The 115343-nt window shown below is 62.3% G+C and carries 95 protein-coding genes and 1 tRNA gene (1 of these 96 only partly in view); 39 read left to right on the top strand and 57 right to left on the bottom strand.

Going from position 1 to position 115343, the window contains the following annotated elements:
* Nucleotides 1-12: 12 nt before the first annotated feature.
* A complete protein-coding gene (locus MA07_RS27805) occupies nt 13-504 on the bottom strand; it encodes a transglutaminase-like cysteine peptidase (protein ID WP_160195433.1) in 492 nt (163 codons plus the stop codon).
* 186 nt (nt 505-690) lie between these two features.
* On the opposite strand from MA07_RS27805, the gene MA07_RS11815 reads away from it, so the two are divergent.
* Nucleotides 691-1248: a histidine phosphatase family protein gene (locus MA07_RS11815; RefSeq protein ID WP_036350754.1), complete on the top strand. Its 558-nt coding sequence runs from the start codon at nt 691-693 to the stop codon at nt 1246-1248.
* Between the two features lie 3 nt (nt 1249-1251).
* Here the strand turns inward: MA07_RS11815 and MA07_RS11820 are convergent, their stop codons facing one another.
* Nucleotides 1252-1593: a hypothetical protein gene (locus MA07_RS11820; RefSeq protein WP_244445239.1), complete on the bottom strand. Its 342-nt coding sequence runs from the start codon at nt 1591-1593 to the stop codon at nt 1252-1254.
* Nucleotides 1565-4897 (bottom strand): transcription-repair coupling factor, encoded by a 3333-nt coding sequence (mfd, locus tag MA07_RS11825; RefSeq protein WP_052003101.1) that lies wholly within the window; start codon nt 4895-4897, stop codon nt 1565-1567. Before mfd ends, MA07_RS11820 begins: the two co-directional genes overlap by 29 nt.
* A gap of 360 nt (nt 4898-5257) precedes the next feature.
* Here mfd and MA07_RS11830 point away from each other — a divergent pair, with 360 nt between their 5' ends.
* Entirely contained in the window at nt 5258-6415 is a 1158-nt protein-coding gene (locus MA07_RS11830) for a L,D-transpeptidase family protein (protein WP_348270403.1), read from the top strand.
* A gap of 29 nt (nt 6416-6444) precedes the next feature.
* On the opposite strand, the gene MA07_RS11835 is transcribed toward MA07_RS11830, so the two are convergent.
* Nucleotides 6445-6819 carry a hypothetical protein gene (locus MA07_RS11835; protein ID WP_152568839.1) on the bottom strand — a complete coding sequence of 125 codons (375 nt, stop codon included), beginning with the start codon at nt 6817-6819 and terminating at the stop codon, nt 6445-6447.
* 82 nt (nt 6820-6901) lie between these two features.
* Nucleotides 6902-7102 (bottom strand): hypothetical protein, encoded by a 201-nt coding sequence (locus MA07_RS11840; RefSeq protein ID WP_036350766.1) that lies wholly within the window; start codon nt 7100-7102, stop codon nt 6902-6904.
* Between the two features lie 368 nt (nt 7103-7470).
* On the opposite strand from MA07_RS11840, the gene MA07_RS11845 reads away from it, so the two are divergent.
* A complete protein-coding gene (locus tag MA07_RS11845; protein WP_036350769.1) occupies nt 7471-8892 on the top strand; it encodes a protein adenylyltransferase SelO in 1422 nt (473 codons plus the stop codon).
* 552 nt (nt 8893-9444) lie between these two features.
* Complete coding sequence (locus MA07_RS31190; RefSeq protein WP_052003102.1) at nt 9445-9990, top strand: hypothetical protein; 546 nt, start codon at nt 9445-9447, stop codon at nt 9988-9990.
* 101 nt (nt 9991-10091) lie between these two features.
* Here the strand turns inward: MA07_RS31190 and glgA (MA07_RS11855) are convergent, their stop codons facing one another.
* Nucleotides 10092-11618 (bottom strand): glycogen synthase GlgA, encoded by a 1527-nt coding sequence (gene glgA, locus MA07_RS11855; protein WP_036350772.1) that lies wholly within the window; start codon nt 11616-11618, stop codon nt 10092-10094.
* A 251-nt stretch (nt 11619-11869) separates the two neighbouring features.
* On the opposite strand from glgA (MA07_RS11855), the gene treZ reads away from it, so the two are divergent.
* From treZ to glgX, 3 genes are all read left to right on the top strand, one after another.
* Nucleotides 11870-13690 (top strand): malto-oligosyltrehalose trehalohydrolase, encoded by a 1821-nt coding sequence (gene treZ / locus MA07_RS11860; protein WP_036350774.1) that lies wholly within the window; start codon nt 11870-11872, stop codon nt 13688-13690.
* A complete protein-coding gene (locus MA07_RS11865) occupies nt 13687-18537 on the top strand; it encodes a malto-oligosyltrehalose synthase (RefSeq protein ID WP_036350776.1) in 4851 nt (1616 codons plus the stop codon). The genes treZ and MA07_RS11865 overlap by 4 nt, the downstream gene beginning before the upstream one ends.
* Nucleotides 18538-18661: 124 nt before the next feature.
* On the top strand, nt 18662-20869 hold the full coding sequence (glgX, locus tag MA07_RS11870) for a glycogen debranching protein GlgX (RefSeq protein WP_036350777.1): 2208 nt from the start codon (nt 18662-18664) through the stop codon (nt 20867-20869).
* Nucleotides 20870-20891: 22 nt separating this feature from the next.
* Here the strand turns inward: glgX and glgA (MA07_RS11875) are convergent, their stop codons facing one another.
* The 4 genes from glgA (MA07_RS11875) to MA07_RS11890 all read right to left on the bottom strand — a co-directional run bounded on the left by glgA (MA07_RS11875) (nt 20892) and on the right by MA07_RS11890 (nt 24896).
* On the bottom strand, nt 20892-22340 hold the full coding sequence (glgA, locus tag MA07_RS11875; protein ID WP_036350780.1) for a glycogen synthase GlgA: 1449 nt from the start codon (nt 22338-22340) through the stop codon (nt 20892-20894).
* Nucleotides 22337-23620, bottom strand: a complete 1284-nt coding sequence (gene glgC, locus MA07_RS11880; protein WP_036350781.1) for a glucose-1-phosphate adenylyltransferase — start codon at nt 23618-23620, stop codon at nt 22337-22339. Before glgC ends, glgA (MA07_RS11875) begins: the two co-directional genes overlap by 4 nt.
* A gap of 141 nt (nt 23621-23761) precedes the next feature.
* The gene (locus MA07_RS11885; RefSeq protein ID WP_036350783.1) at nt 23762-24085 is read right to left on the bottom strand and encodes a DUF2934 domain-containing protein; all 324 of its coding nucleotides are present in this window, start codon (nt 24083-24085) and stop codon (nt 23762-23764) included.
* A gap of 196 nt (nt 24086-24281) precedes the next feature.
* Nucleotides 24282-24896, bottom strand: a complete 615-nt coding sequence (locus MA07_RS11890; RefSeq protein WP_036350785.1) for a DedA family protein — start codon at nt 24894-24896, stop codon at nt 24282-24284.
* 160 nt (nt 24897-25056) lie between these two features.
* Between MA07_RS11890 and MA07_RS11895 the strand changes: the two genes are divergently transcribed.
* Nucleotides 25057-26556 (top strand): phospholipase D-like domain-containing protein, encoded by a 1500-nt coding sequence (locus tag MA07_RS11895; protein WP_036350787.1) that lies wholly within the window; start codon nt 25057-25059, stop codon nt 26554-26556.
* A 3-nt stretch (nt 26557-26559) separates the two neighbouring features.
* Here the strand turns inward: MA07_RS11895 and MA07_RS11900 are convergent, their stop codons facing one another.
* Both MA07_RS11900 and MA07_RS11905 read right to left on the bottom strand, forming a co-directional pair.
* Nucleotides 26560-27504 carry a lysylphosphatidylglycerol synthase domain-containing protein gene (locus MA07_RS11900; protein WP_036350789.1) on the bottom strand — a complete coding sequence of 315 codons (945 nt, stop codon included), beginning with the start codon at nt 27502-27504 and terminating at the stop codon, nt 26560-26562.
* A 106-nt stretch (nt 27505-27610) separates the two neighbouring features.
* The gene (locus tag MA07_RS11905; RefSeq protein ID WP_036350791.1) at nt 27611-28384 is read right to left on the bottom strand and encodes an endonuclease/exonuclease/phosphatase family protein; all 774 of its coding nucleotides are present in this window, start codon (nt 28382-28384) and stop codon (nt 27611-27613) included.
* Between the two features lie 465 nt (nt 28385-28849).
* Here MA07_RS11905 and serA point away from each other — a divergent pair, with 465 nt between their 5' ends.
* The 3 genes from serA (at nt 28850) to MA07_RS11920 (ending at nt 31563) form a co-directional block, all read left to right on the top strand.
* Nucleotides 28850-30097, top strand: a complete 1248-nt coding sequence (serA, locus tag MA07_RS11910; RefSeq protein ID WP_036350793.1) for a phosphoglycerate dehydrogenase — start codon at nt 28850-28852, stop codon at nt 30095-30097.
* 403 nt (nt 30098-30500) lie between these two features.
* Nucleotides 30501-30806, top strand: coding sequence for a hypothetical protein (locus tag MA07_RS11915; RefSeq protein WP_152568840.1), 306 nt, complete (start codon nt 30501-30503; stop codon nt 30804-30806).
* A 163-nt stretch (nt 30807-30969) separates the two neighbouring features.
* Entirely contained in the window at nt 30970-31563 is a 594-nt protein-coding gene (locus tag MA07_RS11920; RefSeq protein ID WP_036350797.1) for a hypothetical protein, read from the top strand.
* A 12-nt stretch (nt 31564-31575) separates the two neighbouring features.
* Here MA07_RS11920 and MA07_RS11925 read toward each other — a convergent pair whose 3' ends face one another.
* The 4 genes from MA07_RS11925 to MA07_RS11940 are packed head-to-tail and all read right to left on the bottom strand — an operon-like array spanning nt 31576 to nt 36027.
* Complete coding sequence (locus tag MA07_RS11925) at nt 31576-32535, bottom strand: hypothetical protein (RefSeq protein ID WP_052003104.1); 960 nt, start codon at nt 32533-32535, stop codon at nt 31576-31578.
* Nucleotides 32532-33509: a pyridoxal-phosphate dependent enzyme gene (locus tag MA07_RS11930; RefSeq protein ID WP_052003105.1), complete on the bottom strand. Its 978-nt coding sequence runs from the start codon at nt 33507-33509 to the stop codon at nt 32532-32534. The genes MA07_RS11925 and MA07_RS11930 overlap by 4 nt, the downstream gene beginning before the upstream one ends.
* Nucleotides 33506-34897 carry a M20/M25/M40 family metallo-hydrolase gene (locus MA07_RS11935; protein WP_036350799.1) on the bottom strand — a complete coding sequence of 464 codons (1392 nt, stop codon included), beginning with the start codon at nt 34895-34897 and terminating at the stop codon, nt 33506-33508. Before MA07_RS11935 ends, MA07_RS11930 begins: the two co-directional genes overlap by 4 nt.
* Before the next feature lie 14 nt (nt 34898-34911).
* Nucleotides 34912-36027 carry an aminotransferase class I/II-fold pyridoxal phosphate-dependent enzyme gene (locus MA07_RS11940; protein ID WP_036351308.1) on the bottom strand — a complete coding sequence of 372 codons (1116 nt, stop codon included), beginning with the start codon at nt 36025-36027 and terminating at the stop codon, nt 34912-34914.
* Nucleotides 36028-36183: 156 nt separating this feature from the next.
* Here MA07_RS11940 and MA07_RS11945 point away from each other — a divergent pair, with 156 nt between their 5' ends.
* Both MA07_RS11945 and MA07_RS11950 read left to right on the top strand, forming a co-directional pair.
* Nucleotides 36184-37299, top strand: coding sequence for an aminotransferase class I/II-fold pyridoxal phosphate-dependent enzyme (locus MA07_RS11945; protein ID WP_036350801.1), 1116 nt, complete (start codon nt 36184-36186; stop codon nt 37297-37299).
* On the top strand, nt 37296-37940 hold the full coding sequence (locus tag MA07_RS11950; RefSeq protein ID WP_036350803.1) for a PAS domain-containing protein: 645 nt from the start codon (nt 37296-37298) through the stop codon (nt 37938-37940). Before MA07_RS11945 ends, MA07_RS11950 begins: the two co-directional genes overlap by 4 nt.
* On the opposite strand, the gene MA07_RS11955 is transcribed toward MA07_RS11950, so the two are convergent.
* The 4 genes from MA07_RS11955 to MA07_RS11975 form a co-directional block, all read right to left on the bottom strand.
* A complete protein-coding gene (locus MA07_RS11955) occupies nt 37931-38764 on the bottom strand; it encodes an inositol monophosphatase family protein (protein ID WP_036350805.1) in 834 nt (277 codons plus the stop codon). The genes MA07_RS11950 and MA07_RS11955 overlap by 10 nt on opposite strands.
* 47 nt (nt 38765-38811) lie before the next feature.
* Nucleotides 38812-39648: an aldo/keto reductase gene (locus MA07_RS11960; protein ID WP_036350807.1), complete on the bottom strand. Its 837-nt coding sequence runs from the start codon at nt 39646-39648 to the stop codon at nt 38812-38814.
* 24 nt (nt 39649-39672) lie between these two features.
* Nucleotides 39673-40653 (bottom strand): S1C family serine protease, encoded by a 981-nt coding sequence (locus tag MA07_RS11965; RefSeq protein ID WP_036351309.1) that lies wholly within the window; start codon nt 40651-40653, stop codon nt 39673-39675.
* 572 nt (nt 40654-41225) lie between these two features.
* Complete coding sequence (locus MA07_RS11975) at nt 41226-42560, bottom strand: globin-coupled sensor protein (protein WP_036350811.1); 1335 nt, start codon at nt 42558-42560, stop codon at nt 41226-41228.
* A gap of 93 nt (nt 42561-42653) precedes the next feature.
* Here MA07_RS11975 and MA07_RS29625 point away from each other — a divergent pair, with 93 nt between their 5' ends.
* Complete coding sequence (locus tag MA07_RS29625; protein WP_152568841.1) at nt 42654-43037, top strand: hypothetical protein; 384 nt, start codon at nt 42654-42656, stop codon at nt 43035-43037.
* Nucleotides 43038-43570: 533 nt separating this feature from the next.
* On the opposite strand, the gene denD is transcribed toward MA07_RS29625, so the two are convergent.
* From denD to MA07_RS12005, 4 genes are all read right to left on the bottom strand, one after another.
* Complete coding sequence (gene denD, locus MA07_RS11990) at nt 43571-44554, bottom strand: D-erythronate dehydrogenase (RefSeq protein ID WP_036350815.1); 984 nt, start codon at nt 44552-44554, stop codon at nt 43571-43573.
* 115 nt (nt 44555-44669) lie between these two features.
* Nucleotides 44670-45680 carry a TRAP transporter substrate-binding protein gene (locus MA07_RS11995; RefSeq protein WP_036350818.1) on the bottom strand — a complete coding sequence of 337 codons (1011 nt, stop codon included), beginning with the start codon at nt 45678-45680 and terminating at the stop codon, nt 44670-44672.
* Nucleotides 45681-45716: 36 nt separating this feature from the next.
* Nucleotides 45717-47000: a TRAP transporter large permease subunit gene (locus tag MA07_RS12000; protein WP_036350819.1), complete on the bottom strand. Its 1284-nt coding sequence runs from the start codon at nt 46998-47000 to the stop codon at nt 45717-45719.
* A complete protein-coding gene (locus MA07_RS12005) occupies nt 46997-47539 on the bottom strand; it encodes a TRAP transporter small permease (protein WP_036350821.1) in 543 nt (180 codons plus the stop codon). The genes MA07_RS12000 and MA07_RS12005 overlap by 4 nt, the downstream gene beginning before the upstream one ends.
* Before the next feature lie 331 nt (nt 47540-47870).
* Here MA07_RS12005 and MA07_RS12010 point away from each other — a divergent pair, with 331 nt between their 5' ends.
* From MA07_RS12010 to MA07_RS12025, 4 genes are all read left to right on the top strand, one after another.
* The gene (locus tag MA07_RS12010) at nt 47871-49070 is read left to right on the top strand and encodes a mandelate racemase/muconate lactonizing enzyme family protein (RefSeq protein WP_036350822.1); all 1200 of its coding nucleotides are present in this window, start codon (nt 47871-47873) and stop codon (nt 49068-49070) included.
* A gap of 37 nt (nt 49071-49107) precedes the next feature.
* Nucleotides 49108-50484, top strand: coding sequence for an FAD-binding oxidoreductase (locus MA07_RS12015; protein WP_036350823.1), 1377 nt, complete (start codon nt 49108-49110; stop codon nt 50482-50484).
* A gap of 30 nt (nt 50485-50514) precedes the next feature.
* Nucleotides 50515-51285, top strand: a complete 771-nt coding sequence (locus MA07_RS12020) for an SDR family oxidoreductase (RefSeq protein WP_152568842.1) — start codon at nt 50515-50517, stop codon at nt 51283-51285.
* A 191-nt stretch (nt 51286-51476) separates the two neighbouring features.
* Entirely contained in the window at nt 51477-51707 is a 231-nt protein-coding gene (locus MA07_RS12025; protein WP_036350828.1) for a hypothetical protein, read from the top strand.
* Between the two features lie 65 nt (nt 51708-51772).
* On the opposite strand, the gene MA07_RS12030 is transcribed toward MA07_RS12025, so the two are convergent.
* Nucleotides 51773-53878 (bottom strand): response regulator, encoded by a 2106-nt coding sequence (locus MA07_RS12030; protein WP_152568852.1) that lies wholly within the window; start codon nt 53876-53878, stop codon nt 51773-51775.
* A complete protein-coding gene (locus MA07_RS12035; protein ID WP_036350833.1) occupies nt 53878-59727 on the bottom strand; it encodes a HAMP domain-containing protein in 5850 nt (1949 codons plus the stop codon). Before MA07_RS12035 ends, MA07_RS12030 begins: the two co-directional genes overlap by 1 nt.
* Before the next feature lie 275 nt (nt 59728-60002).
* Here MA07_RS12035 and MA07_RS12040 point away from each other — a divergent pair, with 275 nt between their 5' ends.
* Nucleotides 60003-61004: a tripartite tricarboxylate transporter substrate binding protein gene (locus MA07_RS12040; protein ID WP_036350835.1), complete on the top strand. Its 1002-nt coding sequence runs from the start codon at nt 60003-60005 to the stop codon at nt 61002-61004.
* Between the two features lie 63 nt (nt 61005-61067).
* On the opposite strand, the gene MA07_RS12045 is transcribed toward MA07_RS12040, so the two are convergent.
* The 3 genes from MA07_RS12045 to MA07_RS12055 form a co-directional block, all read right to left on the bottom strand.
* The gene (locus MA07_RS12045) at nt 61068-65366 is read right to left on the bottom strand and encodes a translocation/assembly module TamB domain-containing protein (RefSeq protein ID WP_052003107.1); all 4299 of its coding nucleotides are present in this window, start codon (nt 65364-65366) and stop codon (nt 61068-61070) included.
* Nucleotides 65366-67342, bottom strand: a complete 1977-nt coding sequence (locus tag MA07_RS12050) for an autotransporter assembly complex family protein (protein ID WP_152568843.1) — start codon at nt 67340-67342, stop codon at nt 65366-65368. Before MA07_RS12050 ends, MA07_RS12045 begins: the two co-directional genes overlap by 1 nt.
* A gap of 408 nt (nt 67343-67750) precedes the next feature.
* Nucleotides 67751-68581: a DUF2189 domain-containing protein gene (locus MA07_RS12055; RefSeq protein ID WP_036350840.1), complete on the bottom strand. Its 831-nt coding sequence runs from the start codon at nt 68579-68581 to the stop codon at nt 67751-67753.
* 207 nt (nt 68582-68788) lie between these two features.
* Between MA07_RS12055 and tam the strand changes: the two genes are divergently transcribed.
* The 3 genes from tam to MA07_RS12070 all read left to right on the top strand — a co-directional run bounded on the left by tam (nt 68789) and on the right by MA07_RS12070 (nt 72166).
* Nucleotides 68789-69562: a trans-aconitate 2-methyltransferase gene (gene tam, locus MA07_RS12060; RefSeq protein ID WP_036350842.1), complete on the top strand. Its 774-nt coding sequence runs from the start codon at nt 68789-68791 to the stop codon at nt 69560-69562.
* A 228-nt stretch (nt 69563-69790) separates the two neighbouring features.
* Nucleotides 69791-70249, top strand: coding sequence for a FecR family protein (locus MA07_RS12065; RefSeq protein ID WP_152568853.1), 459 nt, complete (start codon nt 69791-69793; stop codon nt 70247-70249).
* 6 nt (nt 70250-70255) lie between these two features.
* On the top strand, nt 70256-72166 hold the full coding sequence (locus MA07_RS12070) for an adenylate/guanylate cyclase domain-containing protein (RefSeq protein WP_052003109.1): 1911 nt from the start codon (nt 70256-70258) through the stop codon (nt 72164-72166).
* A 19-nt stretch (nt 72167-72185) separates the two neighbouring features.
* Here the strand turns inward: MA07_RS12070 and MA07_RS12075 are convergent, their stop codons facing one another.
* Entirely contained in the window at nt 72186-74066 is a 1881-nt protein-coding gene (locus MA07_RS12075; protein ID WP_052003110.1) for a tetratricopeptide repeat protein, read from the bottom strand.
* A gap of 625 nt (nt 74067-74691) precedes the next feature.
* Nucleotides 74692-76047, bottom strand: a complete 1356-nt coding sequence (hmgA, locus tag MA07_RS12085) for a homogentisate 1,2-dioxygenase (RefSeq protein WP_036350846.1) — start codon at nt 76045-76047, stop codon at nt 74692-74694.
* Nucleotides 76048-76106: 59 nt separating this feature from the next.
* Here hmgA and MA07_RS12090 point away from each other — a divergent pair, with 59 nt between their 5' ends.
* On the top strand, nt 76107-76565 hold the full coding sequence (locus tag MA07_RS12090; RefSeq protein ID WP_036350849.1) for a MarR family winged helix-turn-helix transcriptional regulator: 459 nt from the start codon (nt 76107-76109) through the stop codon (nt 76563-76565).
* Between the two features lie 15 nt (nt 76566-76580).
* Here MA07_RS12090 and hemN read toward each other — a convergent pair whose 3' ends face one another.
* Nucleotides 76581-77933, bottom strand: a complete 1353-nt coding sequence (hemN, locus tag MA07_RS12095) for an oxygen-independent coproporphyrinogen III oxidase (RefSeq protein WP_036350850.1) — start codon at nt 77931-77933, stop codon at nt 76581-76583.
* Nucleotides 77934-78279: 346 nt separating this feature from the next.
* Here hemN and MA07_RS12100 point away from each other — a divergent pair, with 346 nt between their 5' ends.
* Nucleotides 78280-78663: a hypothetical protein gene (locus tag MA07_RS12100; protein WP_036350852.1), complete on the top strand. Its 384-nt coding sequence runs from the start codon at nt 78280-78282 to the stop codon at nt 78661-78663.
* 125 nt (nt 78664-78788) lie between these two features.
* Here the strand turns inward: MA07_RS12100 and MA07_RS12105 are convergent, their stop codons facing one another.
* The 3 genes from MA07_RS12105 to MA07_RS12115 all read right to left on the bottom strand — a co-directional run bounded on the left by MA07_RS12105 (nt 78789) and on the right by MA07_RS12115 (nt 81939).
* Nucleotides 78789-79970 carry an NnrS family protein gene (locus MA07_RS12105; protein WP_036350854.1) on the bottom strand — a complete coding sequence of 394 codons (1182 nt, stop codon included), beginning with the start codon at nt 79968-79970 and terminating at the stop codon, nt 78789-78791.
* Complete coding sequence (gene ccoG / locus MA07_RS12110) at nt 79970-81415, bottom strand: cytochrome c oxidase accessory protein CcoG (protein ID WP_052003111.1); 1446 nt, start codon at nt 81413-81415, stop codon at nt 79970-79972. Before ccoG ends, MA07_RS12105 begins: the two co-directional genes overlap by 1 nt.
* A 71-nt stretch (nt 81416-81486) precedes the next feature.
* On the bottom strand, nt 81487-81939 hold the full coding sequence (locus tag MA07_RS12115; protein ID WP_036350857.1) for a pseudoazurin: 453 nt from the start codon (nt 81937-81939) through the stop codon (nt 81487-81489).
* Nucleotides 81940-82222: 283 nt separating this feature from the next.
* Here MA07_RS12115 and MA07_RS12120 point away from each other — a divergent pair, with 283 nt between their 5' ends.
* On the top strand, nt 82223-82921 hold the full coding sequence (locus MA07_RS12120; protein ID WP_036350859.1) for a Crp/Fnr family transcriptional regulator: 699 nt from the start codon (nt 82223-82225) through the stop codon (nt 82919-82921).
* Between the two features lie 14 nt (nt 82922-82935).
* Here the strand turns inward: MA07_RS12120 and MA07_RS12125 are convergent, their stop codons facing one another.
* Entirely contained in the window at nt 82936-83190 is a 255-nt protein-coding gene (locus MA07_RS12125; RefSeq protein ID WP_036351325.1) for a DUF1858 domain-containing protein, read from the bottom strand.
* 216 nt (nt 83191-83406) lie between these two features.
* On the opposite strand from MA07_RS12125, the gene MA07_RS12130 reads away from it, so the two are divergent.
* A complete protein-coding gene (locus MA07_RS12130; protein WP_036350862.1) occupies nt 83407-83655 on the top strand; it encodes a DUF2249 domain-containing protein in 249 nt (82 codons plus the stop codon).
* 76 nt (nt 83656-83731) lie between these two features.
* Here MA07_RS12130 and MA07_RS30485 read toward each other — a convergent pair whose 3' ends face one another.
* Nucleotides 83732-83887, bottom strand: a complete 156-nt coding sequence (locus MA07_RS30485) for a hypothetical protein (protein WP_200879360.1) — start codon at nt 83885-83887, stop codon at nt 83732-83734.
* Nucleotides 83888-84169: 282 nt separating this feature from the next.
* Between MA07_RS30485 and MA07_RS12135 the strand changes: the two genes are divergently transcribed.
* From MA07_RS12135 to nirK, 5 genes are all read left to right on the top strand, one after another.
* Nucleotides 84170-84622 (top strand): cytochrome c, encoded by a 453-nt coding sequence (locus tag MA07_RS12135; protein ID WP_036350864.1) that lies wholly within the window; start codon nt 84170-84172, stop codon nt 84620-84622.
* Nucleotides 84623-84638: 16 nt separating this feature from the next.
* The gene (locus MA07_RS12140) at nt 84639-85985 is read left to right on the top strand and encodes a nitric-oxide reductase large subunit (protein WP_036350865.1); all 1347 of its coding nucleotides are present in this window, start codon (nt 84639-84641) and stop codon (nt 85983-85985) included.
* Nucleotides 85986-86047: 62 nt separating this feature from the next.
* Nucleotides 86048-86860 (top strand): CbbQ/NirQ/NorQ/GpvN family protein, encoded by an 813-nt coding sequence (locus tag MA07_RS12145; RefSeq protein WP_036350867.1) that lies wholly within the window; start codon nt 86048-86050, stop codon nt 86858-86860.
* A 14-nt stretch (nt 86861-86874) separates the two neighbouring features.
* Nucleotides 86875-88788 carry a VWA domain-containing protein gene (locus MA07_RS12150; RefSeq protein WP_036350869.1) on the top strand — a complete coding sequence of 638 codons (1914 nt, stop codon included), beginning with the start codon at nt 86875-86877 and terminating at the stop codon, nt 88786-88788.
* Between the two features lie 216 nt (nt 88789-89004).
* The gene (gene nirK / locus MA07_RS12155) at nt 89005-90108 is read left to right on the top strand and encodes a copper-containing nitrite reductase (RefSeq protein WP_081928946.1); all 1104 of its coding nucleotides are present in this window, start codon (nt 89005-89007) and stop codon (nt 90106-90108) included.
* 68 nt (nt 90109-90176) lie between these two features.
* Here nirK and glp read toward each other — a convergent pair whose 3' ends face one another.
* The 10 genes from glp to MA07_RS12205 form a co-directional block, all read right to left on the bottom strand.
* Complete coding sequence (gene glp, locus MA07_RS12160) at nt 90177-91442, bottom strand: gephyrin-like molybdotransferase Glp (protein ID WP_052003112.1); 1266 nt, start codon at nt 91440-91442, stop codon at nt 90177-90179.
* Entirely contained in the window at nt 91439-91987 is a 549-nt protein-coding gene (locus MA07_RS12165; RefSeq protein WP_036350871.1) for a DUF4142 domain-containing protein, read from the bottom strand. Before MA07_RS12165 ends, glp begins: the two co-directional genes overlap by 4 nt.
* A 4-nt stretch (nt 91988-91991) precedes the next feature.
* Complete coding sequence (locus tag MA07_RS12170; protein ID WP_036350872.1) at nt 91992-92609, bottom strand: NapC/NirT family cytochrome c; 618 nt, start codon at nt 92607-92609, stop codon at nt 91992-91994.
* The gene (locus MA07_RS12175) at nt 92609-93082 is read right to left on the bottom strand and encodes a nitrate reductase cytochrome c-type subunit (RefSeq protein ID WP_036350875.1); all 474 of its coding nucleotides are present in this window, start codon (nt 93080-93082) and stop codon (nt 92609-92611) included. The genes MA07_RS12170 and MA07_RS12175 overlap by 1 nt, the downstream gene beginning before the upstream one ends.
* Complete coding sequence (gene napA / locus MA07_RS12180; protein ID WP_036350877.1) at nt 93079-95598, bottom strand: periplasmic nitrate reductase subunit alpha; 2520 nt, start codon at nt 95596-95598, stop codon at nt 93079-93081. The genes MA07_RS12175 and napA overlap by 4 nt, the downstream gene beginning before the upstream one ends.
* 4 nt (nt 95599-95602) lie before the next feature.
* Nucleotides 95603-95860 (bottom strand): chaperone NapD, encoded by a 258-nt coding sequence (locus tag MA07_RS12185; RefSeq protein WP_036350879.1) that lies wholly within the window; start codon nt 95858-95860, stop codon nt 95603-95605.
* A complete protein-coding gene (locus MA07_RS12190) occupies nt 95857-96144 on the bottom strand; it encodes a 4Fe-4S binding protein (RefSeq protein ID WP_052003113.1) in 288 nt (95 codons plus the stop codon). The genes MA07_RS12185 and MA07_RS12190 overlap by 4 nt, the downstream gene beginning before the upstream one ends.
* A gap of 13 nt (nt 96145-96157) precedes the next feature.
* Nucleotides 96158-96322 carry a periplasmic nitrate reductase, NapE protein gene (locus tag MA07_RS12195; RefSeq protein ID WP_036350881.1) on the bottom strand — a complete coding sequence of 55 codons (165 nt, stop codon included), beginning with the start codon at nt 96320-96322 and terminating at the stop codon, nt 96158-96160.
* Nucleotides 96323-97105: 783 nt separating this feature from the next.
* A tRNA-Lys gene (locus tag MA07_RS12200) sits at nt 97106-97181 on the bottom strand.
* Nucleotides 97182-97468: 287 nt separating this feature from the next.
* On the bottom strand, nt 97469-99031 hold the full coding sequence (locus MA07_RS12205) for a 2-isopropylmalate synthase (RefSeq protein WP_036350883.1): 1563 nt from the start codon (nt 99029-99031) through the stop codon (nt 97469-97471).
* Nucleotides 99032-99454: 423 nt separating this feature from the next.
* Here MA07_RS12205 and MA07_RS12210 point away from each other — a divergent pair, with 423 nt between their 5' ends.
* Nucleotides 99455-99760 carry a hypothetical protein gene (locus tag MA07_RS12210; RefSeq protein ID WP_036350884.1) on the top strand — a complete coding sequence of 102 codons (306 nt, stop codon included), beginning with the start codon at nt 99455-99457 and terminating at the stop codon, nt 99758-99760.
* Here the strand turns inward: MA07_RS12210 and MA07_RS12215 are convergent.
* Genes MA07_RS12215 through pdxY form a run of 3 tightly spaced genes read right to left on the bottom strand, consistent with a single transcriptional unit; the run spans nt 99751 to nt 102220 of the window.
* Entirely contained in the window at nt 99751-100464 is a 714-nt protein-coding gene (locus MA07_RS12215) for a hypothetical protein (protein WP_036350886.1), read from the bottom strand. The genes MA07_RS12210 and MA07_RS12215 overlap by 10 nt on opposite strands.
* Nucleotides 100461-101366 (bottom strand): PhzF family phenazine biosynthesis protein, encoded by a 906-nt coding sequence (locus tag MA07_RS12220; RefSeq protein WP_036351333.1) that lies wholly within the window; start codon nt 101364-101366, stop codon nt 100461-100463. The genes MA07_RS12215 and MA07_RS12220 overlap by 4 nt, the downstream gene beginning before the upstream one ends.
* A gap of 5 nt (nt 101367-101371) precedes the next feature.
* On the bottom strand, nt 101372-102220 hold the full coding sequence (gene pdxY, locus MA07_RS12225) for a pyridoxal kinase PdxY (protein WP_036350887.1): 849 nt from the start codon (nt 102218-102220) through the stop codon (nt 101372-101374).
* 151 nt (nt 102221-102371) lie between these two features.
* Between pdxY and MA07_RS12230 the strand changes: the two genes are divergently transcribed.
* The 3 genes from MA07_RS12230 to MA07_RS12235 all read left to right on the top strand — a co-directional run bounded on the left by MA07_RS12230 (nt 102372) and on the right by MA07_RS12235 (nt 103566).
* Nucleotides 102372-102893, top strand: a complete 522-nt coding sequence (locus tag MA07_RS12230; protein ID WP_036350890.1) for a DedA family protein — start codon at nt 102372-102374, stop codon at nt 102891-102893.
* A 64-nt stretch (nt 102894-102957) separates the two neighbouring features.
* Entirely contained in the window at nt 102958-103113 is a 156-nt protein-coding gene (locus MA07_RS30135) for a hypothetical protein (RefSeq protein ID WP_160195434.1), read from the top strand.
* A 105-nt stretch (nt 103114-103218) separates the two neighbouring features.
* Nucleotides 103219-103566, top strand: a complete 348-nt coding sequence (locus tag MA07_RS12235; RefSeq protein ID WP_036350892.1) for a hypothetical protein — start codon at nt 103219-103221, stop codon at nt 103564-103566.
* Nucleotides 103567-103587: 21 nt separating this feature from the next.
* Here MA07_RS12235 and MA07_RS12240 read toward each other — a convergent pair whose 3' ends face one another.
* The gene (locus MA07_RS12240; protein ID WP_036350894.1) at nt 103588-105339 is read right to left on the bottom strand and encodes a patatin-like phospholipase family protein; all 1752 of its coding nucleotides are present in this window, start codon (nt 105337-105339) and stop codon (nt 103588-103590) included.
* Between the two features lie 159 nt (nt 105340-105498).
* The gene (gene ilvC, locus MA07_RS12245) at nt 105499-106551 is read right to left on the bottom strand and encodes a ketol-acid reductoisomerase (protein WP_081928935.1); all 1053 of its coding nucleotides are present in this window, start codon (nt 106549-106551) and stop codon (nt 105499-105501) included.
* Between the two features lie 246 nt (nt 106552-106797).
* Between ilvC and MA07_RS12250 the strand changes: the two genes are divergently transcribed.
* Complete coding sequence (locus MA07_RS12250; protein ID WP_036350900.1) at nt 106798-107346, top strand: DUF924 family protein; 549 nt, start codon at nt 106798-106800, stop codon at nt 107344-107346.
* A 108-nt stretch (nt 107347-107454) separates the two neighbouring features.
* Here the strand turns inward: MA07_RS12250 and ilvN are convergent, their stop codons facing one another.
* Genes ilvN through MA07_RS12265 form a run of 3 tightly spaced genes read right to left on the bottom strand, consistent with a single transcriptional unit; the run spans nt 107455 to nt 110497 of the window.
* Complete coding sequence (ilvN, locus tag MA07_RS12255) at nt 107455-107997, bottom strand: acetolactate synthase small subunit (protein WP_036350902.1); 543 nt, start codon at nt 107995-107997, stop codon at nt 107455-107457.
* Between the two features lie 29 nt (nt 107998-108026).
* On the bottom strand, nt 108027-108707 hold the full coding sequence (locus MA07_RS12260) for a glutathione S-transferase family protein (RefSeq protein ID WP_036350904.1): 681 nt from the start codon (nt 108705-108707) through the stop codon (nt 108027-108029).
* Nucleotides 108708-108724: 17 nt separating this feature from the next.
* Nucleotides 108725-110497 carry an acetolactate synthase 3 large subunit gene (locus MA07_RS12265; RefSeq protein WP_036350906.1) on the bottom strand — a complete coding sequence of 591 codons (1773 nt, stop codon included), beginning with the start codon at nt 110495-110497 and terminating at the stop codon, nt 108725-108727.
* A 274-nt stretch (nt 110498-110771) separates the two neighbouring features.
* On the opposite strand from MA07_RS12265, the gene MA07_RS12270 reads away from it, so the two are divergent.
* Nucleotides 110772-111602 carry an RMD1 family protein gene (locus tag MA07_RS12270; RefSeq protein WP_036351335.1) on the top strand — a complete coding sequence of 277 codons (831 nt, stop codon included), beginning with the start codon at nt 110772-110774 and terminating at the stop codon, nt 111600-111602.
* 70 nt (nt 111603-111672) lie between these two features.
* Nucleotides 111673-113118, top strand: coding sequence for an FAD-binding oxidoreductase (locus tag MA07_RS12275; protein WP_036350907.1), 1446 nt, complete (start codon nt 111673-111675; stop codon nt 113116-113118).
* On the opposite strand, the gene miaA is transcribed toward MA07_RS12275, so the two are convergent.
* Nucleotides 113106-114044, bottom strand: coding sequence for a tRNA (adenosine(37)-N6)-dimethylallyltransferase MiaA (miaA, locus tag MA07_RS12280; RefSeq protein WP_036350909.1), 939 nt, complete (start codon nt 114042-114044; stop codon nt 113106-113108). The two genes, MA07_RS12275 and miaA, sit on opposite strands and share 13 nt — an antisense overlap.
* Before the next feature lie 30 nt (nt 114045-114074).
* On the opposite strand from miaA, the gene serB reads away from it, so the two are divergent.
* Nucleotides 114075-114983, top strand: a complete 909-nt coding sequence (gene serB, locus MA07_RS12285) for a phosphoserine phosphatase SerB (protein ID WP_036350912.1) — start codon at nt 114075-114077, stop codon at nt 114981-114983.
* Between the two features lie 78 nt (nt 114984-115061).
* Here the strand turns inward: serB and MA07_RS12290 are convergent, their stop codons facing one another.
* On the bottom strand, nt 115062-115343 hold the final stretch of the coding sequence (locus MA07_RS12290; protein WP_036350914.1) for a DegQ family serine endoprotease. The gene runs 1239 nt beyond the window's last position; 282 of the gene's 1521 nt are visible here — the last part of the coding sequence; its start codon lies beyond the right edge, outside the window — the gene reads right to left on this strand; the stop codon is at nt 115062-115064.

Raw genomic sequence — 115343 nt, forward strand, 5'->3', positions numbered from 1 at the left:
AGCGCAGTGGAATCAGCCTCGCGTGCGGCGGGCGACGACCTGTGCAACCGGCAGATCCGCAACGGGTTCGCTGGTCTTCTCTCCTGAAGCCGAGATCCACGCGCGGCCCGACTGCCGTGCATGGAACACATGGCCCGTCCGCTCAGGGCTGACAATCGACGAGGTGAGATTGTCGAGGACATATTGGCCCTGGGCTGTCGCCACCAGAAGCACCGCATGGGCTTCACCCTGCGCGGTAGCGCCGACCGTGATCGAGAGCGCCGAGGAGGGCCAGCCACGCTCGATCAGCATCTTGCGCTTCAGCAGCGCGAAGTCCTCGCAATCACCTTTGCCGCTGGTCGGAAGCGCCCACACGTCCTCACGGCCATATTGCTCCAGATCCGAAACCTCACGGATCGTGCTGTTCACATGGCTGTTGATCTGCTGCAGCTGAGACATCCGCTCGGCGGTCAGAACGAACGAGCGGCCGGGCTTCGCCTGAGCGGCGGCGACTGGCAAAATCATGAGCGCTGCGCCTAAACCGAGCGCAAACCTTTGTGCAATGGAAATCATCGAATATGCCCCTCAGCCACTTGCTGGCTTTCGCCGGAGCTGTAGATCCGCTCCGGTTCTGCTTTATCTTGATGATCTATAGGCCAGTCTTGTGAGACAACATTGTGGCAGCTTGGCCTTTTGAGGGAGAGGCGTTCCATGCGCTTGGCGATGACTCTCGTCATCCTCGTGATGGCAGGATGGATGCACCCCGTTTACGCCGCCGAGGAAGCTTGGCAGGCTTTGAAGGAGGGAGGTACGGTGGCACTGTTTCGGCATGCCCGCGCACCGGGAACAGGAGACCCGGCCGGTTTCCGGCTGGACGACTGCTCAACGCAACGCAATCTCTCTGAAGAGGGTCGCCGACAGGCGCAACATATCGGGGATGAGTTCAGAGCCCGGCAGGTGCCTGTGGAGCGTGTGCTCTCAAGTCGCTGGTGCCGCGCTCTGGATACGGCGCGCCTAGCCTTCGGCGCCATTGCGCAGCCATCCGCTCCGCTGGACTCTTTCTTCTCGGGGCGCGATCAGGAGCCTGCCCAGACGCAGGCCGTGCGTCGGATCATCGAAGGATGGCGCTCAACAGGCGTTCTGGTCCTCGTGACGCATCAGGTCAACATCACGGCACTGACCGGCATCTTCCCCAGCGAAGGCGAAATGCTCGTGCTCAAGCCACGTGCTGATTCAGGTTTTGACGTCGTCGGACGAGTTGTCCTTTAGGACCTAGTCTTCAGCCCTGAGCTGATCCACCACGCCTTGGCTCATATACGGATGGCCCGCTTCGTTCAGAGCGCGATCCAGAGCCTCGATGGCGACCAGGATCTTGGTGAGTTCCTCGGCCATTTCGACAGAGGGAAGCGGCGCCTCGGACAGCTGCCTGGCCATTTCCCTGCGACGCTTCACGAGGCTCTCTCGTGCTGCATTCAATTCGCTGATCTCTTCCGAGGTCATCGGCTCCTCACGCTGAACGTCATTTCCAAAGATAAGTCCTAAACACGCGATCCGTTCGCGGATGAAAAGATCGGCATTGTCTATGTCACTGTTCGAGCTGCGCCAGAAGAGCAAGGATATGCTTCTCCCGTTCCCTGGCCTGGTCCTCAGCGACTGCGATGATCAGGCGATCCCCACTCCAGCGCAACGCTCCCTGTGAGGCTCCGATCACGTCCTCCAGAGGAATTTTCTCGACGGCTCCCGGCCTGAAGCTCAAGGCTATCGCCTGAGGACCTGCGTCAATGCGAGCAATCCCCAGCCGCTGACAGATCTTCCGCATGCCTGTGAGGCGCAGGAGGTTTTCCAAGGCTTCTGGAAGCGGCCCAAAACGATCCTCGATCTCCTCCTCGAGGTCGTCAATGGACTCAGAGATATCCATGCGTGCGATGCGAGCGTAGAGGTTGATCCGCACCTCGGGCTCGTGCACGTACTCGGCCGGAATGGAGCCCGTCAGTCCGATGTTGAGCTCAGGAGCCCAATCGTCCGCGTAACTCTCTCCGCGCAGGGCACGCTTGAGCAGGTGCTGGTACAGGTCCGCCCCGATAAGCTTGATATGCCCCGCCTGCTCGTCTCCCAGGAGGGTGCCGGCTCCACGTTGATCGAGATCCTGTGCGCTGATGGCAAACCCAGCTCCAAGCCGGTCGAGGGCTTCCAGGGTGCGCAGGCGCTTCTCCGTCGCTGCTGGCAGTTGCTGCCCTGGTTCCGTCAGCAGATAGGTGGTGCCACGGATGCGGCCTCGCCCCACGCGCCCGCGAAGCTGATGAAGCTGCGACAGGCCGAAGCGATCGGCCCGCCACACCAGCATGGTGTTGGCGCGAGGAACATCGAGACCGCTTTCGATGATGTTGGTGGCGAGCAGGACGTCACCTTCACCATCTGCGAAGCGCACCATCACGTCGTCCGTCTCGGCTGGCGGCATCTGGCCATGCGCAACAAGGACCTTCAGTTCAGGCACGATCTTTGCAAGCTGCTCACGCATCGGCCCGATGTCCTCCACACGGGAGCAGACCACGAAGCTTTGCCCGCGGCGGCGGCGTTCGCGCATGAGGGCCTGTCGAGCGGTGACAGGATCAAACTCCGTCAGGAAGGTGCGAATGGGCTGTCGCCGAGCCGGAGGCGTGGCAATGATGCTCAGCTCCTGCAAACCAACCAGGGCCGATTGCAGGGTGCGCGGAATGGGAGTCGCGGTCAGGGTCAGCACGTGTCCGCGTGAGGCCATCGCCCGGAGCTTCGACTTATGGGCAGCACCGAACCTCTGCTCTTCGTCGACAATCACAAGGCCAAGATCCTTAAAGGCTACGCCCTTGGCAGCCAGGGCGTGTGTGCCGATGACGATCCGCACAGAGCCGTCGGCGAGGCCGTTCTTTACCTTGCGTGCCTCGGATGCCGTCACCAGGCGCGACAAATGCGCGACGTCAACGCCGAAGCCGGCGAAGCGCTTTTGGAAGCTGCGCACGTGCTGACGCGCCAGTACCGTCGTGGGTGCTATCACGGCGACCTGCTTGCCCGATAGCGCCACTGCTGCCGCGGCACGGAGAGCAACCTCAGTCTTGCCGAAACCGACATCTCCACAAACCAGCCGGTCCATAGGGTGTCCCGAAGCCAGGTCTTCGAGGACCTCCCCTATGGCACGCAACTGGTCCGGCGTTTCAGAGAATGGAAATCGTGCAACGAAGCGCTCATACTCACGTCCTGGAGGCTTGATCGGCTCCAACTTCACGGCTTCACGATCTTCGACCAGCTTGCTCAAACGTGCGGCCGTATCGCGGATCTCCGCCTCGATGGCTGCAAGTTTCGCGAGCCACCCATCACTCTTCAGCTTGTCGAGCTGCAGCGCCTCGGACATGCGACCATACCGCCATACGCGGCCCAGGTCCGTTGCAGGAATCATGAGGGTTGTATCGCCCGCATAGGTGAGCCGGACGGTATCGCTGGTGCTCTCTTCGCCGGCGCTGATAGATTCGGTTCCCTCCAAAAGTCCAAGCCCATGATCGACGTGAATGACGGCATCGCCGATTTGGAACTGCATGTCGGTGAACTGGTGGGCAGCGGACCTGAGCTCTTGTCCATGTCCGCTCGACGCACGGCTCCCCAGTACATCAGCCGCTGTGACCACCACAATGCCATGGCGGTCGTCGATAAACCCGCTCCTGATGTCAGCTTGAAGGGTGAAGATCCCGTTCGGCGGACCGGCGATGGCGTCGCTCCAGCGCTCGATCATGGTTGGGCTGAGTTGCAGGGACTGAACCCGGCGCCTCAAGCGGTTCAGATCGTCCCTCGTGGCAGCCGCCAGAACGAGCTTGCGACCGCTGTCCTGCTGTGCCTGGATGAAGCTTGAAAGCGCGCGCGCCGGCTTCGCCGCAGCGGCAAAGCGTGGAACAGAGCTCCGCTTGGCCTCTTCCTCTGATGCGGCATGAATGACAGTCAGCCGGCGCTCACATAGCATCTCTTTCCATTCGTTATCTCCGATGAACAGCCGCTCGGGTGCCATGGCAGAACTACTGCCGCCCCCCTCCACCCGCAGCGACTTGCGGCCTTCATAAGAGTCGGCAACCTGTTCCATCACCAGCTGACGCCGCTCCTCCGCTTCGGAGGCAATCACAACGGGAGCATCCGGCCAGTAGTCGAAGATTGTTTCGAGAGATTCATAATGCTCCGGCAGCCGGTGCTCCATTCCGTCGTAGCGTTCCGGCATTGAACCATCGTTCGTTCTTTCGAGCAGAATTTCGGAAACGGGGTCGAGGAGAAGGCTCTCGATCTCCGTTTCGGTCCGCTGCGAAACGGGATCATATGAACGGATGGCAGCAATGAACTGCCCATCGTGCTCGATGCGGTACGGCAAGGGACTGTTCGCTGGAAAGATATCGATGACCTGACCCCGGATCGCAGCCTCTCCAGGCTCGTCCACCCTCTCGTCCAGGATGTACCCGGCGTGGTGGAGGTAGAATTCCAGATCACCCTGCGAGAAGGCCTCACCTGTCGTGAGATGGAAGCAGGCCTGCTTCCAGATGCTCCGCGGAGGCACGCGTTGAACGATTGCGGCGCTGCTCGCGATCAGCAGCCGCTTGTCTTTCGCAGGTTCGCTCATACCCCGCAGAATGGACATGCGCCGCCCCATCGCGTCCCGTGAGGGCGATGCACTGTCATAGGGAAGACAATCCCATGGCGGAAGGAGGTAGACTTCCAAATCCGGGGCTAGTCCCTTCAAGGCTTGAACGATCTGCTCCGCTCGGTTCTCGCCCCCTGACAGATAGATGAGCTCCCTCTGGTCCCCGTTGAGAGCCTGCTCGATCAGGTGAACCGCATGAAGCCCTATGGATGACGGCAAGGTCAGATCGATCCGCCGGATATCCTGGGAGGGGACGGGCTTCACGTGCATGAAGGAACTCGTACGGCGAGAGGGCTGAGGCGGGGACAACGCACGGGACTTAAGACCAGTTGCAGATCGCCGTGCTCCCCCTGGAGCAGCACTTTGTAAACCATCCTCGGCCATAGTTCCCTCATGACCTATCGGAACGCGACTAGCCTCACCGTCAGCCTGAGCCTGATCTTTTTCTCGTGCTCGACATTGAGCAGCCTGAATGACGCGTGGGCGGCCTCGGAGCCGGTATCCACCGCCGTTCCAGCGCGTCAGTCGTCAAGTCCCACTGCGCCCTCGCCCGAACCTGAACTGCGACAGAAAGCTGCAGCTCCGGCTGACGCCAAGCCCAACCCGCCGGCAGCTCCACCAAAGATTCCGGTGGCGGCGATCTCCCAGGATGCTCGCCCGACACTGGACCCCGGCACCTTCATCAATACGATGCGGGCTGCCTGGACGTACAAGCGCATTGCCGAAGCCGGAGGCTGGCCCTCGCTCCCTGACAGAACGATCATGAAACCGGGCGACAAGGGACCGCTGGTTCCGGTTCTCCGGCAGCGTCTGATTGCCGAAGGAGATCTCTCTCGCGACCACGCGAGCGGCACGACCTTCGACACCACTCTCACCAGCGCGGTCAAGCAGTTCCAGGCGCGACACGGCCTTCCGGAATCCGGAGCCGTGCGGGCAAGGACACTAGAGGCCCTCAACGTTTCCGCCGAGACGCGCCATCGTCAGCTCACCGCATCGGCACAACGGCTGGCAAGTTCCACATTCTCCTTCGGCGGCCGATATGTCGTAGTCAACATTCCCTCGGCGGCTGTTGAGACTGTCGAGGAGGGCCAAGTCGTCCGACGCTATGTCGCCGTCGTCGGCAAGGCCGACAGACCCTCGCCCACCGTCGAAACCCGCGTCACGGCCGTCAACCTCAATCCGACTTGGACGGTACCGGTCTCCCTGATCAAGAAGGACATCATTCCCCATGTTCGGAAAGATCCGGATTATCTGCAGAAGATGAAAATCCGCATCCTGGATGCGAAGGGCCAGGAGGTCGATCCTAAGGCGATTGACTGGTCGACGCAGAACGCCGTCAACTACACTCTCCGGCAGGACCCCGGTGCAATCAATTCGCTTGGGCAGATCCGCATCGACATGCCGAACAAGCATGCGGTCTATATGCACGACACGCCCAAGAAGCAGCTTTTCACACAGGACATCCGCTTCCATTCCTCGGGCTGCGTTCGCGTGGCCGATGTGGGTGATTTTGCCGAGTGGCTGCTGCGCGGCACGAACGGACCCTCAGGCGCGTGGACGAAAGCTAGCCTTGACACGGCAATCGTCAGTACGGCGCGTCAGGACATTCGGCTCGACAAGCCTGTTCCCGTCGCATGGGTTTATCTGACAGGGTATGCAACGGCCGATGGCGCGGTCCATTTCCGGAACGATGTGTATGGACTCGATACGCCGAGAAGCGAGCCAGTTCCCGAAGCGGTGGCCATCGATGTACCGGCTACGTCATCCATCAAGCCCAAGCGCCTGTGAGATGTTCAGAGTTCAGGAAACCTGACTTCTCACAAGCTCTTTCGGCGCAACAGACGTCCGGATGATGGCACTGCCATGCGGGCTCTGCGCCATTCGAATACTACGTCCTGAAGCATGTCGACGGCAGCCATGGCTTGGGCGCGCGAGGCCGCAATCGCGGCTGGATCGCGCAACGCGAAGCGATCCGTGTCCTGAGCAAGTCGTCTGCAGCGATCCTCCACGAGACGTCTTGCCTCCTGCAGGCGCGGATGCGGTGTTCCCGCGTCAGTCATCCCGTCGCAGAAGCGCAGGACATCCCGCGTGAGGTTCTCTCCTGGATACAAGCCTGAATAGCCGTCGATCATGCTGCGGATGTAACCCAGCGAATAACGAATTTCCTGCCTTAGTACCGTATCACTGCTCATCGCGCGTCCCCGGATATGGAGCTGCATTCCTGCCTGCGTGGGCGATGAAGTGGGTTATGCCCCACAGATCTCTAAAAACGCGTTAGCCTGGCTTTCCGGCCTGCCGTTCAGAGGAAGTACCGGCTGGAGGCAACTCGGGCTGAGTGCTGCGCTCCGTTACCGTCAGTTGGGAGAACAGAACCTTCTCAAGCACGGGCCCGGCAACGATCCCGGCGACGAACGCAAATGCGGCGACAATCAAGCCTATCCGGCCATAAAGGCTCAGCACATCTCTCAATGCCATAAACCCGTCTCCCGCTTGCTTCGTTGAATGAAAGCTTAAGAGACGATGCCACCGCCGCCAATAGACTAAAGCATAAGATCGCACGAACACAGAGCGCTGACGCTTGAGCAATCTGCCCGAACATCCGGCAACCAAAGCAGTTTCGGAAGCAGGCTCCTTACAGAAAAAATTTTCAATCCGGGCACAAGACGCACGTCTGCTCGCATCAATTGAAACATTGTACTAGGTAAGTTTCCTGCGAGTTCGATACGGCGAATGTGGCGGATCTGCTCACTCGAACAATGCATGCCACGCATCGTCACCTCGGCTGACCGGGTGAACAATTCAGCCTTCTTGGACTTGATCATTGGTTGAACGGGATTGCTCCGATGCCCTACTCGCCTTCCTTTGCTGCCTCAAAACATCACGAGGAACTTGGGCCTTCCTTCTATGATGTCGTCGAGCCCGCAAGCTTCCCGCAGCATATCCTGCGCTACCGCAACCAGCGATGGGCAGAGCGGGTTGGTCTCGACGCTCTGACCGACCAGGAATGGATCGAACATTTCGGCCGGTTCAAGCCATTGCCCGGAAGCTTCGAGCGGCCACTGGCCCTGCGTTACCACGGCCACCAGTTCAGGAGCTACAACCCCCATCTCGGTGACGGGCGCGGCTTTCTCTTCGCGCAGCTTAAGGATGCTGAGGATGGAAGGCTTCTCGACCTTGGAACAAAGGGGAGCGGGCAGACCCCTTGGTCGCGCCATGCAGACGGCAGGCTGACACTCAAGGGGGGCGTGCGGGAGATTCTTGCGACTGAGATGCTGGAGGCGCTCGGCGTCGAGACCTCCAAGTCCTTCAGCCTTGTGGAGACGGGCGAGGAGCTTGAGAGAGGCGACGAACCGTCCCCCACCCGCTCGGCCGTGCTGGTGCGCCTCAGCCATTCCCACGTTCGCATTGGTACGTTTCAGCGTTTTCTCTATCTCAACGAAGCCGACAATCTTCGAAAGCTGCTCGACCACAGCGTTCGAACCTACCTGCCCGAGGCTTGGCGCGACGAGGAACCGGCACGTGCGGCCGCGTTTCTCGAGCAGGTCAGCCGACGCGTCGCCCGCATGGGCGCGCAGTGGATGGCGGCGGGCTTCGTGCATGGGGTGCTCAACACCGACAACATCAATGTCACCGGAGAAAGTTTCGACTACGGACCATGGCGCTTTCTGCCCCACTACGATCCCGGCTTCACGGCAGCCTACTTCGACGAGACCGGCCTCTACGCGTTCGGACGGCAGCCTGACGCGCTGCTCTGGAACCTCTATCGCTTGGCTGAGTGCCTCCTCCCTCTAGCACCCCAGGATCTGCTGGAGCAGGCGCTCGGCTCTTTCGAGCCCGCACTTCACCGGGAGTTCGCACAGGCAGTTCTGCGTCGCCTCGGGCTCCAATCCAGAGGCTACGAGCATGATGGCGCCCTAGCCAAGGCCCTGTGGACTTTCCTTCACGAGACTCGCGCGCCCTTCGAGCAGACGTTCTTTGACTGGTATGGAGGCGTCCTGAGCAGCCAACGCGCAGAGAAGAGCAGTTCGGCAAGCTACTACGCGCATGAATCCTTCCAGGTCTTCAGGACCATCCTCAGCGATTTCTCACCCTCGCCCGGCATCAAGCCCACGCACTCATATTTCGAGCGGCCTGCGCCCTGCACCATGCTGATCGATGAAGTCGAGGCAATATGGTCGCCTATTGCCGCTGAAGATGACTGGTCCCTTCTTGCCGCCAAGCTTGACGATATCAGAGCCATGGCAGAGGCATATCGGACCGCATGATCTTTCAGGAATATCATCTTGCAACTTCGTTATAGTTGGAACGGCCAAGCTATAGCGAAGGCATAACTTATCTATAGTGACATCAAGCAGATCCATTTAAGCCTAGCATAGCGTATGTCTCAGGAAAGTTCCCCTTTCGAGATGATTAGATTTTTCTCATAGGCCAGGAACGTTATTCATATACATGCGTCTATTAGCCAAGCAGGCTGTCCTTAAGGCAGCTACACATCACAATTGGCTAATTATGTAGGTGAACACATGAAGCGCTCACACGCTCTTGCTTTGTCTGGCGCAGCCCTCTTCCTCGCGATCGGCTCTCCGGCCTCTGCTCAGAACCTCAGGCCTGGGCCGCAGTGCATTCCGGCAGTTGCCAATCCATCCATGTATGGCAACTGCCGCCTGCATGTCGTTCAAGGTCAGGAGGTCTGCCGTTGTGCCATCCGTCCTCAGGCTCTTCGCCGAATGGATCCTACGAGTGATCGGAACCAGACAGATGCTGTGACCGGCTCGATCAGCCGCAATCCAACGATGGTTCCAGGTTTTGGAAATCCTGTGGTTGGCTCGCCCGGCGTGGTCAATGACGGACGTGGTCCCGGCCGTGGCGGTGCTGTTGCGGATCGCGGCAACTCGGGCACTGGCGGCACGGGCGGTAACGGTGGCACCGGCGGCACGGGTGGCAATGGCGGAACCGGCAGCAATGGCGGGGCTGGCAGCAATGGCGGCACCGGCAGCAATGGCGGCACCGGCAGCAATGGCGGGACTGGTGACGACGGCGGCACGGGCGACATAGGTGGTAACGGTGGTACCGGCGGCAACGGCGGAACGGGTGGAAACGGTGGCACTGGCGGTAACGGTGGCACTGGCGGCAATGGTGGTACCGGCGGCAACGGCGGAACGGGTGGCAACGGCGGTTCCGGCAATGGGAACGGGAACGGCGGCGGTCATGGCAACAACGGCCATGGCAACGATCCCGACGGTAACGACTCATCGAACCCGGGCAACTCCAACAACGGAGACGGGACCGATGCAGACGGTCCGGCCGGCGGCGGCAACGGCAATGGCGGCGGTAACGGAAACGGCCGCGGCGGTAAGGACTAAAGGCCTCTAGCTAAACCAGAAAGCCCGTGGCTGCGAAGGCAGCCACGGGCTTTCTTTGTTAGAATTGTAGGTAAGCGACGTCCAAGCTTGATCTGCGGGAGCTAGGCCAAAGCCGCCTGGCAGGCACGCTCATATACGTCCTGATAGCGCGAGGCCGAACGGTCCCAACCGTGAGGCCTGTTCATCGCAGCACGACGCATGGCCGTGAGACGAGACCTCGAACGGAAGGTCTCAAGACCCCTCCTGATTGCGTCCTTGAACCGGTTGAGCGAAGGCTCGCCGAACAGGAAGCCGTTGACCCCGTCCTCAATCGTGTCGGCCAGCCCACCGGTCTTGTGCGCGATCGGCAAGGAACCGAAGCGCTGTGCATACATCTGGCTGAGACCGCAGGGCTCGAACCGGGATGGCATGAGCAGAAAATCGCTGCCAGCGTACATGCGACGGGCATCACCTTCGTCATACCCGATCCTGACACCGACGGAACCGGGATGGCGACTCGACAGAGCTTTCAATTCTGCCTCGAACCGAGCCTCGCCCTGACCGATGACCGCGATCTGCCCCCCTTGAGACACGATGGTTTCCGCTGCCGAAATGGCGAGGTCGACGCCCTTCTGATGAACAAGGCGTGACACCACCGCAAAGAGCGGCCCGGAGGACAGATCAAGGCCGAAGCTTTTGCGCACGGTATTGGCGTTCGCGCGCTTGCCCCGGAAGTTCTCGGCAGAAAATCGGCTGACCAGATAAGGATCCGTGCTCGGATCCCAGCTTGCATCGATGCCGTTGATGATGCCGTCGAGACGACCCTCCTCGGCGCGGGTCCTGAGAAGGCCATCGAGGCCACAACCGAATTCCGGTCGTGTGATCTCCTTGGCATAGGTGGAGCTCACGGTCGTGATGTGGGACGAATAGTAGATACCTGCCTTCAGGAAAGAGAGCTTGCCGTAAAACTCGACACCGTTCATCTGAAAGGCAGCATCGGGAATGCCCAGATGAGACAAGCGATTACGATCGAAGTTCCCCTGATAGGCGAGGTTGTGAATCGTCAGAATTGTCGGAATGCGCTGCCCGCGCCAAGCGAGATAGGCCGATGCGAGTCCGGAAGGCCAATCATTGAGGTGCAGAAGATCGGCGCGCCATAAGGAATCGCCGTTGCCTGAGGCGATATCGGCCGCCGCCAGGCCAAGACGCGCGAAGCGGACGTCGTTGTCGCTCCAGTCATTTCCGAAGCTGTCGACATATGGCGATCCATCGCGATCATACAGTTCCGGGCACAGAAGCACGTAAACCGTCAGGCCGTCCTGGGTCGTCCCCCGCCCAAGGCCACAGGCCGGTATGCCGAACGAAGCCGGCAAACGGGCAATCTCCTCAACGTCGCCGATCTGCGACAGAACCTGGCGATAGCCCGGAATGAGAATTCGCACGTCGTAGTGATGGCGGAGCGCACGCGGCAATGCCGCCGATACCTCACCAAGGCCTCCAGCTTTGATATAGTCGGCGATCTCGGATGTAACGAAAAGAATGGATTGACGGCGCTTAATGGAAACTGAAGCTTGGGCGCCGCTCAGAAGTTCGGCATGCGCCATGGTCGAGACACCTGAAACGGTGTCCAGTTGAGATGAATCCAGCATGTTAGCTCAGAGGCGCGATCCCCGACGACTCCCCCGCGCCATAGGTAGTCGGGCTCTTAACTCACTCGCATGGGGGATGGTTCCGCAGAATTTTCGGAAAATTTCTGATTAATCCTTTCAGCCAGCTTGGCTTTATAATGTTGCTCACTGCCGCCCGGCAAAAATCAGCTTAGCTGTTTTTTTCTGCTGCTCCGGAACATTGCCCTGCACTGCTCGTTCGCAAGTGCTTCCCCTGCTTCTCCGGAGTTCCGATGCGGCGCGTTCATTCCATGCCCTTTGGGGCTGAGATAACTCCCGAAGGTATACGCTTTGCCCTGTGGGCGCCGACCGCCCAAGACGTGCGGCTCGTGCTCGATACTGCCGAGCTTCCAATGGCAGCCGACGACAGCGGCTGGTACCGCCTCGTTTCGCAGGAGGCCCATGCGGGCAGCCGCTATGGGTACAAAATCGACGGCAGCCTCGTGGTGCCCGATCCGGCCTCCCGCTTTCAGCCTGATGATGTCCATGGCCTGAGCCTCGTGATCGACCCCGGCGCGTATCAATGGTCCGATACGGGCTGGACGGGGCGCGCATGGGAAGAGACTGTCCTCTATGAGGTTCATGTGGGAACTGCGACGCCGGAGGGCACCTATGCGAGCCTGATGGCCAAGTTGGAAGACCTGCGCGATCTCGGCATCACGGCCATCGAACTCATGCCCATCGCCGAGTTTCCGGGACAGCGCAATTGGGGTTATGACGGTGTCCTGCCCTACGCACCGGATGCAGCCTATGGCAGCCCCGACGACCTGAAGCGTCTCGTCGAGCGCGCGCACGCGCTTGGCATCATGGTCTTCCTCGATGTGGTCTACAATCACTTCGGCCCATCGGGCAATTATCTCCACGCCTATGCGAAAACCTTCTTCACGGAGCGCCACCCGACTCCCTGGGGAGCGGGCATCAACGTGGATGGAGAAGGCAGCCGCAACGTGCGCGACTTCTTCTTTCACAACGCGCTTTACTGGCTGGAGGAATTCCATATCGATGGGCTTCGCTTCGATGCGGTCCATGCCATCGTGGATGACAGCAAGCCGCACTTCATCGAAGAGCTGGCCAACAGAATTCGTGAAGCCATTACCGATCGCCACGTTCACCTGGTGCTCGAAAACGAAGCCAACCAGGCGCGCTGGCTCGGCCGCGAAGCGGATGGACGACCGAAGCTCCACACGGCGCAGTGGGCCGATGACATTCACAACTCCTGGCATGCCCTGGTGACCGGCGAGAATGAAGGCTATTATGAGGACTATGCCAACCGACCGCTCGAGCACCTCGGACGGGCGCTAGCGGAAGGTTTCGCCTATCAGGGAGATCCGTCTCCGCATAAGGACGGCGTCGTTCGCGGCGAGCCCTCGGGCCATCTGACTCCAACGGCCTTCGTGTCCTTCCTTCAGAACCACGACCAGGTGGGAAATCGCGCCTTCGGCGAACGCCTTTCGCATCTGATTTCGCCCGAGCGCCTGGCTCTTGCGCAAGGGGTCTTCCTTCTGTCGCCGCATATCCCGCTGATCTTCATGGGCGAGGAGTGGGCCGCCTCGACGCCGTTCCAGTTCTTCGTCGATTTCGAGAGCGAGCCCGATCTGGCCAAAGCCGTGCGCGAGGGACGACGCGGCGAGTTCAAGCGCTTCAAAGCCTTCACGGATCCCGAGATGTCGCAGCGCATTCCCGATCCGACCGATCGCGCGACATTCGAACGATCCAGGATCGATTGGTCCGAGGTTCCGCAATCGCCCCATCAGGATTTTCTCGCGCAGACCCGTCACCTGCTCGACCTTCGGCAGACGGAGATCGTGCCTGTCTTAAAGAGCCAGTATCGCGGCTCGAGCTACACGATCTCACCCGAAAAAACGCTCGACGTGACCTGGACCTTTTCAGCCGGCACGCTTCGCCTGCTAGCCAATTTCGGCGACGGAGTCGTCAATGGCTCTGTGGATGAGGGCCTTCGCGTTCTCTGGACGAGCGGGGGCGCCGATTCTGCAGATGAGAGCCTTCAACTTCCGCCTTGGTCGGCGGTCGTCATGAAGGGAACACTGGCATGAGCAAGCTGGATGCTCTGCTGGAGCGGATGGCCGCGCTCGTCGGCATTTCCTCGGATTACAGCGATGCCTTTGGAAAACGGGTCGAGACGAGTTCCCACACCCGCAAAGCCCTGCTCACCGCGCTTGGGCTCGACGTCTCGTCTGACAAAGGTGCGCAGGAGAGCCTTAAGCGTATGGAGCAGTTGAAGGCTGGCCCAGTACCCGCAGTCATAACCGTGGAAGCGGGAGCACCCGCGAAGATCAAGCTGCGCGCCGGCGCCGGGGCCTCGGCCTGGACGTTGACCGAGGAAGGCGGAGCGACTCATGAGGGCCGGCTCACCAAGGCCAGCCGCACTCTCGATCTACCACCTCTTCCGATGGGCTATCACCAACTTCAGCTGGGTGACCGAGAGGCAACCATCATCGCTGCTCCTGAATGGTGTTGGGCGCCCGAGGCTCTAAAAGGGGACGCAAGGCTTTGGGGGCTGACTGCGCAGGTCTACTCCCTGCGCTCGCAGCGCGACCTCGGAATCGGCGACTACTCGGACGTGGCTCTCACCGCAGAGGGTGTCGGTCGCTGCGGCGGCGCATTCCTGGGCCTCAGCCCGGTTCATGCGCTCTTCGCGGCGGATCGGTCGAAGATTTCGCCCTACTCCCCATCCTCGCGCCTGTTCCTTGAGTCCCTCTACATCGACCCGACAGTTGTCGAGGGTTTCGCTGAGAGTGGTGCGCAGCAGCTTCTCGAGGCTTCGGACGTGCAGCGGCGTCTCGCCAAGCTGCAAGGCGCCTCACTGATCGATTACGCCGAGGTCTGGGCCATCAAGCGCCCGATCCTCGACGCTCTCTGGTCCTGGTTCCAGGCCTCTGGCGACAAGGCCGCGTTCGAGACGTTCCGCCTCGAAGGTGGCGAGGCCCTGGAGGCCCACGCCACCTTCGAGGCACTCTCCGAGCACTTTCGGGCGCAAGGGCGCTTCTGGACCGGCGAATGGCCCGAAGCCTTCCGATCAGTCCGTTCGGACGAGGTCAGGCAGTTCCGCTCTCAGGAAGCGGAGCGTGTCGCCTTCCATGCTTGGCTGCAATGGCTGGCTGACCGGCAGCTGGGGCAGGCTGCGGAACGGGCCCGCGCCGCTGGACTTCCCATCGGGCTTTATCGCGATCTCGCGGTCGGATCGGATGGCGGCGGATCCGAGATCTGGTCGACGCCGGAGCGCTATGCCCCCGGGCTGTCCATCGGCGCGCCGCCCGATCCGCTCGGGCCCCAGGGGCAGGATTGGGGCCTGCCGCCCTTCAACCCGCTCACCCTGGAGGAGCAGGGCCTTGCCGCCTTCCGCGATCTCGTCTCGGCCAATATGCGTCATGCCGGCGCGATCCGCATCGATCATGCGTTTCAGCTCCAGCGCCTCTTCCTGATCCCGTCCGGTGCTCCCGCTTCGCAAGGGGCCTATGTGGATTATCCGTTCGAGGCCATGCTGGCGGTGCTGCGCATCGAGAGCCATCGCGCCCGGTGCCTCGTGATTGCAGAGGATCTCGGGACGGCACCGGAAGGCTTCTCCGACGCGATCATGGCATCGGGTGTCCTCAGCTACCGGGTGCTCCCCTTCGAGCGCGAAGAAGCCGCCTTCAAGAAGCCCGAACAGTACCCTCGCTCAGCCCTGGCCGTGATCACCACCCACGACCTGCCGACCTTCACCGGATGGTGGCGCGGCCTTGACATCGACCTGCGCCAGACCCTCGGCATCTTCGACCCGAAGACCTCCAACCGGGAGCGCGCCGCGCGCAAGGCGGACAGGAGCCACTTCGCCCAGGCGCTCGCGGCAGAAGGTCTCCTGCCCTCGGCGCAGGTACCGGAAGAACCGCCCCTTGAGGCGACCATCCGTTATCTCGCCCGCACCTCGTCCGTCCTCACGGCGGTGCAGATCGAGGATGCATCCGGCGAACTGAACCAGCCCAACATGCCGGGCATGGACGTCGGCCATCCCAACTGGCGCCGCAGACTGTCGAACACTGTCGAGGATATTGCCTCTCCGGGCAGCCTGCTGGCGAAGCTCGCCGTTGCCCTGACCGAGGAAGGCCGGGACGTGCACGCCCGCAGGAGCACTCTCGCGGCTCCACCGCCTCGCGCCACCTACCGCCTGCAATTTCATAAGGACTTCACGTTCGACGACGCCGTGAAGATTGTGCCTTATTTGGCAAAGCTCGGCATCAGCCATGTCTATTCCTCGCCCATCCAGGCAGCCGCGCCCGGATCCACCCACGGCTACGACATCGTCGATCATTCCGTGATCAATCCGGAGCTCGGCGGAGAGGAGGGATTCCACCGTTTCTCGGAGACTCTCAAAGAGCACGGCCTCAAGCTCGTGCTCGACATTGTGCCGAACCATATGGGCATCGGCGGCCAGTCCAACGGCTGGTGGCTCTCCGTGCTGGAATGGGGACGCCTCTCCCCGGTGGCCGACGCTTTCGACATCGACTGGGAGCGCCCTGGGGCCGATGGCAAGCTGATCATCCCGTCCTTGGGCGGACTTTATGGCGAGGTGCTCGAAAGAGGCGAACTGCAGCTGAAATTCGACCCTGAGGGCGGCTCCTTCAGTGTGTGGCATTGGGAGCATCGCTTCCCAATCTGCCCCACCACTTATCCCGAGATCCTCGATCGCGCTTTGGTCTCCCTGAGCAATCCCGCCAAGGCCGGGAAGCTGCGGAGCATCACACAGCGCCTGCAAGCGATGGAACAGCAGGCTGCTGGCGAGAACCATTCGCTCCCACAGGAGGCGGAGGGGCTGAAGCATGATCTGGCACAGGTGGTTTCCGCTTCTCCGGACCTGCGGAAGGCCATCGACAGGGCCGTTGCAGCCATCAACGGAAGCCCCGATGAGCCGGGAAGCTTCGATGCTTTGCACCGCCTCCTGGAGAGGCAGGCTTACCGCCTTTCCTTCTGGAGGGTGGCATCGAGCGATATCAACTACCGCCGGTTCTTTGACATCAATACCCTGGCGGGCATACGGGTCGAGATCCCGCAGGTCTTCGAGAAAACCCATGAGCTGATCCTCCGCCTCGTGAACGAGGGTCACGTTCATGGCCTCAGGATCGACCACATCGATGGCCTCGCCGATCCGGAGGGCTATGCCCGCGCCCTTCAGGAGAAGGTCGGACCAGGCTTCTACGTGGTGGTCGAAAAGATCCTCGAGCCCGGCGAGGAGTTGCGTTCCTGGCCCGTTGCCGGAACCTCGGGCTACGACACCCTCAATCTGATCGACGGCGTGCTGGTGGACGGACGATCGGCCGACGCATTCGAGCGGATTTACCGCGAGGCATCGGACCTTCAGGGCTCCTACGAGGATCTCCTCAGGCAGGCCAAGGTCGAGATCACGGAGAAGAACTTCGCCAGCGAACTCGGGGTCCTGGTGTCGGACATCAAGGCTGTCGCCGATGCCAGCCGCCGCACACGCGACTACACGACATTTGCCCTACGCCAATCTCTGGTGGAGATCGTTGCCGCGTTCCCTGTCTACCGCAGCTATCTGAAGGACGGTAAACCTGCAGCCGAGGATGTGCGCCTGATCGAGGAGACAGTCGAGGCGGCCAAGACCTCCAGCGCCCTCCCCGACCGCACGGTGCATGACTTCATCGCTTCGGTCCTTCTCGGCCGGATGCCGTCCGGCGTCTCTGACGACGTGCGTCGCTTCCGCCGCCGTTTCCAGCAGCTCACGGGTCCGGTCATGGCCAAGAGCCTGGAGGACACGCTCTTCTACCGCTATGGCCGCCTGATTGCCCTCAACGAAGTGGGCGGCGACCCCGGCCATTTCGGCCTGCCGCCGGAGGGCTTTCACCGGTCAAACGAAGATCGTGCGCAGAACTGGCCTCACGCCATGATCGCCACCGCCACCCACGACACCAAGCGCGGCGAGGATGCACGCGCCCGACTTCTCGCGCTCTCCGAGATGGCGGAGGAATGGACCAAAGCTCTCGATCTCTGGAAGGAGTTGGCATCCCCTCACCTGACAGAGATCGACGGCGTTCCTGCACCGGATGCCAACGATCAGTTCATCCTGCTCCAAGCCCTCGTCGGCGCGTGGCCCCTGGAACTCTTGGAGAAGGCTGATCGCAAGAAATTGGCCTCGTTCCAGGAGCGGATGGAGGGTTATCTCACAAAGGCACTCCGTGAAGCCAAGCGGCATACGAGCTGGGTTGCCCCGAACGAAGCCTATGAGAACGCGGCTCTTGAACTCCTGAGAGCCGTGCTCACCCCGAAGAGCCCATTCCTGGAACGCTTCGGCGATCTGATCCGGCGCCTGTCTACGTTGGGCATGCTGAACGGGTTGGCCCGCACGGTCCTCAAGCTGACGCTGCCGGGGGTGCCCGACATCTACCAGGGGACGGAGTTCTGGGATTTCTCTCTGGTCGATCCCGACAACCGGCGTCCGGTGGATTACACCGCCCGTGCAAAAGCCTTGGAGAAGGGCGACGCGCTCACCTCTCTGATGGAGAGTTGGACCGACGGGCGAATCAAGCAGAGGATCATCGCCGCTCTGCTACGCGACCGAGCCCAATCACCGACACTCTATGCCGAAGGCGACTACCGGCTGCTGGAAGCCGAAGGTGTTCGTGCGGACCAACTTCTGGCCTATGTCAGGCAGCACGGCACCGATGCTCTTGCCGTCGTCGTTCCGCGTCTATGGGCAGGCTTCATGACGAGCGATGATCCATCCTTCGATGCCGCAACTTGGAGCGACACAGGGATTGAGCTTGCTCAGGGCCATTGGCTGAACGTGATAACAGGAGATGAGATCCTCATCGATCAGAGTCGGACGAAAATATCAGACCTGTTGAAGGAGGTCCCCTTCGCTGTCCTCAAGCTTCGATCCTCGTAGACAGGTGCAAGTCGACCGCGAGAACGATAGGTCGGAGTTATAGTTCAGCTTGCCGGGGACTTCCTGCAGGCTTGCGCGTTGATGAACACAGACATTTCGCCCCGCATGGCTTTCGAGATTTCCAATGAATGACAAAGTCGATACCCGTGAGCAGTCGCCCCCTCAGATCGTCGCCCCGAACGTGCGGCGCACCTCCCGCGTCCGGGAGGGACTTCCCTATCCCCTTGGAGCCACGTGGGATGGATTGGGCGTCAACTTTGCGATCTTCTCCGCGAATGCCACGAAGGTTGAGCTGTGCCTGTTCGATGAGGACGGCGAGCGGGAAATCGAGCGGATCGAGCTTCCGGAATATACCGACGAAGTCTGGCATGGTTACCTGCCGGACGCGCGGCCAGGCACGACCTACGGCTACCGGGTTCATGGCCCTTACGAGCCCACAGCCGGCCACCGCTTCAACCCCAACAAGCTCCTTCTCGATCCTTATGCCAAGCAGCTCATCGGCGACCTGAAGTGGAACCCGGCCCTATTCGGGTACACCCTTGGTTCGCCGGATGCCGACCTCTCCTTCGACAAGCGCGACAGCGCGCCGTTCATGCAAAAATGCCGGGTCGTCGAGTCGGCCTTCACCTGGGCACGGGCGCGCCGTCCGCAGATACCGTGGGAGCGCTCCATCATCTATGAGACTCATCTGCGCGGCTTCACCATGCAGCATCCGGCAGTGCCGAAGGAGTTTCGCGGGACGTTCTCAGGTCTCATGCAGCATGAGGTGATCGAATACATCAAGAATCTCGGCGTCACGGCGGTCGAGCTGCTGCCGATCCATGCTTTCGTGGATGACAGCTATCTGGTCGAGAAGAAGCTGAAGAACTACTGGGGCTACAACTCGATAGGCTTCTTCGCACCGCAGCCGCGCTACCTTGCAACACCCTTCATCAACGAGGTGAAGGAGATGGTGAGCCATCTCCACGATGCCGGAATCGAGGTGATCCTGGATGTGGTCTACAACCACACGGCCGAAGGCAACGAGCTGGGGCCGACCCTGTCCTTCAGAGGCATCGACAACGCATCCTATTACCGGCTCGCGCCCGATCCCCGCTACTACATCAACGATACGGGAACCGGGAACACGGTGAACCTCAGCCACTCCCGTGTGCTCCAGATGGTCACGGATTCCTTGCGCTACTGGGCGCAGGAGGTTCAGATCGACGGCTTCCGGTTCGATCTCGCGACGATCCTGGGCCGCGAGCCGCATGGCTTCGAAGAGGATGGCCGTTTCCTCGACGCCTGCCGCCAGGACCCCGCGCTCAGCCAGGTCAAGCTGATCGCCGAACCATGGGATTGCGGCCCTGGAGGTTATCAGGTCGGCCGCTTCTCGCCCGGCTGGGCGGAGTGGAACGACCGCTATCGCGATACGGTGCGCGCCTACTGGAAGGGCGAAGAAGGAAAGCTGCCGGAGCTTGCAGCCCGCCTTACGGCATCGGCGGACATCTTCAACAAGCGCGGGCGCCGACCATGGGCTTCCGTGAACTTCATCACCGCCCATGACGGCTTCACGCTGAACGATCTCGTCTCCTACAACGAGAAGCACAACGAGGCGAACGGAGAGGACAACAAGGACGGCCACGACCACAACCTCTCCTTCAACTATGGCGTAGAGGGACCGACCGACGATCCTGAGATCCGCGCGCTGCGCTTGCGCCAGATCCGCAACATGCTGGCCACCCTGCTCTTCTCGCAGGGAACCCCGATGCTTCTCGCTGGCGATGAATTCGCCCGTACCCAGCAGGGCAATAACAACGCCTATTGTCAGGATAACGAGGTGTCCTGGATCGATTGGGAGGGAATCGACGAGGACGGAGTCGAACTTCTCGAGTTCACCCGCAAGCTGATCCAGCTGCGTCAGAACTTGCCGATCCTGCGACGCGTCCGCTTTCTCTCCGGCGTCTACAACGAGGAGCTCGACGTCAAGGACGTGACGTGGCTCACCCCCGCCGGCGACGAGATGACGCCTGAGAATTGGGAGGATCCCAACGCACGCTGCATCAGCATCCTGCTGGATGGCCGTGCTCAGCCGACCGGCATCCGCAGGCGAGGCACGGACGTGACTCTCCTCATGATCCTGAATGCTCACAACGATGTGGTGAAGTGCACCTTGCCGGAGGTGGTCGGCGGGGAGGCCTGGATGTGTCATATCGATACCAACCAGCCGGATCTGGACGCTCCCGCGGAGTTTGGTTTCGGCAAGGTCTACACGGTCACGGCCCATTCCCTTCTGCTGTTCCAGCTGAAACCAGCCAAGCAGCCGAAGCCCGAGAAAAGGAAGAGCGCCTGATCCGGCGCTCCTACCTTCGATCTCACGTGGACAGGCAGGACCGGTAGAGGTCGGCGTATTGCTTGGCAGGGCGACGCCAGCTCACATCAGAGCGCATGCCGTTGCCCTGCAGGCGCCGCCATGCCTGCCTGTCGCGCCAGAGAATTCTTGCCCGGTCGATGGCATCCGCAAACGGACAGAGCGCGGCGGGCCCGAACTGGAAACCCGTGGCGACACCGGCCGCGATGGCCATCTCATTGGCATCGATCACCGTATCGGCCAGTCCTCCCACCCGAGACACGATGGGCACGCTCCCGTAGCGCATGGCGCATAACTGCGTCAGGCCACAGGGTTCAAACCGTGATGGCACGAGCAGGGCATCGCTGCCGCCCTGGATCAGGTGAGCGAGCCCCTCGTCATAGCCGAAGAAGCACCCGACCTGACCGGGATGGACAGTGCTGGCGGTCTGGAAGCTGCCTTCGAGTGCCCTGTCTCCAGAGCCCAGGAGCGCCAGCTGTGCGCCACCGGCAAGGAGCCTTGAGAGGCCGGCGAGCACGAGATCCAGGCCTTTCTGCTCGGACAGGCGGCTGACGATGCCGAAGAGCATCACGTCAGGATCCTGGCTCAAGCCCAGGCGCTTCTGCAGTGCCGCCTTATTGGCCATGCGAGCATCGAGATTGTCGGGATCGTACGTCTGCGCGAGGTTCGTATCCGAAAAAGGATCCCAGACCTTGTCATCGATGCCGTTGAGAATGCCGGACACAGCGCTCGATCGAAACCGCAGCAACCCATCGAGACCCATTCCGCCTTCACGTGTCTGAATTTCCCTGGCATAGGTCGGTGAAACGGTCGTGATCCGATCCGCGTGCTGCAAGCCGGCTTTCAGGAACCCGATCTGCCCATAATACTCGACGCCGTCGATGGTGAAGGTGCTGGCCGGCAATCCTAGTTCGAGCAACAGGTATGGAGGGAAAACGCCCTGAAAGGCGATGTTGTGGATCGTCATGACCGTTGCAGGACGCGGGCCTTCCGCGAGGCTCAGGTAGAGCGGCGCGAGCCCAGCCTGCCAGTCGTGGGCATGAACCACGTCGGGCACGAATCCCGGCGCCAATCCTTGGCCGATGTCGGCTGCCGCTCGAGAGAGAGCTGCGAAGCGCCGCGCGTTGTCCATCCAGTCCTGGCCATCCGGTGCAAGGTAGGGAGAACCGGGCCTGTCGAACAGATGCGGGGCATCGATGACGAAGAGGTCCAGACCCCCTGCCCTTCCCGACAGCAGGCTTGCCGCTCCACCGAAGAAGCCGGAATAACGATGAACGACCTGCGAGCCCTCCAGAGCCCTCATCACGGCCGGATATCCCGGAACGAGCGTGATGACCGTCACGTCCTCTGCCGCGAGGGCGGACGGAAGGGCTCCGGCGACATCGGCCAATCCGCCTGTCTTGATGATGGGAAAGATCTCTGACGTGACGGAGAGAACGTTCAGAGGCCTCATACAGACAATCTCTCGATCATCGGCTTCGTGATGAGGCAGATGCCCCTCTCGGTACGACGGAACCGCTGAGCGTCGAGTTCGGGATCCTCACCGACAACGAGCCCATCGGGGATATGTACGCCCCGGTCGACGACAACGTTCTTGAGCCGCGCACCTTTTCCCACATCCGCATAGGGAAGAATGACGGCACCTTCCACGGAGGCGTAGGAATGGAGATGCACGCCCGTAAAGACGAGCGACTGGCGCAGGGCTGCTCCCGATACGATGCACCCGCTGGAGACGAGGGAGTTGATGGCATGCCCACGTCGCCCTTCCTCATCATGAACGAACTTCGCCGGCGGCCATGTCTCCGTAAAGGTGGAGATCGGCCAGTCGTGGTCATAGAGATCCAGTGAGGGCACGATCGCCGTCAGATCGATGTTGGCCTCCCAGTACGCGTCCACTGTCCCGACGTCGCGCCAATAGGCCTCCGCATCGCTCCCGCCGGCCTCTGCTCCGGAGCGGACGCATGAGCGGGTAAACCGATGCGCCACGGCTTTTCCGTGCTGGACCAGATAGGGGATGATGTCCTTCCCGAAATCCCGGTTCGAGCCGGGCGTCTCCGCGTCGCGTCTCAGCTGATCGAAGAGGAAACGAGTGTTGAAGACGTAGATGCCCATGCTCGCCAGAGCCTTGTCGGGATTGTCCGGCATGCCCGGTGGATCGGCAGGCTTCTCAAGAAAGGAAATGATCCGGTCCGTCCCGTCGACTGCCATTACGCCAAAGCCGGTTGCCTCCATGCGCGGCACCTCGAGGCAGCCGACGGTCACGTCGGCCCCCATGTCGACGTGCTGACGCAACATGAGCTCGTAATCCATCTTGTAGATGTGATCGCCGGCCAGGATGATGATGTACTCGGGATCGATGCTCGCGATGATGTCGATGTTCTGGAACACCGCGTCGGCTGTGCCTTCGTACCACATGGTTTCCGAGACACGCTGACTGGCGGGCAGGATATCGAAGCTCTCGTTCCGCTCGGCCCGGAAGTAGTTCCAACCCCGCTGCAGATGACGGATCAGGCTGTGAGCCTTGTACTGTGTTGCTACTCCGATACGTCTGATGCCGGAGTTCAGGGCATTCGAGAGCGCGAAATCGATAATGCGTGTGTTGCCCCCGAAATACACGGCGGGCTTGGCGCGAATATCCGTCAGTTCCATCAATCGGCTACCGCGCCCGCCGGCAAGAACATACGCCATGGCATGACGGGCGAGAGGCGCGTAGGGAACTCTGGAATTCGGCAAGGCCGGGTCCTCACATCAAAGGCATTCACCTGATCATATAGAGGCCGGGATGGCTGCTGGTACTTGTCGCGTGACTGACTTCAACGGAGTACCGCCCGGGAGCCTCCGACCGGAGGCCGAAGGCTTGTATGCTGATCGCGCTCAGGTCACCCGTGTCGTCCGTTTGCGCTTCGGCGTGGCGGCAGGAGCCTCGCTGCTTTCCTCCACCGGAGCCGGAGCAGGAGTACGCTTCTTGCGACTCTTCGGAGCAACTGGGGGAGCCTCGTCGGCCGTCATGCTGGTCATGCCCAGCGGGGCGGGATCGATGAGGGATGGAGGCTGGACACCGGATCCTTCACTGCTTTCGCCGAGAATCTCGCGCTCGGCCTGATACCAATATTCGTCCGCCCGATCAGGGAGAGCCCCGTGCCGCATCCAGAGCTCGTAAGCCCGTTCACGGATTTTGCTTTCAAGTTCCTTGTCCATGGTCGCCCTTCAGTCCTGATGTCATGCCCCAGCCCGATGAAGCGCAAAGGAAAACCGGCAGGACCATCCTGCCGAATTTGGCGCGCTCACCGTGCGAACTGTGTAAATTATTAGGCGCTTCGCCGGATTGGCAACGGCAAGGACCTGAATCTGCCGCAAATGCCTGCTCAGAAATCGAACCAGTCCCGCTGAAATTTCAGGCGCCTTCAGAGACATCGGGCGCCTTGAAGCGGACAACCCTGTACACATACCAGATAACCAGACCCGCAAAGACGACGTTCGAGACCGGGTTGACCCATTCGGAGACCTTCTCGTATTGACTCTCGAGCAGGTACCCGGCCCCTGCAAGGAAGATGGTCCATAAAGCGGTTCCCAGGGAACTCCACAGCAGGAAAGTGGAAGTCGGGATGCAATTCACCCCTGCCGGGACGGAGATCAGAGAGCGGATCGCTGGGATCAGGCGCCCGAGGAACAAGGCGAGACCCTGATGGCGGGAGAAGAAGGCCCTGGCCTGATCCAGCTCATCGGGATGCATGGTCAGCCATCGCCCATGCCTGGCGGCGAACCGCTTCAGACGTTTCGGGCCGATCCAGCGTCCAATCAGAAACCAGAAATAGGCGCCGGCGAGGGAGCCGATCGTTCCTGCAAGGACGACTCCCGTGAAGCTGAGGGTCCCCTTGGCGGCGGAGAAGCCCGCCAGGGGCATGATGAGTTCCGAAGGAATCGGCGGGAAAACATTCTCCAACAGCATGAGCAGGGCAATGCCGACATACCCGGCCTTGTCGATGAGGCTGACGATCCAATCGAACACGCTATTCCACCCTTAGAAGTGACCCGGAAACGTCCCGATCCAGGCTCGATCCGCAAGCCCGATCACCCTCGGGCAACGATTTTGAAGCGCACTGTTTCCACCCGGAACCTTGGCCTCGGTTCCCGAGTTGGCACAGGATTGCGTTTAGGATCTTAGTCGCGTGCAGCTTCTGGAACAAACGACGAGCCGGCAAGAACCTCAGTTCGCGCAGGCGGCCGAACGGCTGCCCGAGGGCCCAATCCTGCGTCCAGGGCAGAATTGCTGGCGCGTCGCCCAGGCTGATCGCGCATCGATCCTGATCGACGGCGCCGCTTATTTCGCCTGTCTGGAAGCGGCCTTGCGCCGTGCCCGACGCTCCATTCTCATCATCGGCTGGGACTTCGACGGCAGCATCCGCCTGCGTCCGGAGGTGAGCGCCGAGGATTCGCCCCCGTTAGGGCCCTTGCTCCGCTCCCTCGTGGAGGCCAAGCCTGACCTTGAGGTCAGGATCCTGGTGTGGAGCGTGGCCGTCGTGCATGCCCCCGGGGCTCCCGGTCCGCTCATCTTCGGCGCCGAGTGGCAGGACCATCCGCGCCTCCAGCTTAAGCTCGACACTCATCACCCGCTCTATGCCGCTCATCACCAGAAGATCGTCTGCATCGACGATGCGTTGGCCTTCGTCGGCGGCATGGACCTAACGGTCGAGCGATGGGACACCCATCGCCATGCCTGCGACGACCCGATCCGGCTGAAGGATGACGGGAGCATCTACGAACCCGTCCACGATCTTCAGATGGCGGTGGACGGCGAGGCTGCCCGCTCCGTCGCCGAAGTGGGCTATGGCCGCTGGAAATTTGCGACGGGCGAAGAGCTGAGCCCAGCCCTACCGGTCCGAGGCGATCCGTGGCCGGAGGATCTTGCCGCCGATTTCGTCGACGTGCCGATCGCCATCGCGCGCACCTATCCGGCCTGGGGCGACCAACCCGCCGCGCAGGAGGCGGCGGCCCTGACCCTGGACGCGCTCTCCGCCGCCAGGAAGAGCATCTATATCGAAGCGCAGTACATGACGGCTCCCGCAATTGGCGACGTTCTGGAGCAACGCCTGGCCGATCCCGACGGGCCGGAGATCGTCGTGATCCAGACACATGAATCCCATGGGTGGGCTGAAGAACTGGTTATGGGCTCGAACAGGGACAGGCTCATCCGGCGTCTGCGCAAATGCGATCATTACGACCGCCTGCGCGTCTATTACCCGGTCATTCCCAACGGATCGGGTGGAGAATGCCAGGTGCTCATCCATTCCAAGCTCATCATCGTCGACGACGTGTTCCTGCGCATCGGCTCGTCGAACCTGAACAACCGCTCCATGGGCCTCGACAGCGAGTGCGACCTCGCCATTGAGGCCACGACCAAGGAAGAGCGCCGAACGATTGCCAGCTTGAGAGACCGGCTTCTTGCAGAGCATCTCGAGACACAGCCGAGGACCTTCGTGGAGGTTCTGGAGGCAGCAGGCGGGTCCGTCATCCAGGCCGTCGACCAGCTCAATACCGGAACGCGCGGCCTGCGCGCCTTTGGAGCCATGGACGACGACGGGCCGGATGCACCGGCTCCAGGCACTGGCCTTTTGGATCCGCTGGAGCCTTTCGAGCCGCTCGCCCTGTTCCGCCGCCGCAAGGACTGACGTCTAGGCCTTCGCGGGTATGGGCGCATTTCCTTGAGCGCCTGAACCTCTACGCCGCAGGACAAGCTCGGTCACGGCCAACAGGATCCCCCCTAAGACAAGCGGCGCGAGGAAGTAGACAAATCGAAACACCAGAAGCGGCCCGATCAGGTCGTTCTGGGGCAGAAGGTACATGACGACGCTCTCGATCACGCCAAGCCCTCCGGGCACATGGCTGACCAGCGCCGTCGCATTGGCGATCACATAGACGGATGCCACACCCAGATACGCAACGTCTGCCACAGCCGCGAGGGCCTGATGAAGGCAGGCGGCCACGAACGCGAAATTGATAGACCCGATCAGAACCTGTCCGATGGCGAGCCGGAAAGCCGGGACCTCAAGCGACCAGCGCCGGATCCGCAGCGGCCTGCGCATGAAGACGGACAGGATCAGATAGATTACCGGAACAGCAAGGCAGCCCAGGCCCAAGGCGATGACGACTGGATGGGTCAACCCTGTGATTTTCCCGGCTAGTTCCGAGCGCAGGAGCAGGGCTGCTCCGCCCAGTGTCATCAGGCCGTGCCCGACAGTGATCCCGCAGAAGACGACCACCTTTGCCACCTCGCCTGCGGCCAGCCCCCAGCGGCTGTAAAAGCGATAGCGCACAGCCCCGCTGCTCAGGGCGGCCAATCCGATGTTATGCCCCAGCGAGAGAGCCGTGAATGAGGCCAGGGCCGCTTTTGGATAGGGAAGCGGCCGCCCAACATAGCGCAGGGCTAGATAGTCGAAGAAGGTCAGGCACACATAGCTGGCTGCGGCAAATCCTGCAGCAGCCAGGAGCCTCGGAACCGGAACGGCGGTAACGGCGGCGGTCAACTCTTCCAGGCTGTAGCGACTGAGCGTGCGATACAGCAGGAAAGCCGCCAGGCATATGGCAGCCGCAGCAATCAGGTACTTCCAGTTCCGCATCCCCTCTCCTCATTGGCATTGTGCCGCAGCAGCTAACGGCCACGCTCTACAAAGCTCAACGCGGAAGCAGGGCCGGCGATCCGTCAGCCGCCTTCAGTAATACCCCTCATTCATGAGCGTGGGCTATGCTCGCTTGGTGCGCCTTGCCGCGAACGATCTGGAACTCGACGAGCAGCGGGAGATGATCCGAGGCGACGCGCGCCAAAGGTGTCCGTACCGCTTCAACACGCTGCACGGCAATCTCGCGGCTGACGAAGACATGATCGATGCGCAACATCGGCAAGCGCGACGGGAACGTTGCCCTGGGTTTGGGAGGTTTCGCCAGCGCCTGTGCATCCCGGAGATGCGCGGTGAGGCGCTGATAGGCCCGCGACCGCGGCGTGGCATTGAGGTCCCCTAGCAGGATCGTCGGCTCACGGCAGGACTGATGACCGAGCCAGCGCGGGCCCAACAGGGCATTCACCTGCGCAAGCCGCTCGTGGCGGCGCAGGCCCAGATGAGTGTTGATGATCTGGACATCAGTGCCCCCGATGTTGACCGAGGCCCAGAGAGCCCCCCGCGGCTCGAGCCCAGGCTTTCCGGCCAAGCCTGGCAGAGCCTCCGCCTTGACGAGCTTCGAGGGCCTGTGGGTCAGGATGGCGTTGCCATACTCCTCTTCCAGCACCCGCATGCTGGCATGGAAATGCACATGCATTCCAAGCGCCTGGGCAATCGCATGAGCCTGATCGACGCCACCTGTCCTGGCCCGCCCCACGTCGAGCTCCTGGAGTGCGACGACATCCGGCTCGTAGGCTGCTATCACATCGGCGATACGCGCAGGGGACAGCCGTCCGTCCGTGCCGAGGCAGCGGTGCACGTTGTAGGTCAGGATTCGCGGCACTTCGCCCCCTGTTGGCAGACCTCCGGAGGGAGCGTTCCGCTCACCGGCCGGTTCCTATGCAGTTGGAACCAGAACTCCCATCGAAGGAGCGTGGATCCATCCAAGCTCGGCTTTTTGAAGTGCCTGAGCGTCAAACATCATCAAGAATGTCGGGCGGCTCCATAGCTCAACCTGAAGGGTTCGGAGGGAGGAGGCTTAGGAAAAGGAACGGGGACCGTGCGTACATCCGGCACCGGTCCCCGCCTCCTCGACCGGCTGCAGGCGCAACCGGATTCAGCCATCATAGATCAGGCGCGGGAGACCGGATCAGAGCATAGGAGGTAGGAGGCCTCCCCCTGTCGGGGGCCGGGTGTCCGAAAGGATGTCGGGAGCTCCGCCCATGAAAGCATACGGATGCAGGAAAAAAGATTCCCGCCCCTGCCCTAGCGCGCTATGGCATGCCCGTGGAAGGCAGTTGGAGCTGATATGTCCGGGACGTTCTCTCTTCAGAAAGACAAGATTCGCGTTCTCTTGCTCGAAGGAGTGAACCAGAGTGCCGTCGACCTGATCGAGGGGGCGGGCTACACCAACCTCACCCACCTCAAGACCGCGCTCGATGAGGACGCGCTCATCGAAGCCCTGCAGGGGATCCACCTCCTGGGCATCCGCTCCCGCACCCAGCTGACGAGCAGGGTTCTGCAATCCGTCAACCGGCTGATCGCCGTCGGCTGCTTCAGCGTCGGCACGAACCAGGTCGATCTGGAGGCTGCCCGGCAGGCCGGCATTCCCGTCTTCAACGCGCCGTTCTCCAACACCCGGAGCGTGGCCGAGCTGGTGATCGGCGAGATCGTCATGCTTCTGCGCCGCACTTTCCCAAAATCCACTGCCGCCCATGAAGGACAATGGGACAAGTCCGCGACGGACAGCCATGAGGTGCGCGGCAAGACGCTCGGCATCGTCGGTTACGGCAATATCGGCTCGCAGCTCTCCTATCTGGCAGAAGCCATGGGCATGCGCGTCATCTTCTTCGACCAGACCGACAAGCTGCGCCACGGCAACACGGAGCCGGCCGACAGCCTGCACGCCCTGCTGGGCCAGAGCGATATCGTCAGCTTGCATGTGCCGGAGACGCCGGCCACCCACGGCATGATCGGCAAGGCCGAGATCGCCGCCATGAGGAAGGGGGCCTATCTCATCAACAACAGCCGCGGCACGGTGGTCGATCTCGACGCCTTGGCCGAGGGCCTGCGGAGCGGCCATCTGCGGGGCGCGGCCGTCGATGTGTTTCCCGTGGAGCCTGCGTCGAACAAGGAGCGTTTCGTCACGCCGCTGCAGCGTCTCGACAATGTGATCCTGACCCCTCACATCGGCGGTTCGACGGAGGAAGCCCAGGAGCGCATCGGCGCCGAGGTCGCCAAGAAGCTGACGGATTATTCCGACGTGGGCACGACAGTCGGCGCCGTGAACTTTCCTCAGGTCCAGCTGCCGTCCCGGCCCTCGGGCACGCGCTACATCCACGTCCACAGGAACGTGCCCGGCATGCTCGGGCGGCTGAACAATGCCTTCTCGCAGCGCGGCCTCAACATCACGGCCCAGCACCTGCAGACCGATGGCGAGATCGGGTACGTCGTGATCGAGGTGGAGGGCCAGCCCGAGCAGAGCCGCGAGACCTTGCAGGAGATCCGTGCCCTGGAGGGAACCATTCGCGCCCGCCTTCTCTATGCCCGTGGATGATCGGCGGATGCAGGACGCCTGATCCGCCGGACGACCTTCATGAAGCATTCCCGCGCAAGGCATGATACCGTCGATGATGCCGTCTCCCTCGTGGACGCGATGGCGCGCTCGTCCGAGCGAAAGCAGGAATGTGATTGCCGGTGTTCATGTGAAGTTACGTCGTTTCATGCATCAGGCGGCGATCGGGCTTACCCGCATGATCGGGTTTCCTCGTATCGTTGCGCATAGGGGGGACCCTGCGCTCGGAGAGACTGGCCCTTCAAACGCACAGCGCGAGCAGACCGGAAACGATCAGTCATCAACCTCGTCTCCGCAGATGCACCAATCCGTCGAGTCTCCACCGACCGACAACGAGGTCGAGCACTCCTCGCCCATTCACGCCCAACTGGAACGCTTCAGCCACATGAACACGTCCGTAGACACCCTGGCCGAGCAGATGCTGACTCTCGTGGAGATCGTGTCTGCGCAGGAAAGGGACATCAAAGCGCTCAAGGAGCAGTGTCGCGTGCTGGAGGAGCATGACCAGGCGATCGCGGTGGCGTTCTCCACCTTCTTTCACGTTCTCTCCGCCGGGCGTGTCGCGAAGCTCGGTGAGATCGCCACCATCCTGAACCACATCATCCAGGTCGCCGAGCAGGAAGGGCGACCGGCCGCATCCATCAAGTTCCTGAAGGATCTCGCCGGTATGCTTCCCGAGGACCAGCGCTGATCCTGCCTGCAAGAGATGAGATGCCAATCTTAAGCATCCGTTAACCCTGCTGTTTCACACTTCGTGAACTGCTGCAATGGAGCGCTGGGCATGTCGGTCTGAATACTGGGTCCACTGCCATGCGGTCCACGACTGCAGGCAGGCCAAGGCGAAGGAACTGGTGATGGCGACGGACAGAGCAGGAGCGACGATCGAAGCGGCCATCGCAACGCATGTCGCCAGCGTCTTCGAGCACGGCAGGCAGGCTAACACCGTGGCCCAGATCCGCCGCCGCATCACGGACGATTTCGAACCACCGCAGTTGCAAACCGGGCAGGACAATCATCCCCCGGCTCTCGTCGCTCTTCACCGCCGGATCGTCGCAGCCTTCGCGCCGAAGGCCAGAGCTTACGACACGCCGGATCGATTCTCGGATATCGCGGAGCTCAGGGGGAGCCTCCAGCGGCAGCGCGGCTCCCGACAGGGAAGCGAGCAGAAAAGCCTGCTCGCCTATGCCAGGAGCCAGCTCCTCATCGAACGGCAGCAGCTTTTTCTGAAGAACGAACTCACCGAAGGATTCGGGCGCATCGAAGCATGGGTCCTGTCGATTGCATTCCTGGGCCCGGTGCTTCTGAACGTGGTCAGCATCCTTTGGGCGCTGCCTCTCCTGGGCTTCAGCATCGGCAGAGCTTGGTATCTCGACAGGCAATGCAAGCGACGCCTCGGCAAGATCGCGGAGATCGACCGCCTGATCGAGCGGATAGAGCATGCTCCTTAAGGGACGATGGCATCACGAGCAGCCGAGAACCGCCGACGCGATGGCGATGTCCTGAACGGCCAGTCCTGAGAACGTCGAGACCGTCACCTGTTCGGCCGCCGTGCGGCCATCGGCTGCTCCAGAAACGATCTCGCCGATCTCGACGATGCGGCTCATGCCTGCTTCATCGGCCCGATAGGCGTGCCAGAGCTCACCTCTTGATCGGCCTTGAATCCTGCTGTCTGTGACGACAAGATCAGCTCGCTGGATGGTTGCTGGTTCCAGCTCCTGCTTGTCGGCACTGTCGGCGCCAATCGCCGTGATATGGGTGCCGGGCCGGATGTCAGACCATCGCAGAAGCGGCTCCGAGCTCGCCGTGGCGGTGACGATCAGGCGGCAACGGGACGCGACCTCGGCGGGAGAACGCACCGCCTCGACGAGGAAGCCCTTGTCTTGCATCCTGCGAACATAAGCGTCCGCCCGCTCAGGGTTGCGCCCCCAGAACACGATGTTCCGGCAGGCGCGAACCGACTGAAGCAGCTGAACCTGCAGCTCCGCCTGAATGCCGGTGCCGAGCACACCGATGGTGTCGATCCGGTCAGGCGCAAGGTGCTTGGCTGCGACCGCTCCCGCGGCGGCGGTGCGCAGATCCGTCAGGCGTCCGCGATCGTTAAGCACGGCCGCCAGCTCTCCCGTGCTCTTCCTGAAGACGAGCAGGAGTCCGTCGCTGCTGCTCAGGCCGAGCGCGGGATTGTTCCAGAAGCCGGATGCGATCTTCACCACATAGGTGTCGCCTGCTTTCAGGTAGCCGTACTTGATATGCACCTCGCCCGGGGGATCCTCGAACAGGAGCTCGCCGGGCGGCGGAACCACGGCCTCGCCGCGGGAGAAAGCTGCGAACGCCTCCTCCATCAGGGGCACGAGATCAAGCCCCTCCAGGCGCCGCTCGATCTGCGGGAGATCGAGAAAGGTGATTGGACCTGCGGCCGTCATGGCTCGCGTCCTCGGCCGTGTAGGATGGAGAAGATCTTGTCGTGGTCGAAATTCGCTCCACACAGCACGACGACGTTCTTCCGACCTCTGCAGCGGTCTGCGACTTTAAGGAACCCGGCCAGGGCAAGCGCCGCCGCGCCTTCCACGATCTGGTTTTCCTTGAAAGCCAGATCCCGGAGAGCGCTCGCGATCTCAGCCTCCGTGCAGGTGACGACCTCGTCGACCACCGAGACGGCAAGCGGCAGCGTGATGCTGTCCTCGTCCATGCCGCCTGCAACGCCGTCCGCGAGCGTGTCGTGATGCTCGGTCTCAACCACGCGTCCGGCTTTCATGGAGGCCGCAAGCGCCGCCGAGTTCTGAGCCGCCACGCCATAAACCCGTGTCCCGGGGCTGAAGCTCTTGAGCACGCCCCCGATGCCGCCGATCAGCCCGCCGCCGCCCATGGCGATGAACACGTTGTCGATGGTCTCCGCCTGTTCGAGCAGTTCCAGCCCGATGGTTCCCTGCCCGGCAACGATCTCGGGATCGTTATAGGGAGACACATAGACGAGACCGCGGGATGCGGCCTGCTCCTGCGCGTAAAGCTCCGCCAGGCCGCTCTCTGCGCCGTGCAGGATGACGTTCACGTTGAAGGAGCGGATCCGGTCGAGCTTGGCCTGCGCGACGGTTTCAGGCAGCACCACGGTCAGAGCCTGACCGATCGACGCGGCTGCCTGCGCTGACGCAATGCCGTGATTGCCCGACGATGCGGTGATGACCTCGCGGTCGTTGCCCAGCGACGTCATCTTGCTGGCGGCTCCACGGATCTTGAAGGAACCGGTGAGCTGGAAGTTCTCGGCCTTGAAGAAGACTGACGATCCGGTCTCTCGGCCGATCTGCCGCGACGGGAGCAGCGGCGTCTCGTATATATGGCTTCGGATCCGCTGGCGTGCCTGCACCGATCGGGCGGCTGCCTCAAGAACGATGCTGATCATAGCGTTTCTCCATCTGACAGCTGCTCAGGACCCGATTGGCCCCTCATTTGGACCGCTCGGTCTGAAAGCCTTGCAAGGATTGCAGCGGAGCACTCGATTGTCCTGGCGAACTGATCGACGATGATGTTCTCGTCGGGCGAGTGGAGCATGGCGCCATGATGGGTGAGGCCGAGGCCGACGATCTCGGCGCCGAGCTGCTCGACGAAGGGATGGGCCGTGCCCGAGGCCGGGGAGCTGGGCTGCACAATAGCCGGTTGGCCGAAATGCTCTTCGAGAGCCGCCTTCGCATCCTGAACGAACCAGTGGTCGGTAGCCGACCGCACTGGCCTCACGTTAGCGTCGTGCACGATCAGTTCGATATCATCGAAGCCGTGACGGTCGAGATGCGCACGCAGCAGAGCAACGATGTGCTGCGGGTCCTGATCGGGCACGAGGCGGAAGTCGATCTTGACCACGCCTTCCGCGGGCAGGACGGTCTTTGCGCCCTCGCCCGCATAGCCGCCGGAGAAGCCGTTGACGTTCATGCACGGCTCGAAGTTGACGGCGCGATAGAAGCTGGCGCCATCGATCCCATCGAGAAGCCGCTGCGCGCCCGTGGCGTCCATCAGGCTATCGAGGGAGTATGGAGGAGCCGAGGCCAGTTCGCTGTCGCCGGGAGCAGGCTGCCGGACGGCGTCGTAGAATCCCTCGATCAGAATTCGTCCCGTGCCGTCGCGCAGGGACGCAGTTGCGGCCGCAAGCTTCCAGAGCGGGTTGTCGAAGACCGCACCGAGGCTCGAATGCAGATCCGCCCGGGCTGTCCTGGCGCGCAGCTCAACCGCCATCACGCCCTTGAAGCCGCAGAGGATGATCGGTCGACCGCTCGCGTCGATCTCGCCGTATTCCCACCAACACACATTCACCGCCTCACCGTCGAAGCGCCGCCTCAGGAAGGCCTCGAGGGACGGACTGCCGATCTCCTCCTCGCCATCGACGAGCCAGACGAGCCTGAACGGCAGGGGACCGGGATGCCGCTCCCGGAAGAGGCGCCAGCCCGCGAGCCGGCTGACGAACTCCCCCTTGTCATCGGCGACGCCACGCCCGTACCAGCGCCCGTCGCGCTCGGACAGCTCGAAGGGAGGAGAGTGCCACAGTGACACTGGATCCTCGGGCTGAACATCGTAATGGTTGTAGATCATCATCGTCAGCGGGCCGCTGCCGATCTCGCCCACGACGAAGGGACCTACGTCCCCCGGTTGGATCTCGGTAGCGAAGCCCGCCTCCGTCAGCAGATCGCGAACGGCCTCGGCGCACTCGGCGAGCTTTTCTCCGCGCGCGCTGACGGACGGGATGGCGACGAGGCGGCGAAGCTCCTCCTTCGCTCTCGACAGGTGCTCGTGCGGCAGCATCGTTCGAGCCCGCCTCAGACCAGATTGCGGCGGGCGAGGAAGCTGTCGAGGCGGGCGAGGCCCTCCACGAGGTGTTCCGTCTTCACGCCGATGCCGACGCGGATGTGGTTCTCGATCCCGAACCAGCTTCCGGCCACGACGAATACGCTTTCCTCTTCCCGGAACGCATTGGACAAATCCTCGGAGGACATGTCGAAATCGTAACGCAGGAAGGCCATGCCGCCGGCCGCGGGACGCTGCCAGGACCAGCGGTTGCGCTTCTCGATCCAGCTTTGGACGATATCCGCATTCTCGCGAAGCAGGGCCCGTCCCCGCGCTAGGATGCGTTCGCGGTTTTCCGGAGCCATCACGGCGGCGCCGACGATCTGGCTGAGGATCCCGCTGCCGATGGTGGTGTAGTCCTGCCGCTTGGCCGCCTCTTCGACAACCACTTGCGGCCCGACGATCCATCCGAGACGCAAGCCGGGGCACGCGAACGATTTCGACAGGCTGCTTGTGACGATGACCCGGTCATAACTTCCGTAGAACGTTTCCGTCTCAGCCCCGTCGATCTCGCCGCCGCGATAGATCTCATCGACCATGAGCCAGGCTCCCGCCTTGCGCGCGGCCTCCAGAAGAAGCTCGCGGCTGCGGGCCGAGAGGACGGCGCCGGTCGGGTTGCCCGGGTTTGTCGCTGCGATCAGTTTCACGCCGCCTTCGACCGCCTGCGCGAGCGCATTCGAGTCGATCTGCCAGCCCCGATCGGCCAAGAGCGGCAGCCGCTGCACGTTCATGCCGAGAGCGCGCCCGAGGCCATCCACCTGCATGAAGTTGGGAACAGCGAAGAGAACCTTGTCGCCCGGATCCACGATGGCCATCAGGGCAATCATGGTTGCTTCCGAGGAGCCGTTGGTGACCAGCACGTTGGACTCCGATGCACCCGGATACCAGCTTGCGATGGCGGAGCGCAGGTCGGGCCGGCCGTCGGTCCAGCCATAGCCGAGCGGCAGACGCAGGAGCGCCTGCGCGGCATCCGTCGGCATGATCTCCTCGATGGTGCAGGGATGCACGCCGCTCTCGGTGAGGTTGATCTCGACGCCGTTCTCGAAGAGCGTCTGGTTCCGTTCCATGAGGAAGGTATCGAACTGCACAATGGCTCCAATCCGAAAATGACGGCGCTCCGGCGCCGCGAGGTGCCGGACCATGGCAGCAGGGAATTTGTACCGTCAAGTCCAAATTGGACTATCGCGTCCAAAATCGTGATGCTACAGAGCCTTTGAAACCTTGCTCATTCTCACGGGGAACCCATGAAAATCGAAGAGTTCACGCTCGAACGCATTCAGTCGCTGTATGAGAACACGGTCGAGTACAACCTGTCCGACAGCGGCGTGCATCCCTACTCCCTGCGTGAGCTCCTGACCCCGGAGCAGCAGACCCAGTTGCTCGATGTGGAGCTGGGCTACGGCTGGACGAACGGGCGCGTGGAGCTGCGCGAGGCCATCGCCAGGCTGCACAAAGGGCGCAATGCCGACGAGGTGATCGTCACCAACGGCTCGGCTGAGGCGAACTTCCTGCTCGTGATGTCTGTGCTCGAACCGGGCGACGAGCTTGTCGTGTTCGTGCCGAACTACCTGCAGATCTGGGGCTGGGCGCGGGCCATCGGCGTGACGGTCAAAGAGGTTGTTCTCCGCGAGGAGCTCGGATGGACTCCCGATCTCGACGAAGTGCGCAAGGCCGTGTCGTCGCGCACGAAGATGATGACCATCTGTAACCCGAACAACCCGACCGGCAGCGTCCTGTCGCGCGGGACCATGGACGGGCTCGTGGCGATTGCCCGCGAACACGGGATCTACCTGCACGCAGACGAAGTGTACAAGGGCGCAGAGCTGGAGCAGGACGAGCCTCCGAGCTTTGCCGATCTCTATGAGAAAGCCATCGTCACCAGCGGCCTCTCGAAGGCGATGGCGCTCCCCGGATTGCGCATCGGCTGGCTCGTCGGACCCGCGCAGGAGATCTACGCCTCCTGGCAGCGCAAGGACTACACGTCCATCACGACCGGGGCCGTCAGCGAGTTCGTGGCCGAGATCGTCGTGGAGCCCGCAAAGCGGCAGGAGATCCTGTTGCGCAGCAAGCGCATCCTGCGCGAGAACCTCGCCCTCCTGCAGCGCTGGGTCGATGAGAATAGCGATCTGTTCTCGTTCGTGCCGCCCAAGGCCGGCGGCATGGCGTTCATCCGCTATGCCATGCCCATGAACTCCACGGAGCTGGTGCATCGCCTGCGCGAGGAGCGCGGCATCATGCTGCTGCCGGGCGATGTCTATGGCATGGACCGCTACATCAGGATCGGCATCGGCGCGCCGGCCCACCATCTGGAGGCGGGCCTCGAGCGCCTCGCGGCCTTCGTGCGCGCGGAACTGTCATGACGCAGGCGCAGAAGGCGTCTCCGACGAAAGGACTTGCGCCGGAGCTTGCGGCCTATGCGCCGGTCTGCGACGCCATTGCCCTGCTGTTCCAGCCCTATGCCGAAGTGGTGCTGCACGATCTCTCGACGGAGACGGTCGTGCATCTATCGAACCCTTTCTCCAAGCGGGAGCTCGGCGAGCCGTCCCTGCTGCACGAGATCGACTTCAAGCCATCCGACGTCATCATCGGCCCCTACGAGAAGGTGAACTGGGACGGACGGCGCATCAAGTCGGTGAGCGCCGTTGTCCGTGCCGGGCGCAAGGCCATCGGCATTCTCTGCATCAACGTCGATGTCTCTCATTTCCATGCCGTGATGCAGACGCTGACCGCTCTCGTGGCCGTTCCACAATCCGCCGAGAAGCCGGCTTCCCTGTTCAAGGAGGACTGGCACGAGCGCATCAACGAGTACATCCAGAGCTGGACCCGCGAACGCGGCCTCTCCGTCGCGGAGATGACGCGCCTGCAGAAGCAGCAGCTCGTAGCCGATCTCGCCGGCGACGGCGCGTTCGGCGGGCGCAATGCGGCCGCCTACATCTCGCGCGTGCTCGGCCTGGGCCGCGCCACCGTCTACAACTACCTTCGCCGGAAGGATCAGGCCTGAGGCGTAAGGAGCGCGTCGCGCACGGCCCGCCAGCTCGCCTCATCGGGTGCGCTGATGAGGCCGCCGCTCCTGTTGGCCGGGCGATAGGCGGAGCCGTCGAAATGCGCCGTGTAGCCGCCGGCCTCGCGGTGGATCAGCCAACCGGCCGCATGATCCCACGGCATGACGCTGGACGAGAACGAGAAATGCAGGTGACCGGCGGCGATCAGCCGATAGGTATGCGCCGAACACCGGAGATCGGCCGCCATGGCGACCTTCGGCAGGTTGCCCGTCACCAGGGGTCGCTGGGCCTCCGGAAGGTAGCGCCAGGAGACGTTGCCGGCCATCTCAGCGAGCGGAACGGCCGGTGAGACCTGAAGGGAGGCGGTGCTGCCGTCGGGCCGCTGGATCCATGCTCCCTCGCCGCGAACGGCCATGGCCCAATCGTCCGAGATCGGATCCAGGATGATTCCGCACACGACCTCTCCCTTCAACGTCACAGCCGCCATGACGCCGAAGAGTGGAAGGCCGGATGCGAAGTTGAGCGTGCCGTCGACGGGATCGAGGATGAAGGCGAGATCCGCCGCGTCGAGATTGTCGAGCAGCCCGGGATTGCGGCTCACGCCCTCCTCTCCGATCACGAGAGCCGTGGGGAACAAGCGCTGAAGCTCCGCCTCAATCATCCGCTCAGCGGCTTCGTCCGCATCCGTGACAAGGTCGAGATGGGAGGTCTTGGTGCGAACGGCACTGGCGGAAAGGTTCCGGAAGCGCGGCAGGATCTCGGCCTGCGCCGCAGCCCTGAGAAGTTCCGCGACGGTCATGGCGTCGGGTCGGGAGAAACTCATGAGACTGGTACCGTCCTGTCGTGATGGGTGGCTTCTGCGGATGTCTGCTAGATCATCTCAAGCGGGCGCTTGCGCTTCGGCGCCGGGAACTCTGCATCGATGGCCGCCAAGTCCTCTGGGGTCAACGTGATCTCCAAGGCCCTATGGTTCTCCTGCACATGCTGCACGCTGGATGCCTTCGGGATGGCAATCACGCCGGGCCTGTTCAGCAGCCAGGCCAGAGCGATCTGGAATGGGCTTGCCTCATGGGCTTTTGCGATGGCCTGCAGCGCACCGCCTCGGGGAAGCCTCCCCTGCTCGATGGGGCTGTAGGCCATCAACGGCATGCCGTGTGCCCTCATCCAGGGGCTGAGGTCGAACTCGGGGCCGCGCCGCGTCACGTTGTAGAGAACCTGATTGGTGGCGCAGTTTTCTCCTGCCGGCACGCCGAGCAATTCCTCCATGTCGTCCACGTCGAAATTGCTGACGCCCCAGTGACGGATCTTGCCGGATCGGCGAAGCTCCTCGAAGCTGGCGACCGTCTCCTCCAGCGGAACGCTTCCGCGCCAGTGCAGGAGGTAGAGGTCGAGCCGATCGGTCTTCAGCCGCCGAAGGCTGCGTTCGCAAGCCTCGATCACGCCCTGCCGGCCGGCATTGTGAGGATAAACCTTGCTGACGAGGAAGAGGCGCTCACGTTCTCCGGCCAGAGCTTCGGCCACCAGTTCCTCGGCGGCTCCTTCCCCGTACATCTCGGCCGTGTCGATCAGGGTCATTCCGAGTTCGACCCCAAGGCGCAGCGCCTCGATCTCCTGAGCCCTACGGCCAGACCTCTCGGCCATCTGCCAGGTGCCCTGCCCGAGGGCGGGAATGCTTTCGCCGGCCGGCAGGGTTACAGTCGGGTCCATGGTCGGCTCTCCCTGACCGGTGCGCTATTGCAGGCGGGGGGTCTTCATGAAGCGGCCCCTGTCTGCCGATCGGATCGTCACGTCGAACCTGTCGCCTTCCCGCTCAAGGGTCAGCGGAACATCCACACCGGCCGGACCGAGGGCCCAGATAGCCCGGTAGAACTCCGCCAGCGAGGTCACGCTCTGCTCCGCAACGGCATGAATCTGATCGCCTGCCCGCAGGCCGGCTCGCTGCGCCGGAGCATCGCCGGCCAGGCCGATGATCGTGAGCTGCTCGTCCTCCGCCTCCGCGACATAGAAGCCGAGCCAGGGCCGCGGCTCATGCTTGACCCGTCCGGAGGTGAGGAGATCGTCGAGGATGGGCTTCAGCAGGTCGATGGGCACGCTCATGTTGAGGGGCACGACGGTTCCGCCGGAAGCTTGGTGCTGGAGTTGGAGGGAACCGATCCCCATGAGATCGCCGCGCGGGCCGATCAGCGCCGTGCCGCCCCAATTGGGATGGGCCGGCGCCGTGAAGATGGCGCCGTCGATGAGATATTCCCAGTAACCCGCGAACTCCTGGCAGGCGACCACCTGAGCTGCCAGGGAATGGATCTGCCCGCCGCTTCCTCCGACGACGACCTGTTCTCCAGGCTTCAACCGCCGGGAATCCCCAAGGGCAAGCACAGGCACACCCAGAGGCTCGAGCGCCTGCACGAGACCGAAGCCGCTCTCATAATCGTAGGCGATCACATGCGCGCCCACGACCCGCCCCCGGTTGGTGGTGAGCCAGACCTCTTCCGCTTCGGCAATGAGATACCCGATGGTCACGACAAGGCCGTCGTCCCGGATGACCACGCCTTGGCCTGCCCGTTCGACGCCGAGGGTCTCGGCCGTGAAGGCATCCTCGGGAACGCGCGCGCGCAGAGACACCACGGCCGACAGGGCGTTCTTCAGATCGTAATCGAGAAGCCTCGGATCGGGTTGGAACTCAGGAGGGATTTCCCATTCGTCGGGTGGCTGCATGAAAAACTCCCCGGCCTCTCCGCCGAGAGCCCGCATCCTTTCAACATGGCAGGAAAAACCATGCCTTCAACAGCCCTCCCCCTTTTTGACGCACAAAAAGCCGTGTTTGCGGGATGGGTTGAACCCGAAGCCTGGATGCCGCGCCGATCCTGATGCGAGAGGCTTGGTCGCTCCCAAGGAGAGGATCGGGATCCCTTCAGGCTGTCTCCAGGACTCGGTCCGGAGATACCTCCAGCTCGACCCGTTGCATCTGCTCCTGGCGCTTCTCCAGCATGCTGATAGCCTGCCTGGCATACAGGCGAAACTCATGCTTCAGGCTCCGGGAAGCGTTCTCCCAAGCCTCAGCCCCATGCCAAGCAGCAAAGAACGCTCGGGCAATATGCTCGACCTCAAGATCCACCTGATTCACCTTGGCCCCCACGGAGAAACTGTTGCGTCTCTCTCACGGCACGCGGAACGATGCCGCTGCGTCAACCGTCACGGTGTCTGATTTGCGGGGATGTGTCTGTATCAAAAAAGACACGACCCGAGAGCTTTGAAGAAGATGGAGGTGCAGTCACCTCTTCCTGACGTTATGCGGCTTGGGCCTTTGCGAGGAAGTGATCGATATCCTGCTTCAGCCGCTGCAATTGCTGATCCAGGGTCTGCTTGGCATTCGACACCTGGTGCGCCGCCGATGCGGCGGAAGCCGTGGACCCGGTCAGAGCCTCGATGCTGCGCACCACCGCGTGGGTATGATCGGTGGTCTGATGGACATTGACGGCAATTTCCGAGGTGACGGCGGCCTGCTCCTCGACCGCGGCAGCGATCGCCGTGGCGATCCCGCTCAGGTCATCCATGATGCGTCCGATGTCGTCGATGTCGGTGACGCTTTGCCGGGTCGCCTCCTGAATGGCGCCGATGCGGGAGCCGATTTCCGTCGTGGCCTTGGCGGTCTGGTTTGCCAGGGTCTTGACCTCCTGGGCGACTACGGCAAAGCCCTTGCCCATCTCGCCTGCGCGTGCTGCCTCAATGGTGGCATTCAGCGCGAGGAGGTTGGTTTGAGCGGCAATTCTCTCGATCAGATCGACGACGTCTCCGATCGCCCTCGCCTGCTCTGCCAGCCCGTTGACCGTGTCCTTCGTCCGCCGTGAGCTCTGCAGTGCGTGCCGGGCGACATCGGCGGAGCGGCTGGCCTGCTGCCCGATCTCACGGACGGATGAAGCAAGCTGTTCCGTGGCGGCCGCACCCGACTGCATGTTGGATGCGCTCTGCTCTGCAGCGCTCGTCACCTGACTGGCAAGGCTGCTGGCATTGGCCGTGGCGGCGTCGAGAGCGGCCGCGCTTTCCGAAAGAGCTCCACTCGCCAGACCTGAGATTTGCAGACTCTCCTGAACGGCACCAGAGAACGAAGCAACAGCCTGCGCCAGCATCTCGCCCTTTTTCTGCCGCTCCTGAACGAAGGCGTCCTGGTACACGGAGATCGCGAGATCCATATCCAGCATGACGGCGCGATTCACGACCGTCAGCTTACGGGCCAGCAGGGATCCGTTGAAGCGATGTTTCTTCGCAAGAGAGGTGGCCAGTTCGTTCAGGATGAAGGCATAACCTCCAATGTACCACCGGGGCTCAAGGCCGATCTTGTTGTGAACCAAACCGATGCGGTGAATGCCCTCAGCATAGGCGGCATCGAAACTGCCGCTGAAAAGCCGGCCCCAATGTTGCAGCTGGGCTGAAACGAGGCGTGACTGCTGCGCTCCAATCAGCTTGGACAGTTGCGGCTGCCGGTGCATGTGCTCGTAAAACCGCGAAAGGATCTTGGGCAGGACAGGATGAATGTCCTGCCAGACTGAACGCAGTTCCTGACGGACACTGTCATCGATACCAATGAATTTGAGCCGGTCTGCAATGGCTATATCGTTGTGCAACGCACATACTCCAATCGATGGAGAGGATTTAGCCAATCAGCCTTGGTCGAAGCTTGCAAACCCGCTCCACCTGCCCGCTCCAAGAATGATTATATGGGCAGCTTCACAGCCTCTCCTGTCCGATCTGAAACCAAGGCTGGCATGCCGCGTTGTTCCGAGTATCTGTGGGGCTACAACATGATCACGAAAGCAACAAAGTATCTTCGCTCGCTCAAAGCTGCACAATCCGCACCGCGGTACCGCAGTAACACCCCCTCGCTTCCAGCCAACATCCAGGACCATCTGGGCCGGCTGCTGAGAGCAGAGTATTATGAACGTGGGGACAAGCCGCGCTTCCTGGGCGACCCTGCACTTCCGCTCGAATTCGACCCCTATCTTCAGCGCCTAGACCAGAAAGAGAGGGACCTGAGATCCTCGATGATCGGTGAGAAGGGAAGGCACGCCGTTGCTGCTGCGCTTTCAGGAATTCACGCCTAAGCTGCGGCTCCTATGACTGCCCTGCGGGCGGCGCATCCTCGGCGTCACAGCCGGTCAGCTATCGGCTCCTCGCAAGAAGCTTTCCACTGCCTACTCCCGGCTTCCTCTGTCTTGGTTGAATATGAGCCCTTTAGAGAATTGTGGAACTCTCTTTACGGATGAGCACTTCAGAAGCCATGAGAGCCATAAGCGGTAGAGCCGTTCTGAGACAGGCGTTCAGGCACCTGGAACACGAAGTGCCAGGCAAAGTCGCGCGGGTTCTCCGAAACCTTCGCCACCCGGCGGCCAAGTGGATCAGGCTGCCTGTCGGCATCCTCTTCGTCATCGGGGGGATATTCTCGATCCTGCCCTTCCTTGGGCTATGGATGCTGCCCTTAGGCCTGTTGCTGATGGCCTATGACATACCCTTCCTTCGGAAGCCCGTCGGTCGCTTTACGATCTGGGCCGTTCGCAAATGGGCCCTGCTCAGGCAGCGCTTCTTTCCACAGCGACCCCATCGATAGCAGGACCTGCAAAGACTCCAGCCCGAACTGCTACCGATCCGGCAGAACGCCTCCAAGCTCTTCCTCGATATAAATCGAGATGATCTCTTCGAAGCTCTTCTCTGCCTCGAAGCCCAGATTTTCGGCTCTGCGGGCATCGAAGCGCTTGGGCCAGCCCTCGACAAAGCGCACGATGTCCGGGTCAATCTCGTGACGGATCCGGGCGACGCAACGTTCGCCGGCGATCCGCCTGAGCGCATCGATCTGCTCCGCGACTGTCACCGACACGCTCGGCATCGTCAGATTGCGGCGAGGTCCGACCTGAGAAAGGTCGAGGGTGGCCGCATGGATGAGGAAATTGACGGCCGATCGGGGTGAGGCGTGGGAATGGCGCACGTCCAAAGGCACCGGCAGGATAGCCTCCTGCCCGTTCAAAGGCTCGCGAATGATGCCTGAGAAGAACCCTGAAGCGGCCTTGTTGGGTTTGCCAGGGCGCACGCAGATAGTCGGCAGCCGGATCCCGATCCCGTCGAAGAACCCGCGTCGCGAATAGTCGGCCAGCAGCAGTTCGCCGATGGCCTTCTGCGTGCCGTAGCTCGTAAGGGGCGTCAGGAAGAACTCATCGCCGATCGCGTCCGGAAAAGGCGCCCCAAATACGGCAATAGACGAGGTAAACACCAGCCGCGGTCGATACCCACTTCCGAACTGACGTATGGCATCGAAGAGGAACCGGGTGCCGTCCAGATTGATCCGATACCCCTTGTTCAGATCGGACTCGGCTTCGCCGGAGACGATCGCGGCCAAGTGGAAGATAACATCCGGGCGGGCTGCCACCAGGCGCTCCGCCTCTCCTGGGGTCGAGAAGTCGGATGTCAGGGTATCGATTGCAAACGGCGCTTCGGGCCGCTCCGGCTCGACCACATCATGCAGGATAAGACGGGAGATCTCCTGTCCGCCGAGGTGCCGCTCTTTCACCAGACGCTGGACGAGCTTGCGTCCGACCATCCCGGCGGCTCCGAGAATGAGGATCTGCATTGGTCAAATGCCCTTCTTCAGGAAAGCCGCAGCAGGCTATCGGGAATCCCAAATCGGAATGGAAACGTGTGTGGCGCCGCTGCCGAGCGGCGCCACGTTTTTCAGGAGAGAAGAATTACTTCCCGCGGACCTTCGCCAGTTCGTCCTGCATCATCTTCACGGTCTCAGGGCCGATGGTCGCCGCATGCTTCTCCCAGACGCTCTTGGCCTGCTCACGCATGCGATTGGCCTCCTGAGCATTCAGCTCGTTGACCACGGTGCCCTCACCCTTGATCTTGTTGAGCGAGGCTTCTGACAGCTCACGGGACACTTTGCGCTGCTCGTCACGAGCAACGACCGCACAATCGCGCAAAGCCGCCTGCTCGTCCTTCGACAATCCGTCCCACAGCTTCTTCGAGTAGAGAACAAGGAACGGCGTGTAGGCGTGGCGGGTGACCGACAGGTACTTCTGCACCTCGTAGAACTTGGAGGTGTCGATAGTCACGAAGGGATTCTCCTGACCGTCGATGGCCTTGGTCTCCAGGGCCGTGAACACCTCACCGAAAGCCATGGGAACGGCATTGGCGCCCAGGGTCTTGAAGGTATCGAGGAACACGTTGTTCTGCATCACGCGAACTTTAAGGCCCTTGAAATCTTCCCACTTCTCGACCGGACGGCGCGAGTTTGTGAGGTTGCGGAACCCGTTCTCCCAATAGGCCAAGTTGACGAGCCCAACGGATTCGAGCTTTTCGTCGATATGCTTGCCGAAGCTGCCGTCGAGGACCGCATCCGCTTCCTTCTCATTGGCGAAGAGGAAAGGCAAGTCGAACACGCCGAGATCCGGCAGGATGCCGATCAGCGGGGAGCTCGACGTGACGACCATTTCCTGGGTGCCGGAGCGAAGGGCCTGGGTCGCCTGCAGATCGCCGCCGAGGGCATTGCCCCAGAAGCCCTGAACTTTCAGCTTTCCGCCTGACTTGTCGGTCAGGCATGCCCTGAACTTCTCGACTCCCTTACCGTTGGGGTGATCCTCGTTCACGCCGTTCGAGAGGCGAATGTTTCGCTCCGTGAACTGCGCATAAGCGGGAACGGCCGCAAGGATGGTCGCCGCTACACCTGCAGCAAGGGTGAATTTGAATGCTTTCATGGTTGTTTCCTCTCTCTTGGTTTGACTTCGACCGACTTACCGTCCCCGCAACCAGGCCAGGGGCACTGTCACCAGTTCGGGGAATACGATGAGCAGGACAAGCACGACTAGCTGGGCCATCAGGAACGGGTTCACGCCCCGCATCACAGCCCCCATCGGAACACGGGCGACGCCGCTCACCACGTTGAGCACGATCCCGACCGGAGGCGTGATCAGTCCGATTGCATTGTTGATGATGAACAGGACACCGAAATAGACCGGATCGATGCCTGCCTGCTTGACGATCGGCATGAGAACCGGCGTCAGGATCAGAACCGTCGGGGAGAAATCCAGTGCGGTTCCAACGATGACAACGAGGAACATCAGGGCGAACATGAGCAGGGTCTTGTTGTCCATCAGGGGCTGGATGAGCCCGCTGATCTCGCCTGGGATGTTCGCCTGGGTAATCAGCCAGGCGGAGACCAGGGCGGCCGCCACGAGGAACATCACCACAGCCGTCGTCTTCGCTGCCGTGAGAAAGACCCCGTACAGCATCGAGGGCTTGAGTTCGCGATAGACGAACATGCCGATCACGAGTGCGTAGACGGCAGCCAAGACCGCAGCCTCTGTCGGTGTGACGATGCCCCACTTGATCCCGCCCAGGATCATGACCGGCATCAGGAGCGCGAAGAATCCGTCGACAAAAGCCTTTCCCCGCTCCCGCATCGTGGTGCGGGGAAACGTCTGCATCTTGTCCCGTCGGCTGACGATGGCCCACGCGACCACGAGGGAAATGCCCATCATCAGGCCGGGCACGATGCCGGCCAGGAACAGCTGCGAGATCGACACGTTGGCTGCAACGCCAAAGATGATGAAGCCGATAGAAGGCGGGATTACCGGAGCAATGATGCCGCCCGCTGCGATGAGCCCCGCAGCCCGTGGAACATCGTACCCTGCTTTCCGCATCATCGGGATCAGAATGGCCGCCAGGGCAGCCGTGTCTGCCGCCGCGGACCCGGACAGGGCGGCGAGGATGAGAGCCGCCACGATGGCAACATAGCCGAGGCCACCATGGATATGTCCCAAGCAGGCCAGGGCAAAATTGACGATGCGCTTGGACAGCCCACCCACATTCATCAGCTCTCCGGCCAAGAGAAAGAACGGCACGGCGAGGAGCTGGAAATTGTCAGCCCCGATGATCATGTTCTGCGCCACGATCTGGCTGTCGAAGTTGCCCAGCCAGAGCATCAGCGCCAGCGCGCAGACGATGAGCGAGAAGGCAATCGGCATTCCAAGGGCCATCGAGCCCAGAAGCGACGTAAGGAATACGAGGATCGTCACTCGAGGTGCCCCTTCAGAGTATGAGCCTCGTCGTCGCTGTAATCTCCGGCGAAGGCCCGCAGCTCCTGATCGCTCAGGCGCCCGGTGAGAACCCGCAGGATGCGGAGTGCAGCCATGAGGCCGAGCCCAACGCTTGCGAAGAAGCCGACGCCATAGACCCAGAGCATCGAGATTTCCGTTATGGGAGCATAATTGGTGGCGTTGATCTCCGCCTGCTGCCAAGTCCCCCAGAAGAAGACGGCGCAGCACCCGATGACGAAGAGGTCCGACAGGATCATGCAGAGCTTTCGCCCCCGATCACCCAACCGGGAGACAAGGGTCTCCACACCCAGGTGAGCATTCTGCCGCCCCACGACGACAGCCCCGATGAAGGTCAGCCAGACGAAGAAATAGCGGGACAGTTCTTCGGAGACATCAATCCCGGTATCGAAGAGATAACGCAGAACCACATTGCCGAAGACCATGACGACCATGGCGGCGAGCAGGAAAACCAAGAGCCCCTCCAGGCCCTTGAAGAAGAAGGATATAGCCCTGTCCACCGTTGCTCCCTGTTTCCTGTCCCTGCCCACATTATTCTGCTCGCCTCAGGCGACTGTTCAAGGCCGCGCGAGGGCAAAGTTTCACTGATCTAAGGCCCAGTCTCGGAGAGTGTCAATTCGGTGTGGAACAGGCTTGGAGCCTCAGATGCTTAAACAAATGCGGGCCATAAGGAAGTGTTCTATTGTTACGAATTATACTTATGAATACCATCCTGCGAGCTCATTCCAGTGGATATTGCAGCCGCTTCGTCAGGATCCAGTTCGCTCACTGTAGCTGTTGTTCTCTGTCGTCTTTCGTGCCCAGATGAGTCATAGCCATGACGAGACCTCAATGAAGATCACCCGCGTCGAGACAGTTCGCCTCCAGAAATTTGCGAACATCATCTGGGTTCGGCTTCACACCGATGACGGCCTTATTGGTCTAGGCGAAACCTTCATGGGTGCCGCTGCCGTGGAGGCCTACATCCACGAGACGGTCGCAGCCAAGCTGATCGGGCGCGATCCTCTCCAGATCGAGGCCATCAACCGCGATCTTCAGAACTATCTCGGCTGGAGATCGGCCGGGGTGGAGACACGGGGCAACTCAGCTGTCGACATTGCCCTGTGGGACCTGTTCGGCAAGGCGCATGGCAGGCCCATCTGCGATATGCTGGGAGGGCGCTCACGGGACCGGATCCGGGTCTACAACACCTGCGCTGGTTACCGGTATATCCGCGACAGCCGCGCGCAGAAGGTTGCGAACTGGGGCGTCGGCAGTGCCGAGGGAGCATACGAGGATCTGGAGGCATTCCTGCACAGGGCTGATGATCTGGCCCATTCGTTGCTGGAACAGGGCATCACAGGCATGAAGATCTGGCCGTTCGATATGGCGGCGGAGCGCAGCCACGGCTACGACATATCTCCTGCAGAACTAAAGACGGCCCTTGAGCCGTTTGCTAAGATTCGGAAGGCTGTCGGCGACAAGATGGACATCATGGTCGAGTTCCACTCCCTATGGAGCCTGCCGATGGCCAAGAAGCTTGCCGCGGCTCTCACCGAATTCGACACCTACTGGCACGAGGATCCATTCCGCCTCGACAATATCGGCGACCTCAAGGAATATGCCCGACACTCCAAGGCATGGGTTTGCGCATCCGAAACCCTTTCCTACACGCACGCCTTCCGGGAATATCTCGAAACCGGCGCCGCCGGCGTCGTCATGCTCGATCTGTCCTGGTGCGGCGGCCTCACCGAGGCTCGCAAGATAGCAGCCCTCGCCGAGGCCTGGCATGTGCCCGTCGCGCCCCATGACTGCACAGGGCCGGTGGTGTACGCAGCCTCCTGCCACTTCTCCCTGCATGCACGGAATGCGCTGATCCAGGAAAGTGTCCGGGCATTCTACATCGGGTGGTATACCGAGTTGGTGACAGAATTGCCCACGGTCACCAACGGAGAGGTCACGGTCAATATGAAGCCGGGCCTCGGGCTGGAGTTGCTGCCGGATCTCTGCAATCGGCCGGATGCAATCGTCAGAACATCCGAGCGCTCATAGCCAAGATCTGTACGACCATTTGAAGACACGGAATATTATGAGCGATTTGATAGGTGCCCTGAGAGCCGCCCTTGGATCTCAGGTCAGGACCGGACCCGATATCCCTCTGCGCAATCATGCCGATGCCAGCGGCCTCCCGCCCATGCCTCCCAAGGCCTTGATCCTTCCGCAGACGACGGAGGAAGTCGCCACAGCTCTGCGGATCTGTCACGAGCATGGGCATCCTGTCGTCGTCCAGGGCGGACTGACAGGATTGGCAGGCGGCGCGCACCCTCAGGTGGGAGAAATTGCCCTCTCGTTGGAACGCATGAGCGGTATCGAAGAAATCGATGCAGCCAGCGCGACGCTCACGGCTCTCGCCGGCACGCCGCTCGCGTCTGTGCAGCAGGCCGCCGATGAAGCTGGCTATCTGTGCGGGATCGATCTCGGCGCACGGGGCAGTTGCACCATCGGCGGCAATGCCGCCACCAATGCCGGCGGCAATCAGGTGCTGCGCTACGGCATGGCCCGCCGCAACATCCTCGGCCTGGAGGTGGTTCTCGCCGACAGCACCGTCGTCCGGTCCCTGAACAAGATGCTGAAGAACAACGCCGGCTATGACTGGACGCAGCTGTTCATCGGGAGCGAAGGAACTCTCGGCATCATCACGCGGGTTGTGATTGGATTGCATCCAAAGCCTCAAGGTGTTCAGACCGCCCTCTGCGCTGTCGAGAGCTTTGAGGATGGCCTGCTCGTGCTGCGTCAGTTCCAGCAGGCGCATCCGGGACGCCTGCTCGTGTTCGAGGCCATGTGGCGGGAGTTCATGACCGTCGCCACTCAGATCTGCGGCCTTCCGAACGCCTTTGAAGCCGAGCATGACATCACGCTCCTGATCGAAGCGGATATGGGAGAGGACCCGGCGGGAACGGAAGCGTTCTCTCTTGTCCTGAGCGAACTCTACGAGCAGGGCCTGATCAAGGACGCTCTGGTGGCGCAATCCCGCGCCGACAGGAACCGGTTCTGGGCCTACAGGGAAACGCCCTATGAGTATGGGCGCTTTCTGCCCGAGGAGATCCGCTTCGACGTCAGTGTCCCGCTCGACCGGATGACGGAAGCGGTCGCACACTTGCGCGAGGAGATGCCCAGGCATTGGCCGGAAGCCATCTGGGTTGTGTTCGGGCACGTTGCGGACAGCAACATCCATATCAATGTAGCCATCCGGGATATGGCGGAAGAGACCAAGAAGGGTGTTCAAGGCCTCGTTTATGATCTCGTCTCACGGCTCGGCGGCTCGGTGTCGGCCGAGCATGGAATCGGCCGCATCAAACGGCCTTACCTTCCCTTCAGCCGGTCAGAACCTGAGCTCGCCCTGATGATCAAGATGAAGCAAACCCTCGACCCGGCCGGCATTCTCAATCCTGGCCGTGTGCTTTAAGTGCGGCCGGCTGTTCCAAGGCGAATGACGATGAACGCTGCAAGCCTGTTCGATCTCTCCGGGCGTGTTGCTCTGGTGACAGGATCAAGCGCGGGGATCGGCTTTGCCCTTGCCCGTGGATTGGGAGGAGCGGGAGCTAAGGTTATTCTCAACGGGCGCGAGCCTGGGAAGCTTGCAACGGCTGCCGAACGGCTGCGCCAGGAAGGTCTGCCGGTCCATGAGATGGCCTTCGATGTCACCGACAGCAATGCCGTCAGGGCTGCCATCGGGCGGATCGAAAGCGAGATCGGCCCCATCGGTATCCTGATCAACAATGCCGGCATGCAATTTCGCGCTCCTCTCGAAGATTATCCGGAAGATGCCTGGCATGCGTTGATGAAGACGAATGTCGACAGCGTCTTCCATGTTGGACAGGCCGTTGCAAAATGCATGATCCCGCGCGGGCGAGGCAAGATCATCAATATCTGCTCGGTCCAGAGCGAACTCGGGCGCCCTTCCATTGCGCCCTATACAGCCACGAAGGGCGCGGTGAAGATGCTCACCAAAGGCATGGCTATCGATTGGGGAAAGCACGGACTTCAGGTCAACGGCATCGGCCCAGGCTATTTCAAGACAGAGCTAAACCGGGCACTCGTGGAGGACAGGGCTTTTTCCGACTGGCTGATCGGCCGCACGCCTTCGCGTCGCTGGGGTGAAGTTGAGGACCTCGTCGGAGCCGCAATCTTCCTCGCCTCGGATGCCTCGAACTTCGTCAACGGACAGATCATCTATGTTGATGGAGGAGTAACGGCCTCGCTCTGAGGCCTATCACATATAGTAACCTCGCTCATCGTTTGGAATAGCTTCCCAATTCCGGCGCTCAGCACCAGCAGACGAAACTCGCCATTAACGTTTCGTCTATAGATGAGCAGCCGGGAGAGGTTGCATTCTCATGGCAGGATGATTAGCAACGACCCTGTGATTTGCCACACAAGCTACTTGGGAGGATCCTGATGGCCCACGGAGCGTATTGCGTTGTGTTCAAGCATAATCGCTGGACGGTCTCCCATTTCGGGAGAGATCTGGGATCGTTCTATTTTCGCGCCAAGGCTCTGAAATTCGCCGTCGAGTCGGCATGCTGGTCGGCCGTGTCCAACTGCCCGACGGTGTTCGTTCTCGATCGCACAGGCGACTTCTACACCGCATGGCAAGGCGATAGGGATACACTCACCGCGACCGCGTAACAGCCTGTCGACATCAGATGCCGCGGTGAGATCGGGTAGGCGTCATCAACGAGGCACGTGAAAGGTCACGCCACAGCAGCCTTTGCCCGCGAAGCGACATTCTCCAGCTCAACAGTCTCCGGCGGCTTCATCAAATCCTGGATCTTCTCGGCCAAGTCCGTTGCGCGATATGGCTTATAGAGGAGATGGAGATCGTTGAGCGTCTCTTCGCTATCGAAGTAGCCGGTTGTCAGGAGAACTTGAATCTCCGGGTGCTCTTGTTGGATGAGACGTGCAAGATCAACACCACTCAGCTCTCCCGGCATCCGGACATCGGAGAGCACGAGAGAGATATCTCTCTTCTTCTTCAGGATCCGGGCAGCCTCATCACCGCTCTCGGCCTCATGGACGATGAAGCCGAGCGAGCTAAGCGTCGATGTGGCGACCTGACGGACGGCAGGGTTGTCCTCGACCACCAGGACGGTCCGCCCCTCTCCGAAAGGCGTGGCAACGCCTGCGTGATTGTGGGACGTATCCTCGGCGACCTCATGTGACCGTGGCAGGAAGATGCGGATTGTCGTTCCCTCGTTCTGCGCACTTTCCACTTCCACCCGGCCATGACACTGCTGAACGAACCCATAGACCATGCTGAGGCCGAGACCCGTGCCCTTACCGCTTTCCTTTGTCGTGAAGAATGGCTCGAAAACTTTGGCAAGCACTTCAGGCGGCATACCGACACCCGTGTCCTGAACGGCAATCTCCACATAGTTTCCGCTCGGAACAGGCTTTCCTTCTTCAACCACTTGGTTTGCGACGGTGATTGTCAGATCGCCGCCGTCCGGCATGGCGTCGCGGGCATTCACGGCAAGGTTCAGCAGAGCCGCTTCGAATTGAGCGCGATCGACCTGAATGGGCCAGATGTTTCCATCCGCGCGAACGCTGGCGTTAATATTCTCGCCGAGTGTCCTGCGCATAAGCTCCAGGAGGCTCGGCATGAGACTCATCACGTCGATCGTCGACACCTGCAGCGCCTGACGACGGGAGAATGTCAGGAGCCGGTAGGTGAGGTCTGCGCAGTGCTGCGCACTCTCCATGGCCATTCGAACCCGCCGCTCCGCCTTCTCATTCCCCTGAATGGATTTCTTGAGAAGGTCGAGATTTCCGATAACGACGCTCAGCATGTTGTTGAAGTCGTGAGCGATGCCGCCCGTGAGGCGGCCGACGGCTTCGAGCTTGCTGGCATGGAGCAGGTTCTGCTCCATCTGCTTGCGTTCGGTGATGTCGAACCACATCCCGAAGAACTCGCGGGGGCGGCCTTCGTCGTCACGCATGAGAACCGTCTGATCGAGAAAGTATCGCTCGACGCTGTCCGCGCAGAGCCAGCGATATTCGAGGCTGACGGCCCCTTCCTCCTCCAGGTGCTTGAGTTCGTTCAGAACTCTGTCCCGATCCTCGTCGTTGATCCGGGACGACCAGAAATCCGACCGTTCGAGGAAGGCCCCAGGCCCGAAGCCGGTGATCCGCTCGATGCTTTCATTGGTGAAATGAAGCTGCCGGTGGTCTTCCTGCACGGAAGCCGTGTAGAGCGCAATCGGCAGCGATTGCAGAACGATGCCCTGATGCTCCTCGCGCCGCCGCAGGGCCTGCTCGGCCTTCAGCTTCTCGCTGCGGACCCGCAGGTTGTCCATGAGCAGATGCCGCTCCTGCTCAGCCTGACGGCGGATCTCCTCCGTCTTGCGATAGAGATCGACGAAGATATCCACCTTCGACTTGAGGATCAGAGGCTCGATGGGCTTGAAGACGTAGTCGACCGCACCTGCCGAATACCCCTTGAAGACGTGCATGTCGTCTTTGTTGAAGGCGGTCAGGAACAGGATCGGCACCCGCGATGAGCGGGGCCTGTTTCGGATCAGACTGGCAACCTCATAGCCATCCATGCGAGGCATCTGCACATCGAGAAGGATGGCCGCGAAATCGTCCTGCAGAACATGACGCAAGGCGGATTCGCCCGAGTCGGCGGTGACGATCTCCACACCGGGAGACCGCAACACCTCTTCCACGGCGATCAGATTCCTGGGGTCGTCATCGACCACCAGGATCTTGGCCAGGATGGGATCCGCCAAGGGGCGGGCCGAGACCAGATGAAACTCATCCGCCCCCGAACCCGCATCTACCCGCCCAGCGTCTTCCATCATGAGTTCAACCCGACCCCTGCCGCGCCATTGGGAGCAGTCTTCCCTTCAGGGATATAGGTGCTCCGGCTGAGTTGAACGCGCAGGACGGCAAGAAGCTGATCGATATCCACAGGCTTCGACACATAATCCGTCGCGCCCGATTCGAGACACTTCTCACGATCGCCCTTCATCGCCTTGGCGGTCACGGCGACCAGCGGAAGATCACGGTATTGCGGGATGTTACGGATCTCCCGCATGGTTTCGTAGCCATCCATTTCCGGCATCATGATGTCGACCAAAGCAACATCGATATCCGGATTGGCCTGAAGCTTCTCGATGCCTTCCAGGCCGTTCTCCGCGAAGATGACGGACAGCCCATGTTGCTCAAGCGCGCTCGTCAGCGAGAAGATGTTGCGCATGTCATCATCGATGATGAGCACCTTGCGGCCGTCGAGCGATCCATCGGCGCGATGTTCGACGATGATGTGCTTCTCCTCGGGAATGGCGCTGATCGCCCGATGGAGGAACAACGCCGTGTCGTTGAGAAGCCGCTCGGACGAGCCCTCGCCTTTGACCACGATCGTCGCGGCGATGTTCTGCAATCGACGCTCCTCATCCCTGGTGAGGTCCTGGCCGGTGTAGATGACGATCGGCAGTTCCTCGCCGCCCTGCGTCTTGCGAATACGCTCGATCAGTTCGGCACCGGGCAGATCCGGCAGGCCGAGGTCCACGATGGCACAATCGAAGGGTCGCACCTGGATGACCTCCAGAGCGCCTTCGGCCGTTCCCACGGCGGTGACGTCGACCTGCTCGTTCTTCATGAGCTCAGACAAGCTCATGCGCTGATTGTCATCGTCCTCGACGAGGAGAAGCTTCTTCACCGGTCGATCGATGAACTCCTTCGTGCGGTTGAGTGCTCCCATGAGAGCCTCGCGGTCGACAGGCTTCTCGAGAAAACCGAAGGCGCCGGCCTTGAGGCCGCGCTTCTTCTGATCGTCGACCGAGATCACATGGATGGGAACATGCCTCGTCCTCGGGTCATGCTTCAACAGATCGAGGAGCGCCCACCCGTCCATGTCGGGCAAGCCGATGTCGAGGGTGATCGCATGCGGCTTGTAGCGATGGGCCAAGGCAAGCGCCGAAGCGCCGTCCATGGCGATAAGCCCCTTGAAGCCCTCCTCCCGCGCGAGCTCCAACAGCACTGAGGCGAACATCGCATCATCCTCAATGATGAGCACGATGCGGTCCCCTATGGTGATCGCATGGCGATCATCGAGGGACGCTGAGAGCGCCATCGCGGCTGAAGGCTGCCGGATCATCGCTCCGGATGCATCCTCTGAAGGCGCGTAGGACCCCGCTCCGTCGCCAATCGCTCGCGCTGCGGATGCCGTGCTGAGCGTACCATGGCTTGAAGGGGGCTCCACGGGCACGAAGAGCGTGAAGGTGGACCCGCTCCCCGGTGTGCTCGACACCACGATCTCGCCGCCGAGAAGCCGCGCGATCTCGCGGCTGATCGACAGGCCGAGACCGGTTCCACCATACTTGCGGCTCGTGGTCCCGTCCGCCTGCTGGAAGGCTTCGAAGATGATCCGCTGCTTTTCCTCCGGGATGCCAATGCCGGTATCCGTGACGGACATGGCGATCCATTGGCTTCCAGCCCGCAGCGGCGAACCTTCGGCGGATCCGATCTGAAGCGTCACGCCTCCACGTTCCGTGAATTTGAAGGCATTCGAGAGAAGGTTGCGCAGCACCTGCTGCAGGCGCTTCGAATCCGTTCTGATGGCCAGCGGGAGCTTCGGATCAACCTCAACCTGGAAGTTGAGTTTTCTCTCCTCCGCCACCTGACGGAAGGTCCGATCCATGTTCTCGACGAGATCCTTGAACGCGACGTTGGAGACCTCGAGGCTGACCGTTCCGGATTCGATCTTGGACAGATCCAGAATGTCGTTGATGAGCGACAGGAGATCGGAGCCGGCAGCGTGGATCGTTTTTGCGAACTCCTTCTGCTTGTCGGTGAGATTGCCTTCGGAATTCTCGGTCAGAAGCTTCGAGAGGATGAGAAGCGAGTTGAGGGGCGTCCTCAGTTCATGGCTCATATTGGCCAGGAACTGCGACTTGTAGCGCGAGGTCAGGGAGAGCTGCTCGGCCTTCTCCTCAAGGGCAGTCTTGGCGATGGAGACTTCCTGGTTCTTTGTCTCCACTTCCCGCTTCTGAATCTCAAGCAGGCGAGCCTTGTCCTCGAGCTCCTCGTTGGTCTTCTGGAGCACGTCCTGCTGCTGCCGCAGAAGCTCCTCGGACTGGCGCAGCGTGGCTGCCTGTTGCTCCAGACGATCGTTGGTGTTCCGCAACTCCTCCTGCTGGCTCTGCAGCTCGGTGGTCAGAAGCTGGGACTGCTTTAGGAGGCCTTCCGTCCGCATGTTCGCCGCGATCGTATTGAGAACGATACCGATCGACTCCGTCAGCTGGTCCAGGAAGGACTGATGGGTCTCAGAAAAGCGGTTGAAGGAGGCGAGCTCGATCACCGCCTTGACCTCCTGCTCGAACAGAACCGGCAGGACGATGATGTTGAGCGGCGCGGCCTCGCCAAGAGCCGAACCGATCTTGATGTAGTCGTTCGGTGCGTTGGTGAGGAGAATGCGCTTCTTCTCGTAAGCCACCTGTCCGACGAGACCCTCCCGCAGGCGGAAGCGGTTTCCAAGGTGCTTCCGCTCAGTGAAGGCATAGGAAGCAACGAGCTCCAGGGTCGGCTCATCGCCACGATTCTCGACTGTGTAGAAGACACCCTGCTGAGCGTTCACCAGCGGGGCAATCTCCGAAAGGATCATGTTCGACACGGTGGCGAGATCGCGCTCGCCCTGCAGCATGCGGGTGAACTTGGCGAGGTTGGTCTTCAGCCAATCCTGCTCCGCATTCTTGAGCGTCGTATCGCGCAAGTTGCGGATCATCTCGTTGATGTTGTCCTTGAGCGCTGCAAGCTCGCCCAGGGCTTCCGCGGTGATCGACCGGGTCAGGTCACCGCGCGTCACCGCCGTGGCGACTTCCGCGATGGCTCGCACCTGGTTGGTCAGGTTGGCGGCAAGCTGGTTCACGTTGTCGGTGAGATCGCGCCAGAGGCCCGATACGCCTTCCACTCGGGCTTGGCCGCCGAGCTTGCCTTCGGTGCCCACCTCTTTCGCCACGCGGGTGACTTCCGAGGCGAAGGAGTTGAGCTGGTCCACCATGGTGTTGATGGTGTTCTTCAGCTCCAGCATCTCGCCTTTGACATCGACGGTGATCTTCTTCGACAGATTGCCGTTCGCCACCGCGGTGGTGACATCCGCGATGTTTCGCACCTGACCTGTCAGGTTGGCCGCCATCATGTTGACGTTATCGGTGAGGTCCTTCCAGGTGCCGCCGACACCACGGACTTGCGCCTGTCCACCGAGTTTTCCTTCCGTGCCCACCTCGCGGGCCACGCGGGTCACCTCGGACGCGAACGAGTTCAGCTGGTCCACCATGGTGTTGATGGTGTTCTTCAGCTCCAGCATCTCGCCCTTGACGTCCACCGTGATCTTCTTCGACAGGTCGCCGTTTGCGACCGCCGTCGTTACGTCCGCGATATTACGCACCTGGCCGGTGAGGTTCGCGGCCATCATGTTGACGTTGTCGGTGAGGTCCTTCCAGGTGCCGGCGACGCCTTTCACCTGCGCCTGACCGCCGAGTTTACCCTCGGAACCCACCTCGCGGGCCACGCGGGTCACCTCGGAAGCAAACGAGTTCAGCTGGTCCACCATGGTGTTGATGGTCGACTTCAGCTCCAGCATTTCGCCTTCGACCACGACAGTGATCTTCTTCGACAGGTCGCCCGTCGCGACGGCAGTCACGACTTCGGCGATGCCGCGCACCTGACCGGTGAGGTTCGCCGCCATGAGGTTCACGTTGTCGGTCAGGCCTTTCCAGACGCCGCCGACGCCCTTCACCTGCGCCTGGCCGCCGAGCTTCCCCTCGGAGCCCACCTCTTTCGCCACGCGGGTCACTTCCGAGGCGAACGAGTTCAACTGGTCCACCATGGTGTTGATGGTGTTCTTCAACTCAAGAAGCTCACCGCGCACGTCGACGGTGATCTTCTTCGACAGGTCGCCGTTGGCCACCGCGGTGGTGACATCCGCGATGTTACGCACCTGGCCGGTGAGGTTGGCCGCCATCATGTTCACGTTGTCGGTGAGGCCTTTCCAGACACCGCCGACGCCCTCCACTCGGGCTTGGCCGCCGAGCTTGCCTTCCGTGCCGACCTCTTTCGCAACACGCGTCACTTCCGAGGCGAACGAGTTCAGCTGGTCCACCATGGTGTTGATGGTGTTCTTCAGCTCCAAGAGCTCGCCGCGCACGTCGACGGTGATTTTCTTCGACAGGTCGCCATTCGCCACTGCCGTGGTCACGTCGGCGATGTTACGCACCTGGCCGGTGAGGTTGGCGGCCATCATATTCACATTGTCGGTGAGGTCCTTCCAGGTGCCGCCGACACCCTTCACCTGCGCCTGGCCTCCCAGCTTGCCTTCCGTGCCCACTTCGCGAGCCACGCGGGTCACCTCGGACGCGAAGGAGTTGAGCTGGTCCACCATGGTGTTGATGGTGTTCTTCAGCTCCAGCATCTCACCCTTGACGTCGACGGTGATCTTCTTCGAGAGGTCACCATTGGCCACTGCGGTCGTCACGTCGGCGATGTTACGCACCTGGCCGGTGAGGTTGGCGGCCATCATGTTCACGTTGTCGGTGAGATCGCGCCACAGGCCGGCGGCGCCGGGCACCAGGGCCTGCCCGCCGAGCTTGCCTTCGATACCCACCTCGCGCGCCACGTTCGTCACCTGATCGGCGAAGGTGGCCAGCGTATCGATCATGCCGTTGATGGTGTCCGCCAGAGCGGCAATCTCACCCTTGGCGTCCACGGTTAGCTTCCGCGTGAGGTTGCCCACGGCAACGGCGGTCACGACCTCGGCGATGCCGCGCACCTGACCGGTGAGGTTCGCCGCCATCATGTTCACGTTGTCGGTCAGATCCTTCCAGGTACCGCCGACACCCTTCACCTGCGCCTGGCCTCCCAGCTTGCCTTCGGTGCCCACTTCTTTCGCCACGCGGGTCACTTCGGAGGCGAACGAGTTCAGCTGGTCCACCATGGTGTTGATGGTGTTCTTCAGCTCCAGCATCTCGCCTTTGACATCGACGGTGATCTTTTTCGACAGATTACCGTTCGCAACCGCGGTCGTCACTTCAGCGATGTTACGCACCTGGCCGGTGAGGTTCGCGGCCATCATGTTCACGTTGTCGGTCAGGTCCTTCCAGGTGCCGGCGACGCCCTTCACCTGGGCTTGTCCGCCGAGCTTGCCTTCGGTGCCCACTTCCTTGGCCACGCGGGTCACTTCGGACGCGAACGAGCTCAGCTGGCCCACCATGGTGTTGACCACCTTGCCGATGCGCAGGAACTCGCCGCGCAGGGGGCGGCCCTCGATCTCGAGCTGCATGCTTTGGCTGAGGTCGCCTTTGGCCACAGCGCCGATCACGCGGGCCACTTCGGTCGTCGGCTGGACGAGATCGCCAATCATGGAATTGACCGAGTCGATGCACTCGCTCCAGCAGCCGGTTGCAGCCGAAAGACGCCCGCGCTCGCCGATCCGCCCTTCCTTGCCGACCACCTTGGCAACCCGGTCCAGCTCCTGGGCGAGACCCTTGTTCAGGTCGGCAATGTCGTTGAAGGCCTCGGCAATTTCGCCGTCGATGCCGGTCAAATCGGAAGGCAGGCGCGCGGAGAAGTCGCCTCTCCGGAATGCGCGCAGGGTTTTGAGCAGCAGCTTGGGATCAAGCTGCGAAATGGCGGTTTCGACTTGTGACATAAGGCCCCCTGTTACGCTGTTCCAGGCCTACCCACGCCTGGATCCCCATATGCCGACGTTCCAAAAGCTACTTTGTTCGTCGTTGGATGGAATTCGACCCTGCTTAACGCTTTTCAAGGGACAGGGGTTCCCGAAATTCCGAAAATTTTTCAGGCGCTTTGGAGCTGCAAGACCACGCTCAAGGCCATTGCCCCGGCCCCTGCGTTGCGCTCACATGGGGGCTGCCGTTCCAGGATACCGGCGCCATCACTAACACTAACTCTTAGGGAGCCGCCATGTCACTCTCTTCCTGCTCTTCCCGCCGGCGCATGCTTGGCCTCCTGATCGGAGCCGGGGCCTGCCTCGTCTCCGGGGCCACGCTTGCCCAGCCGGCAACATATCCAACGCGGCCGGTTCGCGTCATCGTACCGTTCACACCGGGCGGCACCACGGACATCTTCGCCCGACTCGTAGGAGAAAAGCTTTCCCAATCCCTTGGGCAGCAATTCGTCATCGAGAACCGCGGTGGCGCTGGCGGCAACATCGGGACGGATGCAGTCGCGAAAGCGCAGCCTGACGGCTACACCCTGGTCATGGGCACGGTCGGGACCCATGCCATCAATCCGAGCCTCTATGCCAAGATGCCTTATGACGCGCTCACCGATTTCGCACCCGTTGCCTATGTGGCCGGCGTGCCGAACCTGATGGTGGTGAGCCCCACGAAGGTGAACGCCACTACCGTGCAGGAATTCATCGCAGAGGCGAAGGCGACTCCGGGCAAGTTCACCATGGCCTCGTCCGGCAACGGCACATCGATCCATCTCTCCGGCGAACTGTTCAAGCAGATGACGGGCGTCGAGATGCCTCACGTGCCCTATCGCGGCAGCGGACCGGCGGTGAACGACCTGATCGGCGGACAGGTGGACGTGATGTTCGACAATCTCCCCTCCTCGATCGAGCACGTGCGCGGCGGAAGCCTGCGGGCCCTGGCGGTCACCTCGTCCAAGCGCTCCCCGGCCGTTCCCGACAAGCCAACGCTCGCGGAGGCTGGCCTTCCTGGATTCGAAGCGACGAGCTGGTTCGCGCTGTTTGCCCCCAAGGGCACGCCTCCGGAGATCACCACCAAGCTGAACCAGGAAGTCCGCAAGGCTTTGGAGACACCGGAGCTGCAGAAGCGCTTTGCCGATCTCGGCGGCGAGATCCAGCCCATGACCCCGGACGAACTCATGGCCTATGTCAGGGCCGAGCACGAGAAATGGGCGAAGGTCGTCAAAGCGTCGGGCGCGAAGGTCGACTAACGGAACGAGGGGTGGGAGCTGCCCTCCGGCAGCTCCCACCAGCTTAGTGCCATCCCGATAGCGTCAATATTCCCACTCGAACCCGAGCCCGACGGAGGTGCCGCCTTCGGCGTTCACCTCGCCCTGAGCCTTGAGGCGCCGCGTCAGGTCGATATCCACCGTGACGCCGCTTTCCTCAGGCCGTGCGCCGGCTCTCACGCCCACACGCACATTGTCGCTGATATAGCGCGAGACACCGACCCCTGGCCCGCCTGCGCCAACCGTGATGTCGAGACTGTCGACGCCCAGAGATCGGCGCAGGCGCTCGAACGCATCGTTGCCGGAGCCGCCGGAGAGCTGTGCCACGGCCTGCGCAAGTTGCAGGGCCTGGCCTGCGGAGAGACCGCCGGAGGGCCTCTGGAACAGGATGCGGGACAGCACCTCGTCCTGAGGCAGGTCGGGGCTGGAGCTGAACGCAAATTCCGGACTTGAGGCCGGCCCGGTCACGGCGATGCGTGCCGTCACGTCCCCGGCCTGCGTCTCGGCCAGGAAATCGAGCGATGGCGTGAGGTCGCCGGTGAAGTCCAGGCGGCCGCGCACGAAGTCGATCCTTTGACCCAGAAGATCGAAGCGTCCGCGGCGCAGTTCGAAGGCGCCGATGGCAACAGGATTCTGCGTTGTCCCCTGCAGTCTCAGGTCGCCGCCGAGTTCCGCGTTGATCCCTCTTCCCCGCACGAAGATGCGGTTCTGTGCCGTCAGCGTCAGATCGAGCTCAGCCCTGAAGGGCGTGCCCCGGGCGGAGGCGGATTGCCGTCGCTGCGCCAGAGCCAGGCGCGCCGCAGCAGTCGGCGTGGGCCGCACATGCTTCGTTCCTGGCAGCGGCCGCAAGGTCGTCGGCAGGCGGTCGGGCACGGAGACATTCATCGTGATGATGTCGATGCGTCCCACTGCCCGCGGCCGGCTGGCCAGGGGACCGGAGAGCGTCAGGTCCAAGTCCGCGCTCGCCTCGACGGTTTCGTTGGATACGAGCTGCGCCCGGCTGCCAGTGATCCGGATCTCGCCAGGAAAGCCTGCCGCCGGATCGATCGTCACCTGCCCCCGGGCCGCAAGGGAGCCGCCATTCGGCGTCTGCGCCGTCAGGCTCTCGATGGCGAGCACCTCACCGCGCGCGGCAAGCCGTCCGGCGATGCCGTTCAGCTGGATGCCCTGCAAAGCATCGGAGAAACTGCCATTAGCGATGGTCACACTTCCCTCTATTCGAGGGTCGGAGAGAGTTCCGGCGATGGCAAGATCCAGATTGGCCGCGCCGGTAAGCCGCTGGCCAGAGGCCGACAGGATCGTGTTGGCGATGGCAAGGTCGGCGCGACCCGAAACCCTGAGCGCAAGCTCACCTGCCGCATCGATCGGAACGCTGCCGGAGACCTGGAATGTGCCGGCGCGTCCGGCAGACACCCTGGCATCGACTCCGACGCGCTGATCGGCCAGCCGACCCTGGGCTTCGATGCCGAGCGGCGGCAGCCCCGCCTGGCGGGTCCGCGCTGTTGCAAGACCGGACAGGGAAAGACGATAGGTTCCGCTTGGATTGCTCGCTGTACCTGTGATGGCAGCAGTACCATTGGCCGTGCCGGCGAGGCCGAGATTCGGCACGAGGATCTCGGCCGTCTGAAGCGGCAGGTTGCGAATATCGACGTCGAGATCGAGCCTGTCGCCGACGGTGCCCGAGAGGGCAACGCGCCCCTGATCGGCCGCGATCACGACATTGGACAGGGAAACGGCGCCATCCTGCAGCGTGATGGTGGCGGGCTGGGCCAAAGCCAGGCGCCTGCCGCCGCGCCGCGCACTGAACGAGGCGAGCTCGATCCGTATCGCGTCGCCCGGCACGACGCGGCCCTGCGCATCGAGATTGAACCCCTGCCCGGTGGCCGAGGCCGTGAAGCGCGAGGCTTCGGGCGTGCCTTCGGCCACGAAGCGAATATCCCGGTAGGTCTGACCACCGGCGGTCAGAGCCGCGGCGGAAACGGAGCCATCGATTTGCGGGCGACGATAAAGATCTTCCACTGTCAGTCGCGTGTCGAAGTCCCGCACCGTCACGTCTGCCACCACAAAGCGCGAGCCTCGGGCGGTGAGCTGGATGTCCTGTCCGCCACCGCGCGCCGTGAGTGTGACGACGGCATCGAGCGCTCCATCGAGCTTCGTCAGGACCAGGGGCGAAAGGTCGTCGAAATTGCTGCCCGACAGAGAGATCTCACCCTGCGCCAGCTGGTCGTCACCCAGACGAAGGTTTCCATTCAGGGCAACCGATCCGATATCGATGTCGAGCCGGTCGAGCAGCCAGCCGCCCTCCGGCGGCTTTGCAATATGCAAGGAGCCTGCCGCAGGCTTGTCGTCCACTCTCCCGTCCAGGGTGAGAGCGGCATCAAGCGCACCCGTCACGTCGCGAGCGTTGAGATCCAGCACAAGGCGTGGAATGGAGCGGCCGAGCGCGCGAACATCGGTGAGCGTCGCGGTGCCGGTCACATCAGGGCGCTCAAGGGAGCCCGTGAGACGCGCCGTAACATTCGCCCGTCCCGCCGTGATGCGCTCGTCCACATGCCTCAATGCGTCGATGGTGATGTTGAGGGCCATGTCCGCGGCCGATTGCGTAGCCCGCCCGTCGATACGCGCATCGAGATGCGCACCGTCGACACGGAAATTCTCGAAGGCGAAGCCATTCGGGATGCGGCGCAGCGTGCCCGCGGCGGTGACGGACCGACCGAGGAGGCCGTCAAGGGCCGGTGTCCCGGTCGACAGCTCCCGCAGCCTCGCGTCGATGGCGGCCGCCATGTCATAGCGGCGCGGATTGCCGGTCAACCGCGCCGTCAGGCTGGCCGATCCGCGCAGGGTCCGCCCGGCGATGCCGGAGAACGGGGCGAGCGCCGGAATGCTGGCCTCCAGCGAGCCATCGAGGACAGTCGATCCCACCCGTCCGTTGAAGCTCGCCTGCGCGGTCGATGTCTCGATGCGTGCAGTCTCGACGCTGGCGACACCCTCCAGATCGAAAGAACCGCGCGACGTCACCGTGAGGGTCGGCCCGATAGACCGCGCCAGCGCTTGGTCTGTGGGGCGGATCCCACGGGCGTTGGCGTCGATGGCGAAGGAGAAACGGTCCGGCGGCGAGACGCCCTGCACCGGGTCCATGGTCACCCGGGCGGTCAGCGCTTCCAGGGAGCCCTCCGGCAGCCGGATTTCGGCGGCGTCCAGGGTGCCGTTGATGCGCGGCGCGGTCAGCGGCCCCTGCACGGTGCCGTCGAAGTTGAGCCGGGCGATCTCCGCCTCCCCGGCTCGTGTCCTGCTCCCGTCCGTCGGCAGGGCACGGGCATTGAGCCGGATGTCGAGCACCTGACCGGGGCTGATCGTTCCGTTCATGTCGAAGCGCGCGACGTTGGACGTGATCTGTATCGGCTGGAAGCGGATGCCGCCGTCATCGGCGACGTTCACGTTGCCGACGAGCTGCGTGGTGCCGCTGAAGACGGGAGCGGCCGCCGCCGGCAGGAGCCCCTCGATGCGCGCTGCAAGATCCACGTTGAGGTCGTAGGCGGCATTGACGCGCCTGACGGTCGTGGTGCCCGCCGCACCGATCGTCGGCCCGGCGGTGAAATCGAGCCGGGCCGCGAAGTCGCTCAGCGGTCCCTCCCCGGCAACCTTCAGATCGACGGGGGGAAGGCCAGGGAGATCCAGAAGCCGGGCGGCGATGCCGCCTGCAGGCTCCTGGTGCGTGAGGTCGAGCGAGAGGCGGTTCGTCTGCGGTACGTAATTGAGATCGATCGACAGCTGCCCGGGAGCGTCGAGGCGTTGCGCGGCGAAAGTCAGGTCGAGACCTTCCGCAGGATTGCCGATCTGCGCCGAGCCTGCCGCGGAAAGCCGCGCCTCAGTACCCAGAACCGGCTCGCCGAGCACCAGTTCCTGCAGGGCAAAGCGGTCGACGATCACCCGGACCGGCAGTTCAGGCAGGATCGGCTCGTCGGAAACCGGGGCATCTTCCTCGGCGGGCAGCGGTCGGCGCTGGATCTGGAGACGGCCGATGGTGAGTTCGTCGACTTGAAGCCTTCCGCGCAGGAGCGCCGTCCGGCTCCAGACCAGATTGGCGCGGTCGAGACTGAGCCACACGCCATCCCGGTCGGCGATCCGTATGTCCCGGATGACGGCGTTGGAGGACAGTGCGCCCTCGATGCTGCCGATGGTGACCCGCGTGGTTGGCGTGGAGAGGAGGCGCGAAATCAGGCTGGCCAGCACGCCTTGATCGCTCTGCGCCTGGCTCGGACGCGAGACGAGGAACCAGGAGGCAACCAGCGTCACGGCGAGAAAAGCAGTCAGAAGGGCAAGGGAGCGGATTGGCTTTTTCATCAGAAGGCCTGCCCGATTCCGACATAGATGGCATAGGTTGGATCGCCGCGTTCCCGATTGACCGGAATCGCGACATCCAGGCGGATAGGGCCAATTCCCGTGTAGTAACGCAGCCCTAGGCCAGCGCCGACACGGATGCGCTCGTCGAAATCCGGAAAGCTCGGCTCGAAGGCGGTGCCCGCATCGACGAAGGGCACGATGCCGATCGTGTCGGTGATCTTGATGCGGGCCTCGAGAGATGCCTCCAGCAGGCTCCGTCCGCCGATCGGCTCGCCGAGGAAGGTCGGCCCCAGGCTCCTGTAGGTATAGCCGCGCACGGAGCCGCCGCCGCCGGCGAAGAACCGCCGGTTGGCGGGAATCTCGTCGAGATCTGCCCCGACGATGGAACCGAGGCCGAGGCGCCCGGCCAGCACGTAGCGGGACTCCTCGTCGAGCGAGTAATAGGCCGACGCCGTTCCCCTGGCGATGGTGATCGGCACCGAGGAGCCGAGAAACTCCGGATAGGGCGTCACAGAGGCGATCAGCCTGATGCCTTCCGTGGGGTTGAGCGCGTTGTCGGTGGAATCGTAGCTGAGTGAGACAGGCAGTCCGACCAGGGTGTAGTCGATCTGTCCGAGAACGTCCGAGGTCTGTCCCCGCTCGTATTCGATCCCACCCTGGATCGAGAACGTCTCGCTGAAGCGGTGGCGAATGGCTGCCGTCGCGTTGACGAGGCGGCTGGTATAGCCTTCCGTGCGATCCCGCTCGACCAGGGCATCCACCAGCAGGTCGTTGCGGGTGCCCCAGAGGGCGGGCTTCAGGAAGCTTGCACGGAAACGGCCACCGAGATCGCTCCAGTCGAAATCCTCGTCCGGGTCCGTCTGCCCCCCATCTTCTGTCAGGTAGAAGAGATTGCCCTCAAACCTCAGCCGCTCGGCGCCGCCGAACAGGTTGCGATGTGCCCAATAGGCCCTCAGCGCCGGTCCGTCCGTGGTCGAATACTGCGCCGACGCCCCGATTATGCGCGGCGGACGCTCGGTGAGTTCCACGAAGAGCGGCAGGTTTCCGTAAGAATCGAGCGTCTCCGCTTCACGGATGCGAACGGAGGACAGCGCCTCGATCTGGGAGATCGACTTGCGTATCGAGGCCAGTTCAGCCGGCGAGTAAGGATCGCCCGGCTCGGTGTAGATGAAGGAGCGCACCACGGCCGGATCGACGTTTTCGGCTCCCTGGATCGCGATTGGGCCGATGCCTGCCCGAGGGCCCGGGTTGACCGCGAGGCTCACATCCATCGCTTGGGCCGGGTGGAACACCACGGGTTCGCGCCGCTCGACCTTGGCGAAGGGCCGGGACTCGGCGCGGAAGTAATCGACGATGCGTGCTTCGGCGGCCAGAATATCGGCAGAGCGTGCCGGATCGCCCGGCTTGATCTGCACGATCCGCGGCGGGAGTTCCCCCGGCGGGAAGGACCGGCCGGTGCGTGCGTCGAGTACGGCAACATCCCGAAGGGCGAACTGAGGTCCGGGATCCGCGATAATCTGAACGGGCACGAGAGCCCGTGCACGATATCCTGCCACCGCACGTGCTGCGGCCTCGGTACGTGCCGCTTGAAGCGCCAGCGGGACACCGGCAACATTGATCGTGACGCGGGCATTATAGTACCCGGCTCCCCACAGCGCATCGATCAGGCGCGGCAGATCGGCCTCTGCCCGGGCGACCAGGGCTGCGGCATCCGGCGGGGGATCCGACTGAAGGCTCTGCAGCGTCGACGCATCCTTCAGCGTCTGCTCGAGGCCTTTCGTGTTACCGCCGATGGTGTAATCGAGGGAATAAGGCAGGGCGTCCGCGCTGGGAGGAGGCGGATCATCGCTCCCGCCGAACCATCCGAAGAGATCGAATGCGACGGCATGGGTGGACGGCAGTCCACTGAACAGAACGCCTACCAGGAAGAGAAACGCTGTCCTTCGAATGGTGCTCAGCCGCAGCACTTGAGGCACTCTCTCCCTGATGCAGGATTACTACTAGATCTCACAACACGGTCCCGCTGACTTCAGGAGCCGTGCTCTGACCTGTCGAGGTTCGACAGGTGCGTACCTAACCATAGTTTCCCCAGCGGCAAAACCCCGGCCAGACGATTTCAAGTTAATTGTTGATGAAACGCATCGGCATTGGGGGAAACAAGGAAAACATCCGTATCACCGCTTGCCCTCAGCCCTGCACAGTGAAGATATGTTGCAGTAGGCGCTCTCGAATTTGTCGAAGTTCTGCCACTATTCAGACAATTTATCTAAGCGACGCCTGCACAGGCGAGCATCGATGCTCGCCTGTGCAGGCGGTGTTGTTTCACATGAAACAAAGAAGCTTCAATTCGCCTCCCTCATCCCTCAGGAGGGCGGCTCCGGCGTTTAAGCCATAGGGGCAGGATGAGCCTCGTCAGTTTGGGGCGGCTCGACCACCCGGCGGTACAGATGCCAGGTCGCATGTCCGAGGACAGGCATGACGATTGCGAGGCCCACGAAGAGCGGAAGTGATCCGACGAGGAGCGCTGCCGCGACGATCAAGCCCCACAAGGCCATGGTAAGCGGGTTCATCACCACCGCCTTGACGGATGTGTAGACAGCCACAGCCGCGCCCACATCCCGATCGAGCAGAAGCGGGAATGAAATGACGCTGATGCTCAGAACCGCAACGGCAAAGCAGAAACCGAGAATGTTGCCGATGATGACAAGTCTCATGCCGTCCGTGGTTGCGAGCACCTGATTGACGAACTGCGAGTAGGATGCGGGCACCTCATAGCCAAAAATGGATTGATACAGGGTGCGCGCCGATGTCAGCCACATGAGGAAGATCACGAGCAGCAGCACGCCGAGTGCCGCAATCGAGGGGATCGACGGCGATTTGAGGACGTCGAAAGCATCCCTCCAGGACGAGGACAGACCGAGTTCCCGACGCCTGCTGATCTCATACAAACCAATGGCCGCGAAGGGGCCTACGAGAGCAAAGCCCGAGACCAGCGGGTAGAGCAGCGGCAATGCATTGTTGCTGAACGTCAGAGCCGCAAGGCACGCACCAATGACAGGATAGATCAGCCCAATGAAGACCAGGTGGGAGGGCATCGCCCAGAAATCATCGAACCCCTTCGCCAGCGCCTCCTTCAAATCGGCGGGAGTGATCTTCCTGACGACCGGATGAGACGGGACATCGCTTGCACCGGCGACAATGTGAAATTGAGCCATAACCGCTCCTCCAGGGCTGAACCTTGGCAGCTGAGATCACGGCCTGCGTGGCGATGAGACGGTTACGCGTGGCCGTAACCTATGCAATGAGTATACGCTCGAACCGGGAAGATGTCGTCCTTGAACGGATTATCAAGCGGCAAGGCGAGCCGTCAGCGCTTGTTATGATAGGGACGCCCCTGAAACTTTAGAACGACGAGGCATCCCTTGGCAGACTGGAACGCTGGACAATACCTCAAATTCGAAGACGAACGGACACGGCCCGCGATCGACCTGATCGGGCGTGTTCCCCTGGCGAAGATCCGCAGCGCCGTCGATATCGGGTGCGGGCCCGGAAACAGCACGGAACTGATCGTCGATCGCTACCCGGACGCGCGGGTGCTCGGGCTCGACAACTCGCCCGACATGCTCGCCAAAGCACGGGTCCGCTTGCCTCAGGTCGCTTTCCAGGAAGAGGACATCGCGGCCTGGAATCCGGACGAGCGCTACGATCTGATCTTCGCCAACGCCGTCCTGCAATGGCTGCCGAACCATCAGCGCCTGCTCGCAAAACTCGCCTCCTGCCTGGAGGCAGACGGGTGCCTTGCCGTCCAGATGCCCAACAACCTGAATGAACCCTCGCACAGGCTCATGCGGAAGGTCGCACAGGAGGGACCCTGGGCGGAAAAGCTGAAAGCTGCGTCCGTATCCAGAGAGGAGATCGGATCGTTTGAAGACTACTATTCATGGCTGCTGCAGGCTGGATGCTCGGCGGATCTCTGGCAGACCACCTATGTTCATCCGCTGGCGGATGCGGGAGCCATCGTCGAGTGGCTCAAGGGCACGGGGTTGAGGCCCTATCTGGATCCTCTCTCGCCGGAGGAGCAGTCCGGGTTCCTGGATCAGTATCACGCAGAGATCGAGAAAGCCTATCCGGCGCAAGCGGACGGCAGGGTTCTTCTGCGCTTCCCACGCCATTTCATGGTCGCCCTAAAACAGTGAGGTCTGCCACGCACTCCGATGGGTGATATCCGACACATCGCTGGCTCTCTCACATCCTCCATATTGTAACCCATGGACATCTTGAGCCGTCCAAGACAATAGCCAGTCCTTTGGCAGCGGAGAGACATCATGACGTGGAGATGGACAGGTCACCGGGCAGCCGCTCTTGCTGCGGCGCGGCTCGTCCTCCTGTGCGCTCTGGTGCATCTGTGCTTGAGCGAGACTGCAATGGCTCAGGGCATCGGCTGCGTGCTGCAAACAGCGGCAGGTTCGCAACGGCAGATCCTGCGCTGCCGGGACGGCCTCACCATCGAGGCTGAAGCGGGAGCGGCCTACAACCTCGTGGACGAGAACCGCGACAACCGGCCCGATGCGGTGAACCTGCAGGGCCGCGCCATCTTCATCGATGCGCCGGCGCAATCCGCACGGCAGGGTTTCCAGATCATGACGCCGCAGGCCATCGCCGCTGTGCGCGGCACGCAATGGGCCGTCGACGTGAGCGGCACTCGGACATCCGTCCTCGTGGTGACGGGGCGGGTCGCGGTGCGGCGGGTCTCAGGCAATACCCGAGGAGTCAGTCTTGGGCCTGGAGAGGGTGTGGACGTGGAGGCCGGCACATCGCCCCTCGTCGTGCGGCGCTGGCCCGCCGCCCGCGCCGCCGCCCTTCTCGCCCGGCTCGGACGCTAAGCCCTCATGGGCAGGCGATTTGCCATACCGCTGATCGCCGCTGCCCTGGCGGCCCTGTGGGGCGCAGGGCTGGCTTTCTGGCACTGGCAGGGCGGCTCCTCCCTATTCGATCGGCTCGAGGCTCCCCTCGCCGACCTGCGGTTTGTGATCCAAGGCTCGCGCCCGGCTCCGGACGGCATCACGATCCTGGCCATCGATGACGAGACGGTGCAGCAGGTCGGCGCCTATCCCCTGCCCCGTACTACGATGGCGCAGCTCGTCTCGAATGTCGGACGCATGCAGCCGAAGGCCGTTGCGCTCGACATCCTTTTCGTCGACCCTGGGTCGGCGGACGGTGATCTGGCGCTTGCCAAGGCTCTGGGCGAGACGCGGGGCGTCCTGGCGGCCGCAGGCCTGTTCGAGCGCAGCGCGCAGCAGGCTCCTCACCCTGTAAGCACAGCGCCTGACGACCTCCCCATGGTCCAGAGGCTTCTGCTGCCTGTCGGAACTCTGGCCAGCACCTCGGCGATCGGTGTCGTGAACATCGCCACGGATCCATCCGGGGTGCCGCGGCACATTCCGCTTCTGGTGCGCTCAGGCTCTCAGATCATCCCGTCATTCCCGCTCCGCACCGTCTCCGTTGCCATGGGACGCGATCCGGTTCTCCGCGCAGATGAAGTTGCCATCGGTGACGTAGCGACTAGCACTGACAGCCGATATGCGCTTGCCCTCCGTTTCTATGGCCCGTCCGGCACCATTCGCACCATCAGCGCCAGCGATGTCCTGAACGGACAGGCCGATGAAGATGCGTTTCGGGACCGGATCGTCGTGATCGGCGCGACGGTGACAGGAGGCGGCGATGCCTTTCCGACACCCTTCGATCCGGTGTTGCCGGGAGTCGAGGTCCTGGCAACCGCAATGGCGCATCTGGTGGAGGGCGACGGATTGGTGCGCGACCGGCGTGTGCGGCTCATCGATGGCTCTGTCGCGATCGTGCTGCCGGTCCTGTTCGTTCTGCTCCTCGCCTGGCACCGGGGCATCTGGGGATTTGCGATCATCACTGTCGTCACGGCCGCATGGATCGGGCTGACCGTCGCGGCCTTCACGCAAGGCATCTGGCTCAACGCCACCCTTCCGCTTCTGGCGGCTTTGCCACCGGCCGTGGTCTTCGGAGCGGCGGAGCTCTGGCTCGACAGGCGGCGCGCAGACAGGCTCAGCATGCAAAGCAGAACCTTGCGCCGCTTCCAGCCCCCGAGCCTTACCAGGCGGCTCGCCGAGGATCCTGCTTTCCTCATGAAGCCGGTGCGCCAGAAGGCAGCCGTGATCTTCATTGATCTGTCGGGCTTCACGGGCCTGAGCGAGATTCTGCCTCTCGACGAAACCCGCGAGGTGCTGCGCGGCTTTCACGCTCTCGTGGATCAGGAGGCAGTGCGCCATCAGGGCATCGTTGCCAGCTTTATGGGCGATGGCGCAATGATCCTGTTCGGGCTGCCGGATTCCTCGCCTGAGGATGCCTGCCATGCGGTGGAGGCCTGTGTCGGCCTCTGCCAGCGGACGGAAGAGTGGATGGCCGCGTTGCCCGATGCAATTGCGTCGCAGATCGGCTTCAAGATCGGCGCTCACTTCGGGGAGATCATCGCATCCCGCCTGGGCGGCGACAGCCATCAGCACATCACGGCCATCGGGGATACGGTCAATGTGGCGAGCCGGTTGATGGAGGTCGCCGCCTCGCACGAAGCGGATGTGGCTCTGAGCGACGATCTTCACCGTGCGGCAGGCGAGGCTTGTTCGATCTTCGAATCCGGTCACCTGGATGGAACGTTTCAGACGGCGATACGTGGTCGATCCGGCTCCATACCAATCTGGCTCTGGAGAAGGAGCCGCGCCCTCAACCTCATGCGTTGGGGCTCCGGTGACATTCACCGGAGCCCGTTCTAATCATTCCCAATCGTATGCTTCAGAGCTGCTCGGGAGCCGGCATGCCGTTTCCGAACCAGTTCTTCTGCATCAGAGACTTGGCTTCCTCGACCGTTGCCTGATCGCCCTGCGCCTCGGCTGCACGGAGCAGTCCCGCGGCGGCCCAGCCGTTGTTCGGCGAGCGCTGCAGGGCCTCGCGGAACGCCAGCGCTGCCTCGGCGGGCTTGCCCTGTGCCATCAAGGCCGCTCCGAGGGATTGATGCACCGGATAGTACCAGTAGGGCGGCTCCATGTAGGGCAGTCCATCCTGAATTGTCGCAGCCTCCGCGAACAATGCGGCAGCCTGCGCCTGTTCGCCCGCATTCTGCGCAATTCTTGCTTCGATCTCGTGCACCGCGATCGAAAGCACGTCCGGCCCTGGCACGCCGGCATCGGGCAGAGCCATGATCTCAGGGCTCTTTGCCAGCGCGTCTATGGCGCCGGCCTCCGAGCGGGCCTCATCGGCTCGCCCGAGACGGGCTAGGGCGACACCGCGCGCATAATGCCACGCAGCTTTGACATACGGGAAATCACCCTTCGGCGCCGGCAGGGCCAACACTTCCTCGGGCTTCGAAAAGACCGCATGGACATTGTAGGGCCCGGCCATGATAGGCTGTGTCCACGGCACCTCGCGCTGTGCGCGCTCGGACACGATGCTGGAGAGCTTTTTTGCTCCTTCCACGGCCGTTGCGCCATCGCCGCCGGTGAGGGCCGAGACCATCAGGAAGTGAACGTTGTGCGCATAGTAAGCTTCCGAATAGAGAAGGCTCGCGCCTCCCTCATTGACGAGCGCCTCATCGGCCGCCGCCGCACGCATGTTGGAATCGAGGCTCTCGCGCCAGCGTCCGAGCCGATACCAGATATGGCTCGGCATGTGCACCAGATGCCCTGCACCGGGCATCAGGTTTTCCAGGCGCGCCGCATGAGGAGCGGCCCGCTCCGGGCGATCCGATGCCTCGACCGTGTGGATGTAGAGATGAACAGCGCCGGGATGATCGGGATTGGCCGTGATGGGGCTGGATGGCGCTGTTCCGAGAACGCCTTCCAGCAGAGCAACAATTGTCCCCGTCTTGCCCTTGGGCGTCCTGCCGCCATCGGCCCAGTAATCCCACGGGGTGAGATTCATGAGAGCATCCGCCGTGAGAACCGCCACATGCGGATCGTTGGGGAACCGCGTCTGCACCGCCTCCATGGCATCGGCGTAGGCCTGATCGAGAGCCTTGCGGTCGGCCTGGGGATCGGGCGAGTGCCGCTTCGAGAGCGCCTCCACCAACGCGACCTGCATGTCTCCCTGGGCGGGGGCAAGACCGCGCGCCTTCTCAAGCACGGCGAGCGCACGCGCATTCGCATCTGCATCCATCGGGTAGTTGATATGCGGACCGAGCACCCAGGCCTCGCCCCACAGGCACATGGCGCAATTCGGATCAAGCTCCTGCGCAGCCCGGAAGGCGCGTGCTGCTTCCGCATGATTGAAGCCCCAGCCCAGGCGGTAGCCCTGGTTGAAATAGGCCTGAGCCTCCCCGTTCGGAACCTTGGTCACTGCCCACGCGAGAGTGCCGAGATTGTCGCGCAGCCGGGGCTTGGCGTCGGACGTGGGAGCTGCGGCACCGCGCGGCAGATCGCGGCTGTAGGTGCCGAGCTCCGTGCGTTTCGGCTGAACATTGCTGGTTTGCGGCTGCAGTTGCGCAACCGACATATGATGTCCGGAGCCATGATGGTTCGGCGCTTGCAGGGCATGCAGCATCCGGACGCGCGGACTGTCATGGCTGCCGAGCGGACAGGCATGGGCGGCGCTTCCTGCGAGCAGGGCCAGAACGGCCGTTGCGGCGAGCAGAGCGGATCGTGAGGAGCGGCAACGATGGTCGATGTCGAAGGTCGTCATGAACAGATCCTCCTCCCTTGGGACGAGCAGGAGGATAAGGATGGACGCTCATGGTGTCGGTGCTCAGTGGCACATGGGCATCGGATAGATTTGTGCTGAATTTTTACCTTTGTCGGAAGATTTATCGTTACATGCGCGGGATCGAGCGCGCTTAGAAATGACAATGGCTCTGCAAAGGATTTTATCGGCAGGGGATCTATGTCCCCCGCCTGCAGGGCAGCAGCAGAACGATTTTGCTCAGGCGCTGTGCTGCTCGATTGAGTGCGTCGTGCGACCGGAGCGCCTTCTCTCACGCCTCAGGCGTTTCATCAGTGCAATGGACGCAACCATCGTGCGTTCGAGTTCAGCCAGAACGTTGTTCGTATCCGGCGCGAGCGAGTGGTTCTTTCGTTCCATTTTCATCAGCAGCTTGTTCCGCATTACCCGTGTTCTGCAGGCGCGCGATGCCGGCACCTGTGGGAGAAGCAAAGCGTTGCAGTGCGGCCGCAATGTGGCAGGTCTTCACGGGCCGGGATCGGCAACGATATAGCTGCCGCGCAAAACCTCGCTGCAGGCAACATTCTGGTCATAAGTGAAAGCCGCCAGGATCCGAGATCCTGGCGGCTTTCATGAAGCATCGGCTGTCTCAGCGCTGATTTGGATTGAAGTGCTTCTTCAGCTTGTGGCCGTAAGATGCGTAATCCTTCTGCAACGACTCGGTCTCGGCCGCGAAGGCGGTCACTTTCTGCGGGAAGCGCGTCTCGAACATGAAGGCCATCGTGCCTTCCAGCTTGTGGGGTTTCAGTTCCACGTTGCTCGCCTTCTCGAACGCATCCATGTCCGGCCCGTGCGGCAGCATGGTGTTGTGCAGCGATATGCCGCCCGGCACGAAGCCACCGCCCGTCTTGGCATCGTACACGCCGTAGATCAGGCCCATGAACTCGCTCATCACGTTCATGTGGTACCAGGGCGGCCGGAAGGTGTTCTCCGCCACCAGCCACCGCTCAGGGAAAATCACGAAGTCGATGTTGGCCGTTCCGGCCGTTTCGGACGGCGAGGTCAGTACCGTGAAGATCGACGGATCCGCGTGGTCGTAGAGCACCGGCCCCACCGGCGAATAGCGCCGCAGGTCGTACTTGTAAGGCGCGTAGTTGCCGTGCCAGGCCACCACGTCGAGCGGCGAGTGATCCATGTCGGCCACCCAGAGCGTGCCGCCCCATTTCACATACATCTTCGAGGGTGCATCCCGGTCCTCGTAAGCCGCCACCGGCGTGAGGAAGTCGCGCGGGTTCGCCAGGCAGTTGGCCCCGATCGGCCCACGCTCCGGCAGGGTGAAGGCGCCGCCGTAATTCTCGCACAGATAGCCCCGTGCCGGACCGTCCGTGAGCTCCACCCGGATCTTCACGCCACGCGGGATCACGGCGATCTCGCCCGGCTCGATGTCGATGACGCCGAATTCGGTCGAGAGCCGTAACGAGCCCTGCTGCGGCACGAAGAGCAGCTCGCCATCGGCATTGTAGAAGTACTCGTCCGCCATCGAGCGGGTGATCAGATAGACATGCGCCCCCATGCCAGCCTGTGAGCCGGCATCTCCCGCCGTGGTGATGGTGCGGATGCCCTCCAGGAACGAGACGGGCTCATCGGGGATCGGGATCGGGTCCCAGCGCATGGGCGGGATGGGCACCTCCACCTCGGGGGCCGGCGCCGTGCGCCACAGGCCGATATCGGCCTTCCGGAACTGGCCCCAATGGGACACCGTCGGGCGAATGCGGTAGAGCCAGGAGCGCTCGTTGGTCGTGCGCGGCGCCGTGAAGGGCGAACCCGAGAGCTGCTCGGCGTAAAGCCCATAAGCGCATTTCTGGGGCGAGTTACGCCCGATGGGCAGGGCGCCGGGCAGCGCCTCGGTCTCGAAGCCGTTGCCGAAACCGGACATGTAGCCGGGCTGGATGGCGCTCTCGATCCGTTCGGAAGGCTGATTCAGGGGCGGGTTCTGGACATTCATAGGCATGACCTCCACAGTTGGTCACGAATGTAACTATCCATTTTGTAACCAACAACCCGATGGCCAAACTCCAGCTCGAAGCCTTCCTGCCCTACCGGCTCAACCGGATCGCAGCCACGATCTCCCAGGATTTCCGCTCCGTCTATGGCCCGCACCACGACCTGACGATCCCGGAATGGCGGGTGCTGGCCACGCTGGGGCAGTTCGAGCAGATGAGCGCCAAGGGGATCGGCCGGCACTCGGCCATGCACAAGACCAAGGTCAGCCGGGCGGTGCGGGCCCTGGAGGAGCGGCGCTGGCTCAGGCGCCGTCCGAGCGAGGAGGACCGGCGCGAGGAGATCCTGACGCTGACAACCCTCGGCCAGAAGTCCTACCTGGAGATCGTGCCCAAGGCTCTCGCCTTCGAAGGCCGCCTGCTGGACCAGCTCGGACCAGGGGCTGAACCCCTTCTTGAGGCCCTGAAACACCTCGAAGCGATCTTCAGGGTCGCAGAAAATACAGAGGACGTTGAGACCTGATGTCCCGCCGCACGGTCAAACCGCACGGCTATGGGTGCGTCCGGAGGCGCCGAGATAGGCGTCGAAGGCGGAGGCGACGCTCCTGACCAGGAAGCGGGCATTGTCGTTGACGGACAGGATATTGCCCTCCAACCGGATGACACCGTCGGCCTGCAGCGCACGCAGCTTCGGGACCGCCTGCAGGATGGCCTCGGGAGCGGTCTCGTGCTGGCGGCAGACCTGGCCCACATCGACCCGGAAGTCGCACATGACACGCTCGATGAGATCGGCCCGCAGGCGATCATCGGCTGTCAGCGCATAGCCCTTCGCCGTCGCCAGTTCCCCACGCTGGATGCGCTCGGCGTACCGGCCGAGCACGACCTCGTTCTGGGCGTAGCCCTGGGTCAGCCGGCCGATGGCGGAGGCGCCGAAGCCAATCAGCACATCGCTCGGATCGGTCGTGTAGCCCTGGAAGTTCCGGTGCAGCACACCCTCACCCTGAGCCTGCGCCATGGAATCGTCCGGCAGGGCGTAATGATCGAGGCCGATCCGGCGGTATCCGGCGCCCACCAAGGCCTCAGCAATGGCCTCAGCCTGGGCATAGCGGGCCTCGCCGTCGGGCAGTGCGGCCTCATCGATCTTGCGCTGGTGCTTCTTGAACGAGGGCACATGCGCATAGCCGAAGACGGAGAAGCGCTCGGGGCGAAGCGCGATGCTCTGGCGGACTGTCTCGATGCAGGACTCCACCGTCTGGTGCGGAAGGCCGTAGATGAGATCGAAATTGATGCCGCGGATGCCCGACTCCCGCAGGCCTTCCGTCGCCCGGGCCGTCTGCTCGAGACTCTGAATGCGGTTGATGGCGCGCTGAACGACCGGATCGAAGCTCTGGACGCCCAAGCTCGCACGGTTGACGCCTGCATCCCCCAGAGCTTTCGTCATCGTCTTCGTCAGGGTGCGGGGATCGATTTCGATCGCGATTTCCGCGGAGCCGTCGATGACGAACCTCTGCCTCATGAGGGCCACAAGGCCGAGAAGCTCGGACGGCTCCATGATGGTCGGGGTCCCGCCGCCGAAATGCACGTGCCGAACGGCCAGAGGACGGGTCAGCCGATCCGCCACAAGCTCGATCTCGCGACGGAGTACGGCGAGATAGTCGACGATCGGCGCATCGCGCTGCGTGATGGTGGTGTGGCAGCCGCAATACCAGCACATAGAGCGGCAGAACGGGACATGCAGGTAGAGCGAGGCTGTCGCGTCCGCCGGGAGTGAGGCAAGCCATTGCCCGTAGGCCTCGCAACCGACGGCGTCTGAGAATTGCGGCGCCGTGGGGTAGCTCGTGTAGCGGGGAAGCCGCTCCTCGCCATACCGGGCTCTCAGGTCGTGTCGCATTGGAATCCTCACAGGGTCATGTGCTGCGATGCAGCTTCGCAACGCAGATCCGGATACCCGGATGTACCGGACTCTGCCCCCAGGTTCTTTGACCTCGGTCAAGTCTGGGTATACGTCGCGGCCGTTCAGAGGACGCCGGCCCTGCACTCCCCCGGAACGTCTCAGGACGATCAGCCTACGTTGACTTTTATCCTAAGAGTCTCGGGGGTGCAGCTTGCCTCCGCGTTAAGGACCGACACTGGCGCAGCTCCACCACTTTAGCGGTACGGAGAACCCATTCGGGCTGTCCCCGGTTGAATTCACTGCCGTGAACCACATGACCCGAAGGAGGAAGGAGGCGTGTGTCATGGTCGAAGCAAGGGTTGGCGTGAAGGTCTCCGACGACCGGCAGACGGTGACGATTGAGATCGGCTCCACGGCTGGACCGTCTCACCCGGTCGGGCTCGACCTCAAGCAGCTCACGAAGCTGATCCAACTGCTTGGCCAAGCGAGGTCCCGCATGGTCGAGGGCTCACAGAAGCTTCCGCTCGACGGGAGGACGGTTGAAACGGTGATAGAGCCGCCCTGGTATGTGCAGGTCGCAAGCATCGACGGCTCGCTGCTCGCATTCGATCATCCGTCCTATGGGCCCCTCGCCTTCGCAATACCCAGAGAGGATGTCGTCCGGATCGTGCGTATCCTGAACGAACATCTCACACTTCCAGCTGGTCATCCCGCGAAGCCAAGCTAGGTTCTTCCCTCAAGAGCAGCGGAGCCTTGGACAGTCCTTACCTTGTTGTCCAACCCTCGAGCACCTCCATGACTCCGGACGGGAGATCCCTTGCTCCCATATACGCTTAGCCGGTCTGCAACCTTTCAGGTGATCACGCGGGGGCGGGTGAAAACTCTCCAGTACGCGAGCGCGAATCCCACAAAGGCGCCGGTCCATGCCGCACCGGCGAAATGCAGGAGCACATCGTTCCAGCTCGGATGGATCGCGGCGCAAACCCGGGCTAGGGTAGCGACGACCGCCATCGAATAGAGAACCTGCACGGCTGCAGTTGCGGCGAGCGCCCTGCCCGTGTGACCGAGGCTCGCCCGGGACATCACCGCCAAGGTCATCACGCCCATGGCGCCGCCCGTCCAGGCATGGATCCCTCCGGCCGCCGGAAGCATGCTCAGAGACGCAAGTCCGGTCAGAATGAAGCCGAGCGGCACGAATGTGTAAGCGACGTGCAGGATCAGGACGAGCCGGTCACGCCAGGTGCCGTCCCCCGCCCAACGCGCCATTCGCACCATCTGGAGCAGCCCGGCGGCAATCAGGGCCGCTCCGGTCGCGCTATGGTCGGGCACGGCAACCCACGCGAGGAGGGCGACACAGGCGGTGACAACGGAAACGACATCGAAGCGCCCGAACGGTGCCGGCAAGCGACCCGGGTTCTCCCGCGCGAGCCAGTTGCGCGTGAAGCTTGGGATGATGCGGCCGCCGATCAGCATGATCAGCATCATCGTGGCGGCAATTCCGACGCGGGTTCCGTACTCCGCCGTCCCGTGAATATGTGCCTCGATGTGGAAGGTGATGTTGCCGATGATCAGAGCGCCTAGCGCGATCAGCACCTTGAGATTGCGCCAGTTCTTTCCCTTTACGATTTCGCGGATCATGGCCGCGCCGACAAGCAGCAGGAACGCGTTGTCGATCAGCGCCGCAGCCTCCCAGCCCGTCGAGGCGGAAACGGTCACAGCGACGCGTCCGGCTGCCCAGACGAGCACGAGGACGAGCAGCGGCCGCCCTTGCAGCGGCATGCTCCCGGTCCAGTTCGGGACCGCCGTCAACAGGAAGCCTGTGATCACAGCCGAGAGATAGCCGTAGAGCATCTCGTGAATGTGCCAGTCACGTGGTGCAAAGGCGGTCGAAAGTTCCAGTTCGCCATAGAACATCGGCAGCCAAGCAAGGATCGCAAGGCCGGCATAGAGAGAGCCGAAGAGGAAGAACGGCCGGAAACCATATGAGAGCAGTGCGGGGCCGTCGTAGTCCCGCAGGCGTGGGATTGGAGCCATCATCGACCTCCTTCAAATGGAATGAAAACATCCTGCGCCGTCACGGCAGCGCCCGATGCGACGTCGGTCGCCGTGAATGCAATGGGCTGCCTGCCATCCGCAGGGGCGGTCACGAGCACGCGCAACTCCCGCGTCGCATCGGAGGCGACGCTCACCGGGCCATCCTCGCCAACGACCTCGACGGTCGCTGCCGGCAGTCCGGTCACAACGAGCCGGAACGAGCGCTCCCTGTCCGCTTTGTTGTAGAGCCGCACCGCGTAGCCGTTCCGGGTTCGCCCGTCGGAGAGCCTCACGGCAACTGGATTGCGGTCGTGGATGACGGTAACCTTGGCGTCGCTCCTCATGGAGAGGCTGACGGCCATGACACCGACGAGCGCCACCACAGACAACCCGAGACCAACAGTCTTCGGTCTGATCACCCGGATGCGAACAGGTTCCCTCCGGCGCTCCCGCTCGATGTTCGACCAAGCCACGTAATCAATGAGCCCGCGCGGGCGGCTGAGCTTCGCCATGGTCGTGTCGCAGGCATCCACGCATAGGCCACAGTTGATACAGGCGAAATTCGGGCCCTCGCGGATGTCGATGCCGATCGGGCAGACGTTCACGCATTGCATACAGTCGACGCAATCCCCGGCAGGTTCGCCCTTTGCCCTGAGTTCCAAAGCTTTCTTTGCAGAAGCACGGGGCTCACCCCGGTGGTCACGATAGTTGACTGTCAGCGCCTCGGGATCCCAGATCGCGCCCTGGAGGCGCGGCCACGGGCACATCCAGGTGCAGACCTGCTCGCGGGCGAAGCCGGCCAGGGTGTAGGTGGTGCAGGTCAGGATGCAGACCCACGCATAGGCGAGCGTGGACGCACGGCCGGTTGCGAGATCAGCCAGAACTGTCGGCGCGTCGGTGAAATAGAGCACGAAGGCTCCCCCGGTGAGCATGGAGATGAGGAGCCAGCTCGCGTGCTTAAGCCCGATCTCGAGGATGCGCCTCGGTGTAAGCGGCGCGCCGTGTTTCTTCAGGCGCTCCCTGCGGTCGCCCTCGATCATACGTTCGATGAGCAGGAACAGGTCGGTCCACACGGTCTGGGGGCAGAAATAGCCGCACCAGATCCGGCCTGCGACGGCGTTGAGCCAGACGAGGACCAGGGTCGCCAGGATCAGCAGGCCCGTGAGGTAGTAGACCTCCTGCGGCCAGATCTCGATAAAGAAAAAGTGGAGGCGCCCGCGCTCGAAGTCGAGCAGAACGGCCTGATCGGGCTGACCGGGACCCCGCGTCCAACGGACGAACGGCAATATGTAGTAGACGGCCAGACAGCAGACCAGCGCGGCCCACTTCAGGCGGCGGTAGCGGCCCGAGACGGATTGCGGGACGACGCGCTCTGCGATGGTGCCGCGCTTCGGCTTGCGCAGATGGGCGCGCTCAGGCTTGAAGCTGATATCGAGAGTGGCCATCGGGTGTCCCGGAACATGGACGCCGCCGCAACACAAAGGTCGCGACGGCGTAATGGATCATGTCGAAAGGCTTACTTCGCAGCGGTCTGGGTCGCGAGCTTGTCGAAGAGATTGCCGAACACCTGCTTGGCCTTGCCCGGATGGGTGGCAGCCTTCGCCTGATCCGCATTCGTCGGCTCGCCAACCACGATCATGCCGACCATGCCCATGCCGTAATGCGGCTTGCACTTGTAGCCGTACACACCGGGCTTGTCGAAGGTGATCGCCACTTCCTCGTTCATCTTGCCCACGAAGGTCTTGCCGCCTTCAGGGATCATCGTGTCGATCGTCTCCACATTGTGTCCCTTGTCCGAAGCCAGGAACTTGACCGTGTCGCCCGGATTGATCTTCACGAACGCCGGCTCGAACACCATGACACCCTCGGTGCCCTTGTTCAGCATCTTGATCTCGACTTCGGCCGCGCCGGCGGCACCGGCAAAGCCGATGGCCGTCACGAGAGCGCCGAGTACGATAAACTTCCGCATGATCCTTCTCCTTCGGAAAAACTGGCGAGCCTGACCGGCTCTTGAGGAGAAGTCATACGAGCATTCCCGGAAAGATATTTGAGCTACAGCAAACAGACCGCCTGTTCCCGGCTGGACAGGAATTCTCCTAAGGACAATTCCTGAGGACGCCTGGATCCAGGGCAGCGAGGGACCTGTTTTTGAGATAGCTCAATGACTGTTGAAAGGTTGTGTATCAGGTTCTGCTCATAGCAGGCGCCGGATCTCCGGCGTCTCTCCTGATTGCTGCGCCGGAGCCCATTACATGCCCGTCCTGGACAAGTCCCTGGTTGCTGCTCTCCCCATGTTTTCAGGCATGGAGGACAGCGATCTCGACGCAATCCTGAAAGAGGCTCAATCGGTGCGGTACCCGAAGGGCTCAAGCGTCTTTCAGCAGGACGATGAGGCCCACTCCTTTTTCCTCCTTCTTCACGGGCATCTGAGGGTCATGAAGGTCACGCCCGACGGGCAGCAGGTGGTGGTACGCTTCGTCACGGCCGGCGAGATGTTCGGGATCGCCATGGCCATGGGACGGAAAACATACCCGGCGACCGCTATCGCGGTCGTCGACAGTGTTGCGCTGGTCTGGCCCGCTGCGGCCTGGCCGCGCCTCGTCGCAAAGCACCCCTCTCTCGCCGTCAACACGATCCAGACCGTCGGCAGCCGGCTCCATGATGCCCATACCCGGGTCATCGAAATGTCTACCGAACAGGTCGAACGCCGGGTCGCCCATGCTCTCCTGCGGCTCGTCCAACAGGCAGGCCGGAAGGGCGAGAACGGGATCCAGATCGACTTTCCGATTTCACGACAGGACGTCGCGGAAATGACGGCGACGACGCTTCATACGGTCAGCCGGATCCTGAGCGCCTGGGAGGATCAGGGGCTTGTGGAAAGCGGACGTCAGAAGATCTCGATCCGAAATCCGCACAAGCTGTTCATGATCGCAGAAGGCGCCTCTGCTTAAAGGCCGGTCCCCTCTCATGCCGGCCATCGCGCGCCGATGGTCTCCCGCTCCCTCGCACCGGCGGGTTCGGGCGCCTGCGCGATGATGGCGCTCAGCTCCGCCAGGAACTCATCCTGATCGACCCCGTGCTCGCGGCAGGCGTCGCTGATCGTGTGGAAGCAGGTGATCGGACAACCGACGCAATGCATCTTACGATCCAGGAATGCACGGATCGTCATGGGCCATTGCCGCATCACGTCGTCGACATACAGGGTGGCTGAAACAGGCATCATCGCCTCCGGGTGACTTGGTTCGTTCAATATGAAGCAATCTTGCCGGATCTCAGGTTGATGTCTTTGCGCAACATCAACAAGACCGGCGTCAGACGCCAATCAGTCGCCTGTTTGAGGTGGGGCAAAGAAAGACTTCATCTTTCGAGCGAGAGTGCCCGCTGCCTGACGGTCCCGGCTGGATCATCTCGTCCGCTCGGCAAGGAGCACCTTCCGATGTCTACATCCAAGGCCAACGACACAATTCTCGACGTTCGTCAGATCATGCCCCACATGCGGCACCCTTTGATCTTCGATACATTCGATCAACTTGAGCCGGGCAAGAGCTTCCTGGTCGTGAACGATCACGATCCAAGGCCCCTGCTCTACCGCTTCGGTATCAACTATCCGGGCAAGTTCGACTGGGATTATGTGGCAAAAGGTCCAGAGATCTGGAAGGTCCGCATCAGCCGCGAAGCTGAGTAAACCCAAAGCGCTTCACACGCAGTATCATTGACTGCGGGAGCAAGCCACGCTGGAGAGCCGAAGCCCTCCAGCTGAATTATTGTGTCAGGAAGAGAGTCGCGGCGATCACGACGGACATCGTCACGGCCGTGATTGTTCCGGTCAGGCGAAGAACTCCCATCCGGTGAAGCATGATGGCGAAGATGATGATGAGTGGTGTCGCCATCACCAGTCCGACTTGTGCATCGCTCATGACTCAGCTCTCCCGTATTCAGGTCTGCCCTCTCTATGGACCGGAACGGCAACGGCTTGTTTGAGGCAGCGCAACGAGAAAGCATCAAGTTGAAGCTTGTGCCAGAGCAAAGAGAGCTCTGCCCGGTTCTGTAGGTTGCCGACCATCCGCTCTGCGGCCAGCGACCTTCATCCGAGGCATCAGCCATGTTCAGATCATCTGATAGCAAAACCCGCCCTCGCAGCCCTCCTAGTTGTCCCGTGCTGCATTCCTCCTCCCTGACTTTTCTGAAAGGAGCGCGTGATGGCTGAAGTCCTCACCAAATCCGCGGCGAGAAACGTGTTCTATGGGGGCTCGTTCTTCTTCTTCGCCATCTTCGTGGGCCTGACAGCCCACAGTCACTACTACATGAACACCACGTCGACCGACGTAGCGACGCTGAACGACTCCGTCGCCCGCGGAAAACACGTGTGGGAGAAGAACTCCTGCATCAACTGCCACTCCATCCTCGGCGAAGGGGCATATTTCGCCCCCGAACTCGGCAATGTCTGGATTCGCTATGGCGGCAAGGAGGATCCGTCCGGCGCCCGTGAAACGCTGAAGGCCTGGATGGCCGCCCAGCCCACCGGCATCGAAGGACGGCGGCAGATGCCGCAGTTCAACCTGACTGACCAGGAACTCGACGATCTCGCCGATTTCCTGGAATGGACCAGCCGCATCAAGACCCAGAACTGGCCGCCGAACAACGCCGGCTGAGATCAGGATCATCATCATGAAATACCAAACGCAAAAAGTGGCCCTGCTCTACTTCTATGGAGCCTTGGCCCTGTTCATCGCTCAGGTCCTGTTCGGCGTCCTCGCCGGCACGATCTATGTCCTGCCCAACACCCTCTCCGAAATCCTGCCCTTCAACGTCGTCAGGATGATCCACACCAATGCCTTGATCGTCTGGCTGCTGATCGGCTTCATGGGAGCGACCTACTACCTAGTTCCGGAGGAAACCGAGACCGAACTCTTCAGTCCCTTCCTCGCCAAGCTCCAGTTCTGGATGTTCTTCGGCGCGGCTGGTGTTGCCGTGGTCGGATACCTGTTCAAGATCCATGAAGGCCGTGAGTTTCTTGAGCAACCTTTCCTGATCAAGGTCGGTATCGTGGTCGTCTGCCTGATGTTCCTGTTCAACATCACCATGACGGTTCTCAAGGGCCGAAAGACGGTCGTCACCAACATCCTGCTCTTCGGTCTGTGGGGCGTGGCCATCTTCTTCCTGTTCTCCTTCTACAACCCGTCGAACCTGGCGGTGGACAAGATGTACTGGTGGTACATCGTGCACCTGTGGGTCGAGGGCGTGTGGGAGCTGATCATGGCATCCGTGCTCGCCTTCCTGATGATCAAGCTCAACGGCATCGACCGTGAGGTGGTGGAGAAGTGGCTCTATGTCATCGTCGGCATGGCGCTGTTCTCAGGCATCCTCGGCACGGGCCACCACTTCTACTGGATCGGCGCACCCGGCTACTGGCAGTGGATCGGCTCGCTCTTCTCCACCCTCGAGGTCGCACCTTTCTTCACCATGGTGGTCTTCACCTTCCAGATGACCTGGAAGGCCGGCCGCAAGCACCCGAACCGCGCGGCGTTGCTTTGGTCCATCGGCTGCTCGGTGATGGCTTTCTTCGGTGCGGGCGTCTGGGGCTTCCTGCACACCCTGTCGTCGGTGAACTACTACACTCACGGCACGCAGGTCACAGCCGCTCACGGACACCTCGCCTTCTTCGGCGCCTACGTGATGCTCAACCTCGCCGTGATGGCCTATGCCATGCCGCACATCCTCGGCCGCGCTCCATACAACCAGACTCTCAGCATCGTGAGCTTCTGGATCATGTGCACGGCGATGTCGGGCATGACCTTCGCCCTCACCTTCGCGGGCGTCATACAGGTCCACCTCCAGCGCGTTCTTGGCCAGTCCTACATGGACGTCCAGGACCAGCTGGCGCTGTTCTACTGGATCCGCCTCGGCTCGGGCGTACTCGTGCTGATCTCCGCGATCATGTTCGTCTATGCGGTTTTCGTCCCCGGACGCGAGAAGGCTTCACGCCTGGCGCACGGCCTGCAGCCCGCCGAATAACCCCATCACGGGGCGGCCCGCAGAGGCCGCCCCGCCCTCCCCCATGTTTTGAGGACTGACCGATGAAACCTCTTCTTCATGCCGTGCCACAGCCGGAGCTCGACCTTCCCTATTACGTTCCTGCCGGAAACGAATGCACCCTCTTCGAGCTCGCCTGGCGCAAGCGCCTGCCCCTGCTTCTGAAAGGCCCGACCGGATGCGGCAAGACCCGGTTCGTGGCCCATATGGCGGCGAAGCTGGGTCTGCCGCTTCACACCGTCTCCTGCCACGATGACCTCACCGCCGCCGATCTCACCGGCCGCTATCTTCTCAAGGGTGGTGATACCGTGTGGGCGGATGGGCCCCTGACCCGCGCGGTGCGCGAGGGCGGCATCTGCTATCTCGACGAGGTGGTGGAAGCACGAAAGGACGTGACCGTCGTTCTCCACCCGCTCACGGACGATCGCCGCATCCTTCCCCTCGACCGGACAGGCGAGGAGTTGCAGGCACCGCAATCCTTCATGCTGGTCGTGTCCTACAACCCGGGTTACCAGACCCTGCTCAAGTCGCTGAAGCCTTCGACACGGCAGCGCTTCGTGGCTATCGAGTTCGACTTCCTGCCCCTCGAACATGAGGCTGCCGTGGTCGCCTCGGAGAGCGGCCTGTCGACGGACCGCGTGCGTCCGCTCCTGCTGCTGGCCCGTCGCCTGCGGGCGCTCAAAGGGCAGGATCTGGAGGAAGGCGTCTCGACGCGGTTGGTTGTCTATTGCGCCTCCCTCATCGCCGCCGGTGTGCCGGTGAACGAGGCTGTCGCCGCTGCCATGATCGAGCCGCTCACCGACGACCTCGATGTCAAGCAGGCCCTCGTCGAAGTCGCCAGCGCGACATTGGGCTGAACCGGAGAAATGCCATGCTCGACTTTCTGGAACTCGAGGAAACCGTCGGCCAGTTCTGGCACCGCTTGGTAGGAAGAGCAGCGACCTATCCGCGATATCCCGAGCTTGGCGTCTCTCTCGATGAGGTTCGCGCACCGCTGGCGGTGTTCTTCCGTGGACTGGGCGGCGAGGCCGGGGTGCAACTGGCGGGCACCGCCGCCCGCGCTTCGCCCCACCGCCTGAACTTCCGCCAGCGCATCGGGATTGCCGAGGAACGGCTGGAGCAGCCGGGTCGCGATGCGGCCACTCTGTTCTTACCACCTCGCATAGAACTGTTCCCATCGAGTGTGCTCAACCGCTCGCTCTACCTGTGGCTCGCGGCCTACTTCGTCCATGTGCCCCTGGAACCGATCTCCGAGACCGATCCGCTGCGCCGGGATGTCATGATGCTCCGGCGGGTGCAGGAGACCGTGGCTGCCGTTCTGGAGAACTACCCTGGGCTCGCAGAAGTTTATGCCGAGCTTTGCGATGCGATGCGCGCCGCGCGGCCCCAGCGCCCACTCCCGGCTATGGAAGGCAGGATCGAACAAATCGTGCTGTCGCTCCTTGGCGATCAAACTGCAGTGCCGCCGCCGTTGTGGGATGGCGACACGCGAGATCCGGCGCTCGCCGGTCGAGCGCCTGCGGGCTACCAGCCCTTCCTGCCCGTTCCACTCTGGGGCGACGCCTGGGCTCGCGAGGCCGGCGAGCCGAACCGCAACAGCGACGAACCCGCGGCAGCCAGCGACCTCGCCGCCTCGGACACACGCAAGCGTTTTGCCGCCCGCCGCGAGGCGGATCAGGCTCAGCGCAGCGATCCATTCATCCTAAACCGCTTCGAGAAGATCCTGGCGATGGCCGAGATGGTCAACGTCAATCGTCCCTCGGACGACGATGAGGATGACAACGCCGAGAAGGCCCTGGACGAGATGGAGGAAATTCCCCTCTCGAAGCACAAGGGAAAGCCGGCGACCAAGCTCAAGTTCGATCTCGACCTTCCGCCAGAGGCCGTCGACACGACGAGCCTGACGGGGGAGATGACCTATCCGGAATGGGATTATACCCGCAAAGCCTATTGGCCGAACCACTGTCGCGTGCTGACAGCACACGCCGGGGATCAGGGCGAGACATGGGAGGCCGATGAGGAGGCCCGCCGTCGCATCCGGCGCGTCCGCCGCCAGTTCGAAGCCTTGCGGCCCAAACACGAGATCCTGCGGGCGCAGCCGGATGGCGAGGAGCTCGACATCGACGCATTGGTGCGTGCGCGCAGCGACCTGCTCGCCGGTGGCTCCGGCTCGGACCGCGTACACCTCGCCAGCAAGCGTCAGGCGCACGATCTTGCCGTGACCCTGCTGGTCGACGTCTCACTGTCCACCGACGCCTGGGTGGACAATCGGCGCGTGCTCGATGTGGAGAAGGAGGCCTTGCTGGTTCTGGCACATGGATTGGCGGCATGTGGCGACTCCCACTCCATCATGACTTTCACGTCGCGCCGCCGTTCCTGGATACGCGTGGAGACTGTGAAGGATTTCGACGAGCCGATGGGTGCGGCAGTCGAGCGACGCATATCGGCGCTGAAGCCCGGCTACTACACCCGCATCGGAACCGGCATCCGCCACGCAACGGCCAAACTGGCGGAGCGCCCTAATCGGCAACGTCTTCTGCTGGTACTCACCGATGGCAAGCCCAATGACATCGATTACTACGAGGGCCGGTTTGGCATCGAGGATACGCGTCGTGCTGTCATGGAAGCGCGGCGCGCCGGCGTGACCGTGTTCGGAGTGACGGTGGATCGGGAGGCGCAGTCATACTTCCCCACCCTCTTTGGTCGCGGCGGTTATGCCATAGTCAATCAGGTGGCGAAGCTGCCCTCCGCTCTGCCGGCCATTTATCGCCAGCTCGTTCGCTAGGATCCTTTCTTCACTTAAAGGCAAGAGGCAGGCTCGGACAATCCGAGCCTGCCTCTCAACGTTTATCAGACACTCAAGGTGCCGCCTACGTATTTGTCCGTAACAGCACTCTTGTTTGCGCCGCAGCAAATAAGCCCTCGAGCTCCCATCGTACAACAACTTCATCCGATGACGGACCACAACGATCCGCCAGGCGGTCCCAAACAGGAGATGACGATGAAGACCATGACACTCTCGGGACGCCGGCCGCTGCTCGCGACCGCTGCCGTTCTTGCGCTTGGCGCAGCGGCTCTGCTGACCCAGCCCCTGCCTGCTTATGCAGGCGACAGGGTCGCCGCAGCCACCCCGCATGTCCACACCAAGACGGATGCAAGCGCGGGTCCCGTGAACATCGTGCGCCTGCCCACCGACTTGCCTGGTCCCATCGGGAAACGTGGCCCGCAGCGCGTCAAGGTCGATCTGGAAACCACCGAAGTGACAGGCCAGCTGGCTGACGGCACGACCTATCACTACTGGACCTTCAACAACAAGGTTCCCGGTCCCTTCGTCCGCGTCCGCGTCGGCGACACGGTCGAAGTCAAGATGAAGAATGCCGAAGACAGCCTGATGATGCACAATGTCGACTTCCATGCGGTCACGGGTCCAGGCGGCGGCGCGAAGGCCACCGAGGCGGCTCCCGGCGAAACCCGCGGCTTTGAGTTCAAGGCTCTGAACCCCGGTCTCTACGTCTACCACTGCGCCACTCCCACGGTCGCTCAGCACATTGCAAACGGCATGTACGGCATGATCCTGGTGGAGCCGGAGGAAGGACTGCCGAAGGTCGATCACGAGTTCTACGTCATGCAGGGCGAGATCTACACCGAGCAGGCCTACGGCACTCCCGGCCACGCGGATGAGAGCATCGACAAGCTCCTCAGCGAACGTCCCGAGTACTTCATCTTCAACGGCAGCACCGATGCCCTGAAGAAGAACCCGCTCAAGGCCAAAGTTGGCGAGACGGTCCGGATCTACTTCGGCGTGGGCGGCCCGAACTACACTTCGTCCTTCCACGTGATCGGCGAGATCTTCGATAAGGCCTATCCGATGGCATCGCTCAGCTCGCCGATGAAGGATGTCCAGACGATCACCACTCCTCCCGGTGGCGCGAGCGTTGTGGACTTCAAGGTCGAGGTACCCGGCAACTACATCCTAGTCGATCATGCTCTCAGCCGCGTCGAGCGCGGACTGGCCGGCATCCTCCAGGTCGAAGGGCCGCAGAACGAGGCGATCTTCAAGGACTACAACCCGCAGAAGTCTGCCCAGTCGAAGGGCGGCCACTAGAACAGATAAAAAGGAGCGGCCGCATCCCTGGCCCGGGCGCAAGCCCGGGCCATTTCGTTTGAGGGATTTTAAACTGAGAAACCGTCCCGAAAGGGATGAAACGTGACTTGGTCGCCCTCGGCAACAGGTGCATGCAGCGGTTCGATACGCACGAGTCCATCCGCAGCGACGAGGGGTTTGAGCCGGGCCGAGCCTCCACGGCCAAGAATCTCAACCGCCGAGCTGCCGTCGATTTGAACGATGCGCGCGGGCGCAAACTCTGTTCGCCCCGGCCGTCGGTTGAAGGCATGCATCAGCGGGAGGCGCATGCCGGAGAGAGGACGTGCCCGGCGTCCGTCCAGGGCGGCCAATACGGCACTTCCGAGGTGCAGCCATGACACGAGGGCTGCCACCGGGTTACCCGGGAGACCAAGATAGGTTGCCGACCCTATGCCTCCAACCACCGCAGGCTTGCCGGGCTTGAGCGCAATCTTGAGGGTTTCGCCTCCTCCGCGAGCCCCGACGAGCGCAACCATGGAGTGGTCCTCGTCACCAACCGAAACACCGCCCGTCGTGACGATCAGGTCGCAGCAGCGGGCAAGCTCCGAGAGGGCTCCGGCAATCAGTTGCGGATCGTCCCGTACGATCCCCCCGTCCAGAACATCGGCTCCTGACTCGCGCGCAAGCGCAAGGATCATCGGGCGGTTGGAATCGAAGAACGAGCTTTCGCCCAGCCGCTCCCCGTGGGCCCGCAACTCGCTGCCCGTCGAGAGAACCCCGATTCGAATCCTGCGCCGGACCCATGTCCGTTCGTATCCTTGTGCGGCGAGCAGCGCCACATGACGGGCATCGATGGGCTCGCCCGGTTGGAGCAGCGCCTCCCCGACCTCGACGTCCTCGCCGCGCCTGCGGATGTTGTCACCCGATCTGGCCATCCGGGTCAGGATGATCCTGCCACTGGCACGGGTGACATTCTCCTGCATCACCACTGTGTCGGCGCCACGGGGGATCCTTGCGCCTGTGAGAATGCGCAGAGCGCTTCCTTGCGGCAGGGGTAGTTCCTCATCGCCAGCCGCCATGCGGCCGGCGACAGCCAGGGAAGTGCCCGACGGCAATCCGTCACCCGCCCTCAGAGCATAGCCATCCATGGCCGACTGATCGAATGGCGGCAGCGGCAGAACCGATACCACCGGCTCCGCCAAGATCCGACCCAGGGCTTGGCCGAGAAGAACCTCCTCGCGCTCACGGATGACAGTGGCATATGCCGCCGCCCGGGAGCAGGCCTGCTCGATCGAGATCAGGCCATCGGGACAGTCGCAGGGAAGGGCCTTGGCGGATTCCGTGACCCCGCTCAAGGCTTGACCGCTTCGTACATCTTCTGCGCGCCTTCCTGCTGCCGCTGCAACTCGGGAAGGACCTGCTCTGCGAAGCCTTTGATCTCGGCGGAAGAGCTACGGCTTGCCGCCTGATAGATCCCGATTTCCTGCCCCAGCGCCTGAAGCTGGATTTCTGCATAGCGCCGGCTGAGCGCGAGGTAGTCGAGCGGCTCCAGGTTTTCGATGATGACCTGGTGTTCGAACTCCTTCACGGACGGGAGCGGAAGATTGCGCTCCTTGGCGAAGGCCTCGATCCGCTGAAGATGACCCAGCCGGAATTCAGCCGCTGTGGCCGCGTAGCTCTTGACCTCGGGTCGCGTCTCGCGGCCGGCTGCCAGCTGGGCCGCCTGGCCCTGCAGGGTCGCCGAGCTGTAGGCCAGCCTCAGGAACTCCTCAGGCGCGATCTGGCGCGTCTGGCCTGCTTCGCCGGATCCACCCTGCCCTTGTGCCCGAACATTCTGCGTCAGTCCCGGCACGGTCGCGCCGAGAACCAATGCCATGATGAGAAGTCGCCGGAGATGCATGAGCTTACTGCCATCCTGGGACGCCGGACATGTCCGGCAGGCGATGCGCGATGCCCTTGTGGCAGTCGATGCAGGTTCTCTGACCGGAGAACAGGAACTGCTCGTGGGCCGACGCGGCACGCGGGTTCTGCTTCGTGAGGTCCATCGACTCGTCACTGTGACAATTGCGGCATTCCAGCGAGTCGTTCGCCTTCATGCGTGTCCATTCGCGCTCGGCCAGATGCTTGCGCATGGACAGGAACTTCTCCCGCGTGTCGATGGACCCGAAGATGTGACCCCAGACCTCCTTCGAGGCCTGCATCTTGCGGGCAATCTTGTTCGTCCATTCGTGCGGAACATGGCAATCGGGGCATGTAGCCCGCACGCCGGAGCGGTTCGTGAAGTGAATGGTGCCTTTCAGTTCTTCAAAGACATTCGCTTCCATCTCGTGGCAGCCCACGCAGAACTTCTCCGTGTTCGTGTATTCGAGCGCGGTGTTGAACCCGCCCCAGAAGATCACGCCGGCCACGAAGCCGCCGAGAGTGAGAAATCCAAGGCTCAAGTAGCCCGGCGGGCTGAGCGCCGTCTTGACCCAGGGATTTCCCCGAAGCCAGCCCCAGGCTCGCGCAATCCTAGATGCCATCAGTGCCTCCCCCGCGCGGGCTGCCGCTCAGGCTCGGTGATGGCGTCCATATCGGTGAAGGTATTCTCGACAAGCGGCTTCGCATTCGTCTGCGGCACGTGACAGGCCACGCAGACATAGCGCCGTGGCGCCAGGCCGCCGAGGGTATTGCCTGCGCGATCCTGGTAGTGCGTGACGCTGATCATCGGCGCCTGGCTCTGCTCGGTGAACTTACGGGCATGGCACGACATGCACTTGTTCGCATTCAGGTCGACGGCATAGCCCTCGATGGAGTGCGGGATCACGGGAGGCTGATCGGGATAGTTGCGACGCACCCGCACGTCGTCGGTCACCTGGCGCTGCATCGGCGGAGCAGGCGTTTCCTTCGTGAACGGCTCGGGTCCCCGCAGGCGCGGCGCGTCCTGCGCAAGGATCGCACCTGCGGCCAGGAACGGGCCGATGCCAACCAGCGCTGCAAAAATTTTCCGCCTCATTGCTGACCTCCCGCATCGGCGCTCGCGACCGCCACAACCTTGACGGCGCATTTCTTGAAATCTGTCTGTTTCGAGATCGGGTCCGTCGCGTCCAGCGTGACCTTGTTGATGAGCTGGCTGGCGTCGAAGAACGGCACGAAGATCAGTCCCGGCGGCACGCGGTTGCGCCCGCGCGTCTCGATGCGGCTGCGGATTTCCCCACGCCGAGAGACGACCTTCACCTCCTGCCCCCGCCTGAGACCGCGCTTGGCGGCGTCGTCCGGATGCATGAACACGACGGCTCCCGAGAAGGCCTTGTAGAGCTCTGGAACGCGCAAGGTCATGGAGCCCGAATGCCAGTGCTCGAGCACACGGCCCGTGACGAGCCACATATCGTATTCGGCATCGGGGGACTCGGCCGGCGGCTCGTAGGGAGCGCCCATGATGTTGGCGCGCTTGTCGGGGTTGCCGTAGAACTGCACTCCGCTGCCCTTCTCGACATAAGGGTCGTAGCCCTCGCGGTAGCGCCAGCGCGTCTCCTGGCCGTTCACGACAGGCCAGCGCAATCCGCGAACCTGATGGTACGTGTCGAAAGGTGCGTAGTCGTGCCCATGACCGGCGCCGAAGCGGGAGAATTCCTCGAACAGACCTTTCTGGACGTAGAAGCCGAACTCTTTCGATTCACGGTTTTCATAAGTCGGATCGAGTTCCGACACCGGGAACTTATCCACGTTGCCGTTTCTGAAGAGAACGTCGAACAGGCTCTTGCCCTTGTACTCCGGATGGGCTTCGAGGATTTCCTTTGTCCATACTTCGTCGGTGGTGAAGCGCTTCGAGAACTCCATCAGCTGCCAGAGGTCGGAACGAGCCTCGCCTGGCGCGTTGACAAGCTGGTGCCAGAAGTGGGTGCGCCGCTCCGCGTTGCCATAGGCGCCCTCCTTTTCCACCCACATGGCGGCTGGCAGGATCAAGTCCGCCGCGATGGCGGTCACAGTCGGATAGGCATCCGATACGACGATGAAATTCGCCGGATTACGATAGCCCGGGTAGGTCTCGTTGTTGGTGTTCGGCGCCGTCTGGAGGTTGTTGTTGACCATGATCCAGTAGGCGTTGAGCTTGCCGTCCTTCAGCATGCGATCCTGCTGCACGGCGTGGTAGCCGACCTTTGCGGGCAGAAGGCCATGCGGCAGCTTCCAGATCTCCTCCGCGTGCTTGCGGTGCTCGGGGTTCGCGACCTGCATGTCGGCCGGCAGGCGGTGGCTGAAGGTGCCGACCTCGCGCGCCGTGCCGCAGGCCGATGGCTGGCCTGTGAGCGAGAACGGCGAGTTGCCGGGCTCCGAAATCTTGCCCGTGAGCAGGTGCAGGTTGTAGACCATGTGGTTGGCCCACACGCCGCGAACGTGCTGGTTGAAGCCCATGGTCCACAGCGACATCACCTTGGTCTTCGGGTCGGCATAGATGCGCGCCAAGGCTTCAAGCTGCTGCTTGGGCACGCCCGACAGTTCCGAGGCCTTCTCGACCGTGTACTGGCTCATGAGCTTCGCATATTCCTCGAAGCTCGTGGGGTTGGAGACCTGCGCGTCGTTGGCGTGCTGCGCCCGCTGCTCCAGAACGTTGTCGGGCCGCAGGCCGTAGCCGATATCGGTATTCGCCAGCCTGAAGTTGCAGTGCTTTTCCACGAACTCGCGACTCACTGCGCCGTTCTGAATGATGTAGTTCGCGATGTAGTTCAGGATCGCGAGGTCCGAGTTCGGCTTGAAGATCACCGACATGTCGGACAGGTCCGTTGTCCGATGCTCGTAGGTGGAGAGCGTCGCGATCTTCACATGCGGATGGCTCAAGCGGCGGTCGGTGACCCGGGTCCACAGGATCGGGTGCATCTCGGCCATGTTCGATCCCCAGAGCACGAAGGCATCGGCATTCTCGAAGTCATCGTAGCAGCCCATCGGCTCGTCCATGCCGAAGGTGCGGATGAAAGCGACGGCAGCGGAGGCCATGCAGTGGCGGGCGTTCGGATCGAGGTTGTTGGAGCGGAAGCCTGCCCGCATCAGTTTGGAGGCCGCATAGCCTTCCCACATGGTCCACTGGCCGGAGCCGAACATGCCGATGGCTTCAGGCCCTTTTTCCTTAAGAACCTTCTTCCATTGCCTGGCCATCTCGTCGAAAGCCCGATCCCATGATACGGGCTGGAACTCGCCATCCTTGGCGAACTGGCCGTTCTTCATGCGCATGAGCGGCTGCGTGAGGCGGTCGTTGCCGTACATGATCTTGGACAGGAAGTAGCCCTTCACGCAGTTGAGGCCGCGATTGACCTCCGCCTGCATGTCGCCGTGGGTGGCGACGACGCGCCCCTCCTTCACGCCGACCATCACGCCGCATCCCGTGCCGCAGAAGCGGCACGGCGCCTTCGACCATTGAAGCTGGATGTCCTCGCCGGTCGGGATGTTCTGAGCCTCGGCGGGGATTGAAACGCCGGCTGCTGCTGCGGCTGCTGCAGCGGCCTGGGTTTTCAGGATGGTACGACGCGTGACGTCCATGGGTTTACTCCCGCTCTTGGACTGGCTCGAAATGGTGGAAGACAAGGGTGGCGGCGAGAACGCCGTCAAGAAGCTGGATGGCATTGATGCGCTCGACGACCTCACTCTCAGTGTCGGTCTCGAGCGTGACGATCAACTTGCCGCTTTCCATGCCGCCATGAACCTCTGCTCCCTCGATCGAACGAAGGCTTTCGAGGATCGACTGAACCCGGTCGGGACGGCTGTGGACGACGAGACTGGAGATGTGACACTCGGCGCTCATGAGACCCTCTCAATGTTGGAAAGACTCATGGCGTTGGCTGGACAGGCCTGGGAGCAGTCACCGCAACCGGTGCAGGCATCGGCGATGATCCTGGGGCGGGCCCCGCCGACGGCGAGTTCGAACCGCACGGCACCGGTCGGACATGCATCGCGGCAGCTCATGCAGGCAATTCCCTGGAAGGTGAAACAGGATTGGCCGATCACGGCCACGGGCGGCCTGGATGGTTCGGCGGCAAACCCGCCGAGAAGAAAGTTGCGGCGCTTGAGGTCCGGGGTCTCGGCCATCGCGAGGCTCCCGTCAGACCGGACCGGGCGGTCCAGTGAACAGGTAGTACATCCAGACTATGAAACCCCAGCCCGCAACGACACCGACGGCAATGAAGGGCCAGATCAGGACAGCCAGAATGAGGAACGTAAGTGCCTCACGTCTTTTATTGCCCGCTTCCAGTGGTTCTGATTTCATTCTTGCGGTCTTCCAAGAAAGGAACCTGGAGTGGTTCCAAACTGATGGAGTACAGCAAAGTTCCGCTGCGCGATTTGATCGACATCAAAGGGTACGATTTTATGATGTGCTCAGAGAGGAGGATGATCTCCTCGACGAGGCTATGATCCGCCTCGCCTGACGATTGCCATTCACCTGATGAGATTCGCCAAGGCGAAGCTGAATGTCGCCATGCTCACCAGGAACCAAGGCCACCATGTCGGAGGAGTTCTGTCACTTCTGTCGATCATAATCGCACCTAATCTCATCGAGGTTCAAAATTTGCCCGATGGCAGCGGACGTGACTTTGATCTGAGGCAAGGAATATTGAATCGATCCGCCGTCCGGCGTGGGCGGGGTACAGGCTCCCCCACAAAGATGAAATGCTGTTATGCACGGCCCTGAGACAAGCGCGGCCCGGCACCGCGCTGTGAATACGGAGTGGCATCCTTGCCTGAATCACGGCCACGAAGAACAGGGCGCCGGAGGCAGTCCAGGAGCCACGTTGCGATACGATTGAAGCTAAGCTGGCGGTGACCAGCACTTGGCCGGCAGGTCCGCTCGCCCTGCGAAGGCCTTTGAGAGCTCCTTGCAATCATTCCTGCCTGAAACCGCCACCGGCTGTGTCATGAGGCTCTGCGCCCCTGGGCCGAGCAGTCTCCAAAGCGCAGCTTTGGGGTAGCCCATCGGATCCAGCCCCACTAGGAGTGGACCGGACGCCTGGCGGCATCCAACCTACGATAACTATGATTTTCTTGCAGAATTTGGTGGGTGATGTAGGGCTCGAACCTACGACCCGCTGATTAAGAGTCAGCTGCTCTACCAACTGAGCTAATCACCCGTCGCCGAAGCGAATTCAGCGGCGCGATGTCCGCTGAAGAGGCCGTGCGTGTAACAAACCGGATGGGGCCTGTCTAGCCCTGTGGGTAAGGTTTTCCGCTCAAGCGAAGGATTTTCGCAATAGCCTGGGGTACGGGCTGGTTTTGCTGCCCTATTCAGCTTCGAACCAGTCCGACCGAGCCTGCAAAGGCCGTGCAAAAGGCGCGCGGCCCGAACCCCCAAGCCTGAGGGTTCGATATGCTGGCATATGCAAGAAAGAGGCCCACGAAGCGGGCCCTTTCCGTCCTATCATTCCGCCGCGTGCTGGGCGTGCAGGCGGGCGCCTCGGCTCATGAGCTTGTTGAGGGCTCCCAGATAGGCCTGGGCGGAGGCCACCAGGGTGTCCGGATCGGCCGCACGGGAGGTGACGCTGCGGTCGTCGGCCGAAAGGCGCACGGAGACCTCGGCTTGAGCATCCGTGCCCTCGGTGACGGCGTGGACCTGATAGAGCTCCAGAACCGCCTCGTGAGGCACCAGGGCCTTGATGACGTTGAAGGTGGCGTCCACCGGGCCGTTGCCCTCCTGCTCCTCCACGACAATCCGGTCATCGACCTGGAGCCGCATGGTGGCGCGCTGCGGGCCGCGGGTGCCGGCCACGATGTGGAGCGAGACCAGCTTGATGCGGTCATGCGCCATGGCGATGTTCTGATCGACCAGCGCCTCGATGTCCTCGTCGTAGACGTGCTTCTTGCGGTCAGCGAGTTCCTTGAAGCGCTCGAAGGCGTCCTGGAACTGGTTGTCCGATAGGCTGTAGCCTAGCTCCTCCAGCTTGTTGCGGAAGGCCGCGCGGCCCGAATGCTTGCCCATCACCAGAGACGTCTTGGAGACGCCGACGCTCTCGGGCGTCATGATCTCGTAGGTCTGGGCGTTCTTGAGCATGCCGTCCTGGTGGATGCCGCTCTCGTGCGCAAAAGCGTTCCGGCCGACGATGGCCTTGTTGTACTGCACCGGGAACGAGGTGGCGGCGGACGCCAGCTTCGACGCGCGGGTCAGCATGGTGGCTTCGATGCCGGTCTCATAGGGCAGCACGTCGCCACGGGTCTTGATCGCCATGACGATCTCTTCCAGGGCCGCGTTGCCGGCGCGCTCGCCGATGCCGTTGAGGGTGCATTCGATCTGCCGTGCGCCGCCTTCCAGGGCCGCGAGGGAGTTGGCGACGGCCAGACCCAGATCGTTGTGGCAATGGGCCGAGAAGATCGCCTTGTCGGCGTTCGGCACACGCTCGCGCACGGCCCGGAACATGGCGCGGTATTCGTCGGGCGTGGCATAGCCCACCGTGTCCGGCAGGTTGATGGTGGTGGCGCCGGCCTTGATGGCGGCTTCCACGCAGCGGCACAGATAATCGATCGGCGTGCGGGTCGCGTCCATGGCGGACCACTCGATGTCCTCGATCAGGTTGCGTGCCTGGGTCACCGTGGTGGTGATGATCTCCAGCACCTCCTCCTCCGACTTGCGCATCTGGTGGGCCAGATGGATCGGGGATGTGGACACGAAGGTGTGGATGCGCGGCCGCGCCGCATGGCGCACGGCCTCGCCGGCGCGCGCGATATCGGCCGAGATGGCGCGGGCGAGGCCCGCGACGGTCGCCCGCTTCACCTGTTTGGCGATCAGCGCCACGGCCTCGAAATCGCCGTTCGACGCGATGGGGAAGCCTGCCTCGATGATGTCGACCCCCATGGTGTCGAGCAGTTCCGCAACCTCGAGCTTCTCCTCCAGGGTCATGGTGGCGCCGGGGCACTGCTCGCCGTCGCGCAGGGTCGTGTCAAAGATCAGAACGCGGTCCTTAGCGGCGCCGGATACGGAAGCGGTCATCAGTTTAGTCCTTCTTGGGAGGAGCCTTAGGGCTCAAGGTTGTTCCTGCTTGTCCAGAACCCCTGAGAGCCCAGGCGGCAACGCCCAGCCGACCCTCAGGGGCAGCTAAGGAGAAGGAGGCCAAGAAGGCGCGCGCGACCGGCCGCGAGAGCGGTGCCGTTCATCCTTGCGCTGGGGGAGCCGATGATCATCGCTGCCCAAATCCTCCATGGCCGCGGGCTTTGAGCCGCGAACAACGGGGTCGTTTGTAACGGCGCTCCTCTCGAATGGCAAGCCGTTGAAACAAACGAAAAGAGAAGGCTCGACTATTGGATGGGTTATGACTCGAAGCGCGACAGGACTGGTCTCCCGGGAAAGCGCCCTAGAACAGACGAAGCTTGGCCTTTATTCCTCGCTCGCGAGGCCCATCAAGGAGATGCTCCCATGAAGATCGTCACCCCTGCCCTGCTCCTGACCGCCACTCTGGCGCTGGCTGCCTGCAACCAGACCGCCACCGCACCCGCCAGTAGTACCGTAGCAGCCAGCAGCTCTAGTACCGGCTGCAATGGTGAAATCATCCGCTACCGCGCGGTCATGAGCAACGACCTGGCTACCGGGCATGTCAACCAATCCGTCTATAACCGGGTGGACCGGGAGATCGCTCAGGCAGAGGCGGCCTGTGCTGCCGGGCGCGACGCGGAAGCTGTGCGGATGGTCAACGCCACGAAGGCGCGGCACGGCTATCTCTGATCGAAGATCCAGCTGAAGAAGGACTGCAGGAAGAGCGGCATCCGCTCAGGGTCGATGTCTTCCGCGCCACGGATGATGCGCACATCCTGCAGTTCGGGCTCGTGCTGCCGGGCGATGTTGGCGCGGATCTTCGCCGCGCCCTCCTCGGCCGTCACCGGCAGGGTCACCATGCGCAGGAGGGCGATGGTCGGCCAGCGTTGGACGATGATCCATTCATCATCCACGTGGTAGTCGCCCTCGTGCAAGCCCGTCTCCTCAGCGAGTTCGCGGGTCAGGCTGGTGGCGAGATCGACCGTGCCGTTGGGTCTCATGTCGTTGGGATCGGGCGTCCCGGCCGCGAAGTAGACGCGGCCCGCATTCGTCGTCCCGCTCCCCATCACGCCGCAGATATAGGCGCCGTCCGACCCGCGCAGCGCCCCCATGGCGAAACCGTTGGCGATGGCAGGATCGGGATAGCCCTTGTCGATCCAGGCGACGAAGTCGGCGTAGTCGACTTCGAAATAGGTGTTGCGGCACAGGTCCTGCTCGAAGGCGACATCCTGCAGCAGCAGCACGCGCCCGTTGAACATCTGCGGCTTGCCCGCGGTGCGCCGCTTCCAGTTCTCCTCGATGAAAGCCCGGTTCTGCTTGGGCCATGCCCAGTCGTACGGGCGGCAGCACGCCTCGACCCGGGAGACGCGCCGGATCTCGATACCGCGGTTCACGCGAATATCTCGCCGCGGCTCACCATCACCGCGCCGCCGCCGATCTCGGCAGAAGCAAGCGCACCATCCTTGATCACCATCTGCAGACGAATCTCGCTTGGGCGTCCCATCTCCACACCCTGCTCGATAACGATGTTGTGCTCGCCGTCCCCTAAGGGCTCGCATTGCATGAGCGCGCCCGCGAATGCAGCGGCGGCGGAGCCGGTGGCCGGATCTTCCACGATCCCCATGCCCAGACCGAACATGCGGGCACGGAAACGCAAGCCATCCGCCTGAGGGATACGGGCATAGACATAAGGTGCCGGGTGATCGCTGTCGCCGAACGCCCTGTCGAAGGCCTCGCCCTGCGGCTTGGCTTTGGCCAAGGCTTCAAGGGACGCAACAGGCACGAGATCATACGCGACGCCTGCCGAATGGCGGCTTGGGACGTGGCGATCGAAACCGATTTCCGTAGGATCCAAGCCAAGCGCCCAGGCGCATGTCGTGGAGTCCTTGCCCTCACCCCACACGAAGGGCAGGCGCGGCAGGCGGAAGCGCGCGGTGCCGCTCGCTTGGTCCTTCACCTCGACCGCGCAGGGCACGATGCCGACGTTCTCCTTGAGCCCGAAGGCCACGGCGCCGGGCTGCCCATCCTGGTCGAGCAGCGCCAGCAGCACGGCAGTCCCCACCGTCGGATGGCCGGCGAAGGGCAGCTCGCGCGCCGGCGTGAAGATGCGGATGTCGGCCCGCTGGCGCGGCTCTGAAGCCGGCAGGACGAAGACCGTCTCGGAGAGATTGAACTCCTTCGTGATCCGCTGCATTGCGGGCGTGTCCAGCCCCTCGGCGTCAAGCACGACCGCGAGAGGATTGCCGGCGAAGCGCTCGCCCGTGAAGACATCGAGAGTGACAAAGCGGCGGGACATGCGGATCAAACCTCTTCAACGTCGAAGCGACGGGTGGGCGAGACGAATTCATCCTGCGCGGCAATGGTCAGGATCTCGCGGGAGCCTGCCTCTTCCGTGCGCTTGAGCAAGCCGTAGACAGAGGCCGAGGCTTCGGCAAGGGCCGTCGGCGCGGAGCGCGAGCGGGCGTAGTGAACGAAGAAGAGCGCCGCAATGGCATCCCCTGCCCCATTGACGGACAGGGACAGCTTCGGCGTCCGCACGCGCCAGAAGCGCCCATTCTCGCCTGCGATGAGGTCGACGCTGTCGGAAGGCGTTTCCTTCGTCTCGACGGAGGTGACGAGAATGACCTTGGGGCCCATCGCGTGAACGATCGCGACCGACTTCTTCACATCGTCGAGGGTCTGTACCGTAAGGCCGGAGAGATAATCCAGCTCGAACTGGTTCGGCGTGATGATGTCGGCCGCAGGCACCGCCTGCTCGCGCATGAATTCCGGAATGCCGGGGCGCACGAACACGCCGCGGCCCACATCGCCGATCACCGGATCGCAGCAATACAGGGCATCCGGGTTGAGGGACCGCACCCGGGCGACGGCGGACAGGATGGCGTTGCCGATATCGGCAGAGCCCATATAGCCGGAGAGAACCCCGTCGCAGCGGCCGAGAACGCCGCGCTCGGCGATACCCTCCACCAGATCCTCGATGGCGGGGCCATCGAAGACACGGCCCTTCCAGGAGCCGTAGCCGGTATGATTCGAGAACTGCACCGTATGGATGGGCCAAACCTCGACTCCGAGGCGCTGCATCGGAAAGACCGCCGAGGCGTTACCCACATGGCCGTAGGCGACATGGGATTGGATCGAAAGAACGTTCATGGCTCTTGCCCCCTTGTCTACCGGTTATCGCAACACGAGCCCTGCTTCAAATCGCACGATGTGATCCTTTTCATCACGGATGCGATTGGATCTGTCTGATCCGCCGGAAATGCTTATATGCCCCCAACGATGAAGGAGCCGGATCGGATACATGGATATCGAGTTTTGGAAGAACAGCGTTCTGGAGTTCGTGCAGACCCACCAGGCCTATGCCCCCTTCGTGCTCGGGCTGATGACCTTTGCCGAATCCCTCGCCTTCGTGTCCCTGCTCCTGCCGACCATGACGATCCTAATCGCCGTGGGCTTCATCCTGGCTGCAGCGGACATCCCCTTCTGGATGGCCTGGGCCGGGGCCGTCTGCGGCGCTTTCCTGGGCAACTGGGTCTCCTATGCCGTTGGTCAGCGCTACAAGAAAGCCGCTTATGAAATCTGGCCCCTGTCCCGTCATCCCAAACTGATCGGGCGAGGAGAAGACTTCTTCCAGCGCTTCGGCCCCTGGGCCGTATTCCTGGGGCGGTTCTTCGGTCCCATCCGGGCCGTCATTGCCCTGATCGCCGGCATCTTCCTCATGCCGGGCGTGCTGTTCCAGGCCGCCAACCTGGCCTCGGCCTCCGTCTGGGCCTTCGTGATTCTCGCGCCCGGTGCAGGGCTGGCGCAATACCTGCTGTGGTAGGGCCGCGCACCCGGGAACCTCCGGTCGGAGGGCTCATTAACCTCCATCACCAAAGGAGGCCTTCATGGGCAAAGGCAAGATGAACGGCAACAATTCCGGCGAGAGCAAGAAGCACCTCGACGATCATACCCGCGGCTCCGGTGGCACGATGAAGAACCGCAAGGACCCCGGAAAGCAGGATAACAACAAGGCTCAGAACACGAAGAGCAATCAGCAGTAACGGCTGAGAGCTATTCCGTTCGGTTCTCTTTCCTACCTGTTTCCATAGGTCACAGCAGCGCTCCGCAGTGTTATTGGCTCGGCTATAACATTGCGAAATGCTGCCGTGACCCTTTCTTCATCAGACTCCTACACGGATCTTGCATCGACACCCCGGTCCTCGGAGGTTGCAAACCCGCTCGCGGCGGGCCTGCCGGCTCTCTGGTGGCCGTGCGTCTGGGGTTTCGGGTCCCTGGTTTATTCCCTTTTCTGGATGGCGGAGAGCTGGAAGGCGGCTCAGTCTCTGATCGGCCCGACGAAGGTCAACTACTTCGCCCAGGATCTCTGGTGCCTGATTCTGGTCCTTGGGAGCAGCTATGCCGTGCACCAGTTCTGCCGGCACCGCTCCGAAAGGCTGGGCCTCGTCCTCTGCCTTCTGATGGCTGCGGCTGCCATGACATGGCACCGCCTGTAGCATCGAAGATCCAGGCGACCCTCAGGTAACCTTGAAGCCATCGAGAGCGCCTGCCTCGATGCGGTTCCGGGTGTGTTCGTAGCCGATCTCCACCACCCTCTCGAACTGCTCCCAGCCCCTCAGCGGCACATCGGCCAGCGGCGGATGAACGACGAGGGCCGCATGGGCGCGGGCCTTGAGCGTCTGGGCATCGCTGGAGATCGTCGCCGACCGGTAGAGCAGACTGACGATATCCGGCGCCTGCGCGGGCAAGCCAAGGAGGCGGCGCAGGAAAGGCGCCTTCTTCTCCTCTTCAGCCGCAGAGGTGAAGGCAACGTCCCGCGCCACGTCGATTCCGAGCACAGGGCCTCTCTGGAGGTCGGCCATGATATCCGCCGGCATGTTGTTCATCATGGCTCCGTCCACGAGCACGCCCTCGGGCTCGATGACCGGCGGCAGCAGACCGGGAATGGCGATGCTCGCCCTCAAGGCGCGCCAGAGCGGACCCTGACGGTGCACATGAGCCGTGCCGGTCGTCAGGTTCGACGAGACGCAGAAGAACGGCAGCCAGAGATCCTCGATGTTGCGGTCGCCGAAATGCTCGAACAGCCGCGCATCGACCTTGTGCCCCCTGACCAGCGACACGAGCGGGAGCGTGTAGTCGTTCAGCGGCGGGTTCTGGACGAAGGCCCTCCTCATGAGGTCCTTGGCCTCGTCCAGTCCGATCTGGATGGCGGCCGTTGCCGCCATGACCGACCCGATGCTGGTGCCGCCGACGAGGTCGATGGGAAAGCCATGTTCGCGCAGGGCCCGGATGGCTCCCAGATGGGCGAAGCCCCGGGCCCCTCCCCCGGCCAGCACCAGTCCGACCGCGCGCCCGCTCGATGTGCGGATGAGTCGCTGCAGATCGGCCGGGCTTTTTGCCCGCACTTGAAGGCGCTGGTCCACGGGAAGGCGAGCGAGCGACGGATGCGCCGACATCGGCCGGGAGGCGTCCGCCTTCTGAAGCAGCACGAGGTCATGACGGCGCCAGGACGACGCGGCGCAGGTCAGCGCCTCCGCCTCGGGGACCAATGGCTCGCCCGGGCAGGCCAGAAACATGACATGGTCGGCATGGCGGATGCAGCGCCCCGTCCAGGAGCCTGACGGCTCGGCGGCGACATAGATGACGCGCTCCCGGGTGGCTTCGAAACGGTAGAGCCAGTTCTCGTCCTCATGGGCGGGCATGGCGTCGAGCATGTCGACACTTGGTCCGTGATTGCGGCGCATTTCCTGAAGGAAGGCATGCGCAAACTCCAGAACCGCCACCCCTCGCGTGACCGGGACGATGGCAAGGGTCGCTGGGGTGAAAGTGACGGGCTGGCTTCGCGTCGTCGCCCGCAGCCGGTCGGCCAGCAGCTTCGACAGATAGAGCATGACCGAGGGCCAACGTGCGGCCAGGCGCTCGAAGGCCGTACGGGTCAGCTCGAGAAGAACGGAGTCCCGAAGAGCTGTGATCGTGGCCGAGCGGGGCGTGTTGGAGATGAGCGCCATCTCGCCGATGGTTTCGGGCGGAGTAATGCGAGCGATCCGCCGCTGCTCGCCATGGCTGCCCTGAACCGAGACGCCGAGCGCTCCCGAAACGAGCATGTATAGCGCATCCGCCGGGTCGCCTTCCTCGAAAAGCACCTCGCCGCCCCGCAGAAAGACCTGTTGGAGTTCGGACTGGAGTTCCAGACGCGCTACCGGATCCAACCCTGCCCACAGGGGCATGTCGAATTCCGGCACATCTCCTATCAAGCTCGCTGCGCTCATGAGGCCCCTGTAACTTCCGCTACGGAACCTACTACCTACAACCGGCCCGACTGACAAACTGTTACATTTGAATCTGCGCAATGGAATGTCGGACAGCGCGGATCTGCCTCACTCTCCTTTTCAAGAGGATGCGGCGCGAATCCGCGCTGTCCTTGAGGCTTAGTTCCGGCTCTTGTCGACCAGAGCCTTCTCCTTGATCCAAGGCATCATGTCGCGCAGGCGGGAGCCGACATCCTCGATCGGATGGGCGGCGTTGCGGGCGCGGGTTGCCTTGAAGGAGGTCTGGTTGACCTTGTTCTCGAGCATCCAGTCGCGGGTGAACTTGCCCGACTGGATGTCCTCCAGGACGCGCTTCATCTCGGCTTTGGTCTCGGCCGTAATGATCCGCGGACCCGTCACGTACTCGCCGTACTCGGCGGTGTTCGAGATCGAGTAGTTCATGTTGGCGATGCCGCCCTCATAGATGAGGTCGACGATGAGCTTCACCTCGTGGAGGCACTCGAAATAGGCCATCTCGGGGGCGTAGCCCGCCTCGGTCAGGGTCTCGAAACCGGCCTTGATCAGCTCGACGAGGCCGCCGCAGAGCACCACCTGCTCGCCGAAGAGATCGGTTTCGCACTCCTCCTTGAAGGAGGTCTCGATGATGCCGGCGCGGCCGCCGCCATTGGCGGAGGCGTAGGAGAGCGCGATGTCATGGGCGTTGCCCGTGGCGTCCTGGTGGATCGCGATGAGCGTGGGCACGCCGCCGCCGCGCTGGTACTCGGAGCGCACCGTGTGGCCGGGGCCCTTGGGAGCGACCATGAGCACGTCGAGGTCCTTGCGGGGCTCGATCAGGTTGAAGTGGACGTTGAGGCCGTGGGCGAAGAGAAGCGCTGCGCCCTGCTTCATGTTGTCCTGCAGGTCGTTGCGGTAGATGTCGGCCTGCAGCTCGTCGGGGGTCAGCATCATGACCACGTCGGCCCACTTGGCGGCCTCGGCCACTTCCATGACCTTGATGCCGGCCTTCTCGGCCTTGGCCGCAGAGGGGGAGCCCTTGCGGAGCGCCACCACGATGTCCTTCACGCCGGAATCGCGCAGGTTCAGCGTATGGGCATGGCCCTGGCTGCCATAGCCGACGATGGCGACCTTCTTGCCCTTGATCAGGTTGATATCTGCGTCGCGATCGTAATAGACACGCATGGCCTTCCAAGTCCCTTGTCTCAAAGGGGGCATTCCCCCAGGTTTGTTGACGCTGCACCGCCCGGGTGGGCTAGGCGCAACATTGAATTATCAGGCGCCGCTTTTAGCGAATAAAACTGCGCTGACAAGTTGTTGTTTGTAGCAAAACTGCGGCCCTTCCCTGCATCCCTTGCAGGGCGAGCCCGCTCCACCTCAAACGATCCGAGCCCGGAGAGTTCAAAGTGCTCCCCAATGCTCTAGATTGGAATTTCATCTCTCGACCGAGAAGGACGAAGCCGCATGCAGCGCCTTGCCACTCCCGATGAAGTCATCCAGTTCTGGCGCGAAGCCGGTCCGGAGAAGTGGTTTTCGAAGGACGAAGCCTTCGACCAAACCTGCCGGGACCGCTTCATGCCCACCTATGAGGCCGCCGCGAGAGGCGATCTCAACGAGTGGGAGCTCACCCCGGATGGGGCGCTCGCCGTCATTCTCCTTCTCGACCAGTTCCCCCGGAACATGTTCCGGGGACAGCGCGAGACCTACAAGACCGACCCGGTCGCCCTGATGGCCGCCGACCGCGCCATCGAGCGTGGGTTCGACCACAAGGTGGAACCGCTCTTCCGCCGGTTCTTCTACCTGCCCTTCATGCACTCCGAATCCCTGGCGGACCAGGAGCGCTCGGTGGCCCTGAACGAAGCCCTCGGCGAAGAGGACTCCGTCAAGTACGCCCACCATCACCACGACATCGTCGCCCGCTTCGGCCGCTTCCCCCACCGCAACGCCATCCTGGGGCGTGAGACGACACCCGAGGAGGAGGCATTCCTGAAGGAGAGCGACTTCAGGGGCTAGAGCATCGGACCCAAAAGTGGGCACCACTTTCGGGATCCATCCGATGCTCATCTTCTGAGCTGGCGCATCGTTCGGAGCGGAAAAACCGGTTTACACGATGCGCTAGCATCACATCCCTTCCGCGCCGCGCGCCATCGCCGCGACGCCCGTGCGGGAAACCTCCACGAGCCCCACAGCCGTCATCAGCTTGATGAAGCGCTCGACCTCGTCGGTCGTGCCGGTCAGCTCGTACACGAAGGAGGTCAGCGTGGCATCAAGCGTGCGGGCGCCGAAGGCCGATGCGAGGCGCATGGCCTCTACGCGATGATCGCCCTTGCCGACGACCTTGACGAGGCAGAGCTCGCGCTCGACCGCCTCACCCGTCAGGGTGAGGTCGACCACGCGGTGCACCGGCACGAGGCGCTCGAGCTGGCTCTTGATCTGCTGGATGATGCTGTCGGTGCCCGTCGTCACGATGGTGATGCGCGAGATATGCGCCTCATGCTCCGTTTCCGTGACGGTCAGGCTCTCGATGTTATAGCCGCGGCCCGAGAACAGGCCCGCAATGCGGGCGAGAACGCCCGGCTCGTTGTCGACGATGATGGCGAGCGTGCGCCGGTGTGAAGGCTCGACGCGGGTCGCATCGGGATAGTGGGTTTTCATCTGGAGCATGGTCTGGTTTCCCGATTGTCCTTCAAGCCTCAAGCGGCCTTGCGGTAATTTTCGATCGCATCCTCGTCGACCTCATCCACGTCGACGATCCACGTCTCCTTCAAGGCGGCAGAGCGCCACTCCTGAAAGGCAGGCAGCGCCAGGATCGTGTCCACGTAGGTACGTGTGGTAGCATCGAGAGCGATGGAGTAGGTGTCGAGCCGCGTCGCAAGCGGGGCATACATGGCATCCGCCGCCGAGAACGCGCCGAAGAGGAACGGACCGCCCGCACCGAAGCGTTCACGCGCCTCGCGCACGATCGCGCTGAAGCGGACAACGTCGCGAGCCACCGACTCGCCTCGATCCCTCGAGGCATATTTCTTACCGAGGTTCATGGGGCATGCGGAGCGCAGACCCATGAAACCGGCGTGCATCTCGGCAGCCACGGAGCGCGCCATCGCGCGGGCGCTGCGATCCTCGGGCCATATGGGAGCACCATAGGCATCGCCGACATATTCCATGATGCTGATGCTCTCCCACACGGTCACATCGCGGTCGATCAGGATCGGCACCTTGCCGGCCGGCGAGTGCTTGAGCACCTTTTCCTTGGTGTCCGGGAGATCGAGCGGAATGATGATCTCGTCAAAAGCAACGCCCAGCTGCTTCATCAGCAGCCAGGGACGCAGCGACCAGGACGAGTAGCACTTGTTGGCGATGATGAGAGTCGGCATGGCTCACACTTTCCGGATCAAACCAGCATCTTGCCCTTCTCGTCGATCACGGAGCCGATGTCTGCTCCCGTCTCTCCGAGATAGTCATTGAGCAGCATCTCATTGTGCGCCTTGCCGGATGGGATCATCGGGAAGCAGTTCTCGGTCTTGTCGACGATGCAGTCGAAGATCACCGGGCGGTTCACGTTGATCATCTCCAGGATCTTCGCATCGAGATCGGCGGGATTGTCGCAGCGGATGCCGACGCCGCCATAGGCTTCAGCGAGCTTCACGAAATCGGGCAGTGATTCCGAATAGCTCTGCGAGTACCGCCCGCCATGCAGCAGTTCCTGCCATTGGCGCACCATGCCCATGTATTCGTTGTTGAGGATGAACACCTTGATCGGCAGGTTGTACTGCAGGGCAGTCGACATTTCCTGCAGCATCATCTGGATCGAGGCTTCGCCCGCGATGTCGATCACCAGCGCATCGGGATGTGCGAGCTGCGCGCCGACGGCGGCCGGCAACCCGTAGCCCATGGTGCCGTGGCCGCCCGACGTCATCCAGCGGTTCGGCTCCTCGAACCTGAAGTACTGGGCCGCCCACATCTGGTGCTGGCCCACTTCCGTCGTGACATAGGTCTCGCGGTCTTTGGTGAGTTCGTAGAGACGCTGGATCGCATGCTGCGGCTTGATGGTCTCGGTCGAGTTCCGGAACCCGAGGCAGTTGCGGGCGCGCCAGCCTTCGATCTTGCCCCACCAATCCTTCAGCGCCACCTTGTCGGACTGGTGCGCACCCTGCCGCCACAGGCGCACCATGTCCTCCAGCACATGCGCGCAGTCGCCGACGATCGGGATGTCCACCTTCACGGTCTTGTTGATGGAGGACGGATCGATGTCCACATGGATGCGCTTGGAGAAGGGCGAGAACGCATCGAGACGTCCCGTGATGCGGTCGTCGAACCGCGCCCCGATATTGATCATCACGTCGCATTCATGCATCGCCAGATTGGCCTCGTAGGTGCCGTGCATGCCGAGCATGCCGAGCCACTGCGTGTCGGAGGCCGGATAGGCGCCGAGGCCCATCAGGGTCGAGGTGATGGGAAAGCCCGTGAGCCTCACGAGTTCGCGCAGCAGCGTCGCGGCATGTGGCCCGGAATTGACCACGCCGCCGCCCGTATAGAAGACCGGGCGCTTGGCATTGGCCATCAGCTCGATGGCTGCACGGATGTGCTCCATGTCGCCCTTCACGGTGGGGCGGTAGGTCTTGTGCTGGTTGCTCAGGGGCCGCACGTAGGAACCGGTCTTGAATTGGATGTCCTTCGGCAGGTCGACCACAACCGGGCCCGGGCGGCCGTTCTGTGCCACATAGAAGGCCTCGTGCAGAACCCGCGGCAGATCCTCGATGGATTTGACCAGATAATTGTGCTTCGTGCAGTGGCGCGTGATGCCAACCGTGTCGCATTCCTGGAAGGCATCGGAGCCGATGAGATGGGTCGGCACCTGACCGGTGATGCAGACCAGCGGGATCGAATCCATCATCGCATCGGCGAGACCCGTGATGGCATTCGTCGCGCCGGGGCCGGAGGTCACGAGCACCACCCCGGGCTTGCCGGAGGAGCGGGCATAGCCTTCAGCTGCATGAACCGCGCCCTGCTCATGGCGGACGAGAACGTGCTGCACCTTCTCCTGGTGGAAGAGCGCATCGTAAATAGGAAGCACCGCGCCGCCCGGATAGCCGAAGATATGCTCGACTCCCTGATCCTGCAGGGCTCGGATCACCATTTCGGCTCCGGTCATCGTCTCGCTCATGGGTCTCGCTCCGTCGGTCTCGTCTGCTGTGTCTCAAGAAATCTGGGCAATAAAAAAGGCCCCTGAGGGGCCTGTGCGCCATCGCCGGACCTGCGGGTCAATCCCGCTCCGTCGATGGCGCTCGTACTACGAGAATAAGCTTGCGCATTGGGGCAGCTCTCGGTTCAAAAGTTGCGCAGACGCTAAACGATCCCTTTCATTTGGTCAAGCGGGGGCAACTTGGCGTAAAGCGGCTTAGCTTTTCAGTTAAAGCCCCTATTTTAGTCGTATGACCATGACCGACACGACCTCCTCTACCAAGGCGCCGACGCAGAACCTGCGCCTCACCGCCCGCGCCCTCCTCCTGGGGGATCGCCTCGACGTCGCAGGGCTTGAGCGCAGCGACGTTCTGTCCACCACACCCCTTGCCTTCAAAGCCGGGCAGGAGGGGTTTGTGGCCCTCTTCCGTTATGGCGTGGCGGTTCTGGTCGGCCTCACGCCTCTGGAGGAGGACGAGGTCATCCGCAGCCTGCGCCAGCGGATCTCCGGCGAGTTCGCCCGCCATGAGGAGGAAACCGCCATTATCGAGATCTCCCCCGACCGGGACGACCAGATCCCTCCAGGCGGCCCGATCTACATCAAGCAGATGTCCACCGAGCGCCTGCTCGTCATCGCGGATGCCCTGTCGAAGAGCGCCACCCTGGCCCGGGACGAGCGCGAGGCCACCGCCGCCTTCGAACTGGTCGAGCCCTCCGTTCAGCACCTCGCCGAACAGGGGCGTCGCCCACGCGACCGCCGCAGGATTCTCAAGCAGGTCGGCCATGCCCTCCTCGTCCGCCAGCGCATGTCCGGAGGCGTGGCCGTCGAGGAGAAGCCCGATGTCCTGTGGGACCGCCCGGACCTGGAGCGTCTCTATGCCCGTCTCGAGGACGAATACGAGTTGAAGGAACGTGCAGCCGCGCTCCATCGCAAGCTTGAGGTTCTCGGCGATACTGCGCAGGCCCTGACGGACATCATCGACACCGAACGGTCCCTTCGCCTCGAGCTGATCATCGTCCTCCTGATCGTGTTCGAGATCTTCATCACGTTCTATCAGATGGCCGTAGGCTACCTGACGGGGCATTGAGTGGGGCCTTCAACTCAAGTTGAGGGGCAAGTGCCTTTTCAAAGACCTCTGAACTGTATTACATTGCCTGATGACCCGGATATCCAGACGCTCGCTCCTGATTTCTGGCGGAGCCACAGCCTTAAACCTCAGCTTCCCAAAGGTCTCTTCGGCCAACTTGCGCACCGTTCTCAACGACGCCAGCCAACTCAACCCAACCCCTGTCGCCAAGCACTGGGTTGCCAAGACCCAAGAGGCCGCTTTCATCGAGCAGTTACGTTCCGAACTCAAAGAGGCCGCAGCCGCACGACGGCCCATCGCCCTTGGTGCCGCCCGCCACTCGATGGGAGGGCAGAGCCTAATACGTAACGGCACGGTCATAACGCTAGCCCCCGCTCCGGCTACCCCAGACAAACACAAGGGTACATACAGGGCGAGTGCCGGAACGCGCTGGAGCAACGTGATCGCCTCCCTCGACCCAATTGGATTCTCGCCTGCCGTAATGCAGTCCAATACCGATTTCGGGGTCGCCAGCACCTTCTCCGTAAACGCGCATGGGTGGCCCGTACCTTACGGCCCTATGGGAACGACGGTTCGGTCGCTGCGCATAATGCTCGGAGACGGGACAATCCTGACGTGTTCACAGGAAGAAAACAAAGAGCTATTCGCCCATGCAATGGGAGGATACGGCCTCTTCGGGGTCATTCTGGACCTCGAAGTCGACATGGTTCCCAACCGGCTCCTCAAACCCTCATTTGACATTGTCCCGAGCACCGATCTCGCCCAGCGTTTCATGGCGGCAATTCAAGGTAGCGAGAAGGCAGTGATGGCTTACGGCCGTGTATCGGTTGCACGATCCCGCTTTCTGGAAGAAGCTCTCATCATCGCCTTTCATGAGCAGCCTGAGCCTAGGCAGGGCCTGCCAGAAGCAGGAACCGGAGGGATCATGGCCGATCTGGCGCGGGCCATCTATCGAGCCCAGGTGGGATGGGAGACCGGAAAGCACGCTCGCTGGTTCGCCGAGACGGTTGCTGCGCCGGCCATCTCCAAAGGAATGTTTACGCGCAATTCGTTGCTGAACGAGCCAGTCTCAAACCTCGCAGGGAAATCCAAGCGACATACTGACATCCTTCACGAGTATTTCCTTCCGCCCGAGCGCCTAAACGATTTTATCCAGGCCTGTCAGGAGGTAATTCCACGCTCAAAGCAGGAACTCCTGAACATTACCTTCCGCTATGTTGGGGAGGATCGAATGAGCGTCCTAGCCTATGCCCCAACCCATAGGATTGCCGCCGTGATGTCCTTCTCTCAGGAATTATCCTTGGGAGTGGAGGCTGACATGATCCAACTGACGGAAGAACTGATCGACCGAGTTCTGGCTGTTGGAGGAAGCTTCTATCTACCCTATCGGCTGCATGCGCGGCGTGATCAGGTCGAGAAGGCCTATCCCCGATTGCAGAGCTTCGTAGCGAAGAAGCGTCACTATGACCCTGGCATTCTGTTCCGCAACCTGATGTGGGATGCCTATTGTGCCTGATGAAGAGCCCTCCCCAGCGCTGTCAGCACTTTCTCAAATCCCCCTTCGGGCGCGATCCAGTGCCAGTCCGCCAGTTGGTGGCGGAACCAGGTGAACTGCCGCTTGGCATAGCGCCTCGTATCCCCCTGCCCTTTGGCAATGGCCTCACGGAGGGAGATTTCACCGCGCAGATGCGCCAGGAGACCGGGCACGCCGTGAGCACGCATGGCCGGGAGCATGGGATCGAGGTTCCGCAGACCTAAGGCCTCTACCTCGTCGAGCGCGCCCTGCTCCATCATGGCCTCGAAACGCCGGTCGATGCGTCGGCGTAATTCATCACGATCCGGGGCGAGGAAGAGCTTGACGACAGGGCGATCCGCCAGAGGCCCCGGCTCGCGGGCGCCGTGGAAGGACACGAGCGGTCGACCGGTTGCCGCAAAGATTTCGAGAGCCCGCTGCACGCGCAGCCGGTCGGAGGGGCGCACGATCCGGGCTGTGTCGGGATCACGCTCGAAGAGCAGGCGATGAAGCTCGGGCGTCTCAAGCCCCTCACTCTCCCGGCGCACCTGCTCACGGACCTCCTCCGGCACGGGCGGCATGTCGGAGAGTCCCTCCGTCAGGGCCTTGAAGTAGAGGCCCGTGCCGCCCACGAAGATCGGCAGCTTCGTGCCTTCGATTTCACGCAGCACCTTCACCGCATCGGCCACATAGCGCCCCACGGAGAAATTCATGGCGGCATCCACATGGCCATAGAGACGGTGGGGCGCCTCGGCCTCGTCCTCCTGCGTGGGACGGGCGGTGATCACGCGCAGATCCCGGTAGACCTGCATGGAATCGGCATTGATCACCACGCCGTCGAGAGCCTGCGCCAGCCTGATGCCCAGTGCGGACTTGCCTGAAGCGGTCGGCCCTGCGATGAGAACCGCGCCGATCCGAACGTCACTCACAGCCAAGTCTCCCCAATCCAGGTCTCCCCAATGGCGTCACCTTCGAACTCTCTCGTCGCAACCCTGCTCGCCGATCCGTCCGAGCCGGCCGTCACCGGCGAGATCGTGGCCCTGGCGGCCCAGGCGCTTGGACAAGAAACGGAACAGGTCATTCTGGCAAGGGGGATCGCGGCGGATCTGGTGATATCCAGTACGCACGATGTCAAAGCCGTCGAGGCCGCACTGCGCCAGGCCGTTCAGGACCGGCCGATCGACATTGTCGTCCAGCCGTCAGCCCACCGCCGCAAGCGCCTGTTTCTGGCCGACATGGACTCCACCATGATCGGCCAGGAATGCATCGACGAGCTTGCCGACTACGTGGGGTTGAAGGCGGAGGTGTCCGAGATCACAGAGCGCGCCATGCGCGGGGAGATCGCCTTCGAACCGGCCCTGCGTGAGCGCGTGGCCCTGTTGAAGAGCCTGCCCGTGAGCGTGGTGAGCGAGATCATCGAGAAGCGCATCACCCTCACACCCGGTGGAACGGCGCTCGTCCGGACGATGCGCGCCAATGGCGCCTATACCTGCCTCGTCTCCGGTGGCTTTACCCTGTTCACCGGCCCCATCGGCACCACGATCGGCTTCCATGAGGATCGCTCCAACCGCCTGATCCTCAACGGCGAGAAGCTCGCCGGCCTTGTCGAAGAACCCATCCTTGGTCGCGAGGCGAAGCTTGCAACCTTGATCGAGCTCCGCACGCGCTTCGGACTGGCTCCGCACGAGACGATGGCCGTGGGCGACGGCGCCAACGACCTCGCCATGCTGGGTGAAGCGGGATTAGGCGTCGCCTTCCGGGCAAAGCCAGCGGTGGCGGCCGCGGCTCATGCGCGGCTCGACCATGCGGATCTCTCGGCGCTTCTCTATGTGCAGGGCTATCAGGCAGACGATATCGTGCAGGAATAAGCGAAACTCTCTGAGGCACCCTGAAACAAGAAAGGCGGCCCTGGAGGCCGCCTTTCTGATTGGTGATTTCAGATCAGCTTACTCGATCGACAGGGCCACGAAGCGGACCTCGCCCTGGGCGTTCGCCACGAGAAGCAGGGCCGACTTGCGGTTCTGGGCCTTGAGATCGTCGATCTTCTTAGTCACATCGGCCGGGTTGGAGACCGGCTCCTGGTTGACCTCGACGATCACCTCACCGGCCTGAATCCGCTTGTCGGAGGCGGCCGAGTTCGGGTCGACGCGGGTGATCACCACGCCCTTCAGGTCGTCCTTCAGGCTGAAGCGGCGGCGCAGCTCATCGGTGATGCCGGACATGTTGAG

Source organism: Microvirga sp. BSC39, from assembly GCF_000739015.1.
Lineage (GTDB): Bacteria > Pseudomonadota > Alphaproteobacteria > Rhizobiales > Beijerinckiaceae > Microvirga.

Excerpts from the sequence above, each read along its gene's own strand:
- MA07_RS27805 (WP_160195433.1), bottom strand. The coding sequence starts at position 504 with ATGATTTTGCCAGTCGCCGCCGCTCAGGCGAAGCCCGGCCGCTCGTTC.
- MA07_RS11815 (WP_036350754.1), top strand. The coding sequence starts at position 691 with ATGCGCTTGGCGATGACTCTCGTCATCCTCGTGATGGCAGGATGGATG.
- mfd (WP_052003101.1), bottom strand. The coding sequence starts at position 4,897 with ATGCACGTGAAGCCCGTCCCCTCCCAGGATATCCGGCGGATCGATCTG.
- MA07_RS11835 (WP_152568839.1), bottom strand. The coding sequence starts at position 6,819 with ATGAGCAGTGATACGGTACTAAGGCAGGAAATTCGTTATTCGCTGGGT.
- MA07_RS11840 (WP_036350766.1), bottom strand. The coding sequence starts at position 7,102 with ATGGCATTGAGAGATGTGCTGAGCCTTTATGGCCGGATAGGCTTGATT.
- MA07_RS11845 (WP_036350769.1), top strand. The coding sequence starts at position 7,471 with ATGCCCTACTCGCCTTCCTTTGCTGCCTCAAAACATCACGAGGAACTT.
- glgA (WP_036350772.1), bottom strand. The coding sequence starts at position 11,618 with ATGCTGGATTCATCTCAACTGGACACCGTTTCAGGTGTCTCGACCATG.
- treZ (WP_036350774.1), top strand. The coding sequence starts at position 11,870 with ATGCGGCGCGTTCATTCCATGCCCTTTGGGGCTGAGATAACTCCCGAA.
- MA07_RS11865 (WP_036350776.1), top strand. The coding sequence starts at position 13,687 with ATGAGCAAGCTGGATGCTCTGCTGGAGCGGATGGCCGCGCTCGTCGGC.
- glgX (WP_036350777.1), top strand. The coding sequence starts at position 18,662 with ATGAATGACAAAGTCGATACCCGTGAGCAGTCGCCCCCTCAGATCGTC.
- glgA (WP_036350780.1), bottom strand. The coding sequence starts at position 22,340 with ATGAGGCCTCTGAACGTTCTCTCCGTCACGTCAGAGATCTTTCCCATC.
- MA07_RS11885 (WP_036350783.1), bottom strand. The coding sequence starts at position 24,085 with ATGGACAAGGAACTTGAAAGCAAAATCCGTGAACGGGCTTACGAGCTC.
- MA07_RS11900 (WP_036350789.1), bottom strand. The coding sequence starts at position 27,504 with ATGCGGAACTGGAAGTACCTGATTGCTGCGGCTGCCATATGCCTGGCG.
- serA (WP_036350793.1), top strand. The coding sequence starts at position 28,850 with ATGTCCGGGACGTTCTCTCTTCAGAAAGACAAGATTCGCGTTCTCTTG.
- MA07_RS11915 (WP_152568840.1), top strand. The coding sequence starts at position 30,501 with ATGAACACGTCCGTAGACACCCTGGCCGAGCAGATGCTGACTCTCGTG.
- MA07_RS11920 (WP_036350797.1), top strand. The coding sequence starts at position 30,970 with ATGGCGACGGACAGAGCAGGAGCGACGATCGAAGCGGCCATCGCAACG.
- MA07_RS11925 (WP_052003104.1), bottom strand. The coding sequence starts at position 32,535 with ATGACGGCCGCAGGTCCAATCACCTTTCTCGATCTCCCGCAGATCGAG.
- MA07_RS11930 (WP_052003105.1), bottom strand. The coding sequence starts at position 33,509 with ATGATCAGCATCGTTCTTGAGGCAGCCGCCCGATCGGTGCAGGCACGC.
- MA07_RS11935 (WP_036350799.1), bottom strand. The coding sequence starts at position 34,897 with ATGCTGCCGCACGAGCACCTGTCGAGAGCGAAGGAGGAGCTTCGCCGC.
- MA07_RS11945 (WP_036350801.1), top strand. The coding sequence starts at position 36,184 with ATGAAAATCGAAGAGTTCACGCTCGAACGCATTCAGTCGCTGTATGAG.
- MA07_RS11950 (WP_036350803.1), top strand. The coding sequence starts at position 37,296 with ATGACGCAGGCGCAGAAGGCGTCTCCGACGAAAGGACTTGCGCCGGAG.
- MA07_RS11955 (WP_036350805.1), bottom strand. The coding sequence starts at position 38,764 with ATGAGTTTCTCCCGACCCGACGCCATGACCGTCGCGGAACTTCTCAGG.
- MA07_RS11960 (WP_036350807.1), bottom strand. The coding sequence starts at position 39,648 with ATGGACCCGACTGTAACCCTGCCGGCCGGCGAAAGCATTCCCGCCCTC.
- MA07_RS11965 (WP_036351309.1), bottom strand. The coding sequence starts at position 40,653 with ATGCAGCCACCCGACGAATGGGAAATCCCTCCTGAGTTCCAACCCGAT.
- MA07_RS29625 (WP_152568841.1), top strand. The coding sequence starts at position 42,654 with ATGGGCAGCTTCACAGCCTCTCCTGTCCGATCTGAAACCAAGGCTGGC.
- denD (WP_036350815.1), bottom strand. The coding sequence starts at position 44,554 with ATGCAGATCCTCATTCTCGGAGCCGCCGGGATGGTCGGACGCAAGCTC.
- MA07_RS11995 (WP_036350818.1), bottom strand. The coding sequence starts at position 45,680 with ATGAAAGCATTCAAATTCACCCTTGCTGCAGGTGTAGCGGCGACCATC.
- MA07_RS12010 (WP_036350822.1), top strand. The coding sequence starts at position 47,871 with ATGAAGATCACCCGCGTCGAGACAGTTCGCCTCCAGAAATTTGCGAAC.
- MA07_RS12015 (WP_036350823.1), top strand. The coding sequence starts at position 49,108 with ATGAGCGATTTGATAGGTGCCCTGAGAGCCGCCCTTGGATCTCAGGTC.
- MA07_RS12020 (WP_152568842.1), top strand. The coding sequence starts at position 50,515 with ATGAACGCTGCAAGCCTGTTCGATCTCTCCGGGCGTGTTGCTCTGGTG.
- MA07_RS12025 (WP_036350828.1), top strand. The coding sequence starts at position 51,477 with ATGGCCCACGGAGCGTATTGCGTTGTGTTCAAGCATAATCGCTGGACG.
- MA07_RS12030 (WP_152568852.1), bottom strand. The coding sequence starts at position 53,878 with ATGGAAGACGCTGGGCGGGTAGATGCGGGTTCGGGGGCGGATGAGTTT.
- MA07_RS12035 (WP_036350833.1), bottom strand. The coding sequence starts at position 59,727 with ATGTCACAAGTCGAAACCGCCATTTCGCAGCTTGATCCCAAGCTGCTG.
- MA07_RS12040 (WP_036350835.1), top strand. The coding sequence starts at position 60,003 with ATGTCACTCTCTTCCTGCTCTTCCCGCCGGCGCATGCTTGGCCTCCTG.
- MA07_RS12045 (WP_052003107.1), bottom strand. The coding sequence starts at position 65,366 with ATGAAAAAGCCAATCCGCTCCCTTGCCCTTCTGACTGCTTTTCTCGCC.
- MA07_RS12055 (WP_036350840.1), bottom strand. The coding sequence starts at position 68,581 with ATGGCTCAATTTCACATTGTCGCCGGTGCAAGCGATGTCCCGTCTCAT.
- MA07_RS12065 (WP_152568853.1), top strand. The coding sequence starts at position 69,791 with ATGGCTCAGGGCATCGGCTGCGTGCTGCAAACAGCGGCAGGTTCGCAA.
- MA07_RS12070 (WP_052003109.1), top strand. The coding sequence starts at position 70,256 with ATGGGCAGGCGATTTGCCATACCGCTGATCGCCGCTGCCCTGGCGGCC.
- MA07_RS12075 (WP_052003110.1), bottom strand. The coding sequence starts at position 74,066 with ATGACGACCTTCGACATCGACCATCGTTGCCGCTCCTCACGATCCGCT.
- hmgA (WP_036350846.1), bottom strand. The coding sequence starts at position 76,047 with ATGAATGTCCAGAACCCGCCCCTGAATCAGCCTTCCGAACGGATCGAG.
- MA07_RS12090 (WP_036350849.1), top strand. The coding sequence starts at position 76,107 with ATGGCCAAACTCCAGCTCGAAGCCTTCCTGCCCTACCGGCTCAACCGG.
- hemN (WP_036350850.1), bottom strand. The coding sequence starts at position 77,933 with ATGCGACACGACCTGAGAGCCCGGTATGGCGAGGAGCGGCTTCCCCGC.
- MA07_RS12100 (WP_036350852.1), top strand. The coding sequence starts at position 78,280 with ATGGTCGAAGCAAGGGTTGGCGTGAAGGTCTCCGACGACCGGCAGACG.
- MA07_RS12105 (WP_036350854.1), bottom strand. The coding sequence starts at position 79,970 with ATGGCTCCAATCCCACGCCTGCGGGACTACGACGGCCCCGCACTGCTC.
- ccoG (WP_052003111.1), bottom strand. The coding sequence starts at position 81,415 with ATGGCCACTCTCGATATCAGCTTCAAGCCTGAGCGCGCCCATCTGCGC.
- MA07_RS12115 (WP_036350857.1), bottom strand. The coding sequence starts at position 81,939 with ATGCGGAAGTTTATCGTACTCGGCGCTCTCGTGACGGCCATCGGCTTT.
- MA07_RS12120 (WP_036350859.1), top strand. The coding sequence starts at position 82,223 with ATGCCCGTCCTGGACAAGTCCCTGGTTGCTGCTCTCCCCATGTTTTCA.
- MA07_RS12125 (WP_036351325.1), bottom strand. The coding sequence starts at position 83,190 with ATGCCTGTTTCAGCCACCCTGTATGTCGACGACGTGATGCGGCAATGG.
- MA07_RS12130 (WP_036350862.1), top strand. The coding sequence starts at position 83,407 with ATGTCTACATCCAAGGCCAACGACACAATTCTCGACGTTCGTCAGATC.
- MA07_RS30485 (WP_200879360.1), bottom strand. The coding sequence starts at position 83,887 with ATGAGCGATGCACAAGTCGGACTGGTGATGGCGACACCACTCATCATC.
- MA07_RS12135 (WP_036350864.1), top strand. The coding sequence starts at position 84,170 with ATGGCTGAAGTCCTCACCAAATCCGCGGCGAGAAACGTGTTCTATGGG.
- MA07_RS12140 (WP_036350865.1), top strand. The coding sequence starts at position 84,639 with ATGAAATACCAAACGCAAAAAGTGGCCCTGCTCTACTTCTATGGAGCC.
- MA07_RS12145 (WP_036350867.1), top strand. The coding sequence starts at position 86,048 with ATGAAACCTCTTCTTCATGCCGTGCCACAGCCGGAGCTCGACCTTCCC.
- MA07_RS12150 (WP_036350869.1), top strand. The coding sequence starts at position 86,875 with ATGCTCGACTTTCTGGAACTCGAGGAAACCGTCGGCCAGTTCTGGCAC.
- nirK (WP_081928946.1), top strand. The coding sequence starts at position 89,005 with ATGAAGACCATGACACTCTCGGGACGCCGGCCGCTGCTCGCGACCGCT.
- MA07_RS12165 (WP_036350871.1), bottom strand. The coding sequence starts at position 91,987 with ATGCATCTCCGGCGACTTCTCATCATGGCATTGGTTCTCGGCGCGACC.
- MA07_RS12170 (WP_036350872.1), bottom strand. The coding sequence starts at position 92,609 with ATGGCATCTAGGATTGCGCGAGCCTGGGGCTGGCTTCGGGGAAATCCC.
- MA07_RS12175 (WP_036350875.1), bottom strand. The coding sequence starts at position 93,082 with ATGAGGCGGAAAATTTTTGCAGCGCTGGTTGGCATCGGCCCGTTCCTG.
- napA (WP_036350877.1), bottom strand. The coding sequence starts at position 95,598 with ATGGACGTCACGCGTCGTACCATCCTGAAAACCCAGGCCGCTGCAGCA.
- MA07_RS12185 (WP_036350879.1), bottom strand. The coding sequence starts at position 95,860 with ATGAGCGCCGAGTGTCACATCTCCAGTCTCGTCGTCCACAGCCGTCCC.
- MA07_RS12190 (WP_052003113.1), bottom strand. The coding sequence starts at position 96,144 with ATGGCCGAGACCCCGGACCTCAAGCGCCGCAACTTTCTTCTCGGCGGG.
- MA07_RS12195 (WP_036350881.1), bottom strand. The coding sequence starts at position 96,322 with ATGAAATCAGAACCACTGGAAGCGGGCAATAAAAGACGTGAGGCACTT.
- MA07_RS12205 (WP_036350883.1), bottom strand. The coding sequence starts at position 99,031 with ATGACCGCTTCCGTATCCGGCGCCGCTAAGGACCGCGTTCTGATCTTT.
- MA07_RS12210 (WP_036350884.1), top strand. The coding sequence starts at position 99,455 with ATGAAGATCGTCACCCCTGCCCTGCTCCTGACCGCCACTCTGGCGCTG.
- MA07_RS12220 (WP_036351333.1), bottom strand. The coding sequence starts at position 101,366 with ATGTCCCGCCGCTTTGTCACTCTCGATGTCTTCACGGGCGAGCGCTTC.
- pdxY (WP_036350887.1), bottom strand. The coding sequence starts at position 102,220 with ATGAACGTTCTTTCGATCCAATCCCATGTCGCCTACGGCCATGTGGGT.
- MA07_RS12230 (WP_036350890.1), top strand. The coding sequence starts at position 102,372 with ATGGATATCGAGTTTTGGAAGAACAGCGTTCTGGAGTTCGTGCAGACC.
- MA07_RS30135 (WP_160195434.1), top strand. The coding sequence starts at position 102,958 with ATGGGCAAAGGCAAGATGAACGGCAACAATTCCGGCGAGAGCAAGAAG.
- MA07_RS12240 (WP_036350894.1), bottom strand. The coding sequence starts at position 105,339 with ATGAGCGCAGCGAGCTTGATAGGAGATGTGCCGGAATTCGACATGCCC.
- ilvC (WP_081928935.1), bottom strand. The coding sequence starts at position 106,551 with ATGCCCCCTTTGAGACAAGGGACTTGGAAGGCCATGCGTGTCTATTAC.
- MA07_RS12250 (WP_036350900.1), top strand. The coding sequence starts at position 106,798 with ATGCAGCGCCTTGCCACTCCCGATGAAGTCATCCAGTTCTGGCGCGAA.
- ilvN (WP_036350902.1), bottom strand. The coding sequence starts at position 107,997 with ATGCTCCAGATGAAAACCCACTATCCCGATGCGACCCGCGTCGAGCCT.
- MA07_RS12260 (WP_036350904.1), bottom strand. The coding sequence starts at position 108,707 with ATGCCGACTCTCATCATCGCCAACAAGTGCTACTCGTCCTGGTCGCTG.
- MA07_RS12265 (WP_036350906.1), bottom strand. The coding sequence starts at position 110,497 with ATGAGCGAGACGATGACCGGAGCCGAAATGGTGATCCGAGCCCTGCAG.
- MA07_RS12270 (WP_036351335.1), top strand. The coding sequence starts at position 110,772 with ATGACCGACACGACCTCCTCTACCAAGGCGCCGACGCAGAACCTGCGC.
- MA07_RS12275 (WP_036350907.1), top strand. The coding sequence starts at position 111,673 with ATGACCCGGATATCCAGACGCTCGCTCCTGATTTCTGGCGGAGCCACA.
- serB (WP_036350912.1), top strand. The coding sequence starts at position 114,075 with ATGGCGTCACCTTCGAACTCTCTCGTCGCAACCCTGCTCGCCGATCCG.